This window comes from Corynebacterium sp. HMSC14B06 (genome assembly GCF_001807075.1).
GTDB lineage: Bacteria > Actinomycetota > Actinomycetes > Mycobacteriales > Mycobacteriaceae > Corynebacterium > Corynebacterium jeikeium_D.
Window position 1 is genome coordinate 1 of the sequence record NZ_KV787362.1, and the last position, 82,118, is coordinate 82,118.

At 59.3% G+C, this 82,118-nt stretch carries 78 protein-coding genes; 18 read left to right on the plus strand and 60 right to left on the minus strand.

What is annotated here, in order from left to right; all coding sequences use genetic code 11:
- The 4 genes from HMPREF3130_RS02965 to rimP form a co-directional block, all read right to left on the minus strand.
- The coding region (locus HMPREF3130_RS02965) for a translation initiation factor IF-2 N-terminal domain-containing protein (RefSeq protein ID WP_141737772.1) at nucleotides 1-251 on the minus strand (251 nt) is incomplete at its 3' end.
- 129 nt (nucleotides 252-380) lie between these two features.
- Nucleotides 381-773 carry a YlxR family protein gene (locus HMPREF3130_RS02970; RefSeq protein WP_016422585.1) on the minus strand — a complete coding sequence of 131 codons (393 nt, stop codon included), beginning with the start codon at nucleotides 771-773 and terminating at the stop codon, nucleotides 381-383.
- Nucleotides 774-944: 171 nt separating this feature from the next.
- A complete protein-coding gene (nusA, locus tag HMPREF3130_RS02975) occupies nucleotides 945-1,931 on the minus strand; it encodes a transcription termination factor NusA (RefSeq protein ID WP_016422584.1) in 987 nt (328 codons plus the stop codon).
- Complete coding sequence (gene rimP / locus HMPREF3130_RS02980; RefSeq protein WP_070429296.1) at nucleotides 1,928-2,500, minus strand: ribosome maturation factor RimP; 573 nt, start codon at nucleotides 2,498-2,500, stop codon at nucleotides 1,928-1,930. The genes nusA and rimP overlap by 4 nt, the downstream gene beginning before the upstream one ends.
- Before the next feature lie 101 nt (nucleotides 2,501-2,601).
- On the opposite strand from rimP, the gene HMPREF3130_RS02985 reads away from it, so the two are divergent.
- Complete coding sequence (locus tag HMPREF3130_RS02985) at nucleotides 2,602-3,567, plus strand: DUF4439 domain-containing protein (RefSeq protein ID WP_049189652.1); 966 nt, start codon at nucleotides 2,602-2,604, stop codon at nucleotides 3,565-3,567.
- Nucleotides 3,568-3,579: 12 nt separating this feature from the next.
- Here the strand turns inward: HMPREF3130_RS02985 and HMPREF3130_RS02990 are convergent, their stop codons facing one another.
- Nucleotides 3,580-5,352: a proline--tRNA ligase gene (locus HMPREF3130_RS02990; RefSeq protein ID WP_070429297.1), complete on the minus strand. Its 1,773-nt coding sequence runs from the start codon at nucleotides 5,350-5,352 to the stop codon at nucleotides 3,580-3,582.
- 60 nt (nucleotides 5,353-5,412) lie between these two features.
- On the opposite strand from HMPREF3130_RS02990, the gene HMPREF3130_RS02995 reads away from it, so the two are divergent.
- Nucleotides 5,413-6,150 carry a YaaA family protein gene (locus tag HMPREF3130_RS02995; protein WP_042389272.1) on the plus strand — a complete coding sequence of 246 codons (738 nt, stop codon included), beginning with the start codon at nucleotides 5,413-5,415 and terminating at the stop codon, nucleotides 6,148-6,150.
- Here HMPREF3130_RS02995 and HMPREF3130_RS03000 read toward each other — a convergent pair.
- The 7 genes from HMPREF3130_RS03000 to mqo all read right to left on the minus strand — a co-directional run bounded on the left by HMPREF3130_RS03000 (nucleotide 6,147) and on the right by mqo (nucleotide 13,025).
- The gene (locus HMPREF3130_RS03000) at nucleotides 6,147-6,428 is read right to left on the minus strand and encodes a hypothetical protein (RefSeq protein ID WP_016422579.1); all 282 of its coding nucleotides are present in this window, start codon (nucleotides 6,426-6,428) and stop codon (nucleotides 6,147-6,149) included. The two genes, HMPREF3130_RS02995 and HMPREF3130_RS03000, sit on opposite strands and share 4 nt — an antisense overlap.
- The gene (gene cobA / locus HMPREF3130_RS03005) at nucleotides 6,421-7,512 is read right to left on the minus strand and encodes a uroporphyrinogen-III C-methyltransferase (protein ID WP_049170808.1); all 1,092 of its coding nucleotides are present in this window, start codon (nucleotides 7,510-7,512) and stop codon (nucleotides 6,421-6,423) included. The genes HMPREF3130_RS03000 and cobA overlap by 8 nt, the downstream gene beginning before the upstream one ends.
- Nucleotides 7,513-7,522: 10 nt before the next feature.
- Nucleotides 7,523-8,899, minus strand: a complete 1,377-nt coding sequence (locus tag HMPREF3130_RS03010) for a cobyrinic acid a,c-diamide synthase CobB (RefSeq protein ID WP_049170806.1) — start codon at nucleotides 8,897-8,899, stop codon at nucleotides 7,523-7,525.
- Nucleotides 8,893-9,513 carry a cob(I)yrinic acid a,c-diamide adenosyltransferase gene (cobO, locus tag HMPREF3130_RS03015; RefSeq protein ID WP_042389270.1) on the minus strand — a complete coding sequence of 207 codons (621 nt, stop codon included), beginning with the start codon at nucleotides 9,511-9,513 and terminating at the stop codon, nucleotides 8,893-8,895. The genes HMPREF3130_RS03010 and cobO overlap by 7 nt, the downstream gene beginning before the upstream one ends.
- Nucleotides 9,494-10,171, minus strand: coding sequence for a vWA domain-containing protein (locus tag HMPREF3130_RS11405; RefSeq protein WP_016422575.1), 678 nt, complete (start codon nucleotides 10,169-10,171; stop codon nucleotides 9,494-9,496). The genes cobO and HMPREF3130_RS11405 overlap by 20 nt, the downstream gene beginning before the upstream one ends.
- A gap of 106 nt (nucleotides 10,172-10,277) precedes the next feature.
- Nucleotides 10,278-11,435 carry a magnesium chelatase ATPase subunit I gene (locus tag HMPREF3130_RS11410; protein ID WP_070429298.1) on the minus strand — a complete coding sequence of 386 codons (1,158 nt, stop codon included), beginning with the start codon at nucleotides 11,433-11,435 and terminating at the stop codon, nucleotides 10,278-10,280.
- Between the two features lie 93 nt (nucleotides 11,436-11,528).
- On the minus strand, nucleotides 11,529-13,025 hold the full coding sequence (gene mqo, locus HMPREF3130_RS03030; protein WP_049170803.1) for a malate dehydrogenase (quinone): 1,497 nt from the start codon (nucleotides 13,023-13,025) through the stop codon (nucleotides 11,529-11,531).
- A gap of 163 nt (nucleotides 13,026-13,188) precedes the next feature.
- On the opposite strand from mqo, the gene HMPREF3130_RS03035 reads away from it, so the two are divergent.
- Nucleotides 13,189-14,229 (plus strand): alpha/beta hydrolase, encoded by a 1,041-nt coding sequence (locus tag HMPREF3130_RS03035; protein WP_016422572.1) that lies wholly within the window; start codon nucleotides 13,189-13,191, stop codon nucleotides 14,227-14,229.
- A 67-nt stretch (nucleotides 14,230-14,296) separates the two neighbouring features.
- Nucleotides 14,297-15,736, plus strand: coding sequence for a mycothione reductase (mtr, locus tag HMPREF3130_RS03040; RefSeq protein ID WP_070429299.1), 1,440 nt, complete (start codon nucleotides 14,297-14,299; stop codon nucleotides 15,734-15,736).
- On the opposite strand, the gene HMPREF3130_RS03045 is transcribed toward mtr, so the two are convergent.
- The 4 genes from HMPREF3130_RS03045 to HMPREF3130_RS03060 all read right to left on the minus strand — a co-directional run bounded on the left by HMPREF3130_RS03045 (nucleotide 15,733) and on the right by HMPREF3130_RS03060 (nucleotide 21,319).
- Nucleotides 15,733-17,196 (minus strand): cobyric acid synthase, encoded by a 1,464-nt coding sequence (locus HMPREF3130_RS03045; protein ID WP_069358763.1) that lies wholly within the window; start codon nucleotides 17,194-17,196, stop codon nucleotides 15,733-15,735. The genes mtr and HMPREF3130_RS03045 overlap by 4 nt on opposite strands.
- Nucleotides 17,197-17,199: 3 nt before the next feature.
- Nucleotides 17,200-18,111, minus strand: coding sequence for a type I methionyl aminopeptidase (map, locus tag HMPREF3130_RS03050; RefSeq protein ID WP_049189666.1), 912 nt, complete (start codon nucleotides 18,109-18,111; stop codon nucleotides 17,200-17,202).
- Between the two features lie 68 nt (nucleotides 18,112-18,179).
- Nucleotides 18,180-20,027, minus strand: a complete 1,848-nt coding sequence (locus HMPREF3130_RS03055; RefSeq protein ID WP_049189667.1) for a penicillin-binding transpeptidase domain-containing protein — start codon at nucleotides 20,025-20,027, stop codon at nucleotides 18,180-18,182.
- A gap of 59 nt (nucleotides 20,028-20,086) precedes the next feature.
- A complete protein-coding gene (locus HMPREF3130_RS03060; RefSeq protein WP_070429300.1) occupies nucleotides 20,087-21,319 on the minus strand; it encodes a M50 family metallopeptidase in 1,233 nt (410 codons plus the stop codon).
- 215 nt (nucleotides 21,320-21,534) lie between these two features.
- Here HMPREF3130_RS03060 and HMPREF3130_RS03065 point away from each other — a divergent pair, with 215 nt between their 5' ends.
- Nucleotides 21,535-21,936: a DUF2631 domain-containing protein gene (locus tag HMPREF3130_RS03065; protein ID WP_038628682.1), complete on the plus strand. Its 402-nt coding sequence runs from the start codon at nucleotides 21,535-21,537 to the stop codon at nucleotides 21,934-21,936.
- A gap of 116 nt (nucleotides 21,937-22,052) precedes the next feature.
- Here HMPREF3130_RS03065 and rlmN read toward each other — a convergent pair whose 3' ends face one another.
- Nucleotides 22,053-23,150 (minus strand): dual-specificity RNA methyltransferase RlmN, encoded by a 1,098-nt coding sequence (gene rlmN / locus HMPREF3130_RS03070; protein ID WP_049170933.1) that lies wholly within the window; start codon nucleotides 23,148-23,150, stop codon nucleotides 22,053-22,055.
- A gap of 117 nt (nucleotides 23,151-23,267) precedes the next feature.
- Here rlmN and HMPREF3130_RS03075 point away from each other — a divergent pair, with 117 nt between their 5' ends.
- On the plus strand, nucleotides 23,268-23,696 hold the full coding sequence (locus tag HMPREF3130_RS03075) for a lipopolysaccharide assembly protein LapA domain-containing protein (RefSeq protein ID WP_070429301.1): 429 nt from the start codon (nucleotides 23,268-23,270) through the stop codon (nucleotides 23,694-23,696).
- 21 nt (nucleotides 23,697-23,717) lie between these two features.
- Here the strand turns inward: HMPREF3130_RS03075 and HMPREF3130_RS03080 are convergent, their stop codons facing one another.
- The 5 genes from HMPREF3130_RS03080 to rpsB all read right to left on the minus strand — a co-directional run bounded on the left by HMPREF3130_RS03080 (nucleotide 23,718) and on the right by rpsB (nucleotide 27,916).
- Nucleotides 23,718-24,623, minus strand: a complete 906-nt coding sequence (locus HMPREF3130_RS03080) for a phosphatidate cytidylyltransferase (RefSeq protein WP_048735546.1) — start codon at nucleotides 24,621-24,623, stop codon at nucleotides 23,718-23,720.
- Between the two features lie 39 nt (nucleotides 24,624-24,662).
- Nucleotides 24,663-25,220 carry a ribosome recycling factor gene (frr, locus tag HMPREF3130_RS03085; protein ID WP_038628675.1) on the minus strand — a complete coding sequence of 186 codons (558 nt, stop codon included), beginning with the start codon at nucleotides 25,218-25,220 and terminating at the stop codon, nucleotides 24,663-24,665.
- 83 nt (nucleotides 25,221-25,303) lie between these two features.
- Nucleotides 25,304-26,029, minus strand: coding sequence for a UMP kinase (pyrH, locus tag HMPREF3130_RS03090; RefSeq protein WP_070429358.1), 726 nt, complete (start codon nucleotides 26,027-26,029; stop codon nucleotides 25,304-25,306).
- Nucleotides 26,030-26,211: 182 nt separating this feature from the next.
- Nucleotides 26,212-27,039: a translation elongation factor Ts gene (tsf, locus tag HMPREF3130_RS03095; RefSeq protein WP_048735543.1), complete on the minus strand. Its 828-nt coding sequence runs from the start codon at nucleotides 27,037-27,039 to the stop codon at nucleotides 26,212-26,214.
- Nucleotides 27,040-27,094: 55 nt separating this feature from the next.
- A complete protein-coding gene (gene rpsB / locus HMPREF3130_RS03100; RefSeq protein WP_038628671.1) occupies nucleotides 27,095-27,916 on the minus strand; it encodes a 30S ribosomal protein S2 in 822 nt (273 codons plus the stop codon).
- Between the two features lie 376 nt (nucleotides 27,917-28,292).
- Between rpsB and HMPREF3130_RS03105 the strand changes: the two genes are divergently transcribed.
- Complete coding sequence (locus HMPREF3130_RS03105) at nucleotides 28,293-28,814, plus strand: murein hydrolase activator EnvC family protein (protein WP_070429359.1); 522 nt, start codon at nucleotides 28,293-28,295, stop codon at nucleotides 28,812-28,814.
- A gap of 14 nt (nucleotides 28,815-28,828) precedes the next feature.
- Here the strand turns inward: HMPREF3130_RS03105 and HMPREF3130_RS03110 are convergent, their stop codons facing one another.
- From HMPREF3130_RS03110 to HMPREF3130_RS03150, 9 genes are all read right to left on the minus strand, one after another.
- Nucleotides 28,829-29,668: a tyrosine recombinase XerC gene (locus HMPREF3130_RS03110; RefSeq protein WP_176719093.1), complete on the minus strand. Its 840-nt coding sequence runs from the start codon at nucleotides 29,666-29,668 to the stop codon at nucleotides 28,829-28,831.
- A 306-nt stretch (nucleotides 29,669-29,974) separates the two neighbouring features.
- Entirely contained in the window at nucleotides 29,975-31,111 is a 1,137-nt protein-coding gene (dprA, locus tag HMPREF3130_RS03115; protein ID WP_049189671.1) for a DNA-processing protein DprA, read from the minus strand.
- A gap of 29 nt (nucleotides 31,112-31,140) precedes the next feature.
- Nucleotides 31,141-32,673, minus strand: a complete 1,533-nt coding sequence (locus tag HMPREF3130_RS03120) for a YifB family Mg chelatase-like AAA ATPase (RefSeq protein ID WP_049189672.1) — start codon at nucleotides 32,671-32,673, stop codon at nucleotides 31,141-31,143.
- Entirely contained in the window at nucleotides 32,674-33,096 is a 423-nt protein-coding gene (locus HMPREF3130_RS03125) for a YraN family protein (RefSeq protein WP_049194021.1), read from the minus strand. It abuts the gene before it with no gap.
- 196 nt (nucleotides 33,097-33,292) lie between these two features.
- Nucleotides 33,293-33,595, minus strand: a complete 303-nt coding sequence (locus tag HMPREF3130_RS03130) for a DUF2469 domain-containing protein (RefSeq protein WP_005509529.1) — start codon at nucleotides 33,593-33,595, stop codon at nucleotides 33,293-33,295.
- Nucleotides 33,596-33,649: 54 nt separating this feature from the next.
- Entirely contained in the window at nucleotides 33,650-34,354 is a 705-nt protein-coding gene (locus HMPREF3130_RS03135; RefSeq protein ID WP_224783775.1) for a ribonuclease HII, read from the minus strand.
- Entirely contained in the window at nucleotides 34,329-35,126 is a 798-nt protein-coding gene (gene lepB, locus HMPREF3130_RS03140; RefSeq protein WP_049189674.1) for a signal peptidase I, read from the minus strand. The genes HMPREF3130_RS03135 and lepB overlap by 26 nt, the downstream gene beginning before the upstream one ends.
- A gap of 74 nt (nucleotides 35,127-35,200) precedes the next feature.
- Nucleotides 35,201-35,542, minus strand: coding sequence for a 50S ribosomal protein L19 (gene rplS / locus HMPREF3130_RS03145; protein WP_048761860.1), 342 nt, complete (start codon nucleotides 35,540-35,542; stop codon nucleotides 35,201-35,203).
- 139 nt (nucleotides 35,543-35,681) lie between these two features.
- Nucleotides 35,682-37,082, minus strand: a complete 1,401-nt coding sequence (locus HMPREF3130_RS03150; RefSeq protein WP_049189675.1) for an HNH endonuclease signature motif containing protein — start codon at nucleotides 37,080-37,082, stop codon at nucleotides 35,682-35,684.
- A gap of 342 nt (nucleotides 37,083-37,424) precedes the next feature.
- Between HMPREF3130_RS03150 and HMPREF3130_RS03155 the strand changes: the two genes are divergently transcribed.
- Nucleotides 37,425-38,408, plus strand: coding sequence for a DUF1648 domain-containing protein (locus HMPREF3130_RS03155; protein WP_049189676.1), 984 nt, complete (start codon nucleotides 37,425-37,427; stop codon nucleotides 38,406-38,408).
- 38 nt (nucleotides 38,409-38,446) lie between these two features.
- On the opposite strand, the gene HMPREF3130_RS03160 is transcribed toward HMPREF3130_RS03155, so the two are convergent.
- Nucleotides 38,447-40,762: a Tex family protein gene (locus HMPREF3130_RS03160; RefSeq protein WP_070429302.1), complete on the minus strand. Its 2,316-nt coding sequence runs from the start codon at nucleotides 40,760-40,762 to the stop codon at nucleotides 38,447-38,449.
- An 82-nt stretch (nucleotides 40,763-40,844) separates the two neighbouring features.
- Between HMPREF3130_RS03160 and HMPREF3130_RS03165 the strand changes: the two genes are divergently transcribed.
- Entirely contained in the window at nucleotides 40,845-41,339 is a 495-nt protein-coding gene (locus HMPREF3130_RS03165; protein ID WP_049171521.1) for a DUF1877 family protein, read from the plus strand.
- Here HMPREF3130_RS03165 and HMPREF3130_RS03170 read toward each other — a convergent pair.
- The 4 genes from HMPREF3130_RS03170 to rpsP all read right to left on the minus strand — a co-directional run bounded on the left by HMPREF3130_RS03170 (nucleotide 41,299) and on the right by rpsP (nucleotide 43,951).
- Nucleotides 41,299-41,946 (minus strand): phosphatase PAP2 family protein, encoded by a 648-nt coding sequence (locus HMPREF3130_RS03170; protein WP_049189527.1) that lies wholly within the window; start codon nucleotides 41,944-41,946, stop codon nucleotides 41,299-41,301. The two genes, HMPREF3130_RS03165 and HMPREF3130_RS03170, sit on opposite strands and share 41 nt — an antisense overlap.
- The gene (gene trmD, locus HMPREF3130_RS03175; protein WP_049189528.1) at nucleotides 41,946-42,833 is read right to left on the minus strand and encodes a tRNA (guanosine(37)-N1)-methyltransferase TrmD; all 888 of its coding nucleotides are present in this window, start codon (nucleotides 42,831-42,833) and stop codon (nucleotides 41,946-41,948) included. The genes HMPREF3130_RS03170 and trmD overlap by 1 nt, the downstream gene beginning before the upstream one ends.
- Nucleotides 42,830-43,324: a ribosome maturation factor RimM gene (gene rimM / locus HMPREF3130_RS03180; RefSeq protein ID WP_049189548.1), complete on the minus strand. Its 495-nt coding sequence runs from the start codon at nucleotides 43,322-43,324 to the stop codon at nucleotides 42,830-42,832. The genes trmD and rimM overlap by 4 nt, the downstream gene beginning before the upstream one ends.
- A gap of 144 nt (nucleotides 43,325-43,468) precedes the next feature.
- Nucleotides 43,469-43,951 carry a 30S ribosomal protein S16 gene (gene rpsP / locus HMPREF3130_RS03185; RefSeq protein WP_038628648.1) on the minus strand — a complete coding sequence of 161 codons (483 nt, stop codon included), beginning with the start codon at nucleotides 43,949-43,951 and terminating at the stop codon, nucleotides 43,469-43,471.
- A 298-nt stretch (nucleotides 43,952-44,249) separates the two neighbouring features.
- On the opposite strand from rpsP, the gene HMPREF3130_RS03190 reads away from it, so the two are divergent.
- Nucleotides 44,250-46,400, plus strand: coding sequence for an acyltransferase family protein (locus HMPREF3130_RS03190; RefSeq protein ID WP_049189529.1), 2,151 nt, complete (start codon nucleotides 44,250-44,252; stop codon nucleotides 46,398-46,400).
- A 16-nt stretch (nucleotides 46,401-46,416) separates the two neighbouring features.
- Here HMPREF3130_RS03190 and ffh read toward each other — a convergent pair whose 3' ends face one another.
- On the minus strand, nucleotides 46,417-48,030 hold the full coding sequence (gene ffh, locus HMPREF3130_RS03195; RefSeq protein WP_049189530.1) for a signal recognition particle protein: 1,614 nt from the start codon (nucleotides 48,028-48,030) through the stop codon (nucleotides 46,417-46,419).
- Nucleotides 48,031-48,635: 605 nt separating this feature from the next.
- On the opposite strand from ffh, the gene HMPREF3130_RS11415 reads away from it, so the two are divergent.
- Nucleotides 48,636-49,586 (plus strand): hypothetical protein, encoded by a 951-nt coding sequence (locus HMPREF3130_RS11415; RefSeq protein WP_070429303.1) that lies wholly within the window; start codon nucleotides 48,636-48,638, stop codon nucleotides 49,584-49,586.
- 480 nt (nucleotides 49,587-50,066) lie between these two features.
- Entirely contained in the window at nucleotides 50,067-50,816 is a 750-nt protein-coding gene (locus HMPREF3130_RS03205; RefSeq protein ID WP_070429304.1) for an intestinal mucin, read from the plus strand.
- 167 nt (nucleotides 50,817-50,983) lie between these two features.
- On the opposite strand, the gene ftsY is transcribed toward HMPREF3130_RS03205, so the two are convergent.
- From ftsY to HMPREF3130_RS03285, 16 genes are all read right to left on the minus strand, one after another.
- A complete protein-coding gene (gene ftsY / locus HMPREF3130_RS03210; RefSeq protein ID WP_049171536.1) occupies nucleotides 50,984-52,543 on the minus strand; it encodes a signal recognition particle-docking protein FtsY in 1,560 nt (519 codons plus the stop codon).
- Nucleotides 52,544-52,590: 47 nt separating this feature from the next.
- Nucleotides 52,591-56,085 carry a chromosome segregation protein SMC gene (smc, locus tag HMPREF3130_RS03215; protein WP_049171541.1) on the minus strand — a complete coding sequence of 1,165 codons (3,495 nt, stop codon included), beginning with the start codon at nucleotides 56,083-56,085 and terminating at the stop codon, nucleotides 52,591-52,593.
- An 88-nt stretch (nucleotides 56,086-56,173) separates the two neighbouring features.
- Nucleotides 56,174-57,493, minus strand: a complete 1,320-nt coding sequence (locus HMPREF3130_RS03220; protein WP_070429305.1) for an ammonium transporter — start codon at nucleotides 57,491-57,493, stop codon at nucleotides 56,174-56,176.
- Between the two features lie 255 nt (nucleotides 57,494-57,748).
- Nucleotides 57,749-58,030 (minus strand): acylphosphatase, encoded by a 282-nt coding sequence (locus tag HMPREF3130_RS03225; protein WP_049171546.1) that lies wholly within the window; start codon nucleotides 58,028-58,030, stop codon nucleotides 57,749-57,751.
- Nucleotides 58,020-59,480, minus strand: coding sequence for an alanine/glycine:cation symporter family protein (locus HMPREF3130_RS03230; protein ID WP_049171612.1), 1,461 nt, complete (start codon nucleotides 59,478-59,480; stop codon nucleotides 58,020-58,022). Before HMPREF3130_RS03230 ends, HMPREF3130_RS03225 begins: the two co-directional genes overlap by 11 nt.
- 18 nt (nucleotides 59,481-59,498) lie before the next feature.
- Nucleotides 59,499-60,362, minus strand: a complete 864-nt coding sequence (mutM, locus tag HMPREF3130_RS03235; RefSeq protein WP_049189533.1) for a bifunctional DNA-formamidopyrimidine glycosylase/DNA-(apurinic or apyrimidinic site) lyase — start codon at nucleotides 60,360-60,362, stop codon at nucleotides 59,499-59,501.
- Nucleotides 60,362-61,090, minus strand: coding sequence for a ribonuclease III (gene rnc / locus HMPREF3130_RS03240; RefSeq protein ID WP_049189534.1), 729 nt, complete (start codon nucleotides 61,088-61,090; stop codon nucleotides 60,362-60,364). Before rnc ends, mutM begins: the two co-directional genes overlap by 1 nt.
- A 42-nt stretch (nucleotides 61,091-61,132) precedes the next feature.
- A complete protein-coding gene (locus HMPREF3130_RS03245) occupies nucleotides 61,133-61,693 on the minus strand; it encodes a YceD family protein (protein WP_048735478.1) in 561 nt (186 codons plus the stop codon).
- A 29-nt stretch (nucleotides 61,694-61,722) separates the two neighbouring features.
- Nucleotides 61,723-62,484: an SPFH domain-containing protein gene (locus tag HMPREF3130_RS03250; protein WP_049171555.1), complete on the minus strand. Its 762-nt coding sequence runs from the start codon at nucleotides 62,482-62,484 to the stop codon at nucleotides 61,723-61,725.
- Nucleotides 62,485-62,494: 10 nt separating this feature from the next.
- On the minus strand, nucleotides 62,495-62,968 hold the full coding sequence (coaD, locus tag HMPREF3130_RS03255; protein WP_049189535.1) for a pantetheine-phosphate adenylyltransferase: 474 nt from the start codon (nucleotides 62,966-62,968) through the stop codon (nucleotides 62,495-62,497).
- Between the two features lie 45 nt (nucleotides 62,969-63,013).
- Nucleotides 63,014-63,580 carry a 16S rRNA (guanine(966)-N(2))-methyltransferase RsmD gene (rsmD, locus tag HMPREF3130_RS03260; RefSeq protein ID WP_049189536.1) on the minus strand — a complete coding sequence of 189 codons (567 nt, stop codon included), beginning with the start codon at nucleotides 63,578-63,580 and terminating at the stop codon, nucleotides 63,014-63,016.
- Nucleotides 63,581-63,853: an acyl-CoA carboxylase biotin carboxyl carrier protein subunit gene (locus HMPREF3130_RS03265; RefSeq protein WP_049171558.1), complete on the minus strand. Its 273-nt coding sequence runs from the start codon at nucleotides 63,851-63,853 to the stop codon at nucleotides 63,581-63,583.
- 24 nt (nucleotides 63,854-63,877) lie between these two features.
- The gene (locus HMPREF3130_RS03270) at nucleotides 63,878-66,028 is read right to left on the minus strand and encodes an ATP-dependent DNA helicase RecG (RefSeq protein WP_070429306.1); all 2,151 of its coding nucleotides are present in this window, start codon (nucleotides 66,026-66,028) and stop codon (nucleotides 63,878-63,880) included.
- A gap of 4 nt (nucleotides 66,029-66,032) precedes the next feature.
- Nucleotides 66,033-67,559, minus strand: coding sequence for a DAK2 domain-containing protein (locus HMPREF3130_RS03275; protein ID WP_070429307.1), 1,527 nt, complete (start codon nucleotides 67,557-67,559; stop codon nucleotides 66,033-66,035).
- Between the two features lie 6 nt (nucleotides 67,560-67,565).
- Nucleotides 67,566-68,231, minus strand: coding sequence for a uracil-DNA glycosylase (locus tag HMPREF3130_RS03280; protein WP_048735462.1), 666 nt, complete (start codon nucleotides 68,229-68,231; stop codon nucleotides 67,566-67,568).
- Nucleotides 68,232-68,268: 37 nt separating this feature from the next.
- Nucleotides 68,269-69,225 (minus strand): thiamine-phosphate kinase, encoded by a 957-nt coding sequence (locus HMPREF3130_RS03285; RefSeq protein ID WP_049189538.1) that lies wholly within the window; start codon nucleotides 69,223-69,225, stop codon nucleotides 68,269-68,271.
- Nucleotides 69,226-69,336: 111 nt separating this feature from the next.
- Between HMPREF3130_RS03285 and HMPREF3130_RS03290 the strand changes: the two genes are divergently transcribed.
- Nucleotides 69,337-70,317, plus strand: a complete 981-nt coding sequence (locus tag HMPREF3130_RS03290) for a DUF3515 domain-containing protein (protein ID WP_070429308.1) — start codon at nucleotides 69,337-69,339, stop codon at nucleotides 70,315-70,317.
- Between the two features lie 10 nt (nucleotides 70,318-70,327).
- On the opposite strand, the gene HMPREF3130_RS03295 is transcribed toward HMPREF3130_RS03290, so the two are convergent.
- A complete protein-coding gene (locus tag HMPREF3130_RS03295; RefSeq protein ID WP_049171570.1) occupies nucleotides 70,328-71,431 on the minus strand; it encodes a D-alanine--D-alanine ligase family protein in 1,104 nt (367 codons plus the stop codon).
- A gap of 35 nt (nucleotides 71,432-71,466) precedes the next feature.
- Nucleotides 71,467-72,465 carry an NAD(P)H-dependent glycerol-3-phosphate dehydrogenase gene (locus HMPREF3130_RS03300; protein WP_016422532.1) on the minus strand — a complete coding sequence of 333 codons (999 nt, stop codon included), beginning with the start codon at nucleotides 72,463-72,465 and terminating at the stop codon, nucleotides 71,467-71,469.
- Between the two features lie 112 nt (nucleotides 72,466-72,577).
- Between HMPREF3130_RS03300 and HMPREF3130_RS03305 the strand changes: the two genes are divergently transcribed.
- Complete coding sequence (locus tag HMPREF3130_RS03305; RefSeq protein WP_172954645.1) at nucleotides 72,578-73,558, plus strand: NUDIX hydrolase; 981 nt, start codon at nucleotides 72,578-72,580, stop codon at nucleotides 73,556-73,558.
- Nucleotides 73,559-73,575: 17 nt separating this feature from the next.
- Here the strand turns inward: HMPREF3130_RS03305 and leuD are convergent, their stop codons facing one another.
- Both leuD and leuC read right to left on the minus strand, forming a co-directional pair.
- Nucleotides 73,576-74,166, minus strand: coding sequence for a 3-isopropylmalate dehydratase small subunit (gene leuD / locus HMPREF3130_RS03310; RefSeq protein WP_049189541.1), 591 nt, complete (start codon nucleotides 74,164-74,166; stop codon nucleotides 73,576-73,578).
- Between the two features lie 62 nt (nucleotides 74,167-74,228).
- Nucleotides 74,229-75,656: a 3-isopropylmalate dehydratase large subunit gene (gene leuC / locus HMPREF3130_RS03315; protein ID WP_049189542.1), complete on the minus strand. Its 1,428-nt coding sequence runs from the start codon at nucleotides 75,654-75,656 to the stop codon at nucleotides 74,229-74,231.
- A 65-nt stretch (nucleotides 75,657-75,721) separates the two neighbouring features.
- On the opposite strand from leuC, the gene HMPREF3130_RS03320 reads away from it, so the two are divergent.
- Together HMPREF3130_RS03320 and HMPREF3130_RS03325 are read left to right on the plus strand one after the other, a co-directional pair.
- Entirely contained in the window at nucleotides 75,722-76,447 is a 726-nt protein-coding gene (locus tag HMPREF3130_RS03320; protein ID WP_070429309.1) for an IclR family transcriptional regulator, read from the plus strand.
- Nucleotides 76,447-77,637 (plus strand): MFS transporter, encoded by a 1,191-nt coding sequence (locus HMPREF3130_RS03325; protein ID WP_049189543.1) that lies wholly within the window; start codon nucleotides 76,447-76,449, stop codon nucleotides 77,635-77,637. The genes HMPREF3130_RS03320 and HMPREF3130_RS03325 overlap by 1 nt, the downstream gene beginning before the upstream one ends.
- Here the strand turns inward: HMPREF3130_RS03325 and HMPREF3130_RS03330 are convergent, their stop codons facing one another.
- Nucleotides 77,638-78,561 (minus strand): TDT family transporter, encoded by a 924-nt coding sequence (locus HMPREF3130_RS03330; protein WP_070429360.1) that lies wholly within the window; start codon nucleotides 78,559-78,561, stop codon nucleotides 77,638-77,640.
- A 69-nt stretch (nucleotides 78,562-78,630) separates the two neighbouring features.
- Here HMPREF3130_RS03330 and HMPREF3130_RS03335 point away from each other — a divergent pair, with 69 nt between their 5' ends.
- Nucleotides 78,631-79,533 carry a LysR family transcriptional regulator gene (locus HMPREF3130_RS03335; RefSeq protein WP_048735417.1) on the plus strand — a complete coding sequence of 301 codons (903 nt, stop codon included), beginning with the start codon at nucleotides 78,631-78,633 and terminating at the stop codon, nucleotides 79,531-79,533.
- Nucleotides 79,517-79,942 carry a carboxymuconolactone decarboxylase family protein gene (locus tag HMPREF3130_RS03340; protein ID WP_048735414.1) on the plus strand — a complete coding sequence of 142 codons (426 nt, stop codon included), beginning with the start codon at nucleotides 79,517-79,519 and terminating at the stop codon, nucleotides 79,940-79,942. The genes HMPREF3130_RS03335 and HMPREF3130_RS03340 overlap by 17 nt, the downstream gene beginning before the upstream one ends.
- Here HMPREF3130_RS03340 and HMPREF3130_RS03345 read toward each other — a convergent pair.
- Nucleotides 79,936-81,045, minus strand: coding sequence for an acyltransferase family protein (locus HMPREF3130_RS03345; RefSeq protein ID WP_070429310.1), 1,110 nt, complete (start codon nucleotides 81,043-81,045; stop codon nucleotides 79,936-79,938). The genes HMPREF3130_RS03340 and HMPREF3130_RS03345 overlap by 7 nt on opposite strands.
- A 70-nt stretch (nucleotides 81,046-81,115) precedes the next feature.
- Complete coding sequence (locus tag HMPREF3130_RS03350; RefSeq protein ID WP_016422514.1) at nucleotides 81,116-82,072, minus strand: lactate/malate family dehydrogenase; 957 nt, start codon at nucleotides 82,070-82,072, stop codon at nucleotides 81,116-81,118.
- Nucleotides 82,073-82,118 lie beyond the last annotated feature (46 nt).

Genomic DNA, 82,118 nt, shown 5'->3' on the forward strand with positions numbered 1-82,118 from the left:
CCTGGTTTTGCAGCTGGCTTGGCACCCGACTTAGCAGCAGCCTTGGTAGTTGGGGCCTGGGCAGACGCGTCAGCACCTGCGCCAGCATTCTTCTCTTCGTAGACCTTCTTCATCTTCCTGACGACGGGTGGTTCCACCGTCGAAGAAGCGGTCTTAACAAACTCGCCCTGAGCCTTCAGCTCGGCGAGTAGTTCTTTGCTGGTGACCCCGAGCTGCTTAGCGAGCTCATGGACACGTAGCTTTCCGGACACTGCTCTCCTCACTAGTGGGGGCCGAGCAGCGCCCGATGGCGGATTTGTCCGCGCACCGAGAGCGCCTGCAGGGCTCCCTCTTATCTGTTGCCGTTCATCGCTGATGCTTCATCGTGTGCTCATCAGTGTTCAGGTCTTTCTGTTGTCATTTTTCCTGCCTCCCTGCTTAGCGACACGCACATCGTCAGCGGGGGCGAAACCCTCCGCCGCTTCGTAGTGCGTGGCGATAAACTGTTTAACCGGAAACGCATCTACCTGCGTAGATACCTTCAGTGCGCGGCCAAATGCACGGCGCTTGTCGGCGATCTCCCAAGCCTTTAGTGTTGGGGTGATCCAGGCACCTCGCCCCTGCATCCGACGATGCGGATCAGCAACGACGGCTACTGAGCCATCTGAACGGGTGGTGGCGACAATGCGTAGCAGCTCCGAGCAATTGTGGCGCTGCTTAGTTGCAATACAGGTACGTGTGGGTGCAGGCGTATGAGTTGTCGAATTCGGGTTTAGCACCCGCGAAGTCGTCATACTCCTGACGCACCCACCTTCCTGCTAAGAAATTCAGCGCGAAAATTCGCATAGGAAAATCACGCCTTGTCGTTTGGCCACCTCCCAGCATAACCCGAAAAGGCGGAAAAGTGCCAACCCCCTAGGCACTTTCCCGCCACTTTCGCAACCGCTGGGACGCTGACGTTGTGTCTACTCCGCGTCGGAGTGGATATCGATTCGCCAGCCGGTCAGACGAGCCGCCAGACGGGCATTCTGTCCCTCCTTGCCGATAGCAAGAGAGAGCTGGTAGTCGGGCACCACAACGTGTGCACGGCGCTCGTCCATGTCCAGAATCTTGACACTAACTACCTTGGCGGGCGCCAGCGAGTTACCAACGAACTTCGCCGGATCCTCGTCGTAGTCGATGATGTCAATCTTCTCGCCCTTGAGCTCATTCATAATCGAGTTCACACGCTGACCGCGGGGCCCAATGCAGGCGCCCTTAGCGTTGAGGCCCTTGACCGTGGGGCGTACAGCAACCTTGGTGCGGTGACCGGCCTCGCGCGCAATGGAAATCAATTCCACTGCCCCATCGGCAACTTCCGGAACTTCAAGTTCGAAGAGCTTACGAATGAGCTCCGGATGCGTGCGTGACAGGTGAATCGCAACACCGCGCGGTGTCTTGTTCACACCGACGACGTAGCACTTGATGCGGTCACCGTGCTTGAGTTCCTCACCTGGCAGCTGCTCAGCCGGCATCAGAATACCGTCTCGGCCGTTGGCCTCCGAACCGATGTGGACGACGACAATGCCCTTTTCATTGGCATAGACATCGCGCTGGACCACGCCGGAAATGACCTGATTAGACAGGTCTGCGTATTCGTCGAGAACCTTATCGCTCTCCGCATCCCGCAGACGCGAAAGGATGGTCTGACGAACAGCGAATGCAGCGGTACGCTCGAAGTCCTCCGGAGTGTCGTCCCATTCGGAGATGAGATTGCCCTCGTCGTCTCGCTCCTGGGCAAAGACTATGACGTCACCGGTCTCACGGTCGATTTCGACGCGCGCATACTGTGCCGGTGCGGTGGTGTTACGGTAGCTTTCACGCAATGCTCGGGCGACCAGTCCCAGCATTTCGTCGACAGGAATACCCTTTTCCTTTTCCAAGGTTCGCAGGGCAGCTAGTTCAATCTTCACTTGTTATCCTCCAGCCTGGTCAAGGCATCGTCATAGTCTAGTCCCGCAAAATCCTTCTCGGCTGCGGGCGGATTAGAGAATTCAACTTGTACCACTGCACGGGCCACATTGGTTAATTGGACACGCTGGCCAACAGCCTTCAAACGTCCCTTTGGCCCCTTAGAGGTAACGAGAATGATGGATTCTTCATCCGGCGACAGCGCACCAATGCGGGCTGCAATCGCGGAACCGTCGGCAAGCGAAATCTCCGCAATACGACCACGGTTACGACGCCAGTGCCGAGGCTGGGTCAGCGGTGCGTCAATACCAGGAGTGGAAACTTCCAAGGTGTAGCCCTGAGCGCCGAAGTCCGCTTCACCACGTGCCTCCGCGGCATCCAGAGCCGAAGATACTTCATACGTGGCCTGTTCCAGAACATCGAGGTCAGGACGCTCATCTGCGTCAACTAACACAATGACCTGTGACTTTGCGCCGGCGCGAACGACCTTGACATCTTCCACATCCAGGCCGATTTGTGCGAGCGCCGGGCTCACAAACTGTTTAATTTTCTCGGGTGCGGGTATCGCCATAGTCGTAGAGTCTACAGGTCAAGTACTAGGAATTGCGCACCTGGGCGCTTTCCACATACCGCATTGACACAAAGTGCCGCCCGCCGTGGCACCATAGTGAGGTGATTGTTGAACCTCCCTCCCCCAGTTTTGCTTCCGCATCGCATCGCACTCGTACTCTCTCGCGCCGTGGCTTCCTCGCTGCTGCCCTCGCCGTGGGATCACTTCCTGCGCTTTCCGCGTGCTCGCATCTGGTGGCACCGCGCCCCGATTACGCCATTGAGGTTCTCCATGCGCTGGCGGCGCGCGATGCACAGTCGCTTAGCGACGCCAATCCTGACCTCGCAGCGGTGCGCTCCGCGCAGGTTACCGAACTGGATAAGGAAATCACACGCGCCTGCGGCACCCACAAGGACGGTAAACCTGTCGATGAATGTGGCTCGGACGTAGCAGTCCCAGGATCCCTGGTTACCGGTTCCGACGCGAAGCTACTGCTCACGGACTCGCGAAACAATCCCGTACTGACGAATGCCCTGGATTCACGCACTGCATTGCGGGAGGAGCACACTGCGCGCCTCGCCACGGCTGTCGATGGCGGTATCGTCCTCGCTCTGCGTGTTGCGGGCGCTGAGTGGGAGGAGCTTGTCCCATTGATTCCCAGTGACAGGGATGAAATCTCGGGTGCCGAAGAACAGATGACTAAGGCACTGCAAGCCGAATACATGATGATTTACGGTGTCGGCGTAGCCGCACCACGTGTCGGAGGCGATACCACTACTGCACTTTTGGCCCGTGGCGAGCGCCACCGAATTTTGCGCGATCGTGCCCGACTAATTTTGGAGGATTCCGACGTTGAGGTGCCGGAGAGCGCACCTGGCTATATGCCGGAAGGCGCTCCTTCGCCAGATACGGCACCCGTCGATTACATGATTGCATTGGAGCGCTATTGTGCCCAGGCGTGGGAAGACGTATTGCTCGCTGCTAATAACCCTCGGATGCGTATGTTCGCGCTGCAGGCAGCTGGCGTGGCTGCCGCCGGAGCGGCAGCGCTAGGTGGCAACAACTTGGAGCCGTTGCCGGGGCTTTAAGCCTTTGCCGCCTTAAGCCTTGCGAACCAGCTCCGCGACGTGAGCTGCAATGCCGTCAGCGGCGACCTCGTCGGTCTCGTTGGTCAGGCGGTTACGCAGCTCCACCTTGCCGTCCGCGTAGCCACGGCCAAAGATGACCACAAACGGCATACCCAGCAGCTCGGCGTCCTTGAACTTCACACCGGGGCTGACCTTCGGACGGTCGTCGAAAAGCACCTCAATGCCCTGCTGGCTGAGGTCTTCCGCCAGCTGTTCAGCGGCCTCAGCTGCTTCGGCGTTCTTGCCGGCCACAGCGATGTGAACCTTGTACGGTGCCGCGGCAACTGGCCACTTGAGGCCCTTTTCATCCAACTGCTGTTCCGCGAGGACAGCGACCAGGCGGGACACGCCAATGCCGTAGGACCCCATCGTCGGACGAGCACGCTTACCGTTGACATCGAGGATGTCGATTTCAAAGGCGTTGGTGTACTTGCGGCCCAACTGGAAAATGTGACCGATCTCGATTCCGCGCTCGATCTTTAGCGTGCCATGCCCCTCCGGAGCCGGGTCGCCGTCACGCACCTCTGCGACATCGCAAATACCATCAATCTGGAAGTCGCGACCAGCGACCACATCGACGATGTGCTTGCCTTCCTCGTTGGCTCCTGTAATCCAATTTGTGCCCTCCGCCACGCGGGGGTCAGCTAGGACCTTCACACCGCGATCGGCGAGCCCCTGCGGGCCGACGTAGCCCTTGATCAGGAAGTCATTGGCTGCGAAGTCCTTGTCCTCCAGCAAGCGCGCCTCACCCGGTTCAAATGCGACTTCAAGACGCTTTTCATCGACCTCACGGTCACCGGGAACCAGGATTGCGGTGAGCTGTTCCGGCAGGGCGTTGCCCTCCTTATCGACCTTCTTCGGGTCGACGGCGACGAGAACGCACTTCAAAGTATCGGCAGCAGTGACCTCGCGTCCGAGGTCCGCACCATTGGCCCAATCAACAAGTGCTGCGATTGTGGTGCAGTTCGGAGACTCGTAAACCTTCGCCTCCGGTTGTCCCTCAATCGGCTGCGGTTCAACTGCCGGAATCTTCACGGCTTCCACATTGGCGGCGTACTCACCGTCGGTGGAGACTACGAAGGAGTCTTCGCCACTTTCGCTAACAGCCAGGAACTCCTCGGAGGCCGAACCGCCCATAGCGCCGGAGGTGGCGTGGCAGATTTCGTACTTAATGCCCAGCCGGTCAAAAATTCGCTGGTAGGCACCGCGGTGCTGCTGATAAGAATTCTCCAGCCCCTCGTCGTCCATGTCGAAGGAATAAGAGTCCTTCATCACGAACTCGCGGCCACGCAGAATACCAGCGCGCGGGCGAGCCTCGTCGCGGTACTTGGTCTGAATCTGAAACAGCGTCGTCGGGAAATCCTTGTAGGAGCTGAAAAGATCCTTGACAGCCAGCGCGAACACCTCTTCGTGCGTCGGCCCCAGCAGGTAGTCCGCGCCCTTGCGATCCTTCAGACGGAACAGCTCGGGGCCGTATTCGGTCCACCGATTCGTCGCCTCGTACGGTTCACGCGGGAGCAGTGCAGGGAATGCCAGCTCCTGTGCGCCAATGCCTTCCATCTCCTCGCGCACAACCTTCTCTACGTTGCGCAGAACCTTCAAGCCCAGTGGCAGCCAGGAGTACACACCAGGGGCAGTTCGCCGGATGTAGCCGGCACGGACGAGCAGCTTGTGGCTAGGGACCTCGGCGTCAGCTGGATCCTCGCGCAGTGTGCGCAGGAACAGCTGGGACATTCGCGTAATCATGAATGCTGATTTTACCCGTCGATCATTCTTCGCAACATGCGGGGCATTACTATGGTGCCCATGCTCGTAGTCCTACCCCCCTCTGAAACCAAAGCCACTGGTGGCAGCCATCCCGCAGTAGACTTTTCCTCGCTGAGCTTCGGCTCCCTCAACCCCATCCGCGAGCGCATTGCAGCCGATCTCGTGGCGCTAAGTGCGAACAGGGAAGCCGCGATGGAAACACTGAAGCTGGGGCCACGGCTTGCTGACGAAGTCACAGCTAATGCCGCGCTCCTAGAGTCGCCGACCATGCCGGCTCTCGAGCGTTATACCGGGGTGCTCTACGACGCACTCTCCCCCAGCGATTTGCCGGAAACCGGCCGTGCTCGACTCGCCATCGGGTCAGCGCTCTTCGGTGTCATTGGCGGGGACGACCTCATCCCCCACTACCGTCTCTCTGGTACGGTCAAGCTCCCCTTCGCGGATCAGCCTGCCGACGCGGCTCCCACAATGAAGCGCCGTTGGGGTACCGCCATCACCGAGGCTCTCAATGATGTCGACTTCCTCATCGACCTTCGTTCCGGCACCTACGCCAATTTGGGCAAAGTCAAGAGCGCGACAACGATGACCGTGCTCACCGCCGAGGGCAAAATCGTCAGCCACTTCAACAAGCACTACAAGGGCCTATTTGCCCGCGCCATCGCCCTTTCCGACACGACACCGACCTCCCCCACAGAGGCCGTCGACATCGCACGCGCCGCAGGATACGACGTCTCGCTTGACGACGACACCCTCATCTTCCGCGTCCCGGAAAACTAAATGTCGTCGTTGTAGCGCTTTCGGCCTGCCACAATGGCGGCAATCAGAGCGATAATAGCGATGAAAATGCTGTCGTATCGCGATCCTTCTCCGCCGAGGAGAAGGAGTCGGAAGATGATCATGGTTCCGAGGTAGAACACCAGGAAGGTCGCAGCGCCCATCCAGATGGCGCTACGCAGCTGATCGTCGGCAAGCAGTCGGGTAACAAGCCCTGCCTTTTGCTGCTCTGGCTCACGCTTCCTCGACTTGTTGTTGCTCAACTTGTTGTTCTTACTCATCGCCCTCATCCAGACCGGCGACTTCACCGATGACGATAACCGCGGGCGGCTTGATTGCCTCTTCGACCATTTTCTCGCCAAGCTCGCCGAGTGTGCAGCGTAGCGACCTCTGATTCGGCAGCGTGCCGTCCTGGATGACCGCAGCCGGAGTCTTCGGGCTGCGGCCGGCCTTCATCAGAGCCTCGGCAATCTTTGGCCCGTTCTTAACTCCCATAATGATGGCAATAGTGCCGTGCATCCGGCCCAGCGCATCCCAATTGACCAGCGATTTCCTGTGCCCCGGTGGGACGTGACCGGACACAACAGTGAATTCATGGTTGACGCCACGCATAGTAACTGGGATGCCAATCGTCCCCGGTACCGCCAGTGCTGAAGTAATACCCGGCACAACGCGAACCGGTACCCCAGCCTTCTGCAGCTCCTGAAGCTCTTCAAAACCGCGGCCGAAGATGTACGGATCGCCACCCTTGAGCCGGACCACAAAGTAGCCCTCACGGGCACGATGAACTAGCAGTTCATTGATGCGCTCCTGAGCCATGGCGCGGCCGTAAGGAAGCTTGCCGGCATCAATAATCTCGACATCCGGCTCCAAGTCACCGAGCAGCGACAGTGGACCGAGGTGGTCTGCAACGACAACGTCGGCAAGCCGGAGCAAGCGACGCCCCTCAACGGTAATCAGACCGGGGTCGCCCGGGCCACCGCCTACGAGTGCGACCTGACCAGCGAGGTCCCCAGCGCGCGACGCGCGACGGCCGGTCAGCGCCACAGGAGTAAGCGGGCTGGAAGCCCCGGTTTCATCGTCGACGAGAATACCTCGGCGGTGTCCCTCTAGAGTCACCTCACGCAACAACGCCTCGTCACAGCAGACCATGAGAGCCTTGCCCCAGCTCATCGCCTCGGTAAAACCGGTGCGGGTCAAAGTAATACGGCCGTCTGCAGCCCAGGCCTCAATCGCAGTTGTTACTTCCCCACCTTCACACACAGTGACATCAGCGCCAGAGTCCAACAGCCGAGGAATCACGCGCTCTGCAGCCGTGGAACCGCCAATCACCAACACACCGTAGTCTTTGAGAAGCAAACTCATAGCTAACACTTTACCCGGCGCACGAAGCGACAAAGCGACTGACGTTCCCCGGCGCACCCGCCGGATGAACATGCAGGTAACCGGCATGAATCCGCCCAGACTCGGAAACGAAGCCGTCGCGAACTGTTTCGCCTTGATATCCACGCCAACCCCAGGCTGGTTGCCACCCGGCCGCAGCAGCGACACTTGCGGTGTCATCGGTTAGGGCTGTCTTGTGGAACTCGTGACCGCGCACGCGCGTTCCTACCGGGCACAGCACAGAATCAGTCAGCGCCACAGCCTCCCGGTACCCCAGCTTCAACCGTGCCATGTGCGCTCGCCCCGGGATGATGCCACACATACGGCGCCCACCGAGATCTTCAAGCAGCCAGAGCAGCCCCGCGCATTCGCCGTGGATCAGCGCACCATCGTCGGCAGCCTGACGTAGATCGCGGCGAATGTCATCACGAATAGATAGCGCGTCGGCATGCTCTTCTGGGAATCCACCGGGCACGATGTAGCCTTCGGCTTCCGGCAGTTCGTCAACCAATGGGTCGAAATCCACGACCTCGGCTCCAGCGGCCTGCAATAGCTCACGGTGCTCTGCATAGGTAAACGAGAACGCAGGACCCGCCGCGACCGCTACACGCACGCGGCGCTGAGTAGCCAGCGGTACAACGAACTGTGCGGGGTTCCATGGTTCAGCTGGATAGGGCTGCCGGGCAAGCTGGATAATCCGGTCTATGTCGATGTAGGTCTCCACCAAGTTGGCCATCGATTCAATGACCGCTTCTAGCTGCTCACCCTGCTCGACTGCAGTGACCAGCCCCAAATGCCTGCTGGGCACCTCAATATCAGTCACTCGCGGAATAGCGCCGAGCACCTCGACCCCCATGGTCTCCACAGAACGGGTAATGATGTCCGCATGCCGCGGGCTGCCCACCTGATTAATAATCACGCCACTGACACGGACGTCAGTGCGAAGCGTGGAGAAACCGTGGACAACAGCCGCCGCCGACTGCGACATATGCCGGGCATCAATCACCAACACCACCGGAAGTCCCAACAGTGAGGCAATCTCAGCCGTCGAGCCCTCCACCGATAGCGGGTCGTCACCAATGCGGCCGTCGAAAAGCCCCATAACCCCTTCGACCACCGCAATATCGCTGTCGGCAGCTCCATGTGCGTAGAGCGGCCCAATCATCTCAGGCGCGCACATAAAGGAATCCAGATTGCGGCCGGGACGACCAGCGGCTACCCCGTGATAGCCAGGATCAATATAGTCGGGTCCGACTTTGAAAGGTGCCACCGCGTGACGGCGCGACAGTGCACGCATCAGGCCCGTGGAGATTGTCGTCTTTCCCGTGCCTGATGCTGTCGCCGCGATGACAATTCCAGGCGCTACCACTCGATGCCCTTTTGTCCCTTACGTCCGACATCCATCGGGTGCTTAATCTTGGTCATCTCCGTCACCAGATCCGCGACCTCCACGAGCTTCGGATCCGCATCGCGGCCAGTCATCACCACATGCTGGCGGCCGGGACGGTTCCTCAATGTCTCCACCACATCGTCGACATCAATCCAACCCCACTTGATTGGGTAGGTGAACTCGTCGAGCACGTAGAAGTCGTGCACCTCATTTTCCAGGCGGCGTTTAATCTCCTGCCATCCCTCGGCAGCAGCTGCCGCATGGTCCTCCTCAGTGCCCTGCTTACGCGACCAAGACCAACCTTCTCCCATCTTGTGCCATTCGACCGGGCCGCCTTCCCCCGTGTCGTCGTGAAGCTCGCCCAACCGGCGCATGACAGCTTCCTCGCCAACCTTCCACTTTGCCGACTTTACAAACTGGAAGACACCGATATTCATCCCCTGATTCCACGCGCGCATCGCCATACCGAATGCCGCGGTGGACTTGCCCTTACCTGGGCCCGTATGCACCGCAGTAATCGGAATCATGCGACGCTGCCTGGTGGTCAGTCCATCGTTGGGAATTGATTTGGGGTCAAGCTTTCCTTGTGCCATGGTCTCGATGATAGGCATGGACCACGCCCGCCACGGCTTCGGCATTGAGTTCGGAGAGATTTATGCAGGTCGCACCCAATTCCACGCTGAGTTCCTGTGCCAGCCCCAGCCGCACGCGAGAGCGCTCACAGTCGATAACCACCGTCGCCGCCAACGCTTGACGACGGATCTTTGCGGCCACAGCCCTCGCCTGCTGCAGGCCATTTTTACCCGTTGCTCGGCCGTCGGAGAGCAAGACCATGATTGCGCGCCGTGTGGGCTCCCTATGGGCTTCCCGAACTACCACTTCGTGTGCCTTCAGCAATCCTTCGGCCAATGGAGTTCGGCCACCAGTGCGGACATCTGCGAGGCGACGTACTGCGGTGTCGATAGACTTCGTCGGCGGTAAAACTAATTCGGCGTTATTTCCGCGGAAAGTAATGACAGCGACTTTATCGCGGCTTTGGTAGGCATCACGCAGCAGCGATGTGACCGCGCCGGTGACGGCTGCCAGACGGTCGCGTGCTGCCATGGAACCCGAGGTGTCCACGACAAAGACGACCAGATTGGACTCAGTTCCCTGTCGGATAGCGCCGTGAACGTCCTCTGGTTCCAGAGGGATCATCGAGTCGCCCATCCGGGCGCCACGATTGGCCGCCGCCAACACTGTCGCCGGCACGTGGAGACCATGGCCTCCCCGCTCGGCACCAATGGTGCTGCCCCGCGGGCCAATGGCCTTGGAACGCCGGCCGGAATCCCCTTGGCCGACACCGTCAACGCTGATTTTACGAACGGCGAAAGGGGGCGCCTTCAGCGGCGCGACCTCCCTTCGATCCCGCGGAATTCGACTGTTGCGGCTCCTGAGGCTCGGAGTTGGAGTCGAACTGGGAGGGCTTCTCAGGTTTGACTTCGGGCTGGTCTGAGGTCTCCGAATCCGACTCTGGCTGATTCTGGTCATCTCGGAACTGCTCCTCTGCATCCTGCAGAGCATCGTCGAGCTGTTCCTGGTCCAGTCCTGGTTCATCAAAGGGGTCACGGCGACGACGGTGCGGCAGTGCCATTTCCGCAGCTACCTTAATGTCTTCCGCAGTGATCTCAATTGGATTGCCGGGTGCCGGCTGCGCCGACTCGTCCCCGGCTACTCGCCAGGCAGCGTGAGCGCGGGCGGTACGTGCAATGACGATGTCGGCACGCATCCCGTCCACATCAAAAGCAGCGCACACTGTGGCAATTTGACCAAGAATGTTGGGGGTCAATTCGACGTCGTCAAGCAGTGCGCGCGCGCGATCGATGCGAGCGTGTAGCGCATCGTCGTCGGCGGCGAACCGCGTGACAAAGCTCTCCGGGTCGGCGTCAAAGTCGAGGCGGCGGGCGACGATTTCCGCGCGGACAGCCGGATCCTTGGATGCGGTGACGTCGATGGCGAGCCCAAAGCGGTCGAGAAGCTGGGGACGCAATTCGCCCTCTTCCGGGTTCATCGTGCCGACCAACACGAACCTGGAGGTTGCGGAGTGCGAGATACCATCGCGTTCAACAACCACGCGACCGGTGGCTGCGGCATCGAGCACGGAGTCAACGAGATGATCCGGCAGCAGGTTAATCTCGTCGACATAGAGAATGCCACCGTCAGCCGCGCTGAGTAGTCCCGGATTGAACTGTGCGTGTCCGGTAGTCAGGACGGTCTCCACATCGATGGAGCCTACGACTCGATCTTCCGTAGCGCCGAGTGGCAGGTTTACCAACGATCCGCTGAGAAATGGCGCCAACGCGCGGACCGTAGTGGTCTTGGCTGTGCCCTTCTCACCGCGGATGACGACACCACCAATCTCCGGGGATAGCGCGGTCAGAATCAACGCAAGCTGTAGTCGCTGCTGCCCGACGATCGCAGTAAAAGGAAAAGTGGGCTCTGTTTGTGCAGTGGTCGCTGACGTGATTTTTTCCATAAGCACAGTTCTACCCCACTGCGAACGGATGGCTCACAGCGGGGTAGAACAATGTTGGCTTAATTGAACTCTTTGAAGCTCTTCAGCGAGTTACTAGCGCTCCAGCTTCAGGGTCTTCTGGGAAGCCTCCCAGACCTCCTTGAACAGAGCCGGGTCATCAGCCAGGTGCGTACCGTAGGACGGGACGAGCTCCTTCAGCTTCGGAGCCCACTTGCCCATGTGACGGCCGAAGCAGCGCTCAATCAGGCTAATCATCACAGCCGGAGCGATGGAAGCGCCCGGGGATGCACCCATCAGGCCGGCAATGGTGCCGTCCCACGAGTTGATGACCGCGGTACCGAACTCGAGGGTACCGAAGACCGGAGCCTTCATCGGCTTAATGACCTGGACGCGCTGACCAGCGACGATCAGCTCCCAGTCCTCTGGGCGAGCGTTCGGGACGTACTCACGCAGGGACTCAATACGTGCGTCGAAGTCCTTCAGAACCTCAGTAATCAGGTACTTGGTCAGCCCCATCTCCTGGACACCAACACCCATCATGGACGGCAGGTTGGCCGGACGCAGAGACTTAATCAGGTCCAGGTTGTTACCGTTCTTGAGGAACTTCATGTTCCAACCGGCGTACGGGCCAAAGAGCAGGCCGCGCTTGCCGTCGATAACACGGGTGTCCAGGTGCGGAACGGACATCGGCGGCGTGCCGACGGAAGCCTTACCGTAGACCTTGGCGTCATGCTTAGCAATGACTTCCTCGTTGGTGCAGCGCAGCCACTGGCCGGAGACCGGGAAGCCACCGAAACCACGAATCTCGTTAATACGAGCCTTCTGCAGCAGCGGCAGTGCGTCACCGCCGGCACCGACGAATACGAAGTTGGCAACCAGGGTGCGAACGTCCTTGGTGTGCAGGTTCTTCACGGTGACGATCCACTTGGAACCGTCGCGCTTCAGACCGGTGACCTCGTGTCCGTAGCGAATCTCAGTACCCATATCGGACAGTGCGGCCAGGTACTGCTTGGTCAGTGCACCGAAGTTAACGTCCGTACCATTCGGGTTACGAATAGCGGAGACCGGCTTGGAGAAGTCACGGCCCTCGGACATCAGCGGAAGGTACTCAGCGAAACGGTCCGGATCTTCAATGAGCTCCTGACCGTGGAACAGCGGCTCCTTCTCAAGTGCCTCATAGCGACGACGCATGAACGCCATCTGCTCCGGCCCCTGAGCGAAGGTGGTGTGATCAACTGGGTTGATGAATTCCTTCGGGTCAGTCAGGGTGCCGTTTTCAATCAGCGAGGTCCACAGCTGGCGGGAAACCTGGAACTGCTCATTAATGAGCTTAGCCTTGGTGACATCGACCTTGCCGTTCTTCTCCGGCGTGTAGTTCAGCTCGCACAGAGCAGAGTGGCCGGTACCAGCGTTGTTCCACGGGGAGGAAGACTCCTTGGCGGGCTGATCGAGACGCTCGAACAGAACCTGTGACCAGGATGGCTCGAGCTCCTTGAGCAGCACACCCAGCGTCGCACTCATTACACCTGCACCAATGAGGACGACGTCTACCTCGTCGCCACTGGAAGCAGGAAGCTTGTTATCAGCCATTTTGCTGTCAACATCCTTACTAACTTGATTAGTGATTCAAACTAGCGCTCGCTCACATGCGCGCACACAACTAAAGACGCAAAAGAGAGCTACCGTCTCAGTCCATAATCTATTGTGGCACACATTCCCACTACCCCCGGTAATCGGCGCTAGGCTTGACCCTGTGACTACCGATATTCCCGATTTCGTTACCCCCACCTTTAACCCCGATAACCTAGGCGAAGACTACAGCCAACATGTCATCGAACTCGGCCAGGACCCCGACGGTGAGGGATCCGTACACGCGGTATTGGTCCGCTACTGCCCCGACTCGTCGGCAAGCGACTTCCAAAAACGTCCGGCGGTTCTATGGATTCACGGGATGTCGGACTATTTCTTCCAGAAGCACGTAGCGGAACGGTACCACGCCGAAGGCTACGCCTTTTACGCTATTGACCTGCGTAAGTGCGGGCGCGCGCACCAACCTGGGCAGACTTGGCATGGCTGCAGCGATCTGACGAATTACTTCGAGGATCTCAACAGGGCACTCGCAGTGTTAGACCACGCCGGTCATACAACTGTCACTGTTAATGCGCACTCCACTGGTGGTCTCATTGCCGTGCTCTGGCTCGATTGGTTACGAAGCACAGGCGGCCATTGCCCGCAAGCACCCAATATTTCCGTCACGGCTGCCGTCTTGAACTCACCGTGGCTGGCTCTGCACGTTTCCCGGGCAAAGGCTCCCGTGTACTCGCTGGTGACTCGTGTTATGTCGCGGATTCGCCCCAACAGTCTTATTCCAGTGCAGTCTGCGGGCGGCTATGGAAAATCCATTAGCGCCGACCACCAGGGGCGTTGGGAGTACAACCGCACTTTCAAGCCGCTGGCTGGCCATGACAAGAACTGGCGTTGGCTCAATGCCATCATCGTCGGCCAGCAACGTGTCAGCCGCGGTATCGATACCGGCGTGCCGACGCTCGTCCTCCACTCGGACAACTACCTTCTCGGCTCCGACTACACACCGGAGCACAGCCGCGTTGACTCTGTCCTCAACACTGAGCAAATTGCCGATGCCACTGCCCACTTGGGACCGCAGGCTCGCAACGTCGCGATTCCGGGTGCTCTCCATGACGTCTACCTTTCCGCACCCGAAGCACTTGACCGCGCTTTTAATGAGACCTTTCAGTTCCTTGCCACAGTCAATCCAGGAGACAGCTCAAAATAGGAGCACAGAATAGGAACTCGGAATAAATCAGCATTCAGTACGGTTGAACCAAACTAGTTTGACCAGAATGCTAGGAGTGCTTGTGACCACTGAGAATTCGCCTGAGACTACCCCACGCCACTACGACGTCATCATTATCGGAACCGGGTCCGGCAATTCCATTCCAGCCCCAGCCTACGACAATGTCCGTATCGCTCTGGTGGAGGAAGGACGCTTCGGCGGTACTTGCCTCAACGTTGGGTGTATTCCCACCAAGATGTTCGTTCTGGCCGCTGATGCCGCCCGCAACATCCGCGAGGCCAGCCGCCTGGGTGTGCACGGCACCTTCGACTCCGTTGATCTCAAGCAAATCCAGGATCGCGTTTTTGCCCAGCGCGTCGACCAGATTGCCGACGGCGGCGAGGCATACCGCCGCGGGGACGAGACTCCCAATATCGATGTCTACGACCGGCACGCAACGTTCGTCGGCCGCCGCACTATTCGCACTGGCATCGGCGAGGAAACCGTCGACATCACAGCCGACAACATCATCATCGCTGCAGGCTCCCGCCCTCACGTTCCGGGCCTCATCGCAGACTCCGGGGTCGATTACTACACCAACGAGAACATCATGCGCGTCGACAAGCTCCCGCGCGAAATGATCGTCGTCGGCGGCGGCTACATCGCTAGCGAGTTCGCGCACGTCTTCGCCTCCTTCGGTACGAAGGTGCACATGCTGGTGCGCTCCGATGTCATGCTGCGTGGCTCAGACGCCGCTATCTCCGAGCGCTTCCACGAGGTTGCCGCCCGCGACATTGACATCCGCATGAACACCTCCATCACTGAACTCTCCCAGGAGGGCGAGATCGTCACGGCCACGCTTGACGACGGCACGGAGATCGCAGCCGATGCCCTGCTCGTGGCAACCGGACGCATTCCCAACGGTGACCGTATGGACCTTGCAGCCGGTGGTGTGGAGATGCACGACGATGGTCGCATCAAGGTTGACCAGAACGGCCGCACCTCTGCCGAAGGTGTGTGGGCGCTGGGCGATGTCTCTAGCCCGTACCAGCTGAAGCATATTGCCAACCATGAGGCCAAGGTTGTCTTCCACAACGTGCTGAACCCGTCGGACCTGCGCGAATTTGACCACCGCTACATTCCGTCGGCAGTCTTCTCACATCCGCAGATTGGTCAGGTCGGTATGACCGAGGATGAAGCTCGCGCCTGGGCTGCGGAAAATGGCACGGAGATTACCGTGAAGGTACAGAACTACGGCGATGTCGCCTACGGCTGGGCGCTGGAGGATCGCGACGGCTTCGCTAAACTGATTGCGGACCGCTCCACCGGCCGCCTGCTGGGTGCGCATTTCATCGGCGAGCAGGCTGCCACCCTAGTGCAGCAGTGCATCCAGATGATGAGCTTCGAAATGGATGTGCGCGAAGTTGTCAAGGGCCAGCACTGGATCCACCCAGCACTGCCAGAGCTGATTGAAAACGCAATCCTGGGCCTGGAGTTCGATAACTAGCCCAGCTGTTCAATACCTGTGGCCTGGGCCAATGCGGGCCCAGCCAGGTACTTCTCGACTGCATTGGCCAACAGGTCGACCTGCAGCAGCCGTTCTCCGGCAAACGAAGTATTAGGACTGACCTCAAAGCCGTCCCGACCGACGGCAACTGCAACTTCCATCAGCAACTCACGGCGCGCCTGATCATTTTCCAGGTAGCCGTGGCGGTGCGTGCCCATCACCATGCCACGCCGCGCCCCTTCTTCAGGCTCAGTGATAAAAGGCGCCTCGCTGCTTCGCACAACCTGTCCATTGTGGACTTCGTAAGAGCCATCCGGGTGGCTCACCAGCGTCTTCGTCCCCGCGAATTCAATGTCGGTATCGAACACGCCAAGCCCGTTCACTGTCCCGGCTACCGACTCCACCGAGTCAGTGATGGTGGTGCAGAGCATTTGGAACCCACCGCAGATGCCAATCAGCGGCAGCCCTCGGGCGGCTCGGTTCTCCAGTACGTCGTCAAGCCCACGCTCGCGCAACCACTTGAGATCGGCGACCGTCGACTTCGTCCCGGGCAACACGACCAGGTCGGCGCGAGCAACGACCGACGGATCGACCGTCCACTGCACGTGTACCCCTGGTTCACAGGCAAGCGCTTCGATATCGGTGGCGTTGGACACGCGCGGCAAGCGAATGGCGGCCACGGACAACGTTTCCGTACCCAGCGGTGCGTTCGCCGGCCCTACCGACGCACCAGCGACTGTGCCGAGCGAATCCTCCGCATCGATCCACAGCCCCGGAATAAAAGACACTACGCCGAGTACGGGCACGCCGGTGTGCTCGCGCACCACGTCCAATCCCGGTGTCAACAGCGAAACATCGCCCCGGAACTTGTTGACGATAAAACCGGTAATCCGCGCGCGGTCTTCGGGGCTCAAAATTGCATGCGTGCCGACGAAATGTGCAAGCACCCCACCGCGGTCGATGTCGCCGGCGACCACAACCGGCAAATCAGCGAGCTCTGCCAAGCCCATGTTGGCGATGTCTGACTCTCGCAGATTGACCTCGGCAGGACTACCAGCGCCTTCGCACAAGACGACATCGAACTGCCCCCGCAGCTCTTCCAATGTCTCCGCGACTACCCCGCGCAACGCTTTTCGACGCGACCGGTACGTCAGAGCGCTCACATGCCCATCGGCTTTGCCCTTCACCACCACCTGACTAGTGTGGTCCGAGCCCGGCTTGAGAAGCACCGGGTTAAAGGAGACATCCGGCTCCAGCCCACAGGCGAGCGCCTGCAGAGCCTGCGCGCGCCCAATCTCGCCGCCGTCAAGCGTGACAGCGCAGTTGTTGGACATGTTCTGTGCTTTGAAGGGTGCGACCTTCACGCCGCGGCGCGCGAGCAGCCGACACATGCCGGCGACCAGAACCGACTTACCGGCATCTGAGGTGCAGCCGGCAATCAGAGCTGCAGGGGCCTGCACGGGTTAGGCCTCGGGCTTCCAACCAGTTTGGAACTGACCTGGCACGTTCTGCTCATCCGGCAGAGTGAGGATTTCATAGCCGTCGGAGGTCACCAGCACCGTGTGCTCGAACTGGGCGGTGAACTTGAAGTCATCATTCTGCACAGTCCAGCCATTATCCCAGATGTGGTACGGCAGCTCACCAAGGTTAATCATCGGCTCAACAGTCAAGGTCATGCCCGGCTCGAAAATGGTGTCCTGGCTCGGCTCATCGTAGTGGAGAACGATTAAACCATTGTGGAACGTGGTACCGACACCGTGACCGGTGAAGTCCCGAACGGTGTTGTATCCAAAACGCTTAGCGTAAGACTCGATTACGCGGCCGATGACATTAATCTCACGGCCCGGCTTGATGACCTTAATGCCGCGCATGGTGGCGTTGTAAGTGCGCTCCACTAGCTGGAGGTGCTCCTCCGAGACATTGCCCGCGAGGAAAGTCGCGTTGGTGTCACCGTGGACGCCGTTCTTGTATCCGGTGACGTCGACATTGACGATATCGCCGTCTTCAATAACCTGAGTGTCCGGAATACCGTGGCAGACAATCTCATTGAGAGACACACAGCACGACTTCTCGAAACCGCGGTACCCCAGCGTGGACGGGTAGGTGTCGTGATCCAACAGGTACTCGTGCACCACCCGGTCAATCTCATCCGTGGTCACGCCCGGAGTTACGGCCTTGCCGGCCTCCACCAACGCGTTGGCAGCAATGCGAGAGACCTCTCGCATATTTTCAATATCTTCCGGAGTCTGTACCAGCGGCTCGCCGACGCCTTCCTGAACCTCGTCCTTCCAGGCGTACTCCGGCCGTTCAATATGTGCCGGAACAGTGCGAATTGGCGTGGACTTTTGCTGAGTAAGTGGAGAACGCTGAGTCATGGAACATACTCTACCCCTACCCCCGGATTAGCCTTTCGGCCTGTGCCGGTTTCGAAGCCAGAAATGCTCTAGCCCTCGTCTCCTGAACCTTCATCCATATTGGCGAAGAAGGCATCGGTAATCGCCACCGCATGTTCGGATCCACCACCACCGACGATGAGCGTGGCGAAGGCCAAGTCATCTCGATAGCCAGTGAACCAAGCGTGCGAGCCGCCTCCATACTCGGCCTCACCGGTCTTGGCGTAGACCTCACCGCGTCCGGCAATGGCCGAACCGGTACCGGAGGTCACCACCGCCCGCATGAGTGAGCGAATCTCATTCAAAACCTCAGGTGGAAGTGGCTTCGATGTCTGCGACTGCCACGTTCCCGCGCTTGGCACGAGTGACGGCGTCGGAGTGCGCCCGGCCGCCACCGTCGCGGAAACCAGTGCCATGCCAAACGGGCTGGCCAAGTCATTGCCCTGTCCATAGCCCGCATCGATACGCTCGACTTCATCACTGCCATCAGACACGCTGCCGGTAATAGTGTCGAGGCCCGCGATGTGATAGTTGATGCCGATGCCGAAGTTCTTGGACTCCTCCTTGAACTGCCCTGGCTCCAACTTGTGAGAGATGTTGCCAAACGTGGTGTTACAAGACCGCGCGAACGCATCGCTCAGCGAGGTATTCCCGACACCACTTCCGTTGTAGTTGGTGACAATACGCGGCCCGATCTCCATCGAACCTGGGCACGGCACAGTCGATCCCGCATTTAGCCCCTCGTGCTGCACACCTGCGGCGGCAGTAACAATCTTGTACGTCGATCCCGGCGGGAACTGTCCCATCAGCGCAAGGTCGCCGTCCTTATCTGCTTCCGCTGTCTGTGCTACCGCCAGAATCTTGCCCGTAGACGGCTGCACAGCCACCAGCATTGCCTTAGCATCTTGCCGCGTATCGACGGCCTTTTGCGCTGCGTCCTGCACCTTTTTACTAATCGATGCCTGCACCGCCGGGGCTACATCCGGAGACACCTCATAGAGCGTGCCGACGACTGCTCCGCCCTCGTTGGCCGCCACGATATTCCAGCCATCGGCACCGTGATCACCAGTGTCCACTAGCCTTTCCACACGGCTCATCAAATCAGGCGCAAACCCCGGGTCGGGTCGCACCATCGCTGCTTCATCGTTAACAGAAATTCCGTCAATGTCCGCGAGCTCATCCTTGACTCGCTGCGGCGTGGATGCCGGCAGCACAATCAGTGAAAAGTTACCCTTCCCACCAGCTGCCTGCTCCCCTATAGCGCGCGCGTCAAGCTTCGGACCATCTTCCGGCATTTCATTATTGATGACCGTCGCCGCCCGGTTAATCGACGACTGCACATTCTCCGCCCCATCACGATTGAGAATTACCCGGTGCACAGTCCCCGGCTCAAGCAAGGCCGCACCGTCCGAACCAACCACAGACGGACGTGGAGCTGCGATAGTGCGCAATTCTGGGTGCTGATTACGCCCCAGCTGTGGATGCAGGGATGCTGGCGACCAGCGCAACGCCCAATCCCGTTGCCCAGCCTCAGTCTTGGTCAGCGTGAAAGTGGTGTCATATCCCCAGCGTCGCTGATGCGGCAGCTGCCAATTCATGGTGACTTCGGCCGAGGACTGATTCGAGCTGGTATCGATACCCTCGATTTCATAGTCAAGCCCCTCCGGCTGAAGGCCGTCGGTGGCCGCATTCAGATCCCCCTCAGCGGAATCCGGATGATCGGTCAGCGCCGCCGCCTTAGCGACATCCCCTCCCGCCAGCGCCCCAAGGAATTCCTCAAGCACCTCGCGCCCGGTGTCAGGCCGCGGCGTACACGCGGCGGATGACAACACCAGACCCGTGATTGCCACAGCCGAGATACTGCGAAGCAGGGGCTTGCGGCGCGAAGTTTGTTCCATGTGGGCTGACGTTAGCACCGCTTTGCTTTACGACGACGCTGGCGCGCCGCAACCTGCTATCAGCGGTTCAGCACAATTGGATTGACCACGTCAGCAGCCATAACCAGAACGCCGAAGACCAGCAAAACTGCGGTAAAGGCCATAGTAATTGGCATGAGTTTGGTGTAATCGGCAGGCCCAAGCGCAGGCTTACCGAACGCCTTGCGAATCAGGTCGCGGATGCGCTCATAAATAACAACGGCGATGTGGCCACCGTCGAGTGGCGGCAACGGCACGAGGTTGAACACGGCCAGGAAATAATTGAGGTTAGCCAGCAACAGAAAGAATGAAGGCCACTGGTTCATCTCCACCAATTCACCACCGGCACGCGACGCGCCGACGACACTCATTGGGCTGGCCGGGTCACGCTGAGCACCAAAGATAGAGGCGACCACGCCGGGAACCTTCTCCGGAATGGAGAGCAGCCCGTTCCAAACCGCCCCGAAAAGGCTGCCTGTGAAGCTGGCCGCACCGCCGATGGCAGTCACTGCGTTGTACTCGTGAAGGATGGTCTCTGGTCGCTGGAAGGCGATACCAATTGCTGGCTGGTCGATGTCCTGCCCGTCGTTAGTCTTGCGTTTGACGACTTCCGGGGTGACCGTGACCGTCTGGGTGCTGCCATTGCGGTCGATGGTCATTTTGATGTCGCCACCTGCAGAGCTACCGATGAGAGACACAGCCTCGGGGTAGGACGTGATCTTGGTGCCATTGATCTTCTCAATCACATCTCCGGCACGTAGCCCTGCGCGCTCTGCAGGACCGGAACCAGTGCAGGGCTCCAGCGTGCCGTCGGCACGCTGTGCCGGCGAGACGCACTGCACCGCCTGAATGCGTGGCGCCATTTCCTTACCCATGTTGGGCAAACCCCACGTCACGGCAATGAAGTAAAGAATGATGAATCCAACGATGAGGTTCATTGCCACCCCACCGAGCATCACGATAATGCGCTGCCACCACGGCTTCTTGTACATGGCGTAGGGTTCTTCGGCAGGAGCGATGGGATCCATTGCCGTCATGCCTGCGATGTCGCAGAATCCGCCAAAGGGAATTGCCTTTACTCCATACTCGGTGTCATGCCCACCTGCCGCAGCGTGATGCCGCTTGAAGGAAAACAGCGTTGGGCCGAAACCAATGAAGTACCGACGCACTTGCATTCCACACAGTCGAGCTGCGGTGAGATGGCCCCATTCGTGAAGGGCGATTGTCACCGCGATGCCGATTGCGAAGAGTAAAACTCCAAGAAGAAATGTCACGAGTGCTCACCCTACCCCCACTTTGGGCAAACGAGCACACCGGCGGAGAGTTTCCGGCCGGGCGAAGTCCCAATTTCAGCAAGTTCTAAGGTATCCTTACACCCGATACTCAAGATTGTCTGAAAATGCGCTCAGTCGCTTTCAGCAAAATCGCAGATAGACTGAAGTGCATATAGAGTGCAATTCGCCGAAAGTGTTTACAGGAGGACTTTCAAGTGAGCAACCACGAGCCAAAGGAAGAGATTTACCGCGGCGTCAGCACCCTCGACGAGCCGTCGGCGAAGTGGGGCTGGCACGGCATTAGCAAGAGCGCTATGCAGAAGGCCGGCTGGATTTCCGTGATTTTCCTGCTGGGTATGACCATTGGTAACCACAAGGGCAACGTCGAGAACTGGTGGCTGGTCGCCATCGCCGCCCTGATTGCTATTGGCCTGCTGCTGCAGTTGTTCGCCCCGCAGGGTTCTCAGGTCCGCACCGTTACCGGTCACAACAAGCCGGAAGGCCACATTGAGCCGGAGTGGGCACGTGACCAGGTTAACGGCACTGGTGTCTACGCTAACCTGACCGACTCTCAGCTGCGCTCCTGGAACCGCCTGCCGGAAGGACAGAACCAGTAGAGTTAGCCACTTTTGCAGAAAGTCTGGCCTAACAGCTCTATAGCGACAGCTCTATAGCGCTACAGCGCACAAAAAGATCCGCACCGAATTCGGTGCGGATTTTTGCTATTCAGCGACTAAACTTCTTCAGCCGCCAGCTGACCACACGCTGCCGCAATCTCGTTGCCACGGGTATCGCGGACCGTGCACGGTACCCCCTGGGCCTGTACGCGGCGGACGAACTCCTCCTGCTGCTTCTTCGGGGAGGCGTCCCACATCGAACCCGGAGTTGGGTTGAGCGGGATTAGGTTGACGTGGACACGTGAGCCCAGAGCATTGTGGAGCTTCTTACCCAACAGGTCTGCACGCCAATCCTGGTCGTTAATATCGCGAATCAAAGCGTACTCAATAGATACGCGACGGCCTGTCTTGTCTGCGTAGTAGCGAGCTGCATCGAGTACCTCGGCCACTGTAAAGCGATTGTTGATCGGTACCAGCTCGTCGCGAAGCTCGTCATCCGGAGTATGCAGAGACACCGCGAGAGTTACTGACAGGTACTCGTCGGCAAGCCGTCGGATATTCGGCGCGAAACCAACCGTAGAGACGGTGACATTGCGCATCGAGATGCCAAATCCCTCCGGCGAGGGCCGCGTGATGCGATGGACGGCGGCGAGAACACGATTGTAGTTCGCGAGCGGCTCGCCCATGCCCATGAATACGATGTTGGTCAGACGACCGCCCTCAGCTGCCATAGTGGCAGCGGCCTCACGCACCTGGTCGACAATCTCCGCGGTGGAGAGATTACGCTGCAGACCGCCTTGCCCCGTCGCGCAGAATGGGCATGCCATACCGCAACCGGCCTGTGAGGAAATACAGAGGGTCGCACGCCCCGGGTACTTCATCAGCACGGATTCCAGCAGCGTACCGTCACCTGCACGCCACAGAGTCTTACGAGTCTCGCCGTCATCACAGGTGATGTGGCGAACGGGAGTCAACAGAGGTGGGAAGAGACTGTCCTTGACCTTTTGACGATCTGCTTCTGGCAGGTCAGTCATCGTCATAGGGTCAGCCTCAAGCCGACCGTAATAGTGCCGGGCAATCTGATCGGCACGGAAGGCCGGCAGGCCCAGTTCCTTGACCGCAGCCTTCCGTTCCTCAACATCGAGGTCCGCAAAATGGGTCGCGGGCATGCCGCGACGTGGAGCTTTAAGAACGATTGGAAGTGAAGATGCCATGATGACACCCATTTTCGCATGTAATGACGGTTTTGGCCTAATGAGTGACTCGGCAGCCGCAACTAAGTGAACCTTTATAAGTGGTACATACCTGCCAAAACGTGTTGAATGATAGGTATGACTAACGCTAATCAGCCGAATAACGACAGTCCGCTTTTCGACGACGTTCCGTCGTACTCCCCAAATGATTCCGTGGCTCCTGCACCTGAGCAGGACAACCTTCCAGAGCCAGTCGTTGACGCGCCGACAGAGAAGGACTCCGCACCGGAGCCAGCGCCCGCCCCTGGCCAGCGTAAGGTGCAAAAGACCACTGCGGGCTCTATGTGGATTGGCCTGGTCATCAGTGCAGTTTTGCTGATCGTACTGCTGGTGTTCATTCTGCAGAATCAGCAGGAGACCGCACTAAACCTGTTCGGCTGGACCTGGAACTTCCCAGTCGGCGTCGGAATGCTGTTCGCTGCCATCCTCGGCGCCCTCATCACCGCACTCATCGGTGGCTGGCGAATGTTTGATCTGCGCCGCCAGATTCGTAAGGGCGGCAACTAAAGGCCGATTGAACCAGCCGAATTAAACTAGGCTGAATAGCTGCAATATCAGCCACGTCATCGCGGCTGATGGCAGCATGCCATCCAGGCGGTCCATCAGACCGCCGTGGCCCGGCAAAATCGAGGACATATCTTTAATCCCCAGATCTCGTTTGAACTGGGACTCCATCAGGTCACCAAGCGTAGCCGAGATAACCAGGGCGATGCCCAGCACGATGCCCTGCCACCACGGCGCGTGCAACATAAAGATCGCACAGAGCGCTCCAGTAATGGTGGCGAGTACAAGAGAGCCGCCGAACCCTTCCCAGGATTTTTTAGGGCTTACCTTTGGGGCCATCGGATGCTTTCCGAACATTACACCAGCGGCATAGCCTCCGACGTCATTTGAAATAACCCCAATCATGAAGGTCACAATGACCAGACGCGGATCAACTCCCCAGGGATTGTCCATGCGTACCAGCTGCACTGCTAGCGCGGCAAAGAACGGAATCCACATCATCACGAAAACACCGACTGCGACATCCCGCAGCCAGTTCCGTGGTGCTTCGGCCATCCCGTGTAAGAACAGACGAACGACCAGCAAGAGCATCAGAGTCGCGGCCAGGCCCATGACCAAACCGTCAATCCCCCAGTAGGCAGACAACCACACCATCAGCTGTCCGCCGAGAATCAATACCGGGCGAGGGACCTGCCAATCGGACTCACGGAGCCGCTCGCAGACCTCCCAGGTTGCGAGACCAACCGCCGCGGCGACCAGAACGGTCCAGGCGAGCGCCCCCAGTAGCAAGCCGATGATGACGACTGCACCAAGTGCTACGCCCACCGTGATTGCAACCGGCAGGTTCCGACCTGCTGAGTTGCGTGGCTTAATGAGCCGTAGTTCGTCTAGAACACGTTCCTTATTGGACGCTGGCTTCGACGTTGGCATTGGCGCCTCAAATCCCCTCTCCCGGTTGAATATGAAGGCCTAAACCTCCATCAATTCCGCTTCCTTGCGTTCAACCAAGGAGTCCACCTGCTCGACGTAGTTCTTGGTGACCTGGTCCAGCTCCTTTTCGCCTGCCTGCACCTCGTCCTCGCCAGCATCGCCGTCCTTCTGAATCTTCTTCAGAGTTTCCATGCCCTTACGACGGACATTGCGAATCGCGATCTTGGCGTCTTCGCCCTTCGAACGTGCGACCTTAACCATCTCACGACGACGCTCCTCGGTCAGCTGCGGGATAGTTACGCGCAGGACCTGGCCATCATTAGTCGGGTTCACACCCAGGTCGGAGTTGCGAATCGCGTTTTCGATGTCGCCCATGACGCTCAGCTCATACGGCTTAATCAGCAGCATGCGCGGCTCTGGAACCGAAATGGTAGCCATCTGGGTAATCGGAGTCGGAACACCGTAGTACTCCGCAATAACGCCGTTGAACATCGCCGGGTTCGCACGGCCAGTGCGAATGTGGGTCAGCTCCTCGCGGCAGTGTTCTACGGAGCTACCGTACTTTTCTTCACAGTCAAGCAGGACTTCATCAATCATTGTGTTTTTAACCTCGGGTTTCTACGCGGGTTCTAGATAGTTCTAGAGCGCTCTGTGGAAAGAACGTATTACGAACAAATTTATCAGCTGTGGACGAGAGTACCGATTTGCTCACCGGCTACCGCGCGCGCAATGTTTCCGTCGGTAAGCAGATTAAACACGAGAATCGGCATGTTGTTGTCCATGCACAGGGAGAAAGCGGTGGCATCCGCAACGCGCAGGTCGCGTTCCAGAACCTCACGGTGGGTGATGTCGTCGAACAGCTCTGCGTCCGGCACCTCACGTGGGTCGGCCGTGTAGACACCGTCAACGGCCTTGGCCATCAGCAGTACCTCGCAGCCGATCTCCAGGGCGCGCTGGGCGGCGGTGGTGTCGGTGGAGAAGTACGGCATACCCATACCTGCACCAAAGATGACCACGCGGCCCTTCTCCAGGTGGCGCTTAGCACGCAACGGCAGGTACGGCTCCGAGACCTGTGCCATGTTGATTGCAGTTTGAACGCGGCAGTCCACGCCCTCCTGCTCGAGGAAGTCCTGCAGAGCCAGGCAGTTCATGACCGTGCCCAGCATGCCCATGTAGTCAGAGCGTGCGCGGTCCATGCCGCGCTGCTGAAGCTGTGCGCCACGGAAGAAGTTACCTCCGCCAATGACGACACAGACCTCGACGCCCTTTCGGGAAACTTCCGCAATCTGTCGGGCAACGTTTTGCACCACGTCCGGGTCAACGCCAACCTTGCCGCCACCGAACATCTCACCACCGAGCTTGAGCATCACACGTTTGAAGCCATTGCGCTCGACAGATTCTGCCATGACCATGCACCTTTCTCACACCGTTTAAAAAGTCGCAGACGAGTCTACCCGGTCACGACAGCAAGGCACACTTGACGCTCCGCATTGTCTGCAACATGGCAGCAAAATGCCCCACCCGAAGCAATCGGATGGGGCATTCACACTAGCTAGCAGCTAGAGGTTAGAGCACAAATTACAGCGAATTAGTGCTGACCAACCTCGAAGCGGACGAAACCGGTCAGGGTAACGCCAGCCTCTTCCATGAGCTGCTTAACGGTCTTCTTGCTGTCAGCGACGGACGGCTGCTCCAGCAGAACAACGTCCTTGTAGAAGCCGTTCAGACGGCCCTCGACGATCTTGGCGATAGCCTGCTCCGGCTTGCCCTCTTCGCGAGTAATCTTCTCGTAGACAGCGCGCTCTGCCTCGACGCGGTCAGCCGGGACATCCTCGCGGGACAGGTACTGAGCCTTCAGAGCGGCAACCTGCATAGCTGCTGCGTGAGCAGTCTCTGCAGCGCCCTCTCCCTCACCGGTGTAAGCAACCAGAACACCGACAGCTGCCGGCAGGTCTGCTGCACGGCGGTGCAGGTAGACAGCGATGTTGTCGCCCTCGAGAGTAGCAGCGCGACGCAGCTCCAGCTTCTCACCGATCTTTGCGGAGAGCTCCTGGGTAGCCTCAGCTGCGGTCTGACCGTCGAGGTCAGCTGCTGCGAGCTCTTCCGGGGAGTTTGCCTTGACTGCTGCGGCAGCGTCGGCGACCTTGTTGGCGAAGTCGATGAACTCCTGGTTCTTGGCAACGAAGTCGGTCTCGGAGTTGACCTCGACCATGGTGTTACCAGAAACAGCAATCAGGCCCTCGGCAGCGGTGCGCTCTGCACGCTTGCCGACGTCCTTTGCGCCCTTAATGCGCAGGATCTCGACAGCCTTGTCGAAATCGCCGTCGGTCTCGACGAGTGCGTCCTTACAAGCCTTCATGCCGGAGCCGGTCAGCTCACGGAGCTTCTTGACGTCAGCAGCAGTGAAATTCGCCATGCTGGGCGTTCCTCCTTGTGGTGGTTAGAACTTGTGGTGGTTAGAAAGTTCAGCTTTACTCAGCGGATGCCGTCTCAGTTGCAGCGGAGCCCTCGGCGTCCATCTCTGCAGCCTGGTCGGTGTTCTCAGCGGCGGACTCGATCGGAGCGTCGCCTGCTGCTTCGCGAGCAGCGTTGGCCTCGCGCTCAGCGCGAGCCTTGCGGCCCTCTTCAACAGCGGTGGAGATGATGCGGGTCAGCACGGAAGCAGCGCGGATTGCGTCGTCGTTGCCCGGGATCGGGAAATCAACGTCATCCGGGTCGCAGTTGGTGTCCAGGATGGCAACAACCGGAATGCCCAGCTTCTTAGCCTCGGAGACAGCGATGTGCTCCTTGTTGGTGTCAACAATCCACAGTGCGGACGGAACCTTGGACATGTCGCGAATACCGCCCAGGGTGCGCTCCAGCTTGGTGCGCTCACGGGTCAGCATCAGGATTTCCTTCTTGCCGCGACCCTCGTAGCCGTTCTCAGCAGCGTCCATTGCCTGAAGCTCCTTCAGGCGAGCCAGGCGCTTGGAAACGGTGGCGAAGTTGGTCAGCATACCGCCGAGCCAGCGGTGGTTGACGTACGGCATGTCAACGCGCTCTGCCTCGTTCTGAACGGCTTCCTGAGCCTGCTTCTTGGTACCGACGAACAGGATGTTGCCACCGTGAGCGACAGTCTCCTTGACGAACTCGAAAGCCTCGTCGATGTAGGTCAGGGTCTGCTGCAGGTCGATGATGTAGATGCCATTGCGCTCGGTGAAGATGAAACGCTTCATCTTCGGGTTCCAACGACGGGTCTGGTGACCGAAGTGGACACCTGCATCGAGCAGTTCTCGCATGGATACAACAGCCATGTCATATTCAGGGAAGATCCTCACGTCCAGCCTGACTAGGGCTGCGGCTGCTTCCCTTCCTTTCTTATCCGATATAGGTGGTTACAGTTCACGCACAGGCTTTCCCTGTGCCCTAGCGCTCCCCCGCTGCCTCACACCCGACAGATATCCTGCCGAGCACCCGTGAACCAGCCGGAATGGGTCGCGCGCGTAGTCTTTGTGCTAATGACCGCCCATTAAGGCAGACACCGCGAGCGTAATCTTATCTGATACATCGCGCAGGTCGCAATATCTGACACGCCCTGCTATCCACAGGACAAAAAGTCATCCACAGCTAGAACCGTTTGCAATGCACTGCCGCTTGTCGACGGGTGTAGCGTCCGCCACACTATCGCGCATGACAACCAAGCAGAGTTTCAGGCGCTCGCTAATGCGCACATTAGCGCTATTCGTGCTCGCTGTCGCGCTAACAACACCCCCAAGCCCACCTGCAGCTACCGGCGAGCCAATATCCGCTATTACGCATACTTTCCCTGTGCACGGCAAAGTTCTACGCTTCTACACCCCACCGGAAAAACGCTGGCAGCCTGGACATCGCGGAGTAGACCTGAACGCCTCCCCGGGCCAGCCAATCCGCGCCTCAGCTCCCGGTGTGGTGCATTTCGCCGGTTCGATCGCCGGAATGACTTCCGTGTCAATCATGCACGCCGATGGCATCCGCACAACCTATCAGCCCATAGATACCGCGTTAGAAAAGGGAGACCACGTGGCCGCTGGCCAGGTGATTGGTCATCTTGTGGTCAACGCCAAACATCCCGAACCGGGCCTGCATTGGGGCGCACTGCGCGGCAAAGACTATCTCAACCCACTGGATTTGATACAGCGGAGACCAATCGTGCTCAAGCCTGTACGCAATTAAACAACCCTGCGCAATTAAGCGCGCGGATGTGCCCGCTTATGTACTTCACGGAGACGATCCGCTGAGACGTGGGTATAAATCTGCGTGGTCGCCAGACTCGAATGACCGAGCATCTCCTGCACCACACGCAAGTCAGCGCCACCTTCCACCATGGCCGTGGCCGCAGAATGTCGGAGAGCATGCGGTGAAACATCAGCCCATTTATGAATAACTCGGCGCGCCTGACGAGGATTCAATCTACCTCCACGCACACCGAGAAAAAGCGCATGTTCGGCCTGTGCGGAAGCATGAAAGCTTCCACGCACCTGGAGCCAGCCTTTGAGTGCCGCCTCCGCTGGTGCACCGAAGGGCACGATGCGCTGCTTGTTCCCCTTACCCACTACCGAGATGATGTGGCGGGAAAAGTCCACATCTGAGACGTCGGCCTTGCACAGCTCTTCTACACGCATCCCGGTGGCATACAACAGTTCCACAATGGCCAAGTCGCGAGCCGCAACTGCGCTGTCCTCGGATGAGACTTTCTCGATTGCCTCCTCAACCCTCTCCGGCGAGAGCACTTCCGGAAGATGCTGATGTTTCTTCGGCGTTGACAGCCGCAGCGACGGATCAGCATCGAGAATTTGCCGAGCTACGAGCCAACTACAGAACTGGCGAATGGACGTCGTTAAGCGAGCCAGCGATGACCGCGCAGCACCCTCCGCATGCTTCGCGCCGAGGTGCGCACGGATGACAGGGGTGGAGAGTTCACTGATGTGGTCCAGGCCGGCGAGGAGGGGGATGAGATCGGCTCGATAGGCACGGACGGTTGCGTCAGAGAGTCTGCGGGAATAAGTCAGCTCATCGAGAAAATCCATGAGCACGGCCTCAATATTGGCGGATAACCCGAGATCCAGCTCAGTCCTGTCGTCGTTATTGGTTGCGCGCTTCACGGTTCTGACCTTAGTAGATGCACACCGCGAGACCTCACCAGACAGCGGAAAAAGGCAGTGACTCCGACTTTCGCCAGAGCCACTGCCCTATTGCCTCACCCATGTCACAAGCCCGTTTCCGTAACAGTTACTTAGGCTTGCCTTGCCTATATTACTGAGCGTACAGAGAATTGCAATACCTAATTCAAGATTTTTTCGAGATTCTCTGCAGAAGGCTTTATTAGCGCCTCACTAACGCTTCTGTTCCTGGCGCAACCACCCACCCTCCACCCGACTGGTCAGCCCCTGTCCCTGCAGCTCCAGCAACAAATGTGTCGTAAGCGCCACGGCCAATCCCGCCTGCGCTGCGACTTCTCCCACCGGCGTTGGCTCCGCAGAATTCAGAGAGTCGTAGACAGCGAGCTCGTTTCGAGAAAGCTTCTGCACCGCCGACTTTTCCCACAACAATTCAAGCTGAGCATCCTCGTTCACTGTGCCAACTGACCGATACAGCGACCGCACATTATCGGCACTACACACCAGGACAGCCTCGCCACTGCGGATTAGGTCATGACAGCCAGAGGTAGTTTGCAGCGTCACCGGTCCCGGCACTGCTCCCAAGGGCTTGTTTAGCCTCACTGCCCAGTGCGCTGTGTTGCGCGCCCCTGAACGCCAGCCCGCCTCGACGATTGTGGTTGCTCGCGATAGGGCCGCTACCAGACGATTCCTAGTCAAAAACCGATGCCGCGCAGGTCGCACCCCCAGTGGATACTCCGTAATCAGCGCACCCCGCTCTGCAATCCCGTCGAAGAGTTCTGCATGCGCCCGCGGATAGTCAACCCCTACACCACCGGCTCCGACCACAACCGTAGTGCCGCCAGCGTCGAGCGCAGCTCGATGCGCCGCGGCATCAATACCCAACGCACCACCACTGATGACACTAACCCCCGCATTCGCGAACTGCCCCGCGAATTGGGCCGCCACCTGTGTCCCGTAGCTGCTGGCCATCCGCGTTCCGACAATCGCCACCGCTTCACTGACCACGTCCCGCAAGTCACGGCCACGCACCCACAGCGCAAGTGGTGGTGCATCGGCGCGGTCACGGACTTCGAGCGTCGTAAAGCAGGACAGCAGCTCCCCCGGCCACTCTGGGTGCCCCGGATAAATAAGACGCCACCCCATCGCTGCCGCCAGCTCCAAATCGTGGCCGCTCTGGTCAACGTCGGCCCGTGCCTGCGTCGTATTGAGCAGACCTTCCGGCAGCCCGGCGCGAGCCTTGATCCTCTCTGCTACCTCTACCGGCCCAAACTCCGTCACGAGCCGCACAATCTGCGGATGCGTCGCCTCTATCACACGATTCAGGTAAGCCCACGCGTGAATTTCGTCCATTTCTCCCCCTTGATAGTGGTTCGGTTGTATTAGCCGCTCTCGCGGTCATGCAGCTGGCAGGCACGTTGCACGTGCTCGAAGGTAAACGCGTCTACTCCCCCGAGATCTGCGAGCGTCCACGCCACTGCGATTACTTTGTCCACTCCCCGCTGGGTAATCTCTCCGTTCCTCAACTGGAAGTCCAATAACGCCATCGCTTCTTCGTCTAAGCCCGCGTGACGACGGAGAAGCGAGCGTGGCACACTCGCGTTGGTGACGGCTGCTTCGTCGGCAAGCCCCAGGGCCTGCCACCTATGTCGGGCACGGTCACGTGCGGCCTGTACCCGATCGCGAACGGCCGCGGAGGGCTCATTGTGTGCTTTGTTTTTAATTCCCAGCTTGGCCCCGGCAGGACTGAGCGTGACGTTGAGATCCATGCGATCGCGTAGCGGGCCCGATAATGCGCGACCATGCTTGGCTCGCTCGGTACTAGAACAGGTGCATTCGCTGGCATACGCCGCCCCACACCGACAGGGATTGGTCGCCATGACTAGTTGTGTTCTCGCCGGAAAGGTCACTCGATGGTGCGTACGCAGGTGGACGACCACCCCGTTTTCCATCGGCATCCGCAACGCATCCAATACCGCCGGGCGCATGAGGGTGATTTCGTCCAAGAACAGCACCCCATGGTGGGCAAGGCTAATCGCGCCGGGCTTGGGCACAGCACCGCCGCCGACTAACGCTGCCACAGTCGCGCTGTGATGTGGAGCCACAAACGGCGGATGTTGAATAAGAGTGTCCGCAGTATCGAGCGCTCCGGCCACCGAATGCAGCGCGGTGACCTCCAGCTGCTGCCACTTCTGCAATGGCGGCAGAATTGTGGGCAAGCGCTCAGCGAGCATGGACTTCCCAGTTCCCGGAGAACCCTGCATGAACAGATTGTGCCCACCTGCTGCGGCTACCTCGAGGGCGAAGCGGGCCTCAGGTTGGCCATCGACATCGGCCAGGTCTACCGAGAAGGCTTGTTCGCTGGGGTCGTCGTTAAGCGCGGTCGTCAAACCTGAGCCGGTGAGTACCCAGCCCCATAGCTGTGCGAGGTCGGCTGCGGTGCAGACTGCGATGCCGTCGACGAGCGCGGCCTCGGCGGCGTTGGCGGCGGGGACGACAACCCAACGGGCACCTGCCTCGCGGGCGGCAAGGACTTGCGGCAGCACTCCACGCACCGGGCGAATGGAACCGTCGAGCCCAAGTTCGCCAATGAGAACCGTGTGGCGGAGACGACCTCGGGCCTCCATGTCATCGCTGGTTGCGATAAGGATGGCGCAGACGATGGCGAGGTCAAAGCTAGTGCCGTGCTTGCGGATATGCGCCGGCGACAGACTCACCACGACTTTTGTCTTCGGCCAGGGCAACTGCGAGTTAGCAACCGCCGTGCGCACGCGATGTTTGGCTTCTCCGACGGCGGCATCGCCGAGCCCACCGATATACATTCCCGGCAAGCCACGCCCAACATCGGCTTCCACCTGCACAATAGTTCCTTCAATGCCGCTGAGGCTGACTGCAAGAGCTGTACCGACAGTCATCTAGCAGTCCCACATGATTGCGTCGCTGATTGCGGGAATGTACGTAACTGCAACGACTGGAGGACCGGACGAAGGGCTGGACACTGTGACTTCTGCGCAGTCGATAACTACGGACTCTAACCAGTAGGTAGAACTCTCTGACAGCCACTGTCCCGCCGCCTTGCGCAAATGACGAAGCTTGGCTGCTGTGATGGACTCTCTGCCGTCCCCAAACTGACTACTTCGCGAGCTGCGCCGCGTTTTTACCTCCACAAAATGCAGCCTGCCGTCAACATCTTCAGCAATAAGATCGAGCTCATAGCGCCCCACCCGCTCATTCCGAGCAATAACTTCCCACCCCTGATCCTCCAACATCTCAGCAACGAAATCCTCCCCAAACGCGCCGAGCTGTCTTGTGGTTAGTTCTTCAAAGCTCTGTGTCATAGCCCCGGTCCCCCTGGTTCCCCGTTGAATTGTGCCTTGGCGGTTTACCGCCTTGGCGGTTCGGAAACACTCTTGCACAGCGGGCATGACAAAGGCCCTCCGATAAATGCTCAGAGGGCCCTAACTGTGGATAATTTTTCGACTGTGGATAACTGTTAGCAGCTAGCCATAACATGCGATGACAGGCGACGATAACCTACGGCAGTCGCAAGTCCGGCTTATCCAGTTCCTCGATATTGACATCCTTGAAAGTGATAACGCGCACGTAGCGGACAAACCGAGCCGGGCGATGGACATCCCACACCCACGCATCCGACATCCGCAGCTCGAAATAGACCTCGTTTTCGCTGTTGTGCGGAATCAGCTCCACAGCATTAGCAAGGTAGAACCTGCGCTCCGTCTCAACAACGTACGAAAACTGACTAACGACATCGCGGAACTCCTTGTACAGGGATAGTTCAACGTCGGCCTCGTAGTTTTCTAGATCTTCTGCGCTCACGACCGCGACGGCTCCTTCGAGTGTTTACATGTTGCTCTTTTTGTACATGTTGGTCTATTCGGGGTGCTCAAGATACTCCGCGTGTGCCAAGCGCACATTGCGGTATGACCACCGATGCTCCGGGGTTGCGCCATGGCGTGAAATCGCTTCCATATGCGATGACGTGCCGTAGCCCTTATGCCCCGCCAGACCATAGTCCGGATACTTCTCCGATAGGTCAACCATAATGCGGTCGCGGGTGACTTTGGCTAAGACACTCGCAGCAGCAATACATCGGCAAGCGGAATCACCACCAATCACGGGCAAATAGGGTGCCGTGAAGCCAGACACTTTGAGTGCGTCGGTAAGCACATAGCCAGGACGCTGTCCCAACCCGGCTACCGCGCGGCGCATTCCAGTGACATTCGCGTCCTGAATGCCGAATTGGTCGATGTAGGACGCGGGAATCGTCGTCACGCAAAAAGAGGTAGCGAAGCGTTGGATGAGCGGAAAGAGCCGTTCACGTGCGGCCGGCGTGAGCTTTTTAGAATCGGTGAGCTTATCCAGCTCTGCGATAGGGCGTTCTGGAAGGCAGCAGGCGGCGATAACTATCGGGCCTGCACAGGCGCCGCGACCAGCCTCGTCGACCCCGGCTACAGGTCCAAAGCCGCGCTTTGCCAGCGCGACCTCTATCGTGCGCGACTGCTTCAGCCTCCGCAGTTTCGGCGCCGGCGGCGTGAGCAGACTGTGCTGACTAGTTGTGCTGGATGTCCGGATCATCGACGCCACCGATGCGGTTAAACGGCAGGATGATTGCCTGCACCTTGCCGACGACGTTATCCAGCGGCACAGTACCCTGCAGCTCGTCGCCCATGTGATAGCGAGAGTCCGCAGAGTTGGTGCGGTTATCACCCATGACCCACAGATTCCCCTCCGGCACTGTTACCGGCCCGAAGTACGGGCCACCACACTGCTCTGAGCCAAGATTATCCACCACCGGCTTGTCTGCCGGAGTTTTAATGAAATCCTGGTCTGTCATCTTGCCGTCAACCATGATGCCGGGATCTCCTGGGCGACACTGCACAGTCTGCCCACCCGTGGCAATCACACGCTTGACTAACGCATTTTCATCCGGGGCGACAAGGCCAATCCAGGAACCAACCGTCTGCAGCGAGTTTGCCACCGGGTTAGTAGAACGCTGTGACACGTAGTTACTATTCCAGGACTCCGGGCCATTAAAGACGACAACATCGCCGGGCTTGGGATCTGAGAACTGGTAGGAAACCTTATCCACCCAAATGCGGTCACCGGTGCACCCGACACATCCGTTGAGCGTCGGCTGCATCGACTCGGATGGAATCACGTAGACACGGCCGATAAAGGACTGCACACCAGCACTGATGAGCAGGGCAATCACGATAATGATTGGAATCTCGATGTACCACGGAGTGTGCTTTTCAGGCTCCTCGTCAAGTTTCCGGAAGCCTTTCAAGCCTTCAGTACGGTCTTCTTTTTGGCCGTCAGTCTGTTCGCGAGAATCGTCGTCGGTCATGGGAAAAGACTATACGCGATAGAAAAATCCCCACCGAGCTCAACACTCGATGGGGATTATTTTGCGCCAAAAGACTAGCGGCGCTCCTTGATGCGTGCAGCCTTACCGCGCAGGTTGCGCAGGTAGTACAGCTTCGCACGGCGAACGTCGCCCTTGAAGACAACGCGAATCTCGTCGATGTTCGGGGAGTGCACCGGGAAGGTACGCTCAACAGCGATACCGAAGGATACCTTGCGGACGGTGAAGGTCTCGCGGACGCCGCCGCCCTGACGACGGATAACGACGCCCTTGAAGACCTGAATACGCTCGGTCTTACCCTCGACAATCTTTACGTCGACCTCGACGGTGTCACCAGCGCGGAACTCCGGAATGTCGTCGCGCAGGTATGCTGCATCAACCTTGTCAAGAATGTTCATGGAAACTTATTCCTTTACTTTTTGCATAGACAGAGGACCCTGGCGGCGCTTTCCCACAGAGGGACGCTCGGCCGGTTCATGCCCGAAACAGGTAAAGCTGCCTATAAAGACAACCTGGAAATTATTACACACCCCCTGGTCAGAAACCAAACTCATCCATGTTCGGCGGGTCTTGTGGATCTTGTGGGTCCTGGGGGTCTTGCGGTTTAAGAGTATCGGCGTCTTCTCCCCTGCGCGCTTCTTCGACCAGCTTCCGTGATTGCTCTATCAACTCCTGGCGATACTCGTTATATTCTGCCAGTGCCTGCGCCATTCGCAGTCCCCGTTTGTCAAAGGTGTAGCGTCCGTGCCCGGCGAGCGGCCCATCTTCCAGGCTCACCGCCTTTTTGCCCGTGCTTGACGACGTCCACAGTTCCACTCCATCCCGATCACGTGCAACATTCCACAGACCAGCTGTTTTCATGTTGTGGTGCCGGCGGCAGAGGCAGTGGAGGTTCGGCGTTTCCGTTGCCCCGCCCTCCTCTGGGTGCTCTTTGTCGTACGGCTCAATATGGTCAATGTCGCAGAGCTCCGCGGGTACATCACATCCCGGAAAGCGACACGTTCCGTCCCGACCTTTAACGAAGGCCCTCTGACTTTCGGTTGGGGCGTAGCCCTCCGCGGTTTCGTCGGCAAGCATACGAATATGCGTGACCTTATCAATCCACGCCTGCGTAGCTAACTGCGAGATCCAGCCAACGCCGCCAAGCCAGGCGGTGCGGGGACGCTCCTCTGTGGCAGGACAGTATAGGTTGAGTACGATTTTTGCCTCGGCGGTGCCGCGGATGAGGTGTGTCAAAGCTTCGACTCGAGTGCAGCCAGCTGAGCTGGAGATGGACTCGAGGGTGGTTTTGAATTCGAGAGCGCGGGTCTTTTCCAGCTCCATAAAAACTTCCGCGAAGTTGTCGCTCTCTTCAAAACCGATACTCTCTCCTACTATTTCGCGTTCTCCTGCAGGAAGCAGCGGATCGACATCACCCGGAAGGTTTTTGGGGCGAAGCTGAGGTTCAATTTCTTCGATAACCCGTTGCAGGAATTTATGTAGGCTGCGAACTCCCCGGAGTGCCTCGCCATGCTTTCGGGGAATGACAAAGCGGGCAATTTCTTCTTCAACAGCTGCACGCACCTCTGGATCGTGGAGCGGCGCTGTCGCGCGAGCAATGGTGATCAGATGCGCAAAGGGCAAATGAGCTCGAGCTTTAATAAAGGCACCCAGCCGGGGCATACGCGCTAACTGAATGCCGACCTCTACATACTCGAGCGCCTTACCGCGGGAAATACCCAACTCGGGTGCGATTTCAGCAATGTATGCATTCACATCAATCTCAAGCGACTTCGGCGTGCAACCGCAAGCTATACCCAGTTCCAGGCGATTGCGTTGGATACCCGCCACCGCCAACTGGTTCGTGGATGACTCGTGGAAAAACTGCGGCGCTTCAGGCAGCAGAGCCGCTTGGTAAACATCAGACGGTTGTTTGGCCGGACTATCTTTTTCAGACATTGTTCCCCCAAAGCCCCAACCCCGCTCAGTGTCGATAACCAGTGAATACCACTAGCCCAACGCCAAGAAGAGAAGCTCAAGTACTTTGTTCTTGATGCCTCCATTTTAGCACACCCATTCGATTGCGCAACCCCTTTAATAAAACTTTTTCGCTTGTACATTCGAGTGAATTGTTGAGCGTGTTATCAAATGTCACGAGGTGCATCTTCTGGCGAAACTCCGCGCACACTAAGACGGCACGCTACAACCGCTCGCTACAACGTCACGCTGATACAGCACTCCAATAACGACCGCTGCCGACCGTTGCTACAAAGCCCCCCCCCCAACTGCTAGATTGTCTCCATGCAGCAGATTCCACGCTTTGACCCCTGGATTGTTCGAGGAACAATCATCGCCCCGTGCGTTCTGGCGATTGCACAGCTTCTGTGGGTAATTGCCATTTCCGACCGACTACCGGAGCAGTTAGCAACGCATTGGAGCGGTAGCGGCACTCCCAACGGTTTCATGCCGCCAGTTCAAAGCACATTGATTATGGCCATCATCGTCATCGCATGTGCACAGATCGGTTGGCTCGGCGCCAAGACCAGTACGCCGCTTGTTGTACGGAAGCCAATTGCAATAACCAACCTCGCCCTCTGCGGCTTCTTAATCGGCATTGAATTCGCGATTATCATCCCGCAGATCGGCACGACGGACCCTACGACCGCCCGAATCGGCTGGATCTATGCAATAGCCGGCGTCATCATCGGCCTAGTAGCGGCCCTGCTCGTGACGCGCCGCCTCAAGGACTACTCCTCGCTTACCGACGCCACGGTCACCGAGCCGACATCGCCACAGTTGCCCCATCGAGAAGGAGCCCCGACTCCCATCGATGTCAGTGTGGCCATCTCTAAGGGGGTCAAGGTCACCCTCGCAGTCTGGTGCGTGGTGTCTGTAGCGCTCGCAGTGTTCCTGCCAAGCCTCGGCATTGTTTTTCTGCTGTGCACGCCGCTATTCCTCATCGCATATGAAACCGGCATGACACTAGACACGGACCCGAAGACAGATTCCATTACCGTTTTTAACGGCTGTGGACCGCTGAAGATGAAACACCCCATTGAGCTTCGAACCATCAAATATGCGAAGCCGGCCACTTATAACTGGGCCGACGGTGGCGGTATTGGGCTTCGACTTGGCAATGATGGCCGCATCACCGTGGCGGCACGGTCAGGCGAGGCAGTCAAGATTGAGACCTCGGGGTCCGATTACACCATCGTCGTACCGGATGGAATGGCTGCGGCTGTCGCGGGTGAGATCAACAGCCGCATCGACGCTATGCGCCAATAGGCTATGCGCTAATAAATCAAGCGCTAACAGATCAGGAGCTAAAAGCCTGCCCTGCGCAGCGCGTCAGCCATGGAACCGCCGCCTCCACCGCGGTTGGCTCCACCGCGCTTCTTATTCTGGGAACCACGCTTTCGGCCGCCTCCACGGCCTTCTCCGCGACCGCCGTCACGCTTTGGCTTGGCATCCGAGGCGTCGTCGTCAAGCCTGAGCGATAGACCGATGCGGTTGCGTTCGACGTCAACGTCGAGAACCTTCACCTTGACCACCTCGCCCGAGCGGACGACCTCGTGCGGGTCGGAGACGAAACCGCGGGCCATGTTGGAGACGTGGACGAGGCCGTCCTGGTGGACTCCGACGTCGACGAAGGCGCCGAAGGCCGCGACGTTGGTGACGGTGCCCTCGAGAATCATGCCGGGCTGAAGATCGGAGACCTTCTCCACGCCTTCCTTGAAGGTGGCGGTGACGAACTCGGGACGCGGATCGCGGCCGGGCTTGTCCAGCTCGGTCAAGATGTCCTGGACGGTGGGCAGGCCGATACCTGCGGACTCGTCGACGAAGTCTGCAGCACGCACCTTGGACAGGACACGGGAGTTGCCGATGAGCTCCTGGACACTAACGCCGGTCGAAGCGGCGATGGCATCGACGACGCGGTAGGACTCCGGGTGCACGGCGGAGGCATCCAGCGGGTTGTTAGCGCCGTGGATGCGAAGGAAGCCGGCGCACTGCTCGAAGGCCTTCGGGCCAAGACGCGGAACCTTCAGCAGCTCCTTGCGGGAGGTGAAAGCGCCGTTTTCGTCTCGGTAAGCGACGATGTTGTCCGCAACAGTCGAGGACACGCCAGCAACGCGACCGAGCAGCGGCGCAGAGGCGGTGTTGACCTCCACGCCGACAGCGTTGACGGCATCCTCGACCACGGCATCGAGAGAGTGCTCGAGCTTGGTCTGGGAAACGTCGTGCTGGTACTGGCCGACACCGATGGACTTCGGATCGATTTTGACGAGCTCAGCAAGCGGGTCCTGCAGGCGGCGGGCAATCGATACGGCACCGCGGAGAGATACATCCATGTCCGGGAACTCAGCTGCTGCCAGGGACGATGCGGAGTAGACGGAAGCACCGGCCTCAGAAACCACCACAGGGGTCGGCTTCTTGCCACCGGCCTGAGCTATCAGGTCAGCGATTTCGCGGGCCAGGGTTTCGGTCTCGCGGGAAGCGGTGCCGTTGCCGATGGCCATGAGCTCCACGCGGTGCGTGGCGCAGAGAGTGGCCAGTTGCTCCTTGGCGCCGGACCAGTCATTGCGCGGCTGGTGCGGGTAGACGATGGCAGTGTCGAGCACCTTGCCAGTGGAGTCGACAACGGCGCACTTAACACCATTGCGGTATCCCGGGTCCAGGCCGAGAGTGGCGCGCTGGCCAGCCGGTGCGGCCAGCAGCAGGTCACGCAGGTTACGGGCGAAGACATCCACGGCTTCGGCCTCGGCGCGCTCCTTCAGTCGAGTGCGGGCATCGAGGGCAGCGGACACCTCCAACTTGGTGCGCCAACCGAAACGAACGGCCTGGTCAATCCACTTGGAGGTACCGCCGTCGGGAAGCTCAAAGGCCTCACGGATCATGTGCTCGTAGGTCTCATCCTCACCCGCATCGATGTTGAGCGTCAGGATGCCCTCGGCCTCACCGCGCAGCACGGCCAACACGCGGTGGCTAGGCATGGTGTCCAGAGGTTCGTTGTGCTCGAAGTAGTCACGGTACTTCGCACCCGCAGTCTCCTTGCCCTCCACCACGGCAGCGGCGGCGGAACCGGAGGACCACACCTGCTCACGGACAGAGCCAACCAAATCAGCATCGGTAGCGAAGCGATCGACCAAGATGGCACGGGCACCGGTCAGAGCGTCCTTCGCATCCTTACCAGCTGCCTCGCCGTACTTAGTGGCCAGAGTCTCGGGGTCCGCGGCTGGGTCGGCCAGCAGCTCCTCCACCAGCGGTTCGTACCCGGCCTCACGTGCAATATCGGCCTTGGTCTTGCGCTTCTTCTTGTACGGCAGGTAGAGATCCTCCAACCGCGCCTTAGTGTCGCAGGCGAGGATGGCGGCCTTGAGATCGTCGTTAAGCTTTCCCTGCTCTTCAATGGCGGCGAGAATCGTTTGCTTGCGCTCTTCTAGTTCGCGCAGGTAAACGACGCGTTCCTCGATGAAACGCAGCTGTGTGTCATCGAGCCCGCCGGTTACTTCCTTGCGATAGCGGGCGATGAAAGGCACGGTGTTGCCTTCGTCGAGAAGCTTGATAGCGGCGGCGACGGCACTTTCGGCAACGTCCGCACCAGTGGCGGCGAGTTCTCGGGCAATTACTGATGAAATCACCCGGGCAACTTTACTATCGTGGAAGTACCAATTGGCGAACGCCCCACAGAAGGCTCGCAGTAAACACCGGAAAAGGAGCCCCATGAAGCAGAAACTCTGTGCCGAATACCTGCGCATTTCCGATGAGGAGGCAGCGCGGTTAGTTGAGGTCGCAGCACCTGCGGCGACCAGCGACGGCGGCACGGCGGGGCTTGTTACCGACGGCGCGGAGAAGATTATCCTGCAGCACTTCGTCGACGTTCCGGACGAAGATGCCCTGGACATCGACACGGACTGGGAGTCCCTGCTGCGCACGTTGACCGGCAATCCCATCGACGGCCAGGCACTCGGCGACCCGCTGGCGGAGGCCATCCTCGGCGCCGACCGCGTCTGCCGCAAGCCGCTGTCTGCAGTCATCCGCGCCGATCGCGTCGGCGACGTGCACCAGACGCTGGCAAGCATCGATCTTGCCGCCCGCATCACGGACAATGGTTCGCTTATCGACGAAGCCACTGCGACACAGCGGTACCGCGAACTCGTGGCCTTCTACGAGGAGACTAAGGCAGCGCGTAGCGCCGTGCTCGTGGCCATCTCCTAAGAACTAGCAGCGCAACTGCTAAGCCGATAACTCCGGCGATGAGGCCGCCGATAACATCGGTGAGCCAGTGTGCCCCGACCCACACGCGCGACAGTGCCACAGCGCCGATAAGCGCGATGATGGCCAAGTCGAGCAACTTGCGGGCTGTACGGCGCAATACGGGGATGGCAAGCTGCATCGCGGCCATACCGCTGGAAGTAACCGCTGCCACATGTGCAGAAGGAAACGCCGCATCGTGCAGGTTGACCAGTGAGAACTCCTCACCCGGTCGGTCGCGGCCCAAAAACCACTTCATGGCATAAGTCACCGCAATCGACGAACCGAATGACGCCGGCAGTAGCAACGCCCACGCACGGAAGCGGAACCACAGGAGTGCCGCAGCAACAAGCGTGACCGGCGCGATGTAAATCGGCCGGATAATCTCGCTCAAAGCCAGCATCACACTATCGACGCGGCCATCCCGCGCCCCATGCAGGTCACTGACCCAGCCCGCAAACGACTGATCCACGCTCCCCGCCAGCTGCGTCTGAGTGAACCACGCCAGTGCCCCTAGGACAGCTAACCAACCAATGACGTGCCGAGGTCGCGCAATTCGAACACGTGCCACTAGCAGTTCTCCTCGGTTACTTCCCCAATGACTCCTTGGATTATTTCCCGGTCACGGGCGCTGAGGTCGACGTCGGCAAGCAAATCCGGACGACGTTCGGCCGTGCGAATGAGTGACTGATCGCGCCGCCAACTGTCCACCAGCGCGTGATTGCCGCTGAGGAGAACGTCCGGCACTGCCAGTCCACGCCACTCGCGCGGCTTGGTGTAGGACGGCCCTTCGAGCAGACCGTCAGAGAACGAGTCCTCCTCGTGGCTCTTGCGATTGCCCAACACACCCGGAATCAACCGCACGACGGACTCCGCAATCACGAGCACCGCCACTTCCCCGCCGATCAGCACATAGTCCCCAATAGAGACCTCACGCACGCGGTAACGATTAGCAGCGTCATCAATAACGCGCTGGTCAATGCCCTCGTAGCGCCCGCACGCGAACACAATGTGCTCCTCGTGTGAGAACTCCTGCGCCATCTGCTGCGTAAACGGCTCGCCCGCCGGGGTCGGGACGATCAGCAGGGGCTTCGCTGAATCTTCTTCGCTTAACGACGGCACTTCCGCTGCAGCATAGGAAGATTCCTCGGCCAAACCCAGTTTCTGATCATGGCGGACATTGTCCAAATGTGGCACCGCGGACGTGAGCGACTGCTCCGCTTTCAGCGTCGCTACCTCGTCGAGGGCGGGGCCCCAGACATCCGGCTTCATAACCATGCCGGGGCCACCGCCGTAGGGCGAGTCATCCACGGCTTGATGTACACCTGGCGCCCAGTCGCGCAGGTTGTGTACGCCGACACTCAAAATGCCCTGCTCAATTGCCTTGCCCAGCAGCGCATGACGCAGTGGCTCGAGGTACTCCGGGAAGATTGTGACTACATCGAGACGTAAGCTCACAGCTCCAACAGTCCTTCCGGCGGCGTGATGGTGACGGTAGTATTCTCAAGGTCAACTTCCGGAACGATGTCCTCTACCAGAGGGATGAGTACCTCCCGGGCCCCGTCGTCAAGCGTGACTTCAAGGAGACGATGAGCGGGCGCGCGGACGATAGAAGTGACCTCGCCTATATCCGTGCCGTTATGGACTACGCGCAGGCCTTCAAGTTCAAAGTCATAAAAGTCCTCGTCTTCGAAGACGGGCTCGGCATAAAACTTCATACCCCGATGACGCTCGGCCTCATTGCGGCCCGGAATCTCCTCGAAGCGAATCAGCAAACGCCCCTGGTGCGGGCGTGCCGTTTTCACAGTCAGCTGTTCCTCACGGCCGGCCTGTACACCCAACAGCGTGGCCCCGACTGCGAAACGCCCTTCCGGGTCATCCGTTGTCGCATCGACGACGACTTCCCCGCGCACACCGTGGGGCTTGATCACTCGGCCAATAAGCACCATGTCAGCTACCGACACGCGCACACTCCCTCTCTTATAAAGGCTCTGTAAAACACCCCGCGTAAAGCAAAAAGGCGCCACCCAACACTTCGTCTTGAAGTATAAGGTAGCGCCCGGATTAGCTAAGCGGCGTACTCAGCGTCCTTATTACTCGGCGTCCTCGGAAGCCTCGGACTCAGCAGCCTCAGCCTCGGCAGCCTTTGCGGCCTCCTCAGCTTCCTTAGCAGCCTTAGCTGCTTCCTTGGCCTCGCGGCGCTTAGCGGTGATGGCCTCAGCGGACGGGCCATTGTTGGCCTCTTCCAGAGCCTTGTTGAACAGCTCGAGCTTGGTCGGCTTCGGCTCAGCAACCTTCAGAGTGCCCTCTGCACCCTCGAGACCCTTGAACTTCTGCCAGTCGCCGGTGACCTTCAGCAGAGCCAGAACCGGCTCGGTCGGCTGTGCACCGACGCCCAGCCAGTACTGAACGCGCTCGGAGTCAATCTTGATGATCGACGGCTCTTCCTTCGGCTGGTAGATGCCCAGGTTCTCAATGACCGCACCGTTGCGACGGGTACGAGCATCAGCAACGACGACGCGGTACTGAGCAGTACGAATCTTACCCAGGCGCTGCAGCTTAATCTTGACTGCCATGAGGAGTTCCTCTTTCTTCTATGTCACTGGACAATACTTATGCATCCGAGCTCACGAGTAATTACTAACGAAGTACCTCGGACCGGTTTTGCCCTTGGGATATTTACACTGCGCGTGACCACCGGGCGGCCGTGGCCGGATCCGATGAATTCGCAGTCGTGCCTCAGTTGAGGATTCTCATTGAGACAACTCGAGGTATGTTACCAGCAGTTTTTGGAAATTAACAAAACTGCGCACTCGAAACGCTGCATACCCACTAAAGCTGAACGTCGTTGACAGTGCGGTAACGTAACATTCTATGAAAACCACCGGCACCCAATATAGGTATGACTTGGACGGACTACGGGGCATTTCGATTGCCCTCGTAGTCCTTTTCCATGTTTACGTCGGCCGCGTTTCCGGTGGTGTGGACGTATTCCTCTTGCTCTCCGGGTTTTTCTTCTTCGGCGCGCAGTACCGCAATGCCATCAATCCCCGGCAGTCCATCAATCCATGGTGGAGCATCTGGCGCACGCTGCGTCGCCTAATCCCGACACTAGTGCTGGTCCTCTTTGCGACAACCCTGTTTGTCATTTACTTCATTCCATCGCTTCGCACGATCGACATTGCCCAGCAACTCCGCGCCAGCCTGCTCTACTACCAAAATTATGAACTGGCACTCCAGGGCTCGGACTACGCAGCCGCAGAGAGCGAAACCTCCCCACTGCAGCACCTGTGGTCAATGTCGGTACAGGGCCAGTTTTATCTCGGCTCCATTTTGCTCATCTCCCTACTCGCCTGGATGACGCGCTCACCCCAGATTGTCGGCGCGGTTACCTCACCGGTGGAGGCGAAGCGCACCGACGCTACCGGCGGTAAACTCCGCCGAATCCTCACTCCGTTGCTGGCAGTTATCACTCTCGGCTCGATTGCCTATGCCTTCTATATGCACTCCGAGAACCAGGGGTGGAACTACTACTCCACTGTCAGCCGCCTCTGGGAACTCTGCCTCGGCGCACTACTCGGACTGATTCTTGTCCGGGGATCCATCCCCATGCCCAAGCCACTTCGAGTGCTGTTAGCCAGCATCGGCCTCGCACTGGTAGTCTCCACCGGTTTCATCTTCGACGGCGCCGCACAGTTCCCAGGCCCTTGGACCCTATGGCCCCTCGGTGGTGCTGCGCTGATTATTATCGCCGGCCCTGAGGCGGGCTGGATCTCCAAGTTCCTGGCCAGCCGCCCAATGCGCGAAGTAGGCCAGAGCGCCTACGCGCTCTACCTGTGGCACTGGCCTCTTCTCATCCTGGCCATAAACTACCTCAACCGCGATACTCCGGGGCTGAAGCTTGGCACCGCAGTGATCGTCGTTTCCTTTATTTTGGCCAAACTCACCAACAAGTATGTCGAGCTGCCGCTGGCTCAATCGACTCGCCGACCGACCCGGACTCAGCCCGTCGTCGGCGATGCAATCCACGCAATGAAGCATCGTCGCCCGGCTCGTCGTCTAGCGGCAGTCGGCACTGTTGTCGTCATTGCGTTGGTCGGCATGTCCAGCCTTGTCAACGTGCAACAGGTGCGCGTCGATCGCGCCTCCGCCACCAGCCTAGATCCAGAGGTCTATCCAGGTGCACTCGCGCTTACCGACGGGTACGAGGTCCCCAAGGCAGCCACAAAGCCGAATACCGATTTCATCACGGACCTTTGGCCGGAACCTGCCCTCGATGGCTGCCTTGCGACAGGCGGTGAGGACGTCGGATACTTCCCGCCGAATCGCCGTTGGCGCGATGAGACCCAGCCGTGTGTCTACGGTGATCCAGATGCTAGTGACTCGATTGTCATCGTCGGCGGCTCGCACATGGAACATTGGTTTGCCCCGATTGATGCCTACGGCAAAAACAACGGGTACCGAGTGGTGGTTCTTCTCCGACAAGGCTGTCCAGCGACCTTAGAACCGATCCACGGAGTCGGCGATATCTGCGTGGCCTGGACTTTCGAGGCTCTGCAGAAAATTGACGAGATTCAGCCAGAGATGGTTTTCACCACTTCAACCAGACCCCTGTTCCAGGCGGACCCACCGCAGCCCGGCGACTACACACCGGATGGTTACGTTTCGTTTTTCGCTGCTCTACAAGAACGCGGAATTGATTTCTTCGCCATCCGCGATAACCCATGGGCGCTACGGGAGGACTTGGACCAATTCTCCCCCAGCGTATGCGAAGAAGCGGAAGAAGACTGCACTATCCACCGCAAAACTGCCCTAAATGCAGAAAATCCCGCTGAGGAGATTCTTGCGAACTTCCCCAACGGGCACAGTCTAGATTTCTCCGACATCTTCTGCGGTCCGACCACCTGCCGTAAAGTTATTGGCAATATCTACGTCTACCGCGACAGCAATCACATCACCGATGAACTAGCGGCCACTTTCAGTCCTGAAATGGACCGCCAGATTCAGAAGGCTCTGCGGGACTAGCTACTTCTAGTCCCCGCTACTTCTTGCCCTGTCCGAAGTCGAGATTGTTGAGGTCAAAGTCCTCCATACCTTCTGGCAGCTGATTACCCATCTGCTTCTGCAGCTTCTGCAGTTCAGCCATGCTAGGCATACCCGGTATGCCCTGCATACCTGGCATTCCAGGCATACCGGGCATTCCGCCACCGCGCATTGCCTTCGGCGGCGTTGGACCACGGTTAGCGCCCTTGCGCTTATTCTTGCCCTTGCCCTTTCGACCACGCTTGGCCTTGCGGTTCGATGGGCGACCACCGCCCATACCAAATCGGCCGGCCATCTGCGCCATCATCTTCCGCGCCTCATTGAAACGCTCGATGAGCTGGTTAACCTCTGAAACGGACACACCGGAACCGTTGGCGATACGACGACGTCGTGAAGCATTCAGAATCTTCGGATTCTCGCGCTCTTCCGGAGTCATACCGCGGATAATCGCCTCGATGCGGTCAAGCTGCTTTTCGTCGACCATCTCGGCGGCCTTGGACATTTCCGCGCCGCCGGGGAGCATCTTGAGGATGTTGCCGATTGGGCCCATCTTGCGGACCATCATCATCTGCTCGAGGAAGTCCTCAAGAGTCAGTTCGCCGGAACCAATCTTCTGGGCGGACTTGGCAGCCTGCTCATGATCGATTTCCTTGGAAGCGACCTCAACCAACGTCTTTAGGTCACCCATCCCCAGGATGCGGCTGGCCATACGGTCTGGGTGGAAGACGTCAAAGTCCTCCAACTTCTCGCCCGTGGAGGCGAACAGAATCGGCTTACCGGTGACCTCACGGATAGACAGTGCAGCGCCACCGCGCGCGTCGCCATCGAGCTTGGTCAGTACAACGCCGGTGAAGTCAACGCCGTCTCGGAAGGCCTTGGCGGTCTCTACCGCGTCCTGACCAATCATGGAGTCGATGACAAACAGAACTTCATGCGGGTTGATGGCATCGCGAATGTCGCGGGCCTGCTTCATCAGAACCTCATCGATACCCAGGCGACCTGCGGTATCGATAATCACCACATCGTGGCGATGCTGGCGAGCATAAGCGAGGCCACGGAACGCGGCGTCAACTGGATTGTCCTCGCTGGTGCCCATTTCATGGGTGGAATCGAGGCTGGTGCCCGGGAACGGTGCGAAGCACGGCACGCCTGCACGCTCAGCGACAATTTCCAGCTGCTGCACCGCGCCCGGACGCTGCAGGTCACAGGCGACGAGGACCGGGGTGTGCCCCTGATCCGTGAGGTACCTGGCCAATTTACCGGCCAAGGTGGTCTTACCAGCGCCCTGCAGACCGGCCAGCATGATAACCGTTGGTGGCTGCTTCGACATATTCAGCCGTCGAGTCTCGCCACCGAGGATGTTAATCAGTTCCTCATTGACGACCTCAATAATCTGGTTTGCCGGGTTGACAGTCTGGCTGCCAATAATTTCGTTAGCGCGTTCCTTGATGCGCTTGATGAAGGTACGGACAACCTCGAGGGAGACATCGGCTTCCAGAAGAGCCAGCCGAATCTCGCGGGCGGTGGCGTTAATATCCGCCTCAGTCAGGCGGCCCTTCCCGCCCAGCCCCCGCAGGGCACCCGTCAAACGATCGGAAAGAGACTCAAACAAGTTTCCAGCTCCCCTTTTGCCTTGTTTTTTCTTAACTGTTCTACCGTACCCGCTGGATACTCCATTTGGCACATATCTACAGCTTCGCCTATCGACAACGATTGCAGCCCACCCACCCTAAATGCCCCGATTCGGGTGTAACCAATAGGAAGTAAGAAATAGCAATAGGATGAAGCTCTTTTGTACTCAAGGACGTTAGATTACTGTTCGTTATTTTAACGTGACAATTAAACGAGCCTCCAGATATGAATGCCCTACTGCATAAAGAACGTTTATCCAACCCAGTTACCACCAGCTAGGTAACAGAAAGATAACGCCAGTGGCTAGCTTTTGCTAAGGCCACCCTTAGTAAGAACCTCCCCCGGAATGGTGTAAGCCAAATAGCAAACCGGCGGCATTGCAGCAGGTCAAAGCACGCCACTGCGCACCTGATGTTATTCCTATAACTACCTCCAATACCGTTCATATATCAACCAGTTTATGGTTAATCATGAACCTAGTTAACCGCAGTTGGCCTGGTTTTATTTTCCGCCGTGCACGATGAGGGATGAACGGCGAAATCATATTCATTGGTCTCTGACCGTTTGACTCCTTGAGAGGTTTTCATGAAGAAGTTCACCACGGCTATCGCCGCCGCTGCCTTCTCCGCCAGCATGATTGCAAGCGCAGGCACCGCTACTGCACAGATTCCGGACTCAATGCCGACCGAGTGCCCCGCCGGCCAGCACTTTGAGAACGTCGGAGGCACTTTCCAGTGCGTCGCAGACCAGCCTGAGCAGGATTCCACTGACGGAATTCCGGCCCCAATGCCGGACAAGTGCCCAGACGGCCAGCACTTTGAGAACGTCGGCGGAACCTTCCAGTGCGTCGCGGACCAGGAAGCTCCTAAGCCCGAAACACCGGGCGACAATGAGTCCCAGCCGGGCGACCCCGGAAACCCAGGCATTTCTGATAAGCAGTGCCCGGAGGGCGAGCACTTCGACATGAGCAAGCCAGTTCCAGGCAACCCGAATGTCTTCGGTGTCTGCGTCAAGGACGAGGCGAAGCCGGACACTGACAAGCCAGGCACGGACAAGCCGGACACCGAGAAGCCAGGCAAGGACGGCAAGGACGGTAAGCCGGGCAAGGACGGCAAGGACGGTAAGGACGGTAAGCCAGGCAAGGACGGTAAGCCGGGCAAGGATAGCAAGGACGGTAAGCCAGGCAAGGACGGTACGCCGGGCAAGGACGGCAAGGATGTCAAGGTAAACGTTGACATCAAGATCTCTGCTGAGTGCAAGAACGAAAACAAGTGCACGAAGGAAGAGAAGAAGGCCAAGGAAAAGGCCGAGAAGAAGGCTTCCGAGTCCAAGAAGACGACCTCTTCCGAGAATGTAAAGAAGGTTTCGGACTCCAAGAAGTCTGAGCAGAATACCTCGGAGTCCAAGAAGGCTTCTTCGACTCAGAGCACTGGCCTGGCAGCCACCGGCGTTGACGCCACCACCCTGGGCGGAGCCGCTCTGGTTCTCCTTGTCGGCGGTGTCGCCGCTACCCGCATCGCCCGCAAGAACCGCTAAGAAGCTTGGGGTTCTACCCCGGTAACGAAACATAAAATGCTCCTGATGCCTATTTAGCATCGGGAGCATTTTTGTGCGCCATACCTCCGAAAAGTCATAGCTCCTATAGCCCGAAGCATAAAACCTCACAGGCACCGATTTTTTACCGAACCTCTACGCCCCATCCACCTTTCACCACCCGACACAATCAGGTACCACGCTTCGCTAGCGAAGACAGAAAAGCCCCCTACCGAGTCGACAGTGACTGGTTCTATAAACGCCCTACCCACAACGGGTGTACACACTCAGCGTTGTAAATATAAGTTCCCACTTCCCCTTACTGGGGTTTGGACAAGTCAACAATTTCTCTTTACCCCCCCCCCTTCCCAAACCCATACCACCAAAGACTGTAATTAGTTATTAGAATCAAAAGTGTGAACAGTGTTCCCCCTTAAGTCCTTTGATTGCAGGGCTTTCCTATAGACATTGTGAGGTTTCCAAATGAAGAAGCTCTCTTCGACCATGGTGGCCGCTGCCGCTTCAGCCGGCATGCTCATCGGCGTTGGCGCCGCCACCGCACAGATTCCTGACCCCGCCCCGTCGGAATGCCCCGCCGGTCAACATTTTGAAAATGTTGGCGGTACTTTCCAGTGTGTAGATGACGCTGCAAATCCGGATCCAGGAGGTTCATCGAACGATGGCATTCCACCGGGCGTTGAGGACACCCAGACCTGTCCCGACGGTTCCCCGCGTGACATGAGTAAGATTGACCCGGCAACCGGGGCTTACGGTGCTTGTGGCACTTCAGATGATTCCGGCCCAACTCCGGAGCCTGATGAAGATGCCCCAGAAAATGACGGAATTCCGCCGGGAGTTGATGACACCGCAACGTGCCCCGACGGTTCCCCGCGTGATATGAGCAAGATCGACCCGGCAACCGGAGTCTACGGCTACTGTCCGACCTCCGATGACGAAACTCCGGGCGACGATGAGAACCCAGGCGATGACGCTCCGGGCGACGATGAAAACCCAGGTGACGAACAGCCCGGGGAGGACGAGAATCCTGGGGAGGAAAATCCAGGCGACAAGCCCGACACCCCTAAGAATGACGGTAAGCAAACCGGGACCAAGAACACTAGGCTAGCAGTCACTGGTGTTCAGGCGACTGCCCTCGGCGGTGCCGCTCTTGCACTCTTGGTCGGTGGCGTGGCAGCTACCCGCCTCGCACGCAAGAATTCTAAGGATTCCTAGCACAACTCTCCGCTAGATTCCTAGCACCTCAACATTAAAGGCCCCGGAGCCCCGCGTATCCTCTACAGAAATCTACGCGGTGGCTCCGAGGCCTTTATTTTTGCCGGGGGCAACGGGCGACGCTGTACTCACCAATCGATGGAAAATTCACTCATCGATGTTAGTTACTATTTGCGGCCGCCGAGCAGTGCGTCTACGAAGCTCTCCGGCTCAAACGGCGCCAGGTGGTCAGCACCTTCACCAAGGCCAACCAACTTCACCGGCACACCGAGCTCGTTTTGCACCTGGAATACAATGCCGCCCTTCGCGGTACCGTCCAGCTTGGTCAGGGCAACGCCGGTGATGTCTACTACATCCCGGAACGTACGAGCTTGCAGTAGACCATTTTGGCCAACCGTCGCGTCCAAAACCAGGATGACTTCGTCAACCTGAGCCTTCTTCTCCACCACGCGCTTAATCTTGTCCAGTTGGTCCATCAGACCGACCTTGGTGTGCAGGCGGCCGGCGGTGTCGATGAGCACCACATCAGCGCCGGACTCGATACCGTGAGCAACTGCCTCAAATGCAATAGAAGCAGGATCGGCGCCTTCAGCGCCGCGAACGGTCTCCGCGCCAACGCGTCGCCCCCAGGTCTCCAGCTGGTCGGCTGCAGCAGCACGGAAGGTATCCGCTGCGCCGAGAACAACACGGTGGCCACCGGCGACCAGTACACGAGCCAGCTTGCCCGTCGTCGTGGTCTTACCTGTGCCGTTGACACCGACTACCAGAATCACTGCGGGCTTGCCCTCGTGCGGAAGTGCGCGGATGGAGCGGTCCATCTCAGGCTTGCACTCCTCAATCAACACCTCACGCAGCAGGGCGCGCACTTGCTCTTCCGTGCTCACCTTCTGGCTGGCAATACGCTCGCGCAGCTTATCGACGACACGCTGCGTCGCAGCCGCACCGAGGTCAGCCATAACCAGGATGTCTTCAACCTCTTCCCACGCGTCCTCATCAAGGTCACCCGCGCCCAAGATGCCGAGCACAGACTGGCCAATTGCATTCTGCGACCGTGACAGACGACCGCGCAGGCGGCCCAGACGTCCCTCAGCCGGGTCGATGGAGTCAATCTGCTGTTCTGCTTCTGGCTCTGGCGTCGGCTCCGGCGCAGCTTCCGGCTCCGGCTCTGGCGTCGGTTCTGGTTCGGGAGTCGGCTCCGGCTCCAGCTCCGGTTCAGGAGCAGGAACTACCTCTACCTCAGGCTCTGCTTCGGGCTCTGGTTGTGGTTCCGGCTCGGGCTCTGATTCCTCTTCCCCGGCCGTTGGCAAATCGATTGGGATTTCCCGCATTACGCGGTCATAATCCCCCTCCATTTCGGTGGGGTTATCCGGAATAACCAGTCGACCTTCTGGTTTCAGCAGTGAACCGTCCGGCTGATCGGCAGGTATATCAGCCTGCTTTTCCTCTGGCTCCGGGGCCTGCTTTTCAATCGGCTTTTCCGCCGGTTTCGGCATCGGTTTTTCAACCGGCTGCTTCTCGCGGGTATCAGTCCCACCACCGGCCGGAGCGAAGTTAAAACCACTAGTGGCCTGGTAATTTCCAGACTTCTCCTGCTGGGTGAGTTCCTTAGTATCTTCCTTCGCAAAGGAAATGCGCTGGTTCTTCCTGCGGACATAGCCCACAACAAAGAGCAGCGCGATAATAACGACAATCGCGACGACAAGGAGTATCCACTGAGTTGGAGTCATAACTCTCATTATGCAGTATCAACGACTCTTCCTCACTTACTCCGCGCTTACTCCGCTCCTGTCGACGGAGTTGCGGATGCCGGTGACATTCGCTGCGAGATTACTCGAGTCACACCATCGCCCCGCATGGTCACGCCGTAGAGCACATTCGCAACGTCCATTGTTGGCTTCTGGTGCGTAATGACAATCAGCTGACTGGTCGCGCGGAGTTCCTCGAGCAGCGCAATAAGGCGACGCAGGTTAACGTCGTCAAGCGCGGCTTCCACCTCGTCGAGTACGTAAAAGGGACTCGGGCGCGCGCGGAAAATAGCGACGAGCATTGCCAGCGCCGTCAGCGACTTCTCGCCGCCGGAGAGCAACGACAGCCGCTTAACCTTTTTGCCCGGCGGGCGGGCTTCAACCTCGATACCTGTCGTGAGCAGGTTGTCCGGCTCGGTGAGAACCAGTCGTCCGTCGCCGCCCGGGAAAAGCGTTTGAAAGACTGCGGGGAATTCTGCCTCGACATCGTTCCACGCGTCTGTGAAGAGCTGCAGGATCGTGGCATCGACTTCCTCGACAACATCGGTGAGGTCCTGGCGGGCCTTGAGGACATCATCGAGCTGCGTGGATAGGAAAGAGTAGCGCTCCTCCATCGCCTTATACTCCTCCAGCGCCAACGGGTTGACGCGGCCGAGCACACGCAGATCCTTCTCCGCCTGTTTGAGCTGCTTCGTCACGGCTGCGCGGTCGAAGTTCTCATCAGGAGCAAAGTCCGCGAGCAGGTCATCGACAGACAGCCCCAACTGGTCGACGATGCGCTCTGCAGCCTCGGTCACGCGGACCTGCGCCTGCGCACGGGCGATGTCGCCCTGGTGCGCGGAATCCGTTAGCTGTGCCAGCTCACGTTGCGCCGCATTTGCCTCCGTCCGGGCCGCTGATAGTGCCTGCGACACTGTCTTCTTCTGCGCCTCGGCATCGTCGCGATCGGCCTCTGCCCGCGCCAACGACACGTTGACCTTCGCATGCAAATCCTCAGCCAGCTCCGCGACAACTTCTGCCAATTCGCGCTGGGCAACCTTCGCCATCTGCGCCTGCTCATGGCGGGCCTTCGCTACGCGCTCCGATGCAGCCTGGCGACGGAGCCGCTCGGCCTTGCCTCGTACACTCGACAGTCGCTCCTCTGCCGTACGCAGCGACAGACGCGCCTCTGTTTCCATGGCGCGCACAGCCGTCAGCGCCTCCGAGGCACGGTCACGTTCGCTTGTCGACGGTTCCCCCTCCTCGGGGTCACGGTCAACGCGAGCTAAGCGGTCTGCGACCACCGCCAACTCCTTCTGGAGCTTCGTTACTCGGTCCGCGGCTTCGGCTCCGCGCTGCTCAGCGCGTTCGGCATCATGCACCACGCCGGACAGCTGCGCTGTGGCCCGAGTTCGGGCATCCGTGAGGACCTTCATACGACTCTGGTGTTCACGCAGCGCAGCACGGGCGGCCGCCGCGTCCGTGCGGCGGTCCTCTTCTTCGGCCTGTGCACCGGAGAGCACACCACCGAGGTCACTCAAACGCACCTGTGCTTCTGCTAGTTCTTCGCGAGTCTTAGCAATGTCGGCGGCGATTTCCACACCTGATGCAGTGCCACCAGCACCGCCAGCTACCCAACCAGAGCCACGCAGCACACCATCGCGGTCAACAACGCGCAGTCGAGTATCCTGGGTCACCAGCTCACGGGCGACGTGCTCGTCGTCGCAGGCCACGACGTCAACGAGCAGAGAGGTCAACGAACCCGAAAGCTCCGCGGGCACTGTCACATGATCGAGCAGCCAGGATGCCTGTGCGGGCAGAGTGATGTCCAAGCGCCAAGAGTCGGATGCATCCGCAGAATTGATAACAACGGCACTGCCCTTGCCCGTGGCCACAAGCTCGTCGATAAGCGAATCTCCACTGCCCTCGCTGACCAGTGCTTCGGCGGCCGCGCCGAGGGCGGCAGTGAGCGCTTTTTCCCAGCCAGCGTCGACATCGATGACTTCAGAGAGAACGCCGAGTTCGTGTTTTTCACGTAGCCACGCGGTGCCGTCGTTGGCAGCGGCGGTGCGGGCGGTCTCCAGAGCTTCGATGCGGGCGGACAGACCTGAGACACTGCGTTCGAGGTCGCGCTCGTCAGCGCGGAGTTCTTTCAACCGTGTAGAGGCCAGCTCTGCTTCTCGGTTGGCCTGTTCATAAGCACTCTGCAGCTCGGGACCTTCGAATTCGGCCTCGGCTAGTTCCTGCGCGGCGTTTTCCACGGCTTCGGTGGCATCGGCACGGCGTTCGTCGGCCTCATTGGTTTGCTCGGCAAGGCGTGCAGCTTCGGCTTCGGCGGCTTCCAAGCGGGTGCGCAGAGATTCTTCTGCGGAAATGAGACGAACCACGCCTTCGCGACGGTCGGCGATTGCGCGAACGGCCGCGAGGTGCTCCGCTTCGGCTTCACGGAAAGTCTCCTCGGCGTCGAAGAGCGTTTCGCGGATTTCCTCCAGTTTTTCGCGGGCCTCTGCCTCAGCCTCAGCGAGCGTGGCTTCTTCGGTGGCGGCGTCGTCGGCCCTCTGCTCCAGGAAGTCCGGGTCTGGGCCTACCCACGGAGCGACGGAGTGGTCGGCCGCGCGATCGGCGGCGATGCGGGCCGTCGCTTGGATACGCTCACCGAGTGCGGAGAGACGAAACCACAAATCTCGGGCAGCATCGGCAGCTGGAGTGATGTCCTCCAGTTCGGCTTCGAGTTCTGCAGTGCGCTCAGCGGCAATCTCGGCTCGCTCCGTGGCGGCCTCCACCTTTTCCTCAATGAGCTTGGCTTGACCAGCAATGTCATTGAGGCTGTCCTGCAAATCCACGAAGTCCGCGGCAGCCAAACGCAACTTGGCGTCGCGCAGGTCTGCCTGCACAGTCTGGGCGCGAGAGGCGGCCTCAGCCTGACGCTTCAGCGGTTTGAGCTGACGGGAAAGCTCACCTGTCAGATCCTGCAGACGGTCGAGATTGGCCTGCATCGACTGCAGCTTGCGCTGCGCCTTTTCCTTGCGACGGCGGTGTTTGAGCACGCCTGCGGCTTCTTCGATAAACGCACGACGCTCCTCTGGCCGCGATTCCAGAATCTGCGAAAGCCGACCCTGGCCGACGATGATGTGCATCTCGCGGCCAATGCCGGTGTCGCTGAGGAGCTCTTGGACATCCATGAGGCGGACGCGAGAACCGTTGATTTCGTACTCACTTGCGCCGTCGCGGTACATGCGACGCGTGACAGAGACTTCCTTATATTGAATGGGAAGTGCCCCATCGGAATTGTCGATGGTAAGAGTGACCTCCGCGCGCCCCAAAGGCTTTCGCCCGGAGGTTCCCGCGAAGATGACATCTTCCATTTTGCCGCCACGGAGGGTCTTGGCGGAATGCTCACCCATAACCCACGCGAGGGCATCGACGACATTCGACTTACCAGATCCATTCGGGCCGACAACTGCGCAGATGCCGGGCTCGAATTTCATCGTCGTCGCCGAAGCGAAGGATTTAAAGCCCTTCAGAGTCAGCGATTTCAAATACATGGGGCAATATCTTACCCGTAGTTACGGTTTGGAGCTGAATTACCCCAAGCACGCACCCTGTTACACAAGATTGTTTACACAGCGTTGTTTACACCACTGCCTGCTTAGTTGACGCGTAGGCCGACTCACCGTGCTGAGCGACGTCGATACCAGAATGCTCCTGCTCGCCGTGGATACGCCAACCGACGGTTGCCTTCAGGACTCGGGCAATGATGTACGTCAGCACGCCTGAGAACACCGCTGCGACGACAGCAATAATGACCTGGATGGCAAACAACTTCAGGCCGTCGATGCCACCGCCGGTAAGCAGTCCGCGATCATTAGCCAGCAGGCCAACACCAATCGTTCCCCACATAGCTGCAACCAGATGCAGACCAACCACATCCAGGGTGTCATCGAAGTTGAATTTGTACTTCAAGCCCACTCCCCAGCAACCCAGCGCACCGCCGATATAGCCCAGAATGATTGAGGTCACTGGGTTCATATCTCCTGCGGCCGGAGTAATAGTCACAAGCCCTGCGATGACACCCGAAGCGGCGCCCAGCGAGGTGGGATGCCCATCACGAATACGCTCGAGTGAAATCCAGCCGAGCATCCCCACGCACGCTGCCACCGTCGTATTCAGCCATGCCAGACCAGCGACACCGTCGGCCGCAAATGCCGAACCGCCGTTGAAGCCGAACCAGCCGAACCACAGCAGTGCAGCACCCAGCATGACGAGTGGCAGATTGTGCGGGCGATGCTGGCTGCCATCGATGGACTTGCGCTTACCGACGATAATCGCCAGCACCAAAGCGGCAGTACCAGCAGCAATGTGCACAACCGTACCGCCAGCGAAGTCAATTGGAGCGATCAATGCTTCACCGTCAGCGGTACCGAACAGCTTTGCCGACAGCCCCTCTGCCGAGTGGCTCAGCAGGCCACCGCCCCAGACCATGAAGGCCATTGGGAAGTACACCAGCGTCGTCCAGAAGCCGACGAAAATCAACCAGGTGGAGAACTTCACGCGTTCGGCCAGCGCCCCAGAGATCAGCGCTACAGAAATCGAGCAGAACGTGAGCTGGAACCCAATGTCGATGATGTTTGGGCAACCGTTCGCACTCGCAATGTAGTTGCCGTCGCCATCCGTGATTGAGTTACGCAGACCGAAGAACTCGAATGGGTTGGCAAAAACACCACCGATCGACTGCGATCCGTAGGACATCGACCAGCCCCACAGCACGTAAATGGCACCGACAACGCCGACAGCACCAAAGCTCATCATCATCATCATGTTGAGCACCGACTTCTGTCGCGACATGCCGCCATAGAACAGCGCGAGCGCCGGTGTCATCAGCAAAACCAACGAAGCCGAAATCAGCATCCACGCTGAGTTTCCAGACTGTGCAATTACTTCTTCAGGCGTCATATGTGCCTCCCCTGCCTGTCAGTAGGTAGTTATTAACTTAATCCACTCGCCTTTCGTATTTACGTATTCTTTTTCCCGGTTGCGTAGGTTTTTAGCGCTCTGAGACCCCTACAACGCACCAATCGACTACCTCAAGACACGAAAAATCCCCCGCCAACTGCGCAAAAACAATGACATAGAGCGAGGGATAGAACGTATTCGAATTTTTCGGATTCCTACACCGACATGGGGGGGAGGAAGGCAGTTGGCACCCGCTTAACGACGGTCAAACGTGCTCAATGCACCCTTCGGTTCCTGCCATAACGGCACCACTGCCGTCACATCGCCCGGAGTATTCGGCCCCTCAAGCCAAGCGAGCAAACTCTCACAGTCTGCCCGTGGCCCTTCAGCAACAACTAACACCCGACCATCCGGGTAGTTCTGGGCGTAACCAACCAACCCCAACTCCAGAGCCGTCGCGCGGGTGTACCAGCGAAAACCAACACCTTGAACACGACCGTGTACCCACGCGGTGAGGCGGACGTCGTTAAGCAACATCGGACTCACGCACTGTCATCGGGTCGGAACCGTCCCAGCACTCAATCTTGTCGTGGCCGCGGACGTTAGGCAGATCATCGCGGTGGAATACCGGATTAAGCCCCTTGGACTTCTGCTCGGAGTAATTCTTTAGTAGGGCGACAGCTACGCCGCCCAGCGGCAGAATGGCGATGATATTGATGGTGGCCATGAGTGCGGAGAAAGTATCTGCAAGCGACCAGACGAGCGGCACGGAACCGACAGCTCCGCCAATCACGCACAGGATGACCAGGACACGCACGGTGTTCAGGACAGCCTTGCTCTTTGACAGGAACGGGATATTCGCCTCGGCGTAGTAGTAGTTACCCACCAGCGAGGAGAACGCGAGGAAGAAGATGATAACCGTGACCGCGTGGATGGCCCACGTACCCACCTGCGCCGACAGCGCAGCCTGAGTTAACGCGGTGCCCTCCGCATCGCCGCCGAAGGTCGGATCGGACAACAGGATGATAACTGCGGTGATAGTACAGACGACCCAGGTGTCGAAGTAGACGCCCATCGTCTGGATGAGGCCCTGTTTGACCGGGTGCGACACCGACGCCGTAGCCGCCGCATTTGGTGTGGAACCCATACCGGCCTCGTTGGAGAACAGACCACGGCGAATACCCTGCATCATGGCGGTACCGACAGCGGCACCAGCGATCTCACGGATACCGAAGGCGTGCTCGAAGATGAGCTTGATCATGCCCGGCACTTCAGTGATATTGAGAGCCAGCACAATCAGACCGAGGATGATGTAGGCCACGGCCATGATCGGTACGACAATTTGCGTCACCGCCGAAATGCGCTGCACACCACCGAAGATGATGACGCCGGCCAAGATTGCCAGCACAATGCCGACGCAGAATTTAAAGATCGGCGTTCCCTGACCAGTCGACTCAGCCACAGCCGCCGTGATTGAGTTGGACTGCACCGCATTGAACACAAAACCGTAGGTCACCGTGATAGCGATGACGAAGAGCGACGCCATCCAGCGCCAGTTCTCTCCCAGCCCCTTGGTGATGTAGTACGCGGGCCCTCCTCGGTAAGAGTCCTTATCCCGCACCTTGTACAGCTGCGCCAGCGTCGACTCCACGAAGCTGGTAGCACCGCCAATCGCAGCGAGCAGCCACATCCAAAACACGGCACCTGGCCCACCCGTAGTGATTGCCACCGCCACACCTGCGACGTTACCGGTACCGACACGCGAGGCAGCAGAGATTGTGAAGGCCTTAAAGGCCGAGATGCCCTTGACCCCCTCGGAGATGTCAGACGGCTTTTCGGTAATTGCCTTGAACATCTCCGGGATGTACCGGAGCTGCACCACAATGGTCCGCCAGCAGAAGTACAGGCCTGCACCGCTGAGTAGCAGAATCATGAACAGCCAGTACTTGTCATTCCAGGCGTTGACCCAATCGGTCGCTTGTTCCATGAAGCTCATAAGGAAATTCTAGCGCTGACAGGTGGGACACAGATAACTCGATCTATTCCCAAATGGCAGACGGACAATTGCGCGCCCACACCTCGAGCACGGCTCCCCCGCTTGGCCATAGGCGTTCAAGCTCCGCTCGAAATAGCCACTTTCGCCGTTGACATGCACATATAACGCATCGAAGCTCGTGCCACCCGCCGCTAGCGCCCGCTGAAGTACCGCTTGCCCCTCGCGCAAAAGTTTCGCTAAACGACGGACCGAAAGGTCACACGCCGGCACGCGCCCATCGACCTTCGCTGCCCAAAGCATTTCGTCGGCATAGATGTTACCGATACCCGACACAATGTTCTGGTTGAGCAATACGGCCTTAATCGGCGAACGCGACTTCATCATGCGGTGTGCAAGTGCAACCACATCGACAGTTGGCTCCAATAGATCGGGCGCGATCTTGGCTGCGGGTTCCGGAACAAAGCGACCGTGGGATTCGACCATTTCACAGGCCCAGACCCAACCAAAGGTGCGCTGATCGTTGAAGTTGATAAGGTGCCGAGCGCCGTCCGGCAGGGCTATGTCAAATGCGGCCCTGGTGTGGCGTCCGGGCAGCGTATCGGGCGTGTACGGAGCTTCCACACGCAATTGGCCGCTCATACCCAGGTGGATGGCAATTGCGGAGTCGTCGTCAAGCGTGAGCCACATGAACTTGCCGCGGCGATCCGTAGCGATAACCGTGCGCCCGCGCGTGCGACCGATAAACTCTGCGGCACCACCGGGTTGGCGCCGCACGGCACGAGCGTTGTAGACGAAAGTGTCCTCGATGCGGCCACCGACGACGTAAGCGTCGAGACCGCGGCGTACGGACTCGACTTCAGGAAGCTCGGGCATTATGCCAGTGCAGTATGCGCCTGATGCGCGGCGTGCATCTCGGCTTCCTTCTTCGTGGCGCCGGTACCGCTGCCCTTAACCACGCCGTCAACCAGCACGTCAACGTAGAAAGTTAGGTCATGGTCGGGGCCGGTGGTGCGCACGGTGTACTCAGCAGCCGGTAGTTGCTTGGCTGCCAGGCGCTCCTGCAACAGCGTCTTCCAGTCACGACCGCGAGACTCCGTCGGGGCATCGTCAATCATCTGGTTAAACAGGCGAAGAACGGTCTCGCGGGCAACCTCAAAGCCATGCTGCAGGTAAATGGCACCCAGCAGCGCCTCGGTGGTGTCAGCGAGAATTGAGTGCTTATCCGCACCACCGGTGGCCTTCTCACCGCGACCGAGGAGAATGTGCTCCCCCAATCCGATACTGCGGGCCAGGTCAGCCAGCGCGTACATGTTCACGACACCTGCGCGCATCTTGGAAATATCCTGCTCAGCGCGGTCCGGGAAGCGACGGTAGAGTTCTTCAGCAACGCACATGCCCAGCACGGCGTCGCCCAGGAACTCTAGCCGCTCGTTATTGGTCAGCATGCCATTTTCATTCGCGAAACTGCGGTGGGTCAAAGCGAGCTTCAGGGACTCCTCTGATAGCTCAACACCGAGTTTTTCCAGCAGCGGGGCGTGATCGACGGCCTCGAAAGCCGCCTTTCTAGCCGCCTCACCGGTTAGCCGACGCTTGCGGCTCATCCGTTATATCTCCTTTAAAGTCTTCGTCTAAGTCGTCGTCGATTACTTCTCGTCGCCGAGCGAGCCAAACTTTTCCGCCAGGCCAGCCCAACGCGGATCAATGCGCTCCTCTTCACCCGAGATGCCGTCTGGCTCCGGCACTTCTGAGTCCGACTCAGCACAGCTGGAATCGAAATCCAGACAGGTCGGATTGAAGGGCAGATTCAAGCCCGCCTCATCGATGACGGCTTGAGTGATATCCACCGTATTGTCGACGATCTGGCCAACTTCGTCCTCAAGGTCTTCTTCCTCGGCATCGTCGCCTGTGATGAAGTCCTCGTTGTTGGAAAAGACAGCCGAAATGTGGAAGCTGAGCTCCGGATTCAGCGGGGCTAGGCAGCGGACACACTCGCCGGTGGCCTTGGCAGTCACAGTCGCGTCAACCATGACACCACTGCCGAGGTTCGTGACAATGCCGTCAACGACAACCTCCTCGCCAGCGGCGATGCCAATCATCTCGACACCAACGCGGACGGGGCTATCGCCTACCTTGCGGAACTGCTCGGGCATGCCGCCCTGCAGACATGTCGAAACGTCCAGAACAAATGGGGATGAGTCAGTCATGATAGACCTCAGTCTACCCCGAAGATGCGCTAACGCTCGTACCGGCGGCGTTCCTGCCCCTCGGAGAAGGAAGACGGCGCGCTCTGTGCCCCTGCACCACCGCCGACGGCACCGGCCCCCGAACGCAGTACCGAGCGATTGCGACCGACATTACGCAGGGTCTCCTGGAGAGTCTGTTCAAACTCGGCGAGCTTGGAATCAACGTAGCGGTCACACTCTTCACGGAGGCGAGAGGAATCCGCGTGTGCGTCGGAAAGCAGACGATTCGCCTCGTCGTTGGCTTCGCGGACGACCGTTGACTCAGCGACCAGGCGAGCCTGCTCCTCGCGGCCTTCCGCAACGGAACGCTCGTAGGATTCGTTACCAGCGTGAATCAGGCGATCGGACTCGGCAGAAGCACGATCCACAATGCTGTCGTACTCGTGCTGAGCATCCTCGCGGAGGCGACGGGCGTCGTCCTCAGCGGCCGCGACGGTGCCAGCTGCGTGGGCATTGGCATCCTCGACGGTGTGGTTAGCGCGGGCCTCGGCCTCGTCGACAATGCGATGGGCTTCTTCATCCGCAGTCGAAATGGTGTTGTTCGCCCGGGCTTCAGCATCGTTGATAATCTCATCCCGCTGGTCCAAGACATCCTGCGCGTCATCGAGCTCAGCCGGGAAAGCATCCCTCAGCTCATCGAGCAACTCGAGAACACGCTGACGCGGAACCATACAATTGGCCGACAGTGGCACGCCGTGTGCCTCTTCTAGGATCTGGACCAGTTCATCAAGAGATTCGAAGACGCGAAACATGACTTACATGCTACTTCAGTCGGCGCTGCAGGGCGTGCAAGACAGGCTCAGGAACTAGCCCTTCCACCGAACCGCCGTAGCGAACAACTTCCTTCATCAGTGTCGACGACACATGACCGTACTTCGGATCAGCTTCCACAAAGAGAGTCTCAATGCCCGTCATGCGCCGATTCATCTGCGCCATGGGAGCCTCGTACTCGTAGTCCGCCGCCGAGCGCAGCCCCTTGACCAGGCAGGAGATGCCCTGCGCGGAGGTGTAGTCAACCAACAGCTTCGACCAGGAGTCCACCTGCACATTGTCCAAGTGCTGCGTGCACTGCCGAATGAGGTCCATGCGCTCTTCGACATTGAACATGCCCTGCTTATTCGGGTTGTGGGTAACCAGCACGGTCACCTGATCGAATTGGCGCGCGGCACGCTCAATCACATCGAGGTGACCAGAGGTCATGGGATCGTAGGAACCGGGGCAGCATGCGTGAGTCATAGAGGTCAAACCACCTTTGGCCGTCGTAAAGCGTAAAGAAGAACGTTAAGCGTTGTAGATAGCGGTGTCGAAGCGCGCCAAACCGTGAATGCGACGCTTCAGCTTCTGCTGGAGCTGTTCGTAGCCCTCGGGCCACTGCGTCTCCTCGTCATCGCGGTGACGCTCCACAGTCACGACCGCGCCCGGCGCGAGGAAGCTACGCAGCGCCTCGAGCATCTCTGTAACGGCCTCCCCCACCAACTCATAGGGCGGATCCGCGATGACGCGGTCAAAAGGCTCGCCCGGCGCGCCCGCAAGGTACGACGACACTTTCATCGGAGACAGGGCCACATCGGGATGCCCCACGGTGCGAATGTTCTTTTCAATAGCGGCAATGGCGTTCGGATCGTTTTCCACCAACACGACGGAACGCGCGCCGCGAGAAGCCGCTTCCAAACCGAGCGCACCCGAGCCAGCAAACAGGTCGAGAACGCGAGTTCCCTCTAGCCCAAAGCGTGTGGACCAGGAGGAAAAGATGGCTTCCTTCGCGCGGTCACTAGTTGGCCGAGTGGTCTCTCCCTTAGGCGCGACTAGCCTACGACCGCGTGCCTCACCTGCAATAATGCGGGTCATCTACTTCCCTTCGTGCGATGTGTTCTCGTTGCCGTTGTGCTGTGCCGTGGCGCTGTGAGTTGCTGGCGTGATTCTTGCCAGCAGCTGACCGCCTTCGACATCCACAAATTGATCTGCCGCCACCTCCGCGACCGTGCCCGGGCAGGGCGCTAAAACCGGCGCTTCTAGCTTGACGGCCTCCACGACCGCAATAACCTGACCGGTCGTCACCGAGTCTTTCTCGGCGACCTCCCAGCGGACTACTCCTGCAAAAGGTGCACAGACATCTACCATGCCCAACAGTCTACTTTGGTCTTACTAGGAGCGGTCCAAGTAGTTCGACTGCTCTTCATCGATATCGGAGATAAGCTCTCCCACAAGCCTCTCATCAACATCGAGAAGAGCCATGGCATCATGTCGGGTGCGCTCGATGATTTCGCCGTCGGTGGTGAGGTCCACCAGGCCGAGGCCGGTTGCCAGTCCCGATTGGTCATCGCCGAGCAGATCGCCGAAACTACGCGTGGCCAGGTCCAGCTCCGCCAGTTGAATGCCGTCGGTGGTGGCGGCAATGCGGTCCAGCCGGGTGCGCTCCGGTGTCTGCGAATGCGTGTGTGTACATAGGAAGCACAGGCCACCACGGTCACCACGGCCGACACGACCGCGCAGCTGGTGAATCTGCGAGATACCGTAGCTCTCGGCGCGGCGAATCATCATGATCGTGGCCTCTGGTACATCCACGCCGACTTCGATAACTGTGGTGGACACCAGCACATCCAGCTGTCCTGTGGCAAAGGCCTGCATCACGCGGTCTTTGTCCTCCGGTGCCATATTGCCGTGCAACTGACTGATACGTACACCGGGCAGTTTTTTCCTCGCTCGGTCGAACACCGCCTCCACGGACTCGTCGAGGAACTGTTCCTCATCGCGGGTAATGCGGGGACAGACAATGAAGGCGCGGTTGCCCTTGGCCACTTCTTCCCCAATGCGCTCCCAGGTTCGTGCCTCCCAGCGGGGTTTCTCCAGCGTCGGTACGACAAAGGATTGGATTTCCTGACGTCCCCGTGGCAATTCCGTCAACTGCGAAACTGCGAGGTCGCCAAAAATGGTCATCGCTACCGTGCGCGGAATCGGGGTTGCCGACATCACCAACAGATGCGGTGTCATTCCACCCCGTCCCCTGCTTCGCAGCTGATCGCGCTGGCGCACACCAAAGCGGTGCTGCTCATCGACGACCACCAGCCCGAGATCGAAGAACTCCACGCCCTCACTGAGCAGGGCATGCGTGCCGACGACAATGTCAGCCTCCCCGTTGACTGCCTCCAACAGGGTTGCCCGGCGCTCCTTCGTCGACATCGATCCCGTCAACAGTCGTACAGTCACTGCTACTCCGGCTTGCTCCAGCATCGCTGTCAGCGATCGGTAGTGCTGTTGGGCCAGGACTTCCGTCGGCGCCAGCATCGCGCACTGCCTGCTGGAATCGACTGCTTGCAGCATTCCCAGTAGGGCCACCACGGTCTTACCCGAGCCGACTTCACCTGCTAGCAGGCGGTTCATCGGGTTAGACCTCGCTATATCCTGCGCGATATCGGCTGCGACCGCGACCTGACCGTCGGTAAGCGAAAACGGCAACCCCCGGCGTAGCTCGTCGCGAAGTCCCCCGGCGACTTCCATGCAGGCCGGCGCGGTGAGGCTCGCTTGAGTACGCTTGCGTGCACCAACGGCGAGCTGGAGCTCAAGCGCTTCGTCGTACTTCAGACGGGCAAGCGCAATATCGGGGCCCGCGATGGAGGGAAAGTGTGCGCCACGCAGTGCGGAGTCGAAATCGGTAAGTCCCTCCGGCGTGGCGGGCAATGGGTCTGGCTGCAGCGGTAACCATTCGAGGATGCGCTGCATGTACAGAGCCAGGTGAATACCCGCTACTCCTTTACGGCCACGGTAAATGGGCAGATAGGGGCGCGTGAGCAGCCGCTGCATCTCCGCAATCCCCTTGGCTGTCTTCGTCAGTGTGGCCAGCTTGCCAGTGGCTGCGCCTACCGAACCATCGGCTTTAAGCACCATGCAATCAACATTTTTCAGCTGTAGCTCATTGCGGAACTCGCTGAGTGTGCCAACAATGAGCAGACGCACACCGGGGTGCAGCATATTGCGCAGCCATTCGGCACCGAAAATCGCGGCCGGAAGAATGCGCACGCCGTCGCTGACATAGATTTTCAGTGGCTTGCGTCGGTCGGCGAAGGCGGGCGCTGGCGAAATGCTGTGCACCTGCACGACTGTGGTGATGGTGTCGCCAATGTCGGAAAATGACACATCTAAGCTCTTACCCTGCGCCACGTAGCGCTTCGGGAAATTCGTCAGCGCATCCGAGACGGTCTCCATACCAAAAGCCGTATGCAGCTTCTTTGCAATCTTTGGCCCCACCACGATATTCAGGGGCGTGCGCGCATAATCCGAGCCGAGCCATCCGAGCATCGCGCTACTCGATTCCTACCTGCACCAGCTCATCGATGCCGGTTGCATCGTAGGCTACGACCTCCACAGGCTTGTCCAGCCGCGCCCGCACTTGCGCTATGTCCACGCCCTCGGCTCCGCGCCCGAGCAGCAGAGTCACTAGTTCCCCGCCGCCAGCCAACAGGTCTGAGATGGTCTCTGTGAGCGCGTCAGTCAGGGGCTTATCGACGTCCGCAGCGACTACAGCCGTTCGCGTGCCATTGGCAGCCTCTCCCATCGCATACGCAGCAACCGTCAGTGGCAGCTCAGCCGAATGCACGGCCAAGGCAGCAAGGCCAGCCGGAATGGAGTCTGTGGACACTACCGCGAGCGTCGGATTAGCCGCGGCAGCAGCGAATTCGATATCCGCCAATTCCTGGTCGCTAACCAGCCCATTTGGCAGCAGGATTACCTCATCCGCACCCCGCATGGCAGTCAGCGCCTTGGTGACCACATTGTCAGCGAACTCCTGGTCGGCGATGGCTGCTCGATCTGTGGGAGTGGATGTGGGAGTCGGAGCGGGGGTCGGGCTGATAGCAATCGCTCCCGAGGAGGTGATGAGATCATTCAGCGGACCGTCCGGCACTACCGCAATGAGGATGCGAGTGGACTCAGGTGTTGTCTCCGGCTCATCGAGCACCTCGATACGGATGCGTTCCGGACGACCGAAGTCGAGTGCCGCCTCAATAACTGCGCCCGGTTCCACTGTGTGGATATGCACCATGTACTGCGTGGTCTCCGCATTACCAGCATCACCTGCGATGATGAGCGAATTGCCCAGCGGGTTCAACCGCTCTCGCAGCGCTTCCACCGCCTGGGTATCCGCCAAGGAAATCAGGTACATGACCTCCATCTCAACGGTGGCTACGTGTGGCGCGTCGACATGCAAATCGACCGGTGCGGCTGCGCGGCCGCTGACTTCGTCGGCAAGCGCGTCGAGCAGAATGACCAACCCCGCGCCGCCGGCATCGACCACGCCCGCCTGCTGCAGTGCCGGGAGCTGGCTAGGGGTTTTCGCCAGCGCATCGCGAGCGGCATCCGCGATCGTGTCGGCGAGCTCCTCAATCGAGTCGCCCTCAAATTCCTCCGCGGCAATCGCGGCGTGCCGCAGGACTGTCAGAATCGTGCCCTCCACTGGATTGGCAATCGCCTGGGAAACATGTTGCACAGCTAGCTTTAGCGAGTGTTGTACCGACTCAACGCCAATGCCACTACCGGAGGCAGCCTCAGCCACCGCGCGAAAAACCTGCGAGAGCACAGTGCCCGAATTACCGCGGGCGCCGCGCACTGCACCGGCAGCTAGGGCCGCGGTGACTGCGCGAACATCGGAAGCGTCAGCCTTTTGCGCTTCCTCATAGGCCGAACTCAACGTCGCGAGCATATTCGACCCGGTATCGGAATCCGGTACTGGGAAGACATTGAGACTGTTGATCTCATCGCGGCGGGATTGAAGCGCGTCAATCCCCCGGGCAACCCAGCCGACGATGGCGGCAGAACCAATCTGCAAAGACATGAATTCCTATTCTAGCGTCCAGTCGATAGGGGTAGCTCCCTGACGAATCAGCGACTCATTGGCCCGGCTGAACGGACGCGACCCGAAGAACCCACGGGATGCCGACAGCGGTGACGGGTGCGGCGAACAGATGCAGTCCACGCCGGGGAGCCAACGCTGCAAACTCTGCGCGTCGCGTCCCCACAGAATGGCCACGAGAGGCTGATCACGGGCGACCAATGCTTTGATGGCATGCTCCGTGATTGCCTCCCAGCCCTTACCGCGGTGCGAGGCAGCAGCACCCGGACGTACGGTCAACACACGGTTGAACAGAGCTACGCCCTGCCTACTCCACGGAGTGAGGTCACCGTTGGAGGGAGTCGGGAGCCCCAGGTCGGAGGAATACTCCTTAAAAATATTCGCCAACGACCGCGGTACCGGCTTCACATCCGGCTGGACCGAGAAGCTAAGCCCCATCGCATGCCCCGGGGTCGGGTACGGGTCCTGACCGATAATGAGCACCTTGACCTCATCGAATGGATAAGTAAAGGCGCGCAGCACATCGGTGCCCGCGGGCAGGTAACCGTAGCCGGCCGCGTTCTCCTCGCGCAGGAACTGCCCCATCCGGTGGATGTCATCGGCCACTGGCTCCAGCGCCTTCTGCCACCCTTCTTCGACCGGCAACGGATCCATGTCATGCAGCCTTTCTTCTCAAAACCTCTTCGAACTCTTAAAAGGAAACCCAACCGGCATCGCGGGCAGGAGGTTGGCCGTCGATAAGCACCGAATCGAACTTTTCCTTCGACACCGTGCCGATAGCGCGGAACCCCGTCGGAGGCTCCCCCGGCGTCGAACCGATCAGTGTGTGGTCCTCCCCGCCGGTGAGCACCCACTCCCACGGGTCGATGCCCAGGTATTCACCAGCGGCAATCTGCAACTCATCGGGCGCAATGGCACTGCTGTCAACTTCCAAAGTAACCCTGGAGGCCTGCGCAATAGCGCGGAGATCCACGACCAGTCCATCGGAATTGTCCGTCAGTGAACGCACACCTGTGGCTCGCGCCGTAGCACCCCTGCGATATTCAAATTCGGGCGTACAGTGTGCGGCCACCAGCTGCGCAAACTCGCTTGGAATTTTTGCCGGGCTTCCGCAGTGCTGCAGCAGCGCAAGGCCCGCAGCAGAGTAGCCGATGCGTCCCGACGCAATCACCGTATCCCCCGCGCGTGCTGCTGAGCGCAGCAGCGGCCGCCCAAGCCCACCGAGTTCGCCCATCGCACTGATGGAAATCACCAGAGAATCTCCGCTGACCATGTCACCACCGACGAGTTCCGCCGGACATTGCTTGCCTTCCTGCCACAATCCCTCGGCGATACCGGTGACCACACTCACCGGAGTATGCAACGGTGCTGAGATGGCGAAAAGCATGGCCGTTGGACGCGCACCCATCGATTCGATATCGGCGAAATTCTGTACTGCGGCCTTAGCTCCAACTTGCTGAGGTGTCGACCAGTCCAGGCGGAAGTGGCGCCCTTCCACCAACATGTCGGTGGAAGTGACAAAACGGGCGTTGGGGGTTGTCTGCGTCAAGACGGCGGCATCGTCGCCATTGCGTGCCGACGGGGCGATAGCCCGGATGGCCTCAATGACCCCAAACTCGCCAATATCGCCAATGGTCAATTCAGTCACAGTGTCGAGTCACATTCCTAATAGTCGATGGTTAACCGTTAATAGCGGAACCCGTCTCGGTATTGCCCCCAACCAATTGGAGTTGGTACCGGACAACGTAGAATCAGGCCCATGGTAGACGCACCCCCATCGGGAGAAACAGTTCAGTCCAAGGGTAGCCGGACACGCGCGGGCATCGCACTCGCTATCGCCATTATCGCTATCCTCGGCATTATTTTTGCCGCAAAGATTTACCAGGATAATCAGGCGACAAAGCCAGTCGCGATTTCCAATCCGGAGCTTCCCGCCAATGACTCGCCCGAGTGTGCGGAACTGCTCGACCGACTGCCAGATCGCGCCGCAGGTCTGGTTCGCGCCGACATTGCAGAGCCGGCTCCAGAAGGCGCCGCTGTGTACCGAAACTTGGAACAAGACCGCATCACGCTGCGCTGTGGCGCGAACGTACCTAGCCAGTACAACGAACTGGCTAAGACCGAAGAGGTCAAGGGCATTTCGTGGCTGCGCGTGGTCGACAGTACCGACGAGTCTTTGGCGACTTGGTTCACCGTCGGGCGCGAACCGGTTGTTGCGATTACCGCCGAAGGAAATGCAGAGGCGGAGGATGCCCTGAGTGACCTCGCCGAGGCGCTGCGCCCGGACTCCGAGTACAAGAACAAGCCGGAGCGCGGCGGCGTCCCACTGGTAGAACTGGCAGCTCCGGAAGCTGATAAGCGCTGCAGCGGCTTGGAGGCTGCCCTCCCCCGCGAGCTTGGCAACCGTCACCGTCTGAGCGCAGAGGAAATGCCGGCTGACATGCCGAAGGACATGGTCATTTGGGGCGGCACCCCAGCAGATCCGGTGGTGCTGCGCTGTGGTGTCGACGAGCCGGCTGGCTATAGCACCACCACGCAGCAGCTGACGCAGGTTGGCGACATTGTCTGGTTCAACGAACCAACGCTTTCCTCCGGTACCTCCGCCACCTGGTACGCCATGGGCCGGGAGCGCTTCGTCGCCGTTGAAATGCCGATGTCGGAGGCCAGCTCACTAATGCCGGTGCTCTCCTCGGTCATCGCGGACAACCTGGAGAACATCTCGCCGAGCGAAGAAAAGTAAGAACCAACTTCTATCGACGAGCTACCAGCGCCCGCTCAATCAGGGCGCTGAGCAGCTCCTCGTAGGCAACACCGGAAGCCGCAAACATCTGCGGGTACATCGAAATCGGGGTAAAGCCCGGCATGGTGTTGACCTCATTGATAATCGGGCCATTATCCGTGACAAAAAAGTCCACGCGAGTCAGCCCATCAGAGCCTAGTGCCCTGAACGCCCGACGAGCATCCGTGTCCAGTGCCTTCAAAACATCCTCCGGCAGCTCAGCCGGGATCTGCGCCGAGACGACATCATCCAAGTACTTGGTCTCAAAACCGTAGAAGCCCTCGTCGGAGTCCTCCGTGCCACGCAGCAGGGACGGGACAGAGACCTGAAGGCTGCCGTCAGCGCGCTGCAGCACGCCAATCTCCACCTCGGCGCCGTCTACACCGGCCTCTACAATGACCTTCCAGTCGTGCTCTCGGGCCAGCTCTACCGCCGCATCCAGATTCGCCCAATCATCCACGCGGGAAATGCCAATCGACGATCCACCACGGGCAGGTTTAACGAACACCGGCAGGCCAAGGGTCTCCTTGTCCTCGTCGGAAAGCGACTCGCCAACATGCAAAACAACCTGCTTGCCAATAGGAAGCCCCGCTGCCTGCAAGAGATTCTTCGTGCGTTCCTTATCCATTCCCGCAGCGGAAGCGAGCACGCCCGGGCCGACATAAGCAATGCCGGAAAGCTCAAAGAGCCCCTGAATCGTGCCGTCCTCGCCGTGCGGACCGTGGAGGACCGGGAAGATAACGTCGACGGTGTCGAAAACCTCGCCGGCGCGATCACCGGTGACGAAGCGGAATTCACCGCGGCGTGACGGCGAGGTGCTCAGCGCAACCTCCTCGCCCGGGATGACCTCCGGCATCGTACGCCCCTGTGTGCGCAGCGTATCCGTCTCACGCGTCCCGACGGTCCAGACACCATCCTTGGTAATACCAATGGGAACCACTCGGAAGCGGTCCTCATCCAGGTGATCCATAATTGCGCCGGCCGAGACACAGGAGACGCTGTGCTCAGGGCTTGCGCCACCGTAGATGACGGCGACGGAAATGCGATCTGCAGACGAGCTATTCGACGAAGTCATGGTGACTTAGTTTAGCCCCGACCTCGTTGAAGTGGTTACTCCGACTTGCGGCTTCGCCCCATCAGCTTGCGAATTGTCTCATCGACCTTCGCGCCTTCGTGGCAGACGGCGTAAACGGCCTCAGTAATTGGCATTTCCACGCCATTGCGACGAGCGAGGTCACGGACCGAGATTGAAGAAATCACACCCTCAGCCACCTGACCGCGCGTAGCGTGCTGCGCCTGCTCCATCGTGTCACCGCGACCGAGACGGTCACCGAAGGTGCGGTTACGCGACAGCGGCGAGGAACAAGTGGCCACCAAGTCACCGAGGCCCGCCAATCCCGCGAAAGTCTTATCTTCTGCACCAACCGCGTCGCCCAGACGCGTGATTTCCGCCAAGCCACGGGTGATAATGGTTGCCAGCGTGTTCTCACCCAATCCTTGACCAGCGGCCATACCGCAGGCCAACGCAATGACGTTCTTGCAGGCACCGCCGATTTCGCAGCCGATCACATCGGTGTTGGTGTACGGGCGGAAGTAATTAGTGGCAACTGCCGCCTGAATCATCTTGGCGTTGTTCTCATCGGCGCAAGCAATCACCGTTGCCGCTGGCTGCTCCATCGCAACCTCGCGGGCGAGGTTCGGGCCGGACAGCACCGCAATACGCTCTGCTGGCAGGTCTGTGACCTCCGCAATGACCTCACTCATGCGCAGATGTGTCTCGCGCTCCACACCCTTAGCAAGGCTGAGCAGAATCGTCTCCGGCCCGATGAAGTCCTTCCAGACCTTGAGGTTGTCACGCAAAGTCTGCGAGGGCACGCCCAGCACCACCACATCCGCGCCCTTCAGCGCGGCCTCTGCATCCGAGGTGGCTTCGATGTTGCGCGGCAGCCCCAGACCAGGCAGGTAGTCGTGGTTTTCGCGGCTGATCTGAATACGCTGTGCCTGCTCCGCACGTCGCGACCACAGCCGTACAGGATTGCCCGCATCAGCAAAAACCTTGGCGAGCGTCGTGCCCCACGAGCCCGCACCCATCACTGAAACTTGCACCATCGCCGCGACCTTCCTCCGTTAGCCTCTAATCTCCAACAAGTCTAGCGAGACGTTCTCACACTGCGATACTAAACTAGGTCGGCGACAAAGGATTGAAAGGGAATTCACGATGATGCACGAAGAGGACAAGGACCTCAAGGGCGATACCTCCGTGACCGGTCGCCTGCGCCAGATTCCGACGAAGCCAGGTCAGGATGTCACCAAGCCGACCTTCGCGGCCGGCGCGGTTCTATGGCGCGGCGATGTCCATAACCCTGAAATCTGCGTGATTCACCGTCCTTCCTACGACGACTGGTCGCTGCCGAAAGGCAAGCTCGACGCCGGCGAGAACCTCATTGCCACCGCCGTCCGCGAAATCTGGGAAGAGACCGGCTACCGCGTCCGTCTGGGCAAGCTCGTCGGCAACGTCTCTTACCCTGTCGCCGGACGAACGAAGCTGGTCTGGTACTGGACCGCTGAGGTTCTAGACGGCGAATTCGAACAGAACTCCGAGGTCAACGAGCTTCGTTGGGTCTCCTGGGACGAAGCCGAGGAGCTGCTGTCCTACGACCTCGACCGCGACGTGCTGGTCAAGGCCCGCAAGCGCATGAACAAGGAACCGGACACCCGTCTCATTCTGGTTCGCCATGGGCGTGCGCACCGTCGCACCAACTGGAACGGCAATGATGCACTGCGGCCACTGGATAAGAAGGGACGTCGTCAAGCGGAACTGCTCGTCTCTGCCCTGGAAGGCTTCCGCCCCGAGCGGATCTACTCCGCCGAGCCCGTGCGTTGCCAGGACACCGTCGCGCCACTCGCCGCAGAGCTGGGAATGCAGGTCACAGTCGACGAACGGCTTGGCGACGAGCACTGGATTGCCAACCAGGTTGAGTCCAAGAAGGCATTCGAAGACATTGTCGCGCTAGGCGGAGTCAGCGTCATCTGCTCTCAGGGCATCACCATCCCAGACCTGCTTGCCGCCTGGTCCGCTGAGGGCACCCTGCCCTTCGACGAGGAAATCCTGTGCAAGAAGGGCTCTGCCTGGGTGCTGGGCTTCAACGACGGTGTGATGACCACGGCTGATTACTACGCCTCGGCGCTGCCGGTGAAGTAGTTTGTGAGGATTTTGACCTACAGCGTCTTAGGCTTGTGGGCCGGACGACTCTCCTCGTAGGCCACAATGTCCGCTTCGTTGCGCAGGGTCAGGGAGACGTCGTCAAGCCCTTCCATCAGACGCCAGCGGGTGTAGTCGTCGACCTCGAACGGGAAGACCTGCTCACCGGCCTCGACGGTGCGGGTCTCCAGGTTGACGGTGAGCTCCATGCCAGGGTTAGCCTCCAGCAGCTTCCACAGCAGCTCGACATCGGACTGCTGCATCTGTGCGGCGAGCAGCCCCGCCTTGCCGGCATTGCCACGGAAGATATCGGCGAAGCGGGAGGAGATGACGACGCGGAAACCGTAGTCCATCAGGGCCCACACGGCGTGCTCGCGGGAAGAACCGGTACCGAAGTCCGGCCCTGCTACGAGGACGGAGCCCTTTGCGTATTCCGGACGGTTGAGCACGAAGTCGGACTCGTTGTTGCGCCAGTTGCTGAACAGGCCATCCTCGAATCCGGTGCGGGTGACGCGCTTTAGGTAGACAGCCGGGATGATCTGGTCAGTGTCGACGTTGGATCGCTGCAGGGGAACGCCGACGCCGGTGTGAGTATCAAACTTTTCCATAGTGAAAGGTCCTTAGAAGTTCTGCTTGGGTCTGTTGTACAAAGATCGGCAGTGAGAGTCAGTTAGAGATCAGCCGGTGCTGCGAAGTGACCGGCGACGGCAGTGGCTGCGGCGACAGCCGGGCTGACCAGGTGGGTACGACCACCCTTGCCCTGACGGCCCTCGAAGTTGCGGTTGGAGGTCGAAGCGCAACGCTGGCCCGGGGTCAGCTGATCCGGGTTCATGCCCAGGCACATGGAGCAGCCCGGCATACGCCATTCGGCGCCTGCCTCTTCGAAGATCTTGCCCAGTCCCTCTTCCTCAGCCTGCGCACGGACCTTTGCGGAGCCCGGCACGATGAGCATCTGGACGCCGTCGGCAACCTTGCGGTCCTTCAGCACGTCGGCGACGGCGCGCATGTCCTCGATGCGGCCGTTGGTGCAGGAACCTACGAAGACCACGTCGACCTTGACGTCGCGCATCGGGGTGCCCGGCTTCAGATCCATGTACTCCAGTGCGCGTTCGGCCGCGATGCGGTCGGAGTCCTCAGCGATGAACTCCGGATCTGGCACGGTCTCCCCCAGCGGCACGCCCTGGCCAGGGTTAGTACCCCAGGTAACGAATGGAGTCAGCGCGGAACCGTCGATTTCAACGACCTTGTCGAACTTCGCGTCCTCGTCAGTAACCAGGGACTTCCAGTATTCGACTGCCTCGTCCCACTGCTCGCCCTGCGGCGCGTGCGGGCGGTCCTTCAGGTATTCGAAGGTGGTCTCGTCCGGAGCAATCATGCCGGCACGGGCACCGGCTTCGATGGACATGTTGCAAATGGTCATGCGGGCTTCCATCGACAGCTTCTCGATGGCCTCGCCGCGGTACTCAATAACGTGGCCCTGACCACCGCCGGTGCCAATCTTGGCGATAATCGCCAGAATCAAATCCTTGGCGGTAACACCATCCTGCAGTTCGCCGGTGACGTTGACCGCCATGGTCTTGAAAGGCTTCAGCGGCAGGGTCTGGGTAGCCAGAACGTGCTCAACCTCCGAGGTACCGATACCGAAGGCCATAGCACCGAAAGCACCGTGGGTTGCGGTATGCGAGTCACCACAGACGACGGTGGTGCCCGGCTGAGTCAGGCCCAGCTGTGGGCCGACGACGTGCACGATACCCTGTTCGCGGTCGCCCATCGGATGCAGGCGGATACCGAACTCCTCGGCGTTCTTGCGCAGTGTGGCAATCTGGGTACGAGAGGTCGGCTCCTCAATCAGATTGATTTTGCCGCCGGCGACAGTGGTCGGAACGTTGTGGTCCTCGGTTGCGATGGTCAAATCCGGGCGGCGTACCTTGCGCCCTGCCAGACGGAGGCCATCAAAAGCCTGCGGCGAGGTAACCTCGTGGACGAGGTGCAGATCGATATAAATCAGATCTGGTTCGCCGTTGTCGCCTTGCTTGACTACGTGGTCATGCCAGACTTTCTCGGCCAGAGTCTTCGGGCTGGTGTCCGTGGTGCGCATAGTGGGTGAGCCGCCTTCCGGATATATCTCTTTTATCTCAAGGAATGAGATGTTAATATCATGGCATGGGACAGATTAGCACATCCGAGACGCCAGCTCTAAGTGGCATTAAGGTTCTCGACCGTTCGGTACTCATTCTCAAGTCTGTTGCAGAAACTCCACGCACCCTCGCCGAGCTCTGTGACGACACCGGCCTGCCCCGCGCCACCGCCCATCGGCTGGCCACGGCGTTGGAAGTACACCGCCTTGTCACCCGCCCTCCGGACGGCCGCTGGACGACGGGCCCCGGCCTCACCGAGATCACGCCTGTCACAACCGACCTGCTTGCCGACGCCGCAGCGCACATCCTGCCGAAGCTAGTAGAGGTAACCGGAGAGTCCGTGCAGCTCTACCGTCTCACCGGCGATACCCGCACCTGTATTGCCTCCATGGAGCCCGCCACCGGACTGCGCAACACCGTGCCAGTTGGCTCTCGCATGCCGCTAACCGCCGGCTCCGCCGCACGTGTTCTCCTGGCCTTTGGCCCGGCCAACCTCGCTGAGCGAATGCTTCCCGACGCCGACTTCAACCAACAGGACCTCGACGACTGCCGACGTCTCGGCTGGTCCGAGTCCATGGGTGAGCGCGACCCCGCACTTGCCTCCGTCTCCGCCCCGGTTTTCGACAGCAACCAGCGCATGATTGCAGTCCTATCCGTCTCCGGCCCCGTGGAGCGCATGACTCCGTCGCCCTACGAATGCTGGGGCGCAAAGGTTCTCGGCGCCGCTGAAGAGATGAGCTCCCGACTGTAATGCCCGCTTACCGTCACCTTGTCCTTCTTCTGTCCATGTTCGCGGCGGTCGGTTCGTCCGTCGTTCACATGGGTGTGCCTTTTCTCATCCCATCCCTACAGGAAAACGGCTTAAGCCTCTCCGCCGCCGGCCTCGTCGCAGCAATGCCGGCGGCCGGTATTGTCTTCACGCTCATCGCCTGGGGCTGGTTTGTCGACCGCTATGGCGAACGCGCAGCTCTGTTCGCCGGCCTGACCTCTACTGCCTTAACGACGGGGCTTGCGGCGCTAGCTTCGTCGTCAAGCCCGGCTCTGCTCGGGGCCACGCTCTTTCTCGCCGGGTGTGCGGCGGCGAGCGTGAATTCGGCATCCGGCCGCGTGGTGTCGGGCTGGTACCCACCGCATCAGCGCGGCACTGCGATGGGCATTCGCCAAATGGCTCAGCCCCTCGGCGCTGCACTATCAGCGGTAACCCTGCACCCTCTCGCGCAGAATTACAGCATCGGAGTCGCACTCGCGATGCCCGCAATCCTGTGCGCCGTGCTGGCGTTGCTTGTACTGATAGGCGTGAAGAATCCCCCTCGCCCTGATGCCTCGAACCCCACCGTCACGGCCAGCCCCTACCGGGACGGCAAGTACCTCGTGCGCATCCACATCGCCTCGGCGCTGCTGTCCTGGCCGCAGTCGATGATGGGTGCCTACATTCTGGTGTGGTTGCTGTCTGTGGGGTACTCCGATGGCACGGCGGGCACAATTGTGATGGTCTCGCAGCTGCTCGGTGCCGGATCGCGAGCACTGATGGGTGTGGTCTCTGACCGAGTGCGATCTCGCATCCGCCCCTACCGCTGGGTCTCGGGTGCGACCTTTGTTTTGGCTGTCGCAATGATGATTGCCAGCTGGGCTGATTGGCGCACGCTTGGAACTTTGCTGGTCTGCGCACTGGCCGTTGCTGTGGTCAGCCCGAATGGACTCGCCTTCACCGCAGTTGCTGAATACGCAGGCCCCTTCTGGTCCGGACGCGCTATGGGTACGCAGAACACGTTCCAGAACATTATCTACGCTGCAACGCCTCCGGTTTCGGGTGCGATTGTGGCCGCTGCGGGCTTCCCCGCGCTGTTTGCCGTCACGGCTCTGTTCCCCGCCGCCGCGCTGGGTATTGCGCCACGAGAAGACCAGAACCGCAACGGGCGGGTGCGGGTCGAGCTTGACTAGCTAGCTCCGCGCCCACCAAACAAATCGAGCCACGCACGCGCACCAGTGCACAGCCAGCAAACACAGCAGCCCAGCGCTGGCCACGTATAGCCACTGCACGCCGGTAATGTCACCCAGGCTGTGCGTACCAAGACTCAGAGTGCCCACGGGGAAGGTTGCACCCCACCAACCAGGGCTGTATCCGGCCCAACTGATTACGGCGCGGGTGAATCGTCGTAAAGCGATGGCGGCGAGGAAGACACCGACAATGAGCACAGCGGTGCCGTAAGCGACAGCGGAGGTTCGGTTGAAAAGCAGCTGCGCAGCGGCCGTGGACTGACCGACCAGCCCGAGCGGAATCCAGGCAGTACCGGCGATGGAATCGGGGATGCGCATGGCGCCAGAGAACAGCGCGACGTAGCAGCGTACGAAAACCGGCAGAACCGTAATCAGCGCCATCCAAAAGAGTATTTGTGCGCAGACGTGATAGAACGTGCCGTAGTCAACGCTCAGCTGTGCGCCACTTGTCGCCGCCACCATCGGGGCGACTAGCGCGAGGCCCCACTGAAAAGTTGGTTCGCCTTCGAATCCTCGCAGTTGGCGAAGGCTGACGTAGATTGCCAGCGGCGCACCGATCCACCAGGACATCAGCTGCCACGATGAGTTACTAGCTAGCGCAGTCGCAGCACTACCGAGAGCCATGATGCCCATCGCGAACATGCCCCACGGCGCCTGCAACTTCGAGTGAAAAGCCGGGTTTCGAAATCGCAACCAACCGACCACTATGAAACCGAGAATGCCAACTGCCACGACGAGAAGCAGTTCCGGAACCACCGGCACGTCATGAATGTGCGCAAGCGTGGCGAAGATGGAGGTGCCCATCAGCGATCCTGCCCACGCAGGCCCGGCGGGCGCAAGCACATCACTGCGAGGAGAGTTGGTCATGCCCATACCGTATTTGTTCTTGCTGCAGTCACCGCTATCACGAAACTCTGTGAGGGGTACCATTGATGCATGTACCCCTCCGCTGTGGCCGAACTCGAAGCACTTTTCACCGTCGCCCGTGCGGGGTCGATCTCGAAGGCCGCGCGTGAGCTCGGCACCAACCAGCAGACCATGTCCGCACGCATCGCACGGGCGGAAAGAGCGCTGGGAATCACAGTCTTCGAACGCTCCCCTTACGGCGTCTCCCCTACAGAAAAAGGGCAAGTGCTTATCGACGCTCTCCCAGACCTCCTCGCCGCCTGCCACAAGTTTTCGGGCATTGCCGCCAGCTTGCGTTCCGACAATGTTCCCCGCCACCTCACCCTTGCGGTGTCCAACACTGTCGCTGAGCTCTACTACCCCGGCTGGGCCGCAGAGTTCCACCGGCAACATCCCGCAGTCAAACTTTCGATGGTGCAGGCAAACTCCCGTGAGGTGCGGCAACTAGTAGCCGACAGTGCGGTGGACTTCGGCCTGGTAGAGGGCGAGGCTGGTCGGCACGACCTCGAAGAACGAATCATCGGCACCGACGAACTGGTCCTCGCCGTGCCGACTGGGCATTTGTGGGCTGAGCGGGCCGAGATATCCGCCGAGGAACTGCGCGCGACGCCACTCGTTATTCGCGAACCGGGTTCCGGTAGCCGACAGGTGGTGGAAGATGCACTGGGCACTCTCACCGAACCCGCCGGAGAATTTGGCTCCCTTTCAGCACAGCGCGCTGGAATGATTGCGCTGGCAGCGCCAACAATCATCGCCCGCGGCGCAATTCGCGATCAGGTAACGCTCGGGCGCATCGTCATCGTCCCCACCGACACCGTTTTTACTCGCAACCTCAGCGTGGTTATGCGTCGTGGCAGTAAAGCTAGTGGGGACATTTCGGAATTTATCCGCATTGCTAGTCCTATACTTAGCAAGCATGAGCAATTCGAATGATGAACTCTTTTCCTCCGACCGCTACGATGCCGGTATCCAAATCCGCCGCGAGGTAATGGGCGACGAATTCGTCGATGCCGCCCTCTCCCGCAATGCTGGCTCCGACGGAGAGACCCTGCAGAAGCACATCACCGCCACAGTCTGGGGTTCTGTCTGGAGCCGCGAAGGGCTGGCCAAGCGCGATCGCTCTCTGCTCAACATTGGAATGCTCGTCGCTCTGCGAGCCACCGAGGAACTGCGCGGCCACATCAAGGGCGCCCTCGCCAACGGTCTGACCCGCACCGAGATCACCGAAGCCATCGTCCACGCTTCCGGTTACTGCGGCGCACCGGCCGCACTGTCCGCGATGAAGGTCGCGCAGGAAGTGCTCGTTGCTGAGCTCGGCCCGCTTGACGACGACGATCAGTAGGCAGCCCATGGGCTCTCAGGCTCTGGTCTCCGCGTTAGTACATCAGTGATGCGGCGCAGCAGCCACGACAGTGGCAGGGCGATGGCAGTGGTGACAATTGCCACTGCCAACATCGAACCCTGGAAGGTCTGATAACCCATCAAGCTCATTACCCAGTCCATGACCAACACGTGAACGAGGAAGAACTCGTAAGAGACTTCTCCCAACCAAATCATGGCTGGATGACGAAGCCACCTTACCTCCGTACCCAGCGCAATCGGAGCCACGAATGCGCCGGCAGACAGACCATACAGCGTGGTCTTCCACAACGCCTGGTCGACATCATCCGGCACCAAGGTTGCTGGCCCCACGTGAGTGGTTGTGGATAGGAAAAACAGGACTAGCGCTATCAGCCAGCTGGCCGCCAAATTGACGCGCCAGCCAACTTTTCGCCCGTAAGCCAGCAGCATTCCGATGGCGAACCAGTCGAAATACGCCATCTGCCACAGCCGTGCCACTACCGGCAGCAGCCCTTCCTGATGCGACAGCACAGTCCAGACCGGGCCAATAAGGCCAAAACCAATAATGATGGCCAACGTTGGACCAGGCCGCAGCCGCCCCTTTGTGATCGTCCAGATGCCAAGCCCCACCAGCGGCAATACCAAGTAGAAGCCGACTTCCACCACCATCGACCACATCTGCGGCAAGCCCGGGTGAATCCAGCCGAATTGGAGCGTCTGGGTAAACGACATCGTGCGCAACCAGCCCTGTAGCCCTCCACCAGATGGTGGTGGCTCGTCTGCAGTGTGAATCAGAAAGGCCGCAGTGACCACAATCCAGTAGGCCGGCAGGACTCTCTTCGCACGGCTGGTGAAATACTTCCGCAAGTCCGGTCGGTTCGCGGGGACGTCGTCAGGCGAACCGAGCCAGCGCCCTGTGAGCAGAACCGCACTGAGCACGAAGAAGATGGTGACGCCAATTTCGAATCGACCGTTGAGGCGCCCCCACCAATCGCCGGTGTAATTGCCCGTCCAAAACGCGGCATGCGTGAGCAGGACGCCGAACGCGCCGATGGCTCGGATGCTGGTCAGCTCCGGAACGTAGGTGGACTTGGCCGAATTCATGCCAATATTTTAGGAGCGCAAAGTACTTCCCCGTGTTATTTCGGCAAAAGTGGAATCTACATAATTTCTTCTACATATTCTCGACGGTGCTCAAAATGTACTGAGCAGATTCACGCAACCGCTCCAGCTCCCAGCTGTTTAGCTGTGGCGGCATACGGCGAATGATTCCACCTCGGCCGATCACCGCTGGCATCGACAGCGAGACATCCGTCAACCCGTATTCACCATCCAAGCGTGTACACACCGGGTGGACGCTGTTTTGATCCAGCATCACCGCGCGGGCAATTTCCAAAGCGGAGCGTGCAACACCGGCATTAGTCCAGCCCTTGGCATTGAGAACATCGTAAGCTGCCCCGACTACGGCATCTTGAATTTCTTGCGGTGAAGGCAACTGCGTGCCATGCCATTTTTCCAGTTCTGTCCACCTCACACCTTGCACGTTCAGCGTGGACAAAATTGGGACGGCCGTAAGCCCGTGCTCACCCATCATGTAGCCAGTAACTGACTTCGGGTCGATACCGAGCTGTTTGGCAACTACCCAGCGCAGTCGGGCCGAATCTAGCATCGTGCCGGTGCCAAAGAGCTTTTCCGCGGGGTAATCGAACTCGGTATGAGCCAAGTGCACCACTGCATCGAGCGGATTAGTAATAAAGAGGACAATCGCATCGCGCGTATGCTTCACGATTCCCGGCATGACATCGCGAACCACTTCCCCGCTGAGCTTGGCTAACCCGGCACGGTCCGGACGGGAATCCGGGTCGTCCGGATCAGGGAGAATGGACGCACCAGCAGCGACGATAATCATATCCGCGTCGGTGCAATCGCTGTAGTCGCCAGCATGCACATTGACATAGTCCGTGCCGGGAACACCAGTGGACTGGGATTGGTCCAGAGCCTCGCCATGCGCGACGCCTGGTGCCGTGTCAATCGTGGCAATCTCAGCGAACAGCCCGGATTCCATGGCATATGTCAGGACATACGAACCGACGTGACCGAGACCAATACAAACGAGTTTTGAATGTTTCATAGTTTCGATACTAGGACTGTGGAAATCCCGTGCCGCGGTGGAGGGG

Bases quoted from the DNA above. Each gene is read 5' to 3' on its own strand.
- HMPREF3130_RS03105 (WP_070429359.1), top strand. From the start codon at position 28,293: ATGACAACCAAGCAGAGTTTCAGGCGCTCGCTAATGCGCACATTAGCG.
- HMPREF3130_RS03345 (WP_070429310.1), bottom strand. From the start codon at position 81,045: ATGAATTCGGCCAAGTCCACCTACGTTCCGGAGCTGACCAGCATCCGA.
- coaD (WP_049189535.1), bottom strand. From the start codon at position 62,968: ATGACTCACGCATGCTGCCCCGGTTCCTACGATCCCATGACCTCTGGT.
- rlmN (WP_049170933.1), bottom strand. From the start codon at position 23,150: ATGGCATCTTCACTTCCAATCGTTCTTAAAGCTCCACGTCGCGGCATG.
- HMPREF3130_RS03335 (WP_048735417.1), top strand. From the start codon at position 78,631: ATGTACCCCTCCGCTGTGGCCGAACTCGAAGCACTTTTCACCGTCGCC.
- HMPREF3130_RS03125 (WP_049194021.1), bottom strand. From the start codon at position 33,096: ATGACACAGAGCTTTGAAGAACTAACCACAAGACAGCTCGGCGCGTTT.
- HMPREF3130_RS03305 (WP_172954645.1), top strand. From the start codon at position 72,578: ATGCACGAAGAGGACAAGGACCTCAAGGGCGATACCTCCGTGACCGGT.
- rpsP (WP_038628648.1), bottom strand. From the start codon at position 43,951: ATGGCAGTCAAGATTAAGCTGCAGCGCCTGGGTAAGATTCGTACTGCT.
- HMPREF3130_RS03165 (WP_049171521.1), top strand. From the start codon at position 40,845: ATGAAGCAGAAACTCTGTGCCGAATACCTGCGCATTTCCGATGAGGAG.
- HMPREF3130_RS02970 (WP_016422585.1), bottom strand. From the start codon at position 773: ATGACGACTTCGCGGGTGCTAAACCCGAATTCGACAACTCATACGCCT.
- HMPREF3130_RS03120 (WP_049189672.1), bottom strand. From the start codon at position 32,673: ATGACTGTCGGTACAGCTCTTGCAGTCAGCCTCAGCGGCATTGAAGGA.
- HMPREF3130_RS03290 (WP_070429308.1), top strand. From the start codon at position 69,337: ATGGTAGACGCACCCCCATCGGGAGAAACAGTTCAGTCCAAGGGTAGC.
- cobO (WP_042389270.1), bottom strand. From the start codon at position 9,513: ATGGCACAAGGAAAGCTTGACCCCAAATCAATTCCCAACGATGGACTG.
- HMPREF3130_RS02990 (WP_070429297.1), bottom strand. From the start codon at position 5,352: ATGATTACGCGAATGTCCCAGCTGTTCCTGCGCACACTGCGCGAGGAT.
- rsmD (WP_049189536.1), bottom strand. From the start codon at position 63,580: ATGACCCGCATTATTGCAGGTGAGGCACGCGGTCGTAGGCTAGTCGCG.
- rpsB (WP_038628671.1), bottom strand. From the start codon at position 27,916: ATGGCTGTTGTATCCATGCGAGAACTGCTCGATGCAGGTGTCCACTTC.
- HMPREF3130_RS03150 (WP_049189675.1), bottom strand. From the start codon at position 37,082: ATGTCTGAAAAAGATAGTCCGGCCAAACAACCGTCTGATGTTTACCAA.
- rimM (WP_049189548.1), bottom strand. From the start codon at position 43,324: ATGGTGCTTATTGGCCGAGTGATCAAGCCCCACGGTGTGCGCGGGGAA.
- tsf (WP_048735543.1), bottom strand. From the start codon at position 27,039: ATGGCGAATTTCACTGCTGCTGACGTCAAGAAGCTCCGTGAGCTGACC.
- HMPREF3130_RS03270 (WP_070429306.1), bottom strand. From the start codon at position 66,028: ATGCTCGGATGGCTCGGCTCGGATTATGCGCGCACGCCCCTGAATATC.
- HMPREF3130_RS03000 (WP_016422579.1), bottom strand. From the start codon at position 6,428: ATGAGTAAGAACAACAAGTTGAGCAACAACAAGTCGAGGAAGCGTGAG.
- HMPREF3130_RS03295 (WP_049171570.1), bottom strand. From the start codon at position 71,431: ATGACTTCGTCGAATAGCTCGTCTGCAGATCGCATTTCCGTCGCCGTC.
- HMPREF3130_RS03275 (WP_070429307.1), bottom strand. From the start codon at position 67,559: ATGTCTTTGCAGATTGGTTCTGCCGCCATCGTCGGCTGGGTTGCCCGG.
- HMPREF3130_RS03245 (WP_048735478.1), bottom strand. From the start codon at position 61,693: ATGACTGACTCATCCCCATTTGTTCTGGACGTTTCGACATGTCTGCAG.
- HMPREF3130_RS03330 (WP_070429360.1), bottom strand. From the start codon at position 78,561: ATGACCAACTCTCCTCGCAGTGATGTGCTTGCGCCCGCCGGGCCTGCG.
- HMPREF3130_RS03075 (WP_070429301.1), top strand. From the start codon at position 23,268: ATGACTAACGCTAATCAGCCGAATAACGACAGTCCGCTTTTCGACGAC.
- cobA (WP_049170808.1), bottom strand. From the start codon at position 7,512: ATGAGTTTGCTTCTCAAAGACTACGGTGTGTTGGTGATTGGCGGTTCC.
- smc (WP_049171541.1), bottom strand. From the start codon at position 56,085: ATGTATTTGAAATCGCTGACTCTGAAGGGCTTTAAATCCTTCGCTTCG.
- HMPREF3130_RS03155 (WP_049189676.1), top strand. From the start codon at position 37,425: ATGCAGCAGATTCCACGCTTTGACCCCTGGATTGTTCGAGGAACAATC.
- HMPREF3130_RS03280 (WP_048735462.1), bottom strand. From the start codon at position 68,231: ATGGATCCGTTGCCGGTCGAAGAAGGGTGGCAGAAGGCGCTGGAGCCA.
- HMPREF3130_RS03055 (WP_049189667.1), bottom strand. From the start codon at position 20,027: ATGGAACAAACTTCGCGCCGCAAGCCCCTGCTTCGCAGTATCTCGGCT.
- HMPREF3130_RS03190 (WP_049189529.1), top strand. From the start codon at position 44,250: ATGAAAACCACCGGCACCCAATATAGGTATGACTTGGACGGACTACGG.
- HMPREF3130_RS03220 (WP_070429305.1), bottom strand. From the start codon at position 57,493: ATGACGCCTGAAGAAGTAATTGCACAGTCTGGAAACTCAGCGTGGATG.
- HMPREF3130_RS03320 (WP_070429309.1), top strand. From the start codon at position 75,722: ATGGGACAGATTAGCACATCCGAGACGCCAGCTCTAAGTGGCATTAAG.
- HMPREF3130_RS11415 (WP_070429303.1), top strand. From the start codon at position 48,636: ATGAAGAAGTTCACCACGGCTATCGCCGCCGCTGCCTTCTCCGCCAGC.
- HMPREF3130_RS03265 (WP_049171558.1), bottom strand. From the start codon at position 63,853: ATGGTAGATGTCTGTGCACCTTTTGCAGGAGTAGTCCGCTGGGAGGTC.
- HMPREF3130_RS03350 (WP_016422514.1), bottom strand. From the start codon at position 82,072: ATGAAACATTCAAAACTCGTTTGTATTGGTCTCGGTCACGTCGGTTCG.
- HMPREF3130_RS03325 (WP_049189543.1), top strand. From the start codon at position 76,447: ATGCCCGCTTACCGTCACCTTGTCCTTCTTCTGTCCATGTTCGCGGCG.
- HMPREF3130_RS03300 (WP_016422532.1), bottom strand. From the start codon at position 72,465: ATGGTGCAAGTTTCAGTGATGGGTGCGGGCTCGTGGGGCACGACGCTC.
- mutM (WP_049189533.1), bottom strand. From the start codon at position 60,362: ATGCCCGAGCTTCCTGAAGTCGAGTCCGTACGCCGCGGTCTCGACGCT.
- pyrH (WP_070429358.1), bottom strand. From the start codon at position 26,029: ATGGCAGAATCTGTCGAGCGCAATGGCTTCAAACGTGTGATGCTCAAG.
- map (WP_049189666.1), bottom strand. From the start codon at position 18,111: ATGACTCAGCGTTCTCCACTTACTCAGCAAAAGTCCACGCCAATTCGC.
- HMPREF3130_RS03340 (WP_048735414.1), top strand. From the start codon at position 79,517: ATGAGCAATTCGAATGATGAACTCTTTTCCTCCGACCGCTACGATGCC.
- dprA (WP_049189671.1), bottom strand. From the start codon at position 31,111: ATGGACGAAATTCACGCGTGGGCTTACCTGAATCGTGTGATAGAGGCG.
- lepB (WP_049189674.1), bottom strand. From the start codon at position 35,126: ATGACCGACGACGATTCTCGCGAACAGACTGACGGCCAAAAAGAAGAC.
- HMPREF3130_RS03250 (WP_049171555.1), bottom strand. From the start codon at position 62,484: ATGTTTCGCGTCTTCGAATCTCTTGATGAACTGGTCCAGATCCTAGAA.
- ftsY (WP_049171536.1), bottom strand. From the start codon at position 52,543: ATGACTCCAACTCAGTGGATACTCCTTGTCGTCGCGATTGTCGTTATT.
- HMPREF3130_RS02995 (WP_042389272.1), top strand. From the start codon at position 5,413: ATGCTCGTAGTCCTACCCCCCTCTGAAACCAAAGCCACTGGTGGCAGC.
- HMPREF3130_RS03110 (WP_176719093.1), bottom strand. From the start codon at position 29,668: ATGGATTTTCTCGATGAGCTGACTTATTCCCGCAGACTCTCTGACGCA.
- frr (WP_038628675.1), bottom strand. From the start codon at position 25,220: ATGATTGATGAAGTCCTGCTTGACTGTGAAGAAAAGTACGGTAGCTCC.
- mqo (WP_049170803.1), bottom strand. From the start codon at position 13,025: ATGGCTGATAACAAGCTTCCTGCTTCCAGTGGCGACGAGGTAGACGTC.
- HMPREF3130_RS03225 (WP_049171546.1), bottom strand. From the start codon at position 58,030: ATGTTGCTTAACGACGTCCGCCTCACCGCGTGGGTACACGGTCGTGTT.
- rimP (WP_070429296.1), bottom strand. From the start codon at position 2,500: ATGGCGATACCCGCACCCGAGAAAATTAAACAGTTTGTGAGCCCGGCG.
- mtr (WP_070429299.1), top strand. From the start codon at position 14,297: ATGCTAGGAGTGCTTGTGACCACTGAGAATTCGCCTGAGACTACCCCA.
- HMPREF3130_RS03230 (WP_049171612.1), bottom strand. From the start codon at position 59,480: ATGGAACAAGCGACCGATTGGGTCAACGCCTGGAATGACAAGTACTGG.
- HMPREF3130_RS11410 (WP_070429298.1), bottom strand. From the start codon at position 11,435: ATGGAAAAAATCACGTCAGCGACCACTGCACAAACAGAGCCCACTTTT.
- rplS (WP_048761860.1), bottom strand. From the start codon at position 35,542: ATGAACATTCTTGACAAGGTTGATGCAGCATACCTGCGCGACGACATT.
- leuC (WP_049189542.1), bottom strand. From the start codon at position 75,656: ATGCGCACCACGGACACCAGCCCGAAGACTCTGGCCGAGAAAGTCTGG.
- rnc (WP_049189534.1), bottom strand. From the start codon at position 61,090: ATGAGCCGCAAGCGTCGGCTAACCGGTGAGGCGGCTAGAAAGGCGGCT.
- HMPREF3130_RS03080 (WP_048735546.1), bottom strand. From the start codon at position 24,623: ATGCCAACGTCGAAGCCAGCGTCCAATAAGGAACGTGTTCTAGACGAA.
- HMPREF3130_RS03205 (WP_070429304.1), top strand. From the start codon at position 50,067: ATGAAGAAGCTCTCTTCGACCATGGTGGCCGCTGCCGCTTCAGCCGGC.
- leuD (WP_049189541.1), bottom strand. From the start codon at position 74,166: ATGGAAAAGTTTGATACTCACACCGGCGTCGGCGTTCCCCTGCAGCGA.
- HMPREF3130_RS03135 (WP_224783775.1), bottom strand. From the start codon at position 34,354: ATGATCCGGACATCCAGCACAACTAGTCAGCACAGTCTGCTCACGCCG.